The organism is Georgenia sp. SUBG003, assembly GCF_000715355.2.
In the GTDB taxonomy this organism is placed as follows: Bacteria; Actinomycetota; Actinomycetes; order Actinomycetales; family Actinomycetaceae; genus Georgenia.
Genome location: NZ_CP180204.1, coordinates 4228418 through 4334328, shown reverse-complemented (window position 1 = coordinate 4334328; position 105911 = coordinate 4228418). Strand labels below are relative to the sequence as shown.

Below are 105911 nucleotides of genomic sequence, written 5' to 3'. Positions count from 1 at the left end.
ACCGGGTGATGGAGACGGTCGTGCCCGAACCGGGATTGTTTCGAGCGAATGTGCTCCCCCCTCGTAGTAGACGAGTCGTCTGGAGAACCTGAGCTGGACCAGCGTGATGACCAGGATGATCGCGAACAGCACCCACGCCATGGCGGAGGCGTAGCCCATGTTGAGGAACTCGAAGGCCTGCTGGAACAGGTAGATCACGTAGAACAGCGCCGCCTCGTTGCCGTAGGTGGTGTTCCCCGATCCGAAGAAGGCCGTGTAGGCCTCGGTGAAGCTCTGGAACGCCGCGATCGTGTTGATCACGACGACGAAGAAGAGCGCGCCGGAGATCATCGGGACCGTGATGCGCACCGTGCGGTGCCACGCGTTCGCGCCGTCGCGCGGGCCGCGTCGTAGAGCTCCTGCGGGACGTTCCGCAGCGCCGCGAGCAGGATGATCATCGACGACCCGACCGACCACAGGCTGGTGAGGATGATCGCCGGCTTGACCCAGTCCGGGTCGGTCGTCCAGTTGGGCCCGTCGATGCCGAAGAAGCCCAGAACCTCGTTGATGAGGCCGTTCTGGCCGTTGAACACCAGCAGCAGGAGCACCCCGACCGCCACCGGGGGGGTCATGTGCGGCAGGTAGAAGGCGGTGCGGAAGAACCCGGCCGCCCGGCCCGCCCTGTTGAGCAGCATGGCCAGCGCGAGCGAGACGAGGACGTACAGCGGCACCTGGATCGCGACGTAGAAGAGCGTGTTCCCGAGGGACGTCGCGATCTTCGGTCCTCGAAGACTGGCGGTAGTTGTCCAGCCCGACGAAGTTCGGGTCGTTGATGACGTCGTAGTCGCTCGAGCACGAAGTTCTCGGAGTCGTCACCGTGGAACCCGGCGACGTCGTCCTCGGAGATCGGCGAGTGCCAGCGTCCGTCCGCGTCCACGAGTCGAGCCACGGCGAGTACGTGTTCACGTACAGCAGGCCGTTCTCGGCGTCCACGCTGAGGTTCTTGTAGACTCGCCGCCCCACGGTCGCGTCTGGTAGTCGGTCAGGATGCCGTAGGACGTGCTGCCGTCGGCCGTGACGCGGTCCGCGACGAAGCTGCCCGAGTTGTGACCGGTGAAGACCAGGTCGACGTTCGGGTACGGGTCGACCAGCAGCTTGTTGATCCGCGGGTTGGAGTACGGGTCGTTCGCGTCGCGGGCGTGCATGTAGTCATGCGTCGCGAGCAGCACCGTGTGGTCCGGGTGCGCCTCGATCACGTCCTGCGCCCACTGGATCCCTGGGTCGTCGTCGGTGTTCGCCGACCAGTAGCTCAGCGAGAGGAACAGGAGCTTCGCCCCCTCGATCTCGGCCGTGTAGTAGGTGTTGTCGATGTCGAAGCTGCCTCCGAACGTGAACGGGGAACCCTCGAGACCCTCCTGCAGGCGTGAGACCGGGAAGTACTTCTCCAGCATCAGGCGGCCGTTGCGGTCCTCCGAGTAGTCGTGGTTCCCCACGAGACCATGAGGGGGATGTCCGCCTCCTCGAGGGCTCGAGCCGCGGGCTCGACACCTCGCCACTGGTGCTCGTCGTCCAGGTACTCGCGGTTGACCCAGTCACCGGCGTGGATGACCAGCTCGGTCTTGCGCTCGTCGGCGTTGTCGACGATGTGCTCGAACATCTCGTTGGCCATCCACGGCGTCGCCTCGGCGTAGAGCTGGGTGTCCGGCACGTGGCTGAAGCCCCAGTCGAAGTCGGCGCCGTCCGGGTACTGCTCGTACGTGCGCTCGCCGAACGGCTCCTCGACTTCCGAACCATAGTCACGACCTCCTCAGTCACTTCGATGCCCGTTCGGCCATCTGCATCGATAAATCGCCCGCTCAGTGCCCCGGGAATCCCCCCAAAGGATTTTGGGGCGGGCAAACTTTGCTGCCAGTGGCAAGCACGTTGCCCTTGTCTCGGAAGACGTTGCGCGTGCTCGTCCGATATGGGGGCACTCTGATCAGAGTGGCAACTCGTTCGAGGGCAGCGTGACCATTAGCATCGATCCAGGTCAGAGAGACATTGGAGACAGATGTTCGAGCCGCTGGGGTTGAGCGCAGACGCCGTCGAGGTGTACCGCGTTCTCCTCGCGCACCCCGACATGTCGCTGGACGAGCTCGCAGGTCGCCTGTCCAAAGATGACGACGAGGTCGCCCAGGTCCTCGCGATGCTGGGGGACAAGGGCTTCGTCCGACGGTCTCACTCCGACCCCACGAACCTTCGGACAGAGTCCCCGCAGGTGGCGTTCGAGCGCATCATCGGGCAGCACGAGCAGGAGCTGCACCGGCAGCAGGCGGCCTCAAGCAGCGGCTCCGTGTCGAGTTCGGTGGTGACCGGCGGGATGTCGCGGCCCGGCCAGGAGCACAGGAATCGGAGGGTGCCGGCAGGCGGAAGAGGTGAGAGCCAGAAGGTTGCGGTCACCTCCGCCTCGCTTTCGCCCGCCGAGCCGCTGGTGTACAACGGAATGACCACCGGCGTCTCTGGAGCGCTGTTGCCGACGTCAGCACCGGCAACGGCGGTCGCACCGTCAGGGTACGTAACAGTCCACTGCAGGTGGTCTTCGCTGGTGCTGTATCCGGACACCTGGTCGAAAGGTCCGGTCCGGGATGCTGTGCATGGACGATCAGGTTGATCTCAATGCCGGCAGGGAAGCAGCGCACGGTGCTGATGGCGACGACGACGTCGGAACCGCGGGCGAGCAGGACGGCCACCGGGGCCACACCGGGCAGGAAGTTCCTCAGCGAGGTGATCCAGGGCGCCGCGTCGTCGGATCCATCGTCCACCAACAGGCTCCCGTCATCATTGATAGAGCGATCAGTCGGACTCTAGCGCCCGCTCCGAGCAAGCCAGCTGCTTGAGCCACGCCTCTGACGCCACCGCGGACCGACTTTGGCCGTGCCTGTAACCGGCCACGCAGTCCATATCCGTTGGTGATGGCGGTTCCTGGAGAAGGAGATCGCTTCGGGAGCCTGAGCCTCTCCGAGTCGTGCCGCTGCGCGTCGCCCAGGCGCAGCGCCTTCGATCCGTACCCGGCGACGAGCGCGAGGGTGGAGGTGGTGTGTCCGAGGCCGAACTGGTCGTGGCCCCATCAGCCGCTTCATCAGCGCGATCCACAGCGGCTGCAGGGTCCAGTAGCAGGCGATGATGACCGCCCCGACGATGACGAGCGTGGTCTGCGGGATGTCCGTCAGGACCTCCACGAGCGAGGCGGCGATCACGATGCTCATCCAGAACATCAGGTGGCCGGTGAGGTAGACGTACCGCGCGGCGGAGAAGAGCCGGACGAGCAGGATGTGGATGGCGAAGCCACGGCGATGATCAGCGGGACGGCGGCGCCCGGCCCGGCGAGGAAGTCGTTGAGGGTGCTGGTGGCCGTCGGGGGCTCCAGCCCGACGGCGCTGGCCACGATGGCCTGGAAGGCGACGTGCGGTCAACCGCCGGCTCCGGCTGGAGCTGAAGTTCTTCGTCCGCCACGTCATGACCGACACCGTCCTGCACCCCGAGGACGTCGAGGGCTACCGCGCCGAGATCCACGACAAGGAGATCGTGCGGACCCACGACGAGGTGGTCGAGGACGAGCAGGCCGCCGAGGAGTCGGAGGAGTCCGAGCAGTCCGAGGACGAGTTCCCGGAGGAGGAGTCCTACGAGCCCGCCGAGGGCGAGTACGAGGAGGAGCCTGCCGCGGAGGAGGAGTACGAGGAGGAGCCTGCCCCCGAGGAGGAGTACGAGGAGGTCCCGGAGGAGGGCGCCGAGGAGGAGTACGAGGAGGCCCCCGCAGAGGGCGCCGAGGACGAGTACGAGGAGGCCCCCGCAGAGGGCGCCGAGGACGAGTACGCCGAGGAAAGTAGGTAGGAGGCACGATGAGTGCAGTTACCACGAGGTCCCGGGGCGGGTACGTCGACCGTCCGTCGTCCGCATCGCTGGCGGACGTCGTCAACATCATTCTCGACAAGGGTCTGGTCATCGACGCTACGTGCGGGTGTCGCTGGTCGGGATCGAGCTGATCACCATCGACGCCCGGATCGTCATCGCACCGGCCGAGGTAGCCGCCCGTGAGGAGTGCACATGTTTGAACGATTTACCGACCGTGCCCGTCGTGTGGTCGTCCTCGCCCAGGAAGAGGCGCGGATGCTCAACCACAACTACATCGGCACCGAGCACATCCTCGCTCGGCCTCATCCGCGAGGGCGAGGGTGTCGCCGCCCAGGTGCTCACCAAGCTCGGCGCGGACCTCAACCGTGTCCGCCAGCAGGTCATCCAGCTGCTCTCGGGCTACCACGTTCAGCACCTGCCCGGAGTGCGACGGCACGCGGCTCGGCCCGGAAGCGCGCTCGTCGAGAATCAGGGGCAAGAACATCGCCGACCTGTGCGCGATGCAGATCAGCGACCTCGCCGAGTGGGTCCGGGACCTCGACGAGCCGTCTGTCGCGCCGCTGCTCAAGGGGCTGCGTCACCTGCTCGACTCGTTCACCGAGATCGGCCTCGGCTACCTGTCCCTCGAACGCCCGGCGGGGACGCTGTCCGGGGGAGAGGCGCAGCGCACCAAGATGATCCGGCACCTCGGATCCTCGCTGACGGACGTCACGTACGTCTTCGACGAGCCCTCGATCGGCCTGCACCCGCACGACATCGCCCGGATGAACCGGCTCCTGCTCCAGCTGCGCGACAAGGGCAACACCGTTCTCGTGGTGGAGCACAAGCCGGAGACGATCACGATCGCCGACCACGTCGTCGACCTCGGACCGCGCCGGGGGCGCCGGGGGAGAGGTGGTCTTCGAGGGCACCGTGGAGGATCTGCGCGCCAGCGGGACGCTGACCGGCCGCCACCTCGACGACCGTGCGCACCTGAAGGAGAAGGTCCGGGCACGGAGAGACACGCTGGAGATCCGCGGCGCGAAGGCCCACAACCTCAAGGACGTCGACGTCGACATCCCGCTCGGCGTCCTGTGCGTGATCACGGGCGTCGCGGGATCGGGCAAGAGCTCGCTGATCGACGGCTCGGTCGCCCGCCGACGCGGACAGCGTCGAGGTCCGCACCCTGGACTCCATCGCCGCCGAGATCTTGGACGAGGAGGGGGTCGACGGCTGGGAGAGCATGTCGTTCGACGCACGCATCCGACGGGCGCTCTCGGAACTGAGAGATGGCTCCGAACCGCGCATCCTAGATGTCGCCCATCTGATCGTCGACGAGGTGCAGGACATCGTTGGCGAGCGGGCCGATCTTGTGATCGAGGCCCTGAGGAAGCTCGACGACGCCGGCTTCACACTGCTCGGCGATCCCATGCAGGCGATCTATGACTTCCAGCTCGGGGCCAAAGGGGGGCACGGGCTGGAAGGGGCTGATGGCCGCGGCCACGAACGACCTCGGCGGCCGGCAGACACAGCTGAACGGTGACTACCGGTCCAAGGACGATCAGATCCGCAACGCGGTGCAGGCGCGCAGGAAGCTGTCGTCGGTGGACGCGGTACCGCGGCAGGCGCTTGCGCTGGCGCACGTCCTCAACGAGTTCCCGAGCGCCGGGTCTGTCGAGGCATTCGCCCGGTACGTGCCGCGCTACCCGGCGTCCGGGCCGACCCAGCCGGCCGTGAGCCAGTCGGTGTCGGCGTCGATCTGCAGGCGCGAGATGTTGCGCACGCCCATCACGTAGATCTCCGGGCGCGTCTCGCCGGGGTCCTCGGACTCCGGGAAGAGGTTGCCCTCGGGGACCGTGTACGTGCCGTCGTCCTCCGGGTGGATCCGCAGGATCTTGCCGTTGAGGTCGTTCGTGTTGCCGGAGGTCCGGCGGGCGTCCTGGAACGAGATGCCCGCGTACTCCTGCGTCCAGTTGTTCCCGGAGTAGCCTGGGAGCCGCCGGAGGAGTTGCTGTCGCCGGAGCCGATGTAGAGGTTGCCCTCGTCGTCGAACGCCATGCCGCCGCCGGCGTGGCAGCAGCTGTGGACCTGGGTCTCCCACTGGAGCAGGTCCACGCGGGTGGACTGGTCGATGCTCGGCCCGCGGGGTCGTAGGTGAAGCGCGAGACGGTGCGCTGACCGACGCGCTTGTCGCGGTCGACCGACTCGTGCGGCATCCAGTAGACGTAGATCCAGTTGTTCTCGGCGAAGTCCGGGTCGGGCACGATGCCGAGCAGGCCCTCCTCGTTCTTCACCAGCTCGCTGCCGCTGCCGCGGTTGCCCATGACGTCCAGCGTCGTCAGGAGGGTCACCTCGCGAGAAGACTCGGGATCTCAAGATCCCTCACAGTCATGTACGCGGGCAACTTCGGAGAGTTCCAAGCGCTCGACACGCTCATCGACGCCGCGACGATTCTTCGAGACCGGTCAGACATCGGCTTTGCGCTGATCGGTGGCGGCGTCGAAGAGGCCCGACTTCGGAAAGTGGTCGAAGACCGCGGCCTTGAACGTCGTCTTCGTCGGGCAGCAGCCGTTCGATCGAATGGCCGCAGTACTCGCCCTTGGCGACATCCAGCTCGTCAGCCTGCAAGACCTTCCCCTGTTCCGAACGACGTTGCCAAGCAAACTGCAGGCCACCTTGGCCGCGGGCAGGCCGGTCCTCGGAGCGGTGACCGGAGACGCCGCGGAGGTCATCCGCGGTTCAGCTGCTGGTGTCGTCGTCACGCCGGGGTCCGCCGTAGAGATGGCTGAGGCGATTGTGAACCTCAGCAACCTCGCGCCCATCGAGCGGCAGTCGCTCGGTGCTGCCGGCAGGGCACACTACCTCGAGCGATACAGCGAGGAAGTTGCTGCCGATCCGTCGGCGTGGTCAGCCCTTCCCACGGATGAATCACGACCGATGGAGGTACCTGCGCTGTCGTTGCTAGGTATGCCACGGCTTCCGCGACGTTCGCGATGTGCGCCTGGGGGCTCGGAGCGGATCCAGCGCGCGACCGTGCCCACGGGCGACGCTGCGATCCGAGCTGTCAGCTTCGTGACCCTGCGGTCGGGTCCGTGAACGCTCGGCGGGCGGTAGACAACGGTGGCTCCGTCGCCGAAACGCACCGCGAGTTCCTCGCCAAGCGCCTTGGAGCGCGCGTAGTCAGAGAACGTGTCATATCGGTCAGTCTCGTCGAGGACAGGGCGCCTTCCCTGAACGACAGCACTGCTGATATGCACGAACCTGGCTACGCCAGCGGACACCACGGCAGACGCAACCAAGCCCGGAAGAGCAGCGTTGGCGGCGACGAGGGCCGGAAGGTCGCGGGACGATGCGTCCGGATTGCCAGCCGCATTCACGACGGCACGAGCGCCGCGGAACAGCTCCGCAAGCCTCTCGACCACCTGCGACTCAGACACCACGCAGTCCGCTGCAGCGCGAGCGTGTACCAGGCAATCGAGGCGCACTGACCGATCTGGACGCCGCTGCAGCCCTCGACCAAGCCCAGCGTGCAGGACTTCGGCATGAGCACCCCGCTCGGGCGGCCCGGGCAGCCGGTCGAGGTGGCGACGGCGTTCGTGTACCTGGCGAGCGACGAGGCCAGCTACGTCTCCGGCACCGTCCTCGGCGTGACCGGGGGCAAGCCTGTCTTCTAGGTTGTGGCTTCCCTCACGAACGACGCCGGAGCGGCCCTCGGTGGTCGAGGAGGCCTCCTCCACCGTGCTATCTTTTTCCGTTGCCCAGCCGGGTGGACGCGCCGGAAGGCCGAGTTCACGAGGCGAAGCACCACCTGTCCGGGTGGCGGAATAGGCAGACGCGCTAGCTTGAGGTGCTAGTGCCCTTTATCGGGCGTGGGGGTTCAAGTCCCCCTCCGGACACTCGTCGAGACAGCGACGGCGAAGCCCCCGGTCCGCGAAATCGCGGCCGGGGGCTTCGCCGTTGTCCAGGTACGCGCCCGCCTAGGTAGCCCCTTCCTTGCCAGGAGCAGCCGGTACCGGCAGGCCCGCCGCCACCTGGTCGAACGCATCCTCGATCTTCTCGATCAGCCGGACGTCTTGTCGAGCGACGGCGCGGGAGGCGGGGTCGACGACCTTGCCGAAGATCGTGTGCTTGCCCTGCAGCCAGGTGGTGGCCGCGGTCGTGATGAAGAACTGTGAGCCGTTGGTGCCGCGGCCCATGCGCTTGCCGGCGTTGGCCATGGCCAGGACGTAGGGCTCGGTGAAGTTGAGCTCGGGGTGGATCTCGTCGTCGAACTGGTAGCCGGGGCCACCGGTGCCGTTACCGAGGGGGTCCCCGCCCTGGATCATGGAAGTTGGGGATGACGCGGTGGAAGATCACCGTCGTAGAGCGGACGGTTGGTCTGCTCGCCGGTCGCGGGGTCCGTCCAGGCCCGCTTCCCGGTGGCGAGCTCGGTGAAGTTCGCGACCGTCTTCGGTGCGTGGTTGGGGTAGAGCTCGACGGTGATGTCGCCTGCGGAGGTGTGCAGAGTGGCTTCCATGCCCCGATCCTCGCACGCCCGGACACGCTGCGGCACGGCGGGGTCACGGTCTCCGCCGTCGCCGGGGACCTCCGTCCCGGCACCCGGCGCCGGCAAGTCCACGCTCGTGCGCATCCTCGCCGGTGCGACACCGCGAAGAGGGCCAGATCCTCGAGGGCAAGCCCCTGACGCTCGCTAATCCCACCGCGCCCGCCGTCTCGGCATCGAAACGGTCTTCCAGGACCTTGCACTGGCAAACCACCTCGACCCCATCCAAAACATGTACCTGGGCCGCGAGATCATGAAGCCCGGCCTCCTCGGGCGACTTGGCTTTATGCAACGGTCAGAGATGCGTTCCCAGCGCCGAGGCTTTTTCCAGCCTCGGTGCCACTGTCCGCAACTTCAGCGGCCCCGTAGGAGGAATGTCAGGCGGCCAGCGCCAGGCGATCGCCGTCGCCCGGGCCGCTGCTTGGGCGAGCAAGGTCATCTTCCTTGACGAACCCACCGCCGCGCTCGGCGTCGTGCAGACGAAGGGCGTTCTCGATCTCGTCCGACGCATCCGTGACACCGGGATCGGCGTGGTGCTCATCAGCCATTCGATGCCTCACGTGCTTGAGGTCTCCGACCGGGTACACGTGCTGCGACAAGGGAAGTGGCCCCAGCCTGCCCGAGGGTCAGCGCTGGTCGCCGGGGATGAGGAGCTGCCAGCACCCAGGTGGCGATCGCGATGATCAGCCCGCCGACGAGGCGTTCCAGAATCCGTCGACCTGCAGGCCGAACTCGGTGAACGAGGTGATCCAGCCGGTCAGCATCAGCATCAGGGCGTTGACGACCAGGAAGAAGAGTCCGAGCGTGAGGATGTAGAACGGCAGCGAGAGCAGGGCGACCACCGGCCGGACGAACATGTTCACCAGCGTGAAGACCGCGGCGACGACGGCGAGCTCGAGCAACGTCGACCCGGTGCTCGAGGTGGGGCGAGGGAGATGCCGTCGAGCAGCCAGGCGCAGAACCAGATGGCGGCGGCGTTGACGAGAAGCTGCACGACGAACCTCATGGAGCCGATCCTGCCACCGGGCGTCCGGGAAGGGACGGACTTCGCCCGAGTACCATCGGCGCCCGTGTCCTCAGCCTTGGCCGGGCTCCTCACCGGCCTGTCGCTCATCGTCGCGATCGGTGCGCAGAACGCCTTCGTCCTCCGCCAGGGGCTCGCGCGCCGCCACGTCGGCGTGGTCGTGGTGATCTGCGCCGTCTCCGACGCTCTGCTGATCCTGGCCGGGGTCTCGGGCGTGGGGGCCACAAGAAGTTGTCGAGGTCCAGTCGGCAGGCCGCCCGGCCCGTAGATGTAGCTTCTCCAACAGCCGGATGGAGGCGCCTGGCGTAAGTCGCCGAGCGGCCGCTGCGAGGCTCGAACTCTGAGGCGCGGCATCAGCAACTCGGGCGGGCGCTGGCAAACCTCGCTTGAGATTCGCCAGGGCTCGGGTGCGAACGGCGTTCGGTCCGGCGAGCAAGGCCCAAGTCGCCATCCCCCAGCGCAAGTCCGAAGGCAGCCATCCCGAGAACGGTCACAGGCATGGTGTTCTCCTCAGAACTTGATGTTGACGGTCTTTCGCAGCCAGATCCCGCCCACGAGGAGCAGCACGATTGCGACGATGATCAGGCCGTAGCCAAGAATGCTCTCGGTGAATCTGCCGATGTACTCCGGGTTGGCGACAGTGAGAAAGCCGACGATCCCCACGGGCAACAGCATCAGAACAATGGCCGAGAGCTTCCCTTCGGCCGCCAGCGTCTTGACCTGCCGGCGAATCTCGTTGCGCTCTCGGATCGTGTGCCCGACGCCGTCAAGCACCTCCGCGAGGTTGCCGCCGACTTCGCGGTTGATGGCGATGGCCTGTGTGACCCACAGACGCAGCTGCCGTACAGCAGGCGCGGACGCGCTGGGTCACGGGCATCCTCCCCGAGGTTCCCGGCCCGTCCTTCACCGCTGGAGTGTCGCACGCGGGGCGGCTCTATTTTGGCTTTTCAGCTGGCCGGAACTGCCGTTCCGAAAACCCTCATACCGGAATTGCCGCCCCGCTAATGTCCGAGACCAACCCCCGTCCGCCGCGTCGATCCGGCGCACCCCCCTGGCGGAGCAGTCGGGCTGGCTCGACCCGGTTGGAGCAGGCCATGCCGCACAAGGTGATGACCGTCTACGGCACGCGTCCCGAGGCCATCAAGGTGGCCCCGGTCGTCCGTGCGCTCGAGTCCCCCGGTGCTGACCACCGTCACCGTCTCCACCGGTCAGCACCGCGAGATGCTCGGCCAGGTCCAGCACGTCTTCGGCATCGTGCCCGACCACGATCTCGACGTCTTCGCGGCCGGACAGACGCTCAACGCCCTGATGTCGAAGATCTTCACCAGGCTCGACCCCGTGGTCGCTGCCGAGCGTCCTGACGCCGTACTCGTGCAGGGCGACACGTCCACGGCGGCGGCGGCCGCCATCGTCGCGTTCAACCGCCAGGTGCCCGTGGTCCACCTGGAGGCCGGGTTGCGAACGGGTGACATCGGCTCACCCTTCCCGAGGAGGGCAGATCGGCAATGCAGTACGGGTTGACGTCGCACGTGCAGTTGGCGAAGTCCTCCTGCGCTCGCTTCGGAACGGCGTTCCAGAGGAACCGCCCACCACTCCTCCCTGGCCGACCGAACTGGTCAAGCGCGTGCGATACACAGCGAGTGAGCATCGAGTTAACGGCGAACTCCGCATCCGTGTTCGGGCTGCACGGAAGGAATCGCCCGTGCGCGCCAGTTAGGACAGTCGAGGTGTCGACGGCACACTGCGAATGTGCGTTCATCAAATCTGGTTCAGCCACCGCATTGGAGCAAGTCTGACCTGAAGGCGGCACGTGACAGGTCGGAACGAGGCTTCAGTGACCATCGCCGCGAAGAAGGACCACGGTCTTTCGCGCGCATGTATAGGCGGCTTCGCCCACGGGTCGAGGCGGTTTCGACGCGACCGACAACCTCCGCGATCTAACCGCAGAACTCTTCCTCTCTGATCCCGGCGCCTGGCAGGCGTGCCGTTATGTGTGCGGCCCGCCAATCAGCAGGAAGACCTCTGGACCCTCGTGGAGGGGCCGAAGTTCAAGCAGGTGCCAGCGAAGTTCGCGGAAGCGACTGCCGATGCCATCCGCGTGGTGATCGACCCCGTACGGTTTCCGTGGGTAGAGGCTGGTGGTGCGCCCACCACAGCGGAGCGAGATGCCGCCATCCTCTCGACTTCCCTTCTCTGGGCGGCGCAACAGCTCGCAACAGAGCGGCGCGGCGAGGCATCGACACGACAGGATCGCCCACCGGGTGACCGTCTTCGGGTCGACCCGGAACTTGGCCGCCACCTCCGACGGCGTCAACAGCTGTTCAGCGGCCCTCTCTGTCATCGCCATGAGTCCTCCTCGAGATGCGGCACAACCCGCGCTACGCGTCCTGCGACGTCCTTGTTGCAAGACAACCACCGGGAAGGCCGCGGAACCCGGGCCGATGGTCCCGACAATCTGGACGTATGCGGCTTAAGGCGCCGACCGGGGGAGACGCTTGACACAGCGTCGTACGTGGTACGGAATGGCTGTGAAGGCTCCCGACCATGTACCGTGGGCGCACGAACAGATGACCACACACACGGGGCCGCACCGCACGGTGCCTGCCCCGGTTCTATTGGAGGGGGTCGACGCCATGGGGCGCGGCCGTCAAAAGGCCAAGCAGACGAAGGTCGCTCGAAAGCTGAAGTACTTCAGCCCCGAGACCGACTACCGGGCTCTCGAGCGAGAGCTCACGTCGCGTACTGACGACGTAGACGGAGACGACTACGACGACCAGATCCCCCCTGCCACGGATGACTGGGACGACATTCGTTCGACCCGCTGATCCGTCGCGCCGGCCACGGTGGCTGGTGGGATGTGCATGTCATTTCCGCTGATGGGTGCGATCTTCCGCCGTGCCGTCATGCCCTGACGCAGGCGGAGCGCTGCCGGCACACCCGGGCGCCGCCCAGTCGGCTCTTACAACGTTCACAACAAGACGTTCCCCTTTGAACTCGAGATCCGGGTTCCCGACCCCGCGAACGGCCAGGACTTGACGGCCGAAGTAGTCCGTGCGCTTCTCGCTCGGTACCCTGCTTTGCGCGACCTCGAAGTTGCCCTTGACGACGAAGGCAATGTTCGCTGGAGCCACAATGAGGGTCGTTGTCTGGTGCTCGTCGCCAGCCCTGATCAACTAAAGAGCCGTGATGTACCCGGCATCGCGGAACTTCAAGGCGCTGACTACTACAGGCGGACGGCTATTCTCCTGCCTAGTGCCGGGGAGAGCGCACGAGCACTCCGGCCCCTGTCGTGGTGGACCGTGCTTTATGCCCTATCGATGCTCGCGAGGTACGCCCCCCAGCAGGTGGACGGAAACGCTCACCCTCGCCGACAGCCAGATCGCGTCGAGGATCGAGTTCCTGCTCGACTCGGCGATTGACGCCGTGCCGGAATTGCTATGGGGCGAGTTGTACCGCCTGAGCGAGGATGACGGCTAACAGGAGAGCGTCGGATGCTGGTCCGACTGGGAAAGCGTGGTTGCCTCCCGGGTAAGCCCAGGCATCGACGGATGACTGAAGATCGGACACCTGCAGCTCATCGCGATGAAGCGATCCCAAGTTGTATCATCCAGCCGTCAGCGCTTGCGGTCCCGGTCGCTCATGGGTGAGTCGCAGGCGCTTCCCCTTGCGGACGTATATCAACGGGCGACCGAGATCAGGAGCGCACTGGTCGCCCTCGTAGAGAGCAACGGCGATCTGATCGCTCACGATAATGTGCCATCGCTGGACATGGGTGCCAACGAAATCCGCATAGTCTTCGTGGGCCAGCACAGTTCCGGCAAGTCGTCACTTATCAACTGCTTGACTGGTCTCAACATTCCGACCGGGGTTGCCGAGACGACCGTTGCGACGTCCAGTTATCCCTGGCACGGTCATTACATCGTCGACACCCCGGCGCGCGCGCCGGGACCGACATGGAGCGCGACAGAGCGGCCGAGGAAGCTGTCAGAAGTGCCGACGTCGTGGTCTTCACGCTGACCGTCGAGGGATTCGACGATGTGACGGCTGACCTCTTCGACACCGTACGGGACCTCGCACCCTACGGGTCCGTGGTGATCGCCGTGAACAAGTCCGGGAGCGAACTGGCAGAGAACCGCCCGGGCGTGCTCACCAACCTTCGGCGGGTGGTGCCGGACATCGCAGACTTCCCGCTCGTGTGGACCGATGCGCACCAGTGGGCAGAGGCAGCCGCCACGAATAAGCAATGGCTGCGCGACCAGTCCAACGTCGGACGTTTGGCAGCCCTTCTGACGGATCTGGCGGTGCAGAACGAGGCGGCACTCCACATGCGTCGCCGCCTCCAGCCCCTGTTACGTCCTGGAGCGCCTTCACGCCCGGGAACGTCTTGGTGATGGAGCGCATCTCGAGGATGTGTTCGCTCACGTGTCCTCCTCCTTAAGGACTCAGGCGGTGCGGGCGCGGGCGACGCCGCCCGCACCGGCCGGATCAGTCGGACTCAGGACTGGCCGCTCTCGACCTGCTCGGTGGTGTAGTAACCGGAGTCGACGAGCAGCGGCTGGATGTTGTCGGCGTAGACGATGTCCGACTCAAGCAGGTAGGACGGGACGACCTTGACGCCGTTGTCGTACGTCTCGGTGTCGTTGGCCTCCGGCTCCTCCGGCGAGGTAGGCCTCGGCGGTGACGACGGCCTGGTCGGCAAGCTTGCGCGTGTCCTTGAAGATCGTCGAGTACTGGACGCCGTCGGCGATGAGCTTGACCGAGGCGATCTCGGCGTCCTGGCCCGAGATGATCGGCATGCCCGCGTCGATGCCGGGGCCGTAGCCGGCGTTCTGCAGGGCGGTGATGACGCCGCGGGAGATCCCGTCGAACGGCGAGAGGACGCCGTCGACCTTGCTGCCGTCGCTGTAGGCGGCGGTGAGGAGGTCCTCCATGCGCTTCTGCGCCGTCTCCTGGCTCCAGCGCAGCGTGGCCGCCTGCTCGATGTCGGTCTGGCCGGCCGCGAGCGCCGCGCGGTGACGATCCTGCACGAGCTCGCGCACATGTGGTTCGGCGACCTCGTGACCATGCGGTGGTGGAACGACCTGTGGCTCAACGAGTCGTTCGCGGAGTACGCCTCCCACCTGGCCACGGCCGAGCGACCCGCTGGACCAGCGCGTGGACCACGTTCTCCTCGCTGGAGAAGTCCTGGGCGTACAACCAGGACCAGCTGCCCTCGACGCACCCGATCGTCGCCCCGATCAACGACCTCGAGGACGTCGAGGTCAACTTCGACGGCATCACCTACGCCAAGGGCGCCTCGGTGCTCAAGCAGCTCGTCGCCTGGGTGGGCCGGGACGCGTTCCTCGCGGGGTCCGGCGGTACTTCGCCAAGCACGCGTTCGGCAACACCGAGCTGCGCGACCTGCTCGTCGAGCTGGAGGACACCTCCGGCCGCGACCTGACCGCCTGGTCGAAGGTCTGGCTCGAGGAGGCGGGGGTCACCCTGCTGCGTCCCGAGATCGAGGACGACGGCGGGACGATCACCTCGTTCGCCATCCTCCAGGAGGCCCCGGCCGACCACCCCACGCTCCGCCCGCACCGCCTCGTGGTCGGCGGCTACGACGTCGTCGGCTACGGCGCCGAGGCCCATCTGGAGCCGGCCGCACGTGGGTATCAGGCCAACTTCGGCGACGTCGTCTACACCGGCGACATTCAGCGTTGGCTGAAGGATGAGGTGGTGCCGTCCGTCGACGTCGTCGTCGGAGGACCGCCGTGCCAAGGCTTCTCGCGCCTGGGCAAGCGAGACCCCCGGACCCGAGGAACGCCCTCTGGCGGCAGTACCTCGAAGCAGTACGGCGGGCGCGGCCCAAGTACTTCGTTCTGGAGACGTCCCGGCCTTCGCAGTGTCGGAGTCCGCTGAGTCGCTGCTCGCCGAGACCGCGCAGAACGGCCTGCTATCGGACTACGCGATAAAGCTCAAGATCCTGAACGCTGCGGACTACGGCACTCCTCAGGTCCGGAAACGGGCGGTCCTCATCGGACATCACCGCGACCTCGAGAACCCGGGTTTCCCGCAACCCACCCATGCCGGGTCCCACCGCACCTTGCGAGACGCACTCCGGGGCGTGAAGAGATGGGTGTCCTCGTCCGACGGTCTCGACGACGGTCGGCCTTCTCTACGCGATCCTCGTCGACAAGGCCCGGTTCGAGAAGATCGCCAAGTCGCTCCTCTTCCTCCCCATGGCGATCTCGTTCGTCGCGCCGGCATCATCTGGAAGTTCGTCTACGAGTACCGCGGTGCCGCGCAGGAGCAGATCGGACTGCTCAACGCCGTCATCACCGGGATCGGGCTCGAGCCGGTGCGCTTCCTGCAGCGCCCCCCTGGAACACGTTCTTCCTCATCCTCGTGATGATCTGGATCCAGGCCGGGTTCGCCATGGTGCTGCTCTCCGCGGCGATCAAGGCGATCCCGGACGACATCGTCGAGCGGCCCGGCTGGACGGCGTCAACGCCTGGCAGATGTTCCGCAGCATCACCGTCCCGAGCATCCGGCCCACCCTGGTCGTCGTCGTCACGACGATCACCATCGCCACGCTGAAGATCTTCGACATCCCGCGGGCCATGACCGGCGCGCGGTTCGACACCCAGGTGCTGGCGAACATGATGTACGACCAGTCGTTCACGTTCGGCAACAACGGCACCGGGTCCGCGCTGGCCGTGATGATCTTCCTGCTCGTCATCCCGATCGTCGTCTTCAACGCGGCGAGCTCCTGGACCGGGTAGCCCCGGTAGAGCAGGGAGTTCGTGTCCGGGTTGACCTTGGAGATGGCGGTCGTGTCGGCGACGACGCCGACCAGCCCCTTGCGGATCTCCGGCTCGGTCTGGGTCTGGCTCATGTCTCGCTCCTTCGCGGGCATCGGGCGGCAGAACTCTGGCAGGTGCGGGCGGGAGGCAGTGGTCGGCCCGTGAGCCGTCAGTCGGTGCGGACCGTGAAGTTGAAGATGCCGGTGTCGAAGTGGTTGTAGGCCTCGTAGTCGACCAGCTCGTACAGGCGCGCGCGGTGCTGCATGCTGTCCAGCTCCGAGATCAACGAACCCTCGCGCGGATGGTTCCAGGCCTCGTTCGGCGGCGCCCATCGCCAGGCGCAGCAGCGACACCGGGAAGATGACGATCGAGACGCCGGCGTCCGCGAGCTGGTCGGTGGTGAACAGCTCGGACTTGCCGAACTCTGTCATGTTCGCCAGCACGGGGACCTCGACCGCCTCGGCCATCGCCTCGAACTCGGCGAGGTCGCGCATGGCCTCGGGGAAGATCGCGTCCGCGCCGGCGTCGACGAGCGCCGCTCGCCTCGAAGAAGAGGTAGTGCGTCGCGCCGAAGCAGAGCACGAGCAGCAGGTGGCCGGCGAGCATGTTGGCCAGGAGACGGACGGTCAGCGTGGCGGGCCTGATGATGAAGGTCGAGAGGAACTCGATCGGCGTCAGGATGATGTAGATGGGCCACGGCACCCCGGGCGGGAAGAGCTGGCTCTTGAGGAGTGCCCGCCGCCCTGGCTTGACGCCCGCCACGATGAAGGTGACGTAGGAGAGGAGCGCGAACACCAGCGGCATGCCGATGACGGAGGACCCGGCGATGTTCAGGAACGGGAGGATGCCCGTGATGTTCATGAACAGGACGCCGAAGAAGATCACCACGAGGATCGGGGTGTACCTCCGGCCGATCTCACGGCCGAGCGACTCCTCCGCGATGCCCTTGCGGACGAAGTCGACGGCCATCTCGCCCATCGACTGCACGCGGCCGGGGACGAGCTGGAGCTTCCGGGTCGCGAGCCAGAAGAAGAGGATGAGCATCGCGGTCGCGATGAGCCGCACCAGCGTGATCCGGTTGAACTCGAAGATCGCTCCCTCGAAGAGGACGGCCGGCGGGAAGAAGTCCGTGAGGCTGGGGCCGTGGAACCCGCTTCCCTCCTCGGCGGCGAGCACGACGGCGGAGGTGCTGGACGTCAGCATCGATGCGGCAGACAGTGTGTCCCCCTGGTGGCTCGGGTCGGGCACGTGTGGGTTCCCCGGGCACGTCCGACGGGGGACGGCGTACTGGGAACGCTGAAAGCCTAACGCATTTGCGGCGGTGCTTCGGACACGGACCACCGCCGCTGTCGCCTACGCAGGTCCCACCCAGCTCGCGCCCAAAGGCTTGATGCAGCGCTTCGCGGACTTCTACGCACTGCCCTATCAGCAGCGAACGCCGCTGAACGAGCTAAACGCTCCGTGGTCGACGCCATGCGGCACTCCATCACGCAGGTTGTCGTTGTGGATGAGCTCCACAACCTGGCAAGGCGCAGTAGCAGCAACGGAGAAAGCGTCGACACGCTCAAGGACCTCTCCAACGACTCGCCCGCGACCTTCGTATACGCGGGCATCAAACTCGAGGAGAACGGACTTCTCGCCGGGCCTCGCGGCGACCAGGTCGCGCGGCGTTTCACGCCCCTCCGCATGACGCTGTACGGCTACACGACAGCAAGTGAGCGCAAAGCCTGGCGCGGCGTCGTCATGGCCTTCTCTAGGGCGCTGCCGCTGTTCGTCCACGAACCCAAAGACCTCATTGCACACGCCGAATGGCTGCACGAACGCAGCGGTGGCAATATCGGCACACTCCAGAGCCGTTGTCCACGTGCGGGGCGAAGGTCGGCTTGTGCTTCCCACGGAGCAGGGTGGCGACCTGGGTCGCCAGTCGGCCGAGGACGACGTCGGTAGCGTCGATGACGTACCAGTTCTTCGTGACGTCGCCGGGCTTCGGTGTGTACGTGCGCACGGGCGTAGCTTCGTTTCTTCAGCGTTCTCTCGTCGGGGTGCAGCTATGGCGGCACTGCGGACCCCATGGTCTGGTTCTTGCTCGCTGCCTGCATCCGCGCCCCAGAACCGGCGAGTGGGAGCACCGGGGAGCGCATGGGGATGCACAACGAGTCAGTACCGGCACGCCGACTGCGGGGTCAAAAGTTCCGCCAGAGGCATTTTCGTGAGGCCTGCCACGGTCTCCGCACGCTTCCGCCTGGCCCCGGACGGCGCGGTCCCACCCCTCTGGCACGCGGCACCTCCTCCCAGCAGCCCCACCGTTCGACGAGCGTCACCGTCATGCGGTCCTACCCGTCCGGCGAGCCCCGCCGCCCGAAGGTCCTCCCGGTCCGGCGAGCCCCGCCGCCCGGCTGCGCGGTCGTACCGCCTTGTGGCACGACGGTGAGACTTTGACGGCCCAGAGCCGTCGAAGTCTCACCGTTGTGGCCGCGTCCTCGCGGCGACGTCGCACCGGCCACCCGGCCGCGGCCCCACGGCGACGCCGGCACGTAGCGACCTCGTCGCCCTCGGCGCGCACGACGGCGAGCATGACGAAGTCGCGGTAGTAGCGCGTCATGAGGTCGAGGTCCCCGAGGAGCGTCACGGTCCCCATGGCGGTCGCCGCGGGGAGGAGGTCCTCCGCCGGACGGCCGCTGACGGAGGTGGACTGCGCGGTGTCGCTGGCGTTCATGTGTCTCCCTGGCTCTGTCGGCTGCATACCACCGTACAAGTAGTTGACGCTTCAACTCAATGCGGGGCGGAGACATTCCCGGGTGAGGCACACCTCGTCCGACGTTGTGCACCGCGGTGAGCAGCGCGCACGGCCTGGCACCGAGGAGGCCGAACCGGCGGGGGGGTCGAGGGAGTCGCGGGACGTCGTCCAGGCCTCGTAGTTTCCGGAGACGGAGCTCGTTCCGGAGAGACGAGAGGCGGCGGACGGCCACGTCCGTGCCGGGGGGCAGAGCAAGAAGAAGGCCCGTACGCTGCGCGTACGGGCCTTCTAGTCAACTGCTTCGTGGTAGCGGGGGCAGGATTTGAACCTGCGACCTCCGGGTTATGAGCCCGGCGAGCTACCGAACTGCTCCACCCCGCGTCGACCTGTTTAGGTTACGTCGCGGCGAACCATGGGGGCAAATCGGGTGGGCGTGCCCTCGGTCACACACGCGGGACGGTGCGTCGGCCGCGAGATGCCGAGCGAACGCGCGATGGCCTCGTCCTTGAGCCCGCGGGAGAGCAGCTGCAGGAGCTCTCGCTCCTCAGGCCGGAGCTCGTTCTCGCTCGCCGGCGGTGACGGCAGGTCGGCGCCTGCCTCCCACAGCAGGTCGAAGAGGGCCTGCAGCGCCGTGATGGCACCGGGGTGTTGAGCACGATGGCGCCGCGCGAGAAGTCCTGCGGGTCGGACGTAACGACGGCGATCTTCTCGTCATAGATCAGCACCCGGACCGGCAAAGCGATGGCGGTACGGATATTGCCGCCGCGCTCGCGGAACCACTCGGCATACTCCACGACTCCGGGATCGTGGCGGGCGGCCGCAGGGTACAGGGTGCGTAGCCGGACGCCGCGCGCAAGAGCGAGTGCGTCGTCCGACTTCGCCTGGTTCAGAACGTGAGGTAGTGGTGCCTTGGTGACGATCGAGTCCACCGAAGACTCGACGTTCTGGCCGAGCTCAAGGAGTCGAGAGACGATGTGATCCGTCCCGACGAGCCGTTCGAACTCCCCGTGCGGGCATTCTGGATGGTGCGGTGGTACTCGTCCACCAATGCCGCGGCGCTGGACCGCATGGCACTCAGCTGCTCCTGCTGCCGGTGCAGCTCCTGCTCGTGCTGCCCGATGATGCGCTCGAACGCCACCTGCGGGGACTCTGTCCGAAGGTTCGTGGGGTCGGAGTGAGACCGTCGGACGAAGCCCTTGTCCCCCAGCATCGCGAGGACCTGGGCGACCTCGTCGTCATCTTTGGACAGGCGACCTGCGAGCTCGTCCAGCGACATGTCGGGGTGCGCGAGGAGAACGCGCCAACGGCGGTCGAGCCCGCCGAATCGGGACGGGTCACGCCCGGTGCGCCTGCGGCACGCAGCGGCTCGCCTACACTGGGGCCGCCGTCGGCTCAGCGCTGCGGCATGGAGGGCTGACAGAGCGGCCGAATGTGACGGTCTTGAAAACCGTTGTGGGGCAACCCACCAAGGGTTCGAATCCCTTGCCCTCCGCGCTCGCCCGTCCTGGGCCGTCGTTTTGCCCAGGGCCACGCGGCAGGTAGCCTGTCCGGTGGACTTGGAGACGTCGCATAGTCAGGTCTAGTGCGCGGCCCTGCTAAGGCCGTGACGGGGCAACCCGTCCGTGGGTTCAAATCCCACCGTCTCCGCTCTGTGATGTCGCAGGACATCAGCGGCAGCCCGAACCCTCGGCGAGGGTTCGGGCTCTCTGCTCCTTCGGATCACATCACCGCCGTGCCGAGGCTGAGGATGTTGCCGTCGGGGTCGTTGAACCAGACGGCTCGCGCCTGCCCGAAGGTAGCGACATCGCCGTCCCACTCGATCCCCTCCATGTCGAAGGTCTGGAACTCCACGCCCTTGTCGCGGAGGTTCTGAACTTCGGTGTCGAAGTCACCGTCCGGCGCCTCGAAGGCCATGGCCGTGGCCTTGTTCGTGCCGGCGTAGGAGGACTCGTAGACGAGGAGCGGCGCCCTGGGCGACTCTCACGAGCCTGAGAAACGTTGACACCGAGACTGACCTGCGCGAGGTCCGCGCCAGGCGCAAGCCACGAAAGAAGACCAATGCCGAGTAGTCGACTGCAGGCCAAGGCACGTACCTCTCAGCTCGTCTCGACCTACGGTGTCGGGTCGATCTACCCGGCCGCTGCCGAGAGCTACCTGGTCTGCGGCATCGACGAGTGGGACGAGAAGAACTGCGCGCCCGTGCCGGAGCCCCGGCTGGCCGCAGCCCTCGGTGTGGAAGTGTTCCGCCAGCCGCCCGCGTCAGGCAGAGGAAGGGGCATCCCCGTCCTCCGATTCCCCGAGTGGTACTACTGCCCCAAGTGCCGTGCGCTCGGCCCGTACTGGAAGCTCGGTGACAAGAAGTCCGGCAGATGTCGGGAGTGTGCGCTCGAGCTCGTCCCGTCCCGGTTCGTGGCCTGCTGCCCGGCCGGGCACATCCAGGACTTCCCGTACTTCCGGTGGCTCCACCGAGCCCAGGGGGTATGAGGAGGATGCCGGTCACGCGATGCGAATCAGGTCCCGTGGACAGGTCCTCCCTCGCCGACATCGAGCTCAGCTGCAGCTGCGGGGTGCGGCCCGTCGTGCTGGCGGGCGCCATGCAGCAGGGTGCGTTGGCGGACGTCACGAAGTGTTGGGGACAGAAGCTATGGCTACCCGACTCGGACGACGACGCCTGTGAGGAGATCCCACGCGCGCTGCAGCGAGGTTCCTCGAACGTGTGGTTCCCGGTCGTGAGATCTGCCATCTCCATCCCGTCGTGGATGGACACGATGCCCCAGGGCATCCGTGACCACTGGGAGCTGGTGAAGAACGCCGGCGAGGATCAACTGCCGATGGTGGTGCAGATCGCCGCGCCCGACCTCTCGCAGAACGAGCGAGACCAGCTGGTCGAGGCGATTCTGGGGCAGCGCGGATTCGACTTCGGTGACGAGGCCGTCGCCGAGACCCAGCTGCGCCGTCAGGAGTACGACGCACTGAGGATCGGAAGGCCCGAGACCGATCCGCAGCAGAACTTCGTCGGCGCGCCTGCTTCTTGGAGTCGCTGGCCACGTGGTGCCACGGCGCGACCTGCGTGTCGGTGTGGACCATCATCTCGTCCTTGGCGCGCGAGAAGTCCTCCCACCGCGTGATGGACTCGAGGTCGATGGGGGAGAGCTTCCACTGCCGGAGCGGGTCGGTCAGGCGCTTGCGGAACCGCTCGAGCTGGACGTCGTCGGAGACGGAGAACCAGTACTTGCGCAGGTAGATGCCGTCCTCGATCAGCATCTGCTCGAAGATCGGGCACTGGCGCAGGAACCGCTTGTGCTCCTCGGGCGTGCAGAACCCCATGACCTTCTCGACGCCGGCGCGGTTGTACCAGGACCGGTCGAACAGCACCATCTCCCCGGCCGAGGAGGTGCTCGACGTAGCGCTGGAAGTACCACTGGCCCTTCTCCCGCTCGGTCGGTGCGGGCAGGGCGGCGATGCGAGCCACGCGCGGGGAGAGGTACTCCGTGATCCGCTTGATCGTGCCGCCCTTTCCGGCGGCGTCCCGGCCCTCGAACACGACGACGACGCGCGCCCCCCGTCGACTTCACCCACGTCTGGAGCTTGCCCAGCTCGCCCTGCAGCCGGTACAGCTCAGCTTCATGGCTGGCCTCAGAGTCCGAGGAGCGCCGGCACACCAGCGAGGTCAGTGGTCTCCGCGTAGCCGTAGTACGGCACCGAGGGTCGTAGCCCCGGTTGACGTAGACCTTGTTCTCGATGCGCAGCTCGTTGCAGGGGATGATGTCGTACCAGATGTGCGACGAGATGTGCAGGATCTCGTCACGGGTGCAGTTGAGCTGGTCGAGCATGTACTCGAACGACTGGTACCGCGGCTTGTAGGCTCGCGCCTGCTCGGCCGTGAAGACTCGGTGGAACGGGGCACCGAGCTGTGCGACGTTGTTCTGGAGCATCTCGTCCTCGGCGTTGGAGAGGATCACGAGCGGATACGCGTCGGCGAGCTTCGCCAGCGGCTCAGGCACGTCGTCGTGCGGGCCCCACGATCCCACTGCATGGACGATCGCCTCGACGTCGGACGCTGAATGGGATCCGCCACCGGTTGCAGACCCGCTGCCACGAGTCGCGCAGCACCTGGCGGTACAGCTTGTACTCGCCGAGGACCTCTCGATCCGGTACGCGCGGAAGTCCGCCCCTCGGGCCCGCAGGGGCGGTACGGGGTGGGCCTAGCTGGACTCGAACCAGCGACCTCTTCCTTATCAGGGAACGCTCTAACCGACTGAGCTATAGGCCCCCGCCGACCCGTCGGGACCGGAGGATCTCCTCGGGGGGGGCGTGCGCTGTGCGCGCCAGCAAGACTATCCCAGAGGCCGCGCTCGTCCCAAACCGGTACGGCGCAGGGTGACGAGGTTCACGGCTCCGGGTCACGTCCGTCAGGGTCATGTGCAGCCCGCCGACGAGGGCCGCCACGATGTTGTACAGGAACGCTCCGATGGTGCCGAGCGCGGTCAGCAGCAGGATGTCCACGACGCCGACGATCGTCGCGAAGGACATCACGCGGTCGAACGCGAGGTAGTCCATGAGCTGCAGGAAGCTCTCCGAGCCGATGGAGACCAGCAGGTCCTCGATGTCGGCGAAGACCTGCATGGAGTCCAGCACGAACCACACCAGCGCCGCCGCGACGACGATCATGATGCCGAGCGCCACGGAGAGCAGGAAGGACAGCTTCATCGCCGACCACGGGTCGATCCTCGAGACCGACAGCCGGACCCGCGGAGGAGACGGCCGGTTGGAGTTGAAGTTGTTCTGCACCTGGCCCGGACCCGGGACCGTGACGTCGGACGGCAGCTCGAGCAGCCGGATCTTGCCGTACGTCCTCGCGCACCTCCCCCGCTGTGTCGCCCGTCTCGGAGTCGACGGCGAGGAACCCCGTCAGGATGTTGCGGTCCGAGTTACCGCCGGGGATGAAGCTCGAGGTCAGGGAGAACCTGGCGTCCTCCTGCCCGGGCATCTGCATGGTCAGGTAGAACGGCGGCTGCTGCACGCCGGTGGCGACCGTGGGGTCGGTGGGGATGTTCCAGAAGTTGGAGCCGGAGTAGAACGAGGCCGCGTCGGTCACGTGGTACTCGGTGAGGAGGGTGCGCTGGACCTTGAAGAGGTCCTCCGGGTAGCGCAGGTGGCTCATGAGGTCGCCGCTGATCTCGGACATCTCGGTGATGTGGTCGGGGAAGATGTTCTCCCAGGTCTGCAGGACCGGGTCCCGCTCGTCCCACTCGAAGAGCGTGACGTCGCCGTCGTAGGCGTTCACCACGGCCTTGACCGAGTTGCGGATGTAGTTGACCTGCTCGGGCGCCGCGCCGACCGTGACGGGCTGGCCGTTCGCGTCGACGACAGAGTCCGTGGTCGCCTCCTCGAGGGGCCGCCCTGGCGCTCGCGGCCTGTGGTGCCGCCCCCGACGACGAGACGCCCGCGGGTGGCTCCACCGGCGGCGGCGCGACCGAGGCGGCCGGGGGAGACAACTCCGACTTCCTCGCGTGCGTCGTCTCGGACCAGGGCGGCTGGGACGACCAGTCCTTCAACCAGTCCGCGTACGAGGGCCTCCAGGCCGCGGTGCAGGAGCTCGGCATCCAGGCCGACGCGAGTCCCAGGCCGACTCGGACTACGGCCCCAACGTCGACTCGATGGTCCAGCAGGGCTGCAACCTGACCATCGGTGTCGGCTTCCTCCTCGAGGACCCCATCCAGTCCGCCGCCGAGGCGAACACCGACACGAACTTCGCCCTCATCGACTCCACGTTCTCGGACGCCGACTTCAACCCGGTCGAGCTCGAGAACGCCAAGCCGATCCTCTTCAACACCGCGAGCGCCTACCTCGCCGGCTACGTCGCCGCCGCGGTGACGGAGACGGGCACCGTTGCCACCTTCGGCGGCATGCAGATCCCCTCCGTGGCGATCTTCATGGACGGCTTCGCCGACGGCGTCGCGAAGTACAACGAGGACAACGGCGGGGACGTCCAGCTTCTCGGCTGGGACAAGGAGGCCCAGAACGGCTCCTTCACCGGCGACTTCGAGAACCAGGCCAACGGCCAGACCCTCACCGAGCAGTTCATCGCCCACCGACGGTGGGACGACGGCGCCGCGCGGCCCTGCGTCGTTCTGACCGCCCCCGCGGGTGCCCGCCGGCGCGTCGAGGGTGTCGGTGCTCACAGGGGTGGACTGACTCACATGAACAGCGCGGCGACGAGCACCACGGTGGCGATGACCATCGCGCCGAGGGCTACGTACTCCACCCGTCGCCAGTAGCGCTGACGTTCGCTGTACGACATCTTCTTGCGGGCCATACCGGCATCCTCCCAGACGGCGAAGACTCGCCGCCACGACAACCTACCGGTCGCGAGCGTGACCTGCGTGTGTTCGGACGCCGGAGTACGAATCAGAGGGCACGCTCTACCGCCTCTGGCTTCGAGCGCCGATTATGGGAGACTGGCGCAGGCTATTGACCAAACGGGGACGTCCGTGGAACTGAACGAGTACATCAGCATCCTGCGCAAGCGCTGGATCAGCGTGGCGATCATCGCCCTGGCCACGCTCGCGGCGACCGCCGCGGTCACCCTGCTGATGACGCCGAAGTACAGCGCCACGAACCGGATGTTCTTCGCCGTGGAGGCGGGCGAGTCCGTCTCCGACCTCGCCCAGGGGTCCACGTTCACCGAGAAACAGATCACCTCCTACGCCGAGGTGGCTACCACCCCGCTAGTTCTCGGGCCGGTCATCGACGACCTCGGCCTCGACACGACGCCCACCGGCCTGAAGTCAGCTCTCACCGTCACCGTCCCGCCGGAAACGGTCATGGTGGACATCACCGGTGATCGCCGCCGGGATCCCGGTGTAGGCCATGATCCAGGACATCCCCGAGGACGCGGCGATGAGGAACATGACGACGCCGGTCGCGACGACCGTGCGGGTCACGACCTCCTTGAGTCCCGCCACGTCATGCTGCGGTAGACGAGCGACAGGACGAGGCAGTAGAGCACTGCGGCGCCCGCCCCTCGGTCGCCGTGAAGACGCCGGCGACGATGCCGCCGACGACGACGACGATGAGCAGCAGGCTGGGGATCGCCTGGAGGAACACCTTGAACGCACCGCCCGGGGCCATGGGGCGGGTGGCGGGTACCGGTTCTTGCGGGTGAAGAGGTACGCCACGACCATGACGACGAGCCCCATGAGGATGCCCGGCACGTACCCGGCCATGAACAGGGCCGAGACGGACACGCCTCCGGCCACGGTGGAGTAGACGATCGCCGCCGTCGTCGGCGGGATGAGCAGACCGGTCGACGCGGAGGCGATGTTCACCGAGGCGCCGAAGGCGGGGTCGTACCCCTCCTCCTTCTGCCGCTGGTGAAGCGTGCCGCCGATCGCCGCGGCCGCTGCGACGGCCGAGCCGGACAGCGCTTGAGCCACGGGTTCACCTCCTGCTGGATGCCGTCCAGCGCGAACGCACAGGCGCAAGCGCAAAGACACCCGTGATGGCGGAGTCGCCCGGACTGAATCCCGCGAAGAGTCCATCTCCGCGGAGTCCCAACGGATGGCCACCGAAACGGGTGACCACCTCGACGAACCCCGAAGCACCGCGTGGGCAAGGTCCACTACTTCGTCCTCGTCGTCCCAGAACGTGCGTCCGGTGAAGTCGGTGAGGTCGAGAAAGACGGCGACCATCGGAGCAGTGCGACGCTGTCCGATGTCGAGGTCCTCGAAATCCGGATGTCCAAGTGCCCGGGCTTCCAGGGCGGTGGTTGCGCTGGCAGTGAGTGAGTTCTCGAGGATCGTGCTTCTGCGGCGGAGCCGGTCGAAGTCTGTGCGGACCGTGGTGCCGAACGCTGTGCGGTCATAGATGTTCATGACGGTGCCTCCCGGCCCGGTGCGGTAACAGGTTGTCACTGAGAAGGACCGTAGGTGACACCACTGACATCCCCCGCTCGGCGGCGGCGAAGCCTGGTGCCGACCCGATCTCACTGCCGCCGAGCGCAACGCTGATCTCCGCATGCAACGGACGGACCTGCCCAGCGGTCACCGGTCGGGCACGTGGCCAGCGCTCGTTCGAGCCGGCGGCTTCGTCAGCATTGACCAGGGTTCGTCGCCGTCGGCTTGAACTGCGAATCCGATTGTCGTGGCGGGTGTCGGGCGAGCGAGGCAGCCCCACCTGGAGGCTGGGGCTGCCTCATTCCTCCTGGCTCCGAGTGACGCTACCTGCTTGCCGGCGCCGTTACGGCTCGGGGGAGACGAACTTCTGGCCTGCCGCGGGAGGACCTCGCGCGCGGACGTCGTGCGGCCGTCCTGGTCGAGGAGCTCGGCGAGCGCCTGAGAGACAGCGAATCGGGTCAGCACCTCGGGGTGTAGTAGGACGCGGACTGCTGGCGGGCCCGGCCGGAGAGACGGAAGACGAACGTGCCCCTCTGGTGCAGGACGGCTCTCCGCTCCCCGGTGTCCGGGTCCTCCGTCTTAACGAAGTCCTGCTGCGAGAGGTGGTCCGCCCGGTGGACGGGAACCACCCAGGAGCCCTTGGAGGCGTCGCCGTTCTTGGCGACCTCGTAGAGGTCCTCCTCGGCGAAGAAGCCGGTGTAGGACATGAGGCCCTCGTAGACGGCGCCGAGCTGGTTAATTCCGAGCTCGGCGTACGAGATGAAGCCACGGTCCTTGCCGCGGGCCTCCTTGCTGAGCAGGAGGTGTCGGAGCACCTGCTGCATGGCCTCGCGTCCCGAGCGACCTCGTCGATGAGGGCCGTCGCCTCCGAGTCGAAAAGGTCGGCCTTGAGGTTGCGGAAGGTGAGCCCCTCGAGGGCCGCGCCTGCGTCGTCGGCGGAAGGCGCGCCGTTGTGCCCCTCGTTGACGAGCCGGAAAAGCACGGCCAGGGACTGATAAAGGTGGGTGCTCTCCTTGCGCGGGGAGGTGAGCTCGACGAGCGTGAGGTCGCGAAGGCGGTCGAGGCTGTAGCCGCGTTCGTACTCGGACGCCCCATTGGGGAGGACGCCCATCTCCGGGGACGCCTCGGCGTAGAGCAGGAAGAGGATGCGGTACAGGAACCGCAGCGCCTGCTTCGCCAGTGGCTGGGCCTGGTCGGCGGGCAGAGGCTGAAGCCCTCGGAGCCTCCGGCGGCGGACCACCTCGTTGCCGATGATCTCGATGGAAAGTCGGACGCCTTCGCGGAGGTCCTGCGAGACGCCGACGGTGTGCCTGACCGACTCCTCGAGAACGTCGTGCCACCAGATCGTGCCCTCGGCGTCGGGAGGACCAGCACCGAGATCAGCAGCGCGACGGGCGACTCGCCGAGGGCGGAGAGCACCTGGAACCAGGTGGCGTCGGCGGAGACGACCCCCAGGGAGCGGAGGAAGTCCAGGCCGGTGTTCATGAAGATCAGGAGCAGCGGCAGCAGGAGCATGCCGATGACCGTCCCGACCTTGGGCAGGTCCCTGGGCTGGTCCTCGTCGATGGTGCCGAAGAGCGCGGGGATCGGCAGGACGTACTTCTTGCCGACGCGCAGACCCCAGATGTAGCCGGAGACGTACCAGAGCGGGAAGGCCATGACGAGGCCGACGAGCAGCACGAGGCCGAGGTTGGCTCCGTAGAGCTCGGTCGCGGTGACCGGGCCGGGGTGCGGGGGCACGAAGACGTGCATGACCGAGAAGGCGGCGGCCGCCGGGATGCCGAACAGCAGCACGTTGTTCCCGAGGCGGCGGGCGACGGCGAAGATGATCGGCAGCATGACCACGAGGCCGGCGTCGAAGAAGATCGGGAAGCCCATGATGAGGGAGGCGATGCCGAGCGCGAACGGGGCCCTCCGCTCGCCGAACACGTCGACGAGCTTGTTGGCGAGAACCATCGCGCCGCCGCTGTGCTCGACGAGCTTGCCCAGCATGGCTCCCAGTCCCACCAGCAGTGCGACGGACCCGAGGGTGCCGCCGAAGCTCGACACCATCGTGTCGACGATGACGAAGGTGAGCGTGTACCACTCCTGCATGCCCCACCGAGCCACGTTCAGGAGCGAGCCGGTCCGGCGCGCCTGGAACCGTTCCGCCGCGAACACGCCCATCTGGCAGGTGACGGAGCTCAGCACCAGGATCGTGGTGTTGCCCAGCGCGAACGGGAAGTTCAGCACGCTGGTGTGCTCGGCCCACGCCTCGGGCCCGGCCACCGACCGGTGCGTGAAGTACATGGCGAAGAGACCGGCGAAGAACATCAGCTCGCTGGACAGCCAGACCATCACGCCGACGGAGAGCGTATTCGGTCTGGTGACCGCCACGGGGGCCGAGCTCGGGCAGCAGTAGTTGACGACACGCTGTCATTATGGCTCAGGTCCGGGCAGTTCTGGCCACTCGCGACGTCGCGAGTCTCACCCTCGGAGCCCGTTCCTGCGCAGTTCCGCGGAAAGGTCCAGCTCGGCAGTTGGTGCTCCCGTCCCGGGCGCAAAGGCGATGCGCCCGGTTTGCCCCGGTTGGCGCTTCCGCCCGAGCGTCGTCACGGGTTTCGGGACCGAGAAGTCCGCTGGTCGACGGCCCGGGGCGGACGGCCCGAAGCCGACGTCGAGATCACCGGGCCGAGGTCCCCCCGAGGGTCCCCGGGCGGGCGGCGCGGGGCGCCTGCCGCCCCGCGACGTCCTTGGCCGTGCTGCCGTCAGCTCTTCCAACGGTGCCGGTCCGCGGATGGTTCCCGCCGTCCCGGCCGGACGGCTGGTTGGACAGAGGCTCGTCCATGAGGAACACGCGCGGCTGGCGCACGATCGCGCGGCCCATGGCCACGCGCTGACGCTGACCGCCGGAGAGCGCCTTCGGCTTGCGCTGGAGGTACTCGGTCAGGTCGAGGATCTTCGCGGCCTCCTTGACGCGCTGCTCGATCTCGGCCTTCGGGGTGCCGGCGATCTTCAGCGCGAAACCCATGTTGTCCGCGACGGACATGTGCGGGTAGAGCGCGTAGTTCTGGAAGACCATGGCGATGTCACGGTCCTTCGGCTGGACGTCGGTGACGTCGCGGTCGCCGATGAAGATCCGGCCGGAGTTGACGTCCTCGAGGCCGGCCAGCATGCGCAACGAGGTGGACTTGCCGCAGCCGGAGGGGCCGACGAGGACGAGGAACTCGCGCTGGTCCTCCTGCGTGACGAGGTACTGGCGGTTCAGCTCTTCCCCGAGCCGTCCCGTCTGGCCGGCGTCACGCAGCTCGGCCATCTTGTCGTCGAAGGTGGCCCGGTCGACCACCTCGACGTTGAAGAGCATCTCGGCGTGGAACTCCCCGCACAGCTCCGCGCACTTGCCGGAGTAGATGCCCTCCTTCTGCGGGGTGACCTGGAACGTGTTGGTCCGGCCCGGGATGATGTCGACCTTGTACAGGAAGGCCGGGATCCAGAACGCGTGGGCGACGTCGCGCGACTTCACGGTGAACGTGACGGTCTCGTCGACCGGCAGGTACAGGGTCGGCAGCGTCTCCTCGCCCTCCTGCCCGGTCAGCGAGATGCGGTCGCCCGAGAAGTAGACGTCCTCGGTGAGGTAGTTGAAGTCCCAGCTCCACTGCTTGCCGTAGACCTCGATCTCCTGGTCCGCGGGCTCGGCCTCGGCGTTGATCTCCCCCGCGGAGGAGGTGGTTCCGGCCGCCTGCGTCGACGGGGTCACGTCCTGGAAGTCGGCGGTGACCTTGCTCGAGAAGAAGAAGAGCACGCCGATCATCAGGACGGGCACGACGGTGTACATGAGCTCGAGCGGCACGTGGTAGCGCAGCTGCACGGGCAGACGGTCGTCGTTCTTGCGCTTGCGGTAGGCGACGATGCACCAGATCGTCAGGCCCCAGACGAGGACGCCGACGGCGAGGGCGGCGATCCAGGACCCGTTCCACAGGTCGATCAGGCTGTCGACCTTGTCGGTGGCACGCACCACGCACGAAGGCCCCGGCACCGTGAAGGTGCCGGGGCCTTACGTCAGGCGCCCGGAGGCACCCCGAAGAGCTGGCCGGGCGGACCCGGCGTCTCGACCTGAGATCAGAGCGGGCGGATGTTCTCCGCCTGCGGGCCCTTGGGGCCCTGGGTCACGTCGAACTCGACCTTCTGGTTCTCCTCCAGCGAGCGGTAGCCCGAGGACTGGATCGCCGAGTAGTGGGCGACGTCGGCCGAGCCGTCGTCCGGCGCAATGAAGCCGTAGCCCTTCTCAGCGTTGAACCACTTAACGGTTCCGGTAGCCATGGTTGCTCCTTCCGAGCAGTGAGACGGCCCCCCCGGTTGGGGGGCCGTGTGTCACGGTGTTCGTCGTCTGCTCCATGAAGGACAAGCAACCCGACAGGCGGCCGGGGCCTAACAAACTTGATGCACTGCAACTTGGGCACGAGCCTACGGCATATCGGCTGGTCGAAGGCAAGTGTTTCCCGGCACATCGGAATGTCTGGGGCGGGACCTCAGTGCTGAGGACCGTGGTGGCCGCCGGGCTGGAGCTTGCCACGGTGCTTGAGGCCGCCGGTCCAGGCGAAGATCGAGGCGATCGGGTTGGTCGAGGTGGGCTTGCCCTGCTGGTGCTGGCGGTAGTGCCGCGTGACCGTGCCGTGGGCGGCCTCGGCCTCGACGGTCTTGCCGTCCGGGGTCATCAGGACCGAGGTCATGAGGCCGAGGGAGCCGAAGCCCTGGGCGACGGTGTCGGACTGGACGTCGCGTCGTAGTTCTTGCAGGCCCAGACGTAGCCGCCCTCCCACTTCATGGCGGACGCGACCATGTCGTCGATGAGGCGGTGCTCGTAGGTGAGCCCGGCCTCCTCGAACTGGGCCTTGTACTCGTTGTCGAAGACCTCCTGGAAGATGTCCTTGAAGGCGCCGTCGTACGCCTTGAGGATCGTGTTCTTCGTGGAGAGGTACACCGGGTAGCTGCGCTGGAGGCCGTAGGCGAAGGAGGCCCGCGCGAAGTCCGCGATGGACTTGTTGTAGTTGTACATGCCCATCGCGACGCCGCCGTCCTCGCCGTAGTTGGCGACGACGTGCTGGATCGGCTCCGAGCCGTCCTCCGGCGTGAAGGTGATGGTCAGCTGGCCGGCGGGCACCTTGAAGTTGGTGGCCTTGTACTGGTCGCCGTGCGCGTGACGGCCGATGACGATCGGCTTGGTCCAGCCCGGCACCAGGCGCGGGACGTCCGAGATGATGATCGGCTCGCGGAAGACGACGCCGCCCAGGATGTTGCGGATGGTGCCGTTGGGCGAGACCCACATCTTCTTGAGGCCGAACTCCTCGACGCGGGCCTCGTCGGGGTGATCGTGGCGCACTTGACGCCGACGTTGTGCTCCTTGATGGCGTTCGCCGCGTCGATGGTGACCTGGTCGTCCGTGGCGTCACGGTTCTGGATCGACAGGTCGTAGTAGCGCAGGTCCACGTCCAGGTAGGGGTGGATGAGTCGGTCCTTGATGAACTGCCAGATGATGCGCGTCATCTCGTCGCCGTCGAGCTCGACGCACGGGCCCGCCACCTTGATCTTCGTCATGGTCCCGCAACACTCCTGACCGCCCGTGACGGGCGCAGATCGACTTCTCGCGCGCGGGCCGCGCGACAGACAGAGCCGACACGTCTTCGGTGCTTGCATTCGCTGGTGACACCGCCAACTTCCCACACCTCGCTGGCCTCCAGCCGGACCTCTATCGCTGCTTCATGGAGCAGACGTGGCGGCACGCGTCTGGCCGCGGCACCGTTGGGCTTGTCCACCCCGAGACCCATTTCACGGACGAGAAGGCCGGAATCCTGCGTCGAGCCACGTACCAGCGGCTGCGCCGGCACTGGCAGTTCCTCAACGAGCTAATGCTCTTCGATATCGACCACCACGTGAGCTACGGCGTGCACGTGTATGGCGCCGCCCGGGAGCGGCTTTCCTTCACGCGACGTCGCTGTACCACCCGGACACCGTAGAGCGGTCCTTCAGGCATGACGGCACCGGACTGGAGCCGGGCCTCAAGGACCCCGGCGGCAACTGGGATCTACCGCCCCCACTCCAACCGGATTATCGAGGTCACACCCGAGGTGCTGAGAACCTGGCATGACGTACTTGAACGACGACCTGCCAGTTGGAAATACCCGCATGGTTTATACGGTGAGCCGCTCCTCGGCTGATGTGCTCGGCAAGCTCGTGGCTGCCCCGCGGGTTGGTTCACTCGGCTTGAAGTTCTCTCGAGGTTGGGACGAAAGCCGAGATCGAAAGGCGGGGCGATTCTCGCCCAGCTGGGGCCGCGCGCAATCTTGGGACGACGTAATCCTTCAGGGCCCGCACCTGCACGTCGTGACGCCGTTCTACAAGTCGCCCAACCCGACGATGCGCCACAACCTCGATTGGTCACCCGTCGACCTCGAACGGCTGCCGGCGGATGCCGTCCCCGTGACGTCGTACAACTCGCCATCTCCGTTGATTTCGCTATATGGAAGTCGCCTTCCATTTGAGGAGAGTGAACTCTCTGGGTCGCGCACCTGTCAAGACGGTGCGGGACAGTGTTCGTGCCGCAGACGCGGGCGGGTCAGGACTTTTCTCGTTCCTCCCGGTGCGAACGGGACGTAAGCCCCAGGAACCGGACATTTGGGTGCCGCATGCTCTTCTACAAGACAAGAGCAGCACCGCAAGTCACGGCAGGACCCCTCACAGCACCGACGCTCAAAGGAGAGCACGATGGCCACCACGACCCCGCGCCGCACGGAGCGCGAAGTCACCATGCAGGAAGACATCATCACCAGGTCGGCGGTGCGCAAGACCCTCGCCGTCGGCCGCATCATCATCGGCTGGACGTTCCTCTGGGCCTTCATCGACAAGTTGTTCGGCTGGGTACGATGACTCCCGCCGAGCGCGCCTGGATCAACGGCGGCACGCCCGCCCAGGGCTTCATCAACGGTATCGAGAGCCCCTTCGCCGGCTTCTTCCAGCTCTTCGCCAACCCCTTCGGCGACGCGCTCTTCATGGCCGGTCTCCTCGGCATCGGCGTGGCGATGGTGGCGGGCGCGGACTGAAGATCGCCGCCGTCACCGGCTCACTGCTTCTGTTCTTCATGTACCTCGCCGAGCTGCCGCTGGCCATCGGCGGCACCAACCCCATCACCGACTCCCACTGGATCGAGGCCATGCTGCTGATCATCTCGCGGTCACGCTCTCGGGCGCACGTGGGGGCAGGCCGGGCTCCGGGGTGCCTGCGCCCCACTTGCCTGCACTTGCACGGTTTGGGCGACCAGGCTTGCCCGGTCCAGCACTCCTCGAATCTCGGACCGGTCGGCGCCGGTGGGGAGGATGTCGCGGACTCCGGCTCGCAGTGCGGCGAGGCCGACCTCGTGTCCACCGTCGGACACCAGCACGACAACGATGGTCGGGAAGTGCTGTCCGAACTGTTGCACGAAGTCGAGAGCTCGATCGACCGGTGTGTTCGGGCCGATCACAAGGACATCGGGCAACGGGGCCCCGTTAGACGGGCGACAAGATCGGCGGGCCCCCGGCAGCGCTCCTGGAAGGGAGAGATAGCGCCGGAGGTAGCCGCGTGGAACCGCTCTTCAAAGGTGGGCGTTGAGGAAGTCAGGACGATGCGCGTCATTCGAACACGTTCTCCTCGGTCACAATTCCAGTGCCATCTTGCGTAGCCTCAGCGCCCTCCAACGAGAGCCAGATCCTGGCATACTCCGCCGCGAAGACGATGCGCTCGGCGTCGTGAGGCGTGACCGCAAGAGTCACCAGGAGTTGCGCTGCGGGCTGCGGTTCTGCGGAAGCTCCGGATTCTTCCGACTCACCTTCCGTCGGTTCCTGAGCCTCTGGAGCGATCATCACGATGCGCGCCCCCGGCATGACCATGTTCCGGATGCCGATCTTCACCTGGAACGTCCTCATCACCTCGATCCTGGCGCTGATGGCGTTCCCGGTGCTGGCCGCCGCCCTGTTCGGCCTCGCCGTCGACAGGCTCCTCGGCGGGCAGATCTACAACCCGGAGGCCGGCGGGGCGCTGCTGTGGCAGCACCTGTTCTGGTTCTTCGGCCACCCCGAGGTCTACATCATCGCGCTGCCGTTCTTCGGCATCGTCTCCGAGGTCATCCCGGTCTTCTCCCGCAAGCCGCTCTTCGGCTACAAGGGCCTGGTCTTCGCCACCATCTCCATCGCGGCGCTGTCCGTGACCGTGTGGGCGCACCACATGTTCACCACCGGCGGCGTGATGCTGGAGTTCTTCTCCCTGATGACGATGCTCATCGCGGTGCCCACGGGCGTGAAGTTCTTCAACTGGATCGGCACGATGTGGCGCGGGAAGCTCACCTTCGAGACGCCGATGCTCTACTCGCTCGGGTTCCGCCTGGGCGATGGTGAGGTTGCGCATCACCGTCATGTGGGGGAAGAGGTTGAACTGCTGGAAGACCATGCCGATCCGGGTGCGGATGCGGTCGATGTCGACGTCGGGGTCCAGGACGTCGCGCCCTCGATGAGGATCTCCCCGCCCGTGGGCGTCTCGAGCAGGTTCACCGAGCGCAGCAGGGTGGACTTGCCGGAGCCGGAGGGACCGACGACGCAGACCACCTCTCCGGGCCGGACGGTCAGGTCGATGCCCTTGAGGACCTCGTTGTCGCCGAAGCTCTTGCGCAGCCCCCGGATCTCGATCGCGGGCGCCGGGCGCGGGTTCGGTCAGGGTGTCGTCGCTCATCGGGTCTTGGCCATCTTTCGCTCGAGCCACGCGACCAGCCGGGTCAGCGGCACGGTGACCAGCAGGTACAGCATCGCCGCCATGATCAGCGGTGTGCCGTTGGCGTAGGTGGTCAGGCCGTCGCGGGCGAAGGTGGTCAGCTCCTTGGTGAACACCGTGGAGCCGGCGATGAACAGCAGCGAGGTGTCCTTGAGGAGCAGCACGAACTCGTTGGTCATCGGCGGGATCACGATGCGGATGCCCTGCGGCAGGACCACCCAGAACATCGTGCGCCCCGGCGACATGCCAGGCGATCAAAGACACGCTGGTCCGGCAGGTCGTCGACGCCTCCGACCGTATCCCCAAGTTCCTCCTGCCAGTCATCCGCGACCGGCTGAGCGCAGGCGGGAATGTCTCGCGCGCGATCCTGGTAGTAGCGGCGTGGAGCCGCTTCATCGAGCGCACGAGGAGCGCGCACCACGGACCGGTCCTGGTGGACAAGCGTTCCGCTGACCTCAATGCCGCTGTCGTCGCAGAGGCATCCACGCCGGGCGCGTTCCTCGACTACGAGCCTGTGTTTGGTGACCTGAACGGCAACGGCACGTTGCGGGAACAGTTTGCGGCCGCACGGCGCAGCTGGATGAGCTCGGCGCCCGCGGGGCGATGGTCGCCGCTATGAAGGTTGGCGGCTGACCCGGTTCAAGCAGTGTCGCTGACGGACACGGATGGCCACCAGACGGGCGCAGGAGATGGGAAGGCGTGTCAGCTCTCTCAGCGGGCTGAACGTCCACGCCTGGAGCGCCGTCTTCCTGCCGCACCCGACGCCGCCGGCGCGGGGATGTCGAGTTGCGGGGTGCCCCTGCGAATATCTCGTGCGTTCTTCGATCCTCGGTCGTGGATCGGGCGGAGAGGAGGCCGAGAAAGCTCTGCCGGAGGGGCGTACCCACGACGCTTCGCTGGCGACCGCGCGGGCCGGGCAACGCCGCGCTGTTCCTCACACCCGCGGAAACCCGCTCAGCCGGCAGAGCGCCTGGGCGGTGCTCCAGACCGCGGCCGGCCGGGCCGGGCTGACCGAGCACATCTCCCCGCACACGCTGCGGCACTCCTTCGCCACCCACCTGCTGGCAGGTGGGGCCGACGTGCGCGTGGTGCAGGAGCTGCTGGGCCACGCGTCCGTGACGACGACGCAGATCTACACGCAGGTCACCGTGCAGACCCTGCGCGAGGTCTACGCCGCCGCACACCCGCGAGCTCTGAGCTGACCCCCCTTCGCGGCGAGACGTCAACTTCTCCGCGAGAGGTCATCTTCTCCGCGAGAGGTGGCGGTCTCAAGGGGTGGTTGCAGCACCGGCTTGTTGGTGGGTGGAGAGTAGCGCCTCGAGAGCCTCGGCCGGGGTGCGCCAGTCCAGGGTCATGCGGGGGCGGCCGTTGAGGAGGGCGGCGACCTCGTCGAGGCGTTCGGGGCCGTGGACCGACAGGTCGGTGCCCTTGGGGAAGTACTGGCGCAGCAGGCCGTTGGTGTTCTCGTTGGAGCCGCGCTGCCAGGGGCTGTGCGGGTCGCAGAAGTACACCGGCAGGTCGGTGGCGAAGGTGATCTCGGCGTGGCGAGCTCGCGGCGCCGGCGTTCGTCTCGTCGGCCTGACCACTGGTCGGCCGAGACTTTCCGACCACGCCAGCAGTGTCGGCACCGGTGATCGAGCGTCTCGAGAGCGTCGTCGTGTCGGGCGGGAGGGCGTCGTCAAACCCGACCGGGCGATCTTCAAGATCGTTCTAGAACGTCACGATCTCCGGCCGGAGGCGACGGTGTTCGTGGACGACTCTCCCGCGAACGTCGCAGGGGCAGAGTCCGTCGGAATCCGCGGGGTTCTCTTCACCGACGCGGCCCAGCTCCGTGCGGACCTCGTTCAGCTCGGGTTCCTACGCGATGCGCCGGGACATCAGAATGGTGGCTCGGCTGGCTGAGGCGGCAGGTCTCCGTCGTCCCACAACGGCAGGCGGTGTGGCCGTCCGGCAAGGACGGAAGTCGCGGAACGCTGCGAAGCGGGCGAGACCGTTGCGGTGGACGAGTCCGGCGCAGCGGATGAGACCGTTGCGGTGGACGAGCCCGGCGCAGCGGATGAGACCGTTGCGGTGGGAGAACCGGGTGCAGCGGGCGAACCCGGCGAAGCGGGGGAGCCCGACGCAGAGGATGACCGGGATTTGGACGGATGCGCCTCTGACAGTTGAGGCGTGGTCGCGCCGTCGCTCGTGCGGACCTTGTCCCAGGCATCGAGAAGCGCAGCGGCCCGAGGGGGTGGCGAGGGCGAGCGCGGAACCTCGTCCGGAGCGGGCTGCCCGCGCCCACGAGGTAGTGAGGCTTCAATCGAGTGGATCGCAGACGCGTGTCCAAATCGCGTTGCGGCCAGGGTGCGGGGTACCGCCTCTTCGACCGCGCGTTGTGCGCGTCAGGCTCGTCCAACTTCATCGGCTTCCTGGAGATTTCATTGAACCGAACTGGTGGTCGAATTGCTCCTTGGATATGTCAATTTCTCTGGAACGTCGAACTCGGCGGCATGTCGAGCGAGGTACGCCGTGGAGAGCAGCCGATAAGCAGACCAGGCGGATAGCCTGGCGCGGTTGGTGCCCCTGATACGGTCGCTCAGTTCGCGTTGTCCATCGTGGGGAGTTCCCTCTAGTGAGTCCCCGCCTCGACGCCCCCCCTGTCAGAGCAACTGCGTGAGGGGACGCGCGCCGAGCACCGGGCGGCAGAGTCCCAGGCCTTCGTGGACAAGCTGCTCGCAGGCGGGCTCGACGTCACCGCCTATGCTGACCTCGCCGCGCAGCAACTCGAGATTTACAGCGCTCTCGAGGACGTCGGCGACCAGATCCGACGGGACCCACGCGTAGCAACCCTTGGTTTCACTGAGCTCAAACGCGTCCCTTCCATCAAGCGCGACCTCACCCATCTCTACGGCCCGGACTGGCGCGCCGAAATCCGCATCCTCCCCGCCACCCGCACCTACGCGGCCCCGGCTCCGCGCCGTCGTCGCTGCAGGACGTCGACGTCCTCGCCCGGCCGCGGGCCGTCGTCCTCCGCGGCGAACGCTACTGACTTCCATCGAGCTTCCCGGCGGGCACGTGACCTCCCGGGGAACCGCAACCCCGCGAGCGGCTGAGTTCCCGCGGAGAGGGCATGACGTCTCGCGGAGGAGTTGACGCCTCGCGGAGGAGTTGACGCCTCGCGGAGGAGTTGACGTCTCGCGGCGGGGGGGGGGCGGACATCTCGGTCGTCCAAAAGGGTTGCCGTCACACCCGGTTCCGTGGTTCATTACTCTAGTAATGAACCATGGAACGAGGGTGGTCATGTTCGACGGTCCTGAACCGATCTACGTGCAGATCGCGGAGCAGCTGCGCCGGCAGGTGCTCGACGGCACGTTGGCGGCCGGCGACCAGGTCATGTCCACCACCCAGTACGCCACCACCTTCCGCATCAACCCCGCGACGGCGGCGAAGGCGTTCGCCCAGCTCGTCGACGAGGGGGTGCTCTACAAGCAACGAGGAGTCGGGATGTTCGTCGCCGAGGGAGCCCGCGAACGTCTGCGTGAGCAGCGCCCTGCGAGAGCTCGTCGTGGCACTCGCGGAGGTCAAGCAGGCCGCCGCGCGCACCAACCGTGCTCTGGGCCTTCTGGAAGAGGAAGTCGCAGACGCGATATCGGCCGCGTGCGCCGAGATCGTCGGCGGCAGCTGGCACGACCACTTCGTCGTCGACTGCGTCCAGGGCGGCGCCGGGACGTCCACGAACATGAACGCCAACGAGGTCGTGGCGAACCGGGCGCTGGAGCTTCTCGGTCACCCGCGGGGGGCGTACTCGGTCGTCCACCCCCTCGACTCCGTCAACAAGAGCCAGTCCACCAACGATGTCTATCCCACGGCGCTGCGCCTGGCAGCTCATCGCGCCGTGGGCCGGCTGATCGAGGCTCTGCGCCACCTGCAGGGTGCCTTCACGGGGAAGGCGACCGAGTTCACGGACGTCGTGACGATCGGCCGCACCCAGCTCCAGGACGCCGTCCCGGTGAGCCTCGGGCACGTCTTCGCGGCCTACGCCGTGACGCTGGGGGAAGACTGCGACCGGCTGACCGAGGAGTCGTCCGCTGCTCAGCGACGTCCCTGGCACCGTGGCTTCGTCGGACCAGCTGGCATAGGAGGAACCGCCCGGGCTGAGCAGCGCGACGCCGGCCGCGACGGCGGCGGTAGCGCTGATCACGCGGGCGGTCTTCATCTACGGAGCTTTCGTGAGTCGAAGAAGGGGCTGCCCTCCTCGGAACCGCAGGGGGGAGGCTCCGAGGAGGGCGTCTTGAGCCCGGAGGTGCTCGAGGAGGGTTCTCCTCGGGGCTGGGGGTCGCCCCGAGGAGCCCCGTGCTCCTCACTGCTCCAGAGGCGGTGAGGAGTGTCTGTGGTGATCAGACGGCGTTGGGTCCGACCTGGCTCGCGCGCAGCACGACGTTCTTGAGGTTGACCGTCTGAAGCTGGGTCTCGTTCCCGCTCTCGTACGGGAAGACGATCTTCGCCGTCACGACGACGGTCCTCGTACCGACTGCTGCGGTCAGCGGGTCGGTGACGTCGTCCCCGTTCACGGTGAACTCGGCGCTCTGCTCCAGAGCAGCTGCGAGCTCCTCGGAGCCGACGACGCTCGGGTCAGCGAGGTTGGTGCCGAGCGTGTACTCCAGCGCCTCACCCTCCGCCGTCACGTGGTCCCACTTATAGCTTCGCCGCGATTTCGGTCGACGTGGCGGCTAGTTACGCCGAAAGGCAGCAACTTCAGAACGGCGCCGACGCTGCTGCCCTCGCCGTCGCCCAGGAGTGCGCCCTCGACGGTTGCCCCGCTGACCCCGAGGCGCTAGCTGATGCAATGGTCCTTGGAAATGTCAACGACGGGACGGTCGACACGTCGACGTCGACATGTCTCAGCCTGGCCGTGTCGCGGTGACCGCCACGGAGGACCAAACGCACTGGTTCGCGCCCATCTTGTCATCCGACTTCGAGGCAACCACCGTAACAGCGGACGCCACCGCGGTCTGGGGCGGCATCGGCTCAACCACCAGCATTCCACTCATCTTCTCAGCATGTGTCATCCAGAACTCAATCCAAGCCGGTGGCAGTTCATTCGTATTTCAGAATGGCAGGTACGAGCTTACGACGTCACCTAGCGCGGTCGTTACGATCAACGCGGTAACTAACGGGAACGGCAACGTCGACGCCATTTCTCAAGAGTGCGCACTCCAGGGCTCGGGACATTTCGACCCGACGCCACCGGGCGGCTTCGGGGTCATCGACGGATAGCGGCGTTCGACGTGCCTCGGCAGCCTGCCCGTTGACCGACGTCATCGACGGACCAGGCCGCCCAGGCGCTCGAGGGCCTCGTGGCCGGCCAGCGCATCAACTGGGTCTGGATGCCGCCGTGGGGGCCGGAGAAGATCACGCCCATCGGGCGCGAGCAGCTTCGCGCCATCGGCTTCACGTCTGAGCCCGGCGTGTCTGTGGCCCCGCAGCTCCCCGTGAGCTGCGCGCCGCATCTCCCCTCGTCTCCCTCTTCACGAAGGCCCACGCAGGCGGTAGCGTCCCTTCTCGCATGCCGGAATAGGACTTTCACAGCGCACCGTGGTGGCCGCTCTCTCGCGCCACGCGGGCGCGCTGCGTGTTCCGGTCCATCTGCAGGGCTTCTACGAGGAGGTCATGTGTCCACCAGCAACGCGGTCAGCGCCAAGCATCCCGTCGACGAGATCCCACGACTCGACCGGCTCTTCCCCCTGGGCCTCCAGCACGTCCTGGCGATGTACGCCGGCGCGATCGCCGTCCCGCTCATCGTGGGCGGCGCGCTGGGCTACTCGTCCGAGGACATCGCACACCCCGCCAGCCTCGGCCAACCACGTGCGTGCCCCCTCGCGTGACACGCCCGCGGCCGCCGCCGCCGACTCGAACGTCCAGTCCCCGGCCCGGATCGCCCGCCAGAACGCCCTGCGCCCCGGGACCCACACCATCGGACGCGGCACCCGCACCACCTCTTCTCATCGAGGTGTTGCGTGGACCCCTTGAGACCGCCCGTCATCTTCTCCGCGAGATGTCACGTTCTCCGCGAGACGTCATCCCTCCGCCGGTCCCTCCCTGGTCGGAAAGACGTTGCCTGCTCCGGCTCGTGGTGCGCCCCGGAGGCCATCTGACGTCCGTAGCGCGGGTCCGGTTGGCATGCGGGTTCGGCAGTGGTGAGGATTCGGTGCCCCTTGCGCACCAAATCCTCACCGCTCTGAGTGAGCGAACCGGGATTGCGTCGAAGTGCCCATTTTACGGGCGAGTTGATCGTCCCGGAGATGAACTGCGCCCGGAAGCTCGCCCGGTACAGGCGATCGTTCTCCTCGGTGAACGCCTGGGTGAACGCGTCCTGGCTGTTGAACGCGGTGACGAGCTCGTGGCCGGTGAAGGCCTCCTCCACCTGGCCGCCGAGATCGCCGGTGGACTTCCACTGGGCGACGAAGTGGGGCTGGGCCCGCTTGGCGATCGTCATCGTCAGCCAGGCTGAGAGCGGCACGGTGACGAGCGCGATGAGGGCCAGCTGCCACGAGAGGTAGAACATCATGCCCAGCACGCCGAGCACCGTCAGCAGCGAGACGATCAGCTGCGAGAGGGTCTGCTGCAGCGACTGGGTGACGTTGTCGATGTCGTTGGTGACGCGGGAGAGCGTGTCGCCGCGCGCCTGGGAGTCCAGGTGCGAGAGGGAGAGCCGGTCGATCTTGGCCTGGACCTGCCGCCGCAGCCGGTACCCGGTGCGCTGGACGACGTGCGCGAGGATGAGCCCCTGGCCCCAGCCCAGGACGGCGGCCACCGCGTAGACGGCGAGGACCACGAGGACGGTGGTGCCGAGCGCGCCGAAGTCGATGCCCTGCCCCGGCACGACGTCCATCCCGGAGACCATGTCGGCCACCTGGTCCTGCCCCGACGCCCGCAGACCGGCGATCGCCTGCGCCTTCGAGACGCCGGCCGCAGCGCTTGCCGACCCTGGGCTTCGACCCCATTGCCCGAAAGCCAGAGCCATGCTTCCCTGTTCCCTCTCCCGCATCCTCAACTACGTGGTCCTGCTCTTCGTCGCGGTGAGCCTGGTGTACATCCTCGCCGCCACCCAGCTGGATCCGAGGATGCTGTACGAGCAGCGCAACCCCCCCGGTCGACCCCGCGTCGATCGAGAACGCGCTGCGGTCGTACAACCTCAGCGACCAGGTCCCGCTCCTCGAGCGCTACTGGACGTGGCTGAGCGGGGTCGTCACGCAGTGGGACTGGGGGCGCACGCCCTTCGGGGCCAGCGTCAACGAGGAGATCGGGACGCGGATGTTCGTCTCCCTCCGCCTGGTGGCGGCGGGATCGCTGCTCGGCATCGTCCTCGGGGTGGCGCTCGGGGCGTGGATGGCAGTGCGGCAGTACCGGATGAGCGACCGGGTCACCACGCTGGCCTCGCTGATCATCATCTCGACCCCCACGGTGGTCATCGCCGTGGTGCTGCAACTTCTTGCGATCAAGTACAACCAGGCCACGGGCAGCCAGTTCTTCGAGTTCCTGGGCGAGACCGGGCGCCACGGTGACACGGCGCTGTCGCCGCTGTGGGACAGGCTCCAGCACCTGCTGCTGCCCACCCTGACGCTGCTGCTCATCTACGCCGCGACGTACAGCCGGATCCAGCGCAACCTCATGCTCGACACGCTCGGCGCCGACTACGTGCGCACCGCCCGCCCAGGGCGGCGGAAGGCCGCCGCGCTGCGCAAGCACGCCGGGGGGAGACGTCCTCGACGATCCTCACCGTGTCGGTCCACACGCGCTCATCCTCCCGGGAACGGCACGTACCGGTCGGCCACATCCACCGCCGAGATCGTGGGAGTGTCGACCTGCCGCTGTGACCTGACAGATTGCTTGGCCACTGGATGGGTTCGTGACCTCGGTGTTTGACACTGGTGGCCACTGATGGTGACAGCCAAGTTGGCCACTCGCCGGGTGCATGACACAGAACGTGGACATCAGTAGGAGTGGTTTGTCAGCACCGGTGGCCGAGCAGGGCATCAGGCGCGACCACAATATGTAGGGGGCGTCCTGGCGATCAACCGCAATATGTGGACGACACGCCGAGTGAGGTCCGCGGGTGGGTGAACCCCTGGGTGCACCATGGGAGCGCGCAAAACGACCCCGGCTGGCAGAGCGTCAACCGTACGGTCAACAGCCATCCGGGGTCAGATGTTCTGGGGAGAACGCTGACACCCTACTCCGAGTGGGCATTGCGAGCGGCACAAGGGTCGCGGCGCGTGTCTCATGCGGAGGGCTGGCGCGGAATGGAGGTACCCCTCATGGGGAAGACCCTCAAGCCGGGGACTCCGGCCCCTGGTTCCGGTCAGTACGAGATAGTGGGGCCGCGCGGTGGACGCACGGGCCAGGAGAGAACGGCCATTCAGGGTAGACCGCTCCCTCCGACCCCGCGGGCAGGCCAGAAGTTCGTCTACACCGACCCGAGCCGTAACGCAAGGTGGGAGCCGCTTGATGCGGGTCTGGTAACCGGGGCCGGACGGCTTCCTGGGCTGGCACACCAGGTCACGCCTCAAGGCTCTAACCGATCATGCAGTAGTCCCCGTTGGGCGGTCGCAGTGGCCCCGCCTGCGGGAGTTGGCCCGCTCCGCTGATGCTGTCATCCATATTGCGGGAATCAACAGGGCGCCCGACCATGACCTCGAGAACGGTAACCTCCAACTTGCTCGAGACCTTGCAGACGCCATCCGCCATTCCGAATCACTTCGCACGATTGTCTATGCCAACTCCACACAGTCCTTAAACGACTCCCCCTACGGACGCGGAAAGGCGAAGGCGGCCGATCTCTTACGCGACACCGCACATTCCGTCGGAGCCTCATTTTTGGACGTCATTCTGCCGAATTTATTCGGCGAGCACGGGCGATCTGACTACAACTCCTTCGTCGCGACGTTCGTGCATCGGGTAATCTCGGAACAATCCCCGACTGTCCAGGATAAACCCATCACCCTCCTACATGCCCAGGACGCCGCACAAGCGCTGATCGACGGACTCACGGCCTCTTTCGGCGCCGAACAGTTGGCGCCTACTAGCACCGCAACGACAGTCGGCGAAGTGCTCCGAACACTTAAATACCAATTCGGACAGTATCGAAGCGGCGACATACCGGCATTGGCGAGCAATCTTGAAGTACGACTATTCAATACCCTACGTGCGGCCATGTTTCAGACCTATCCCCCGGTGCCCCTTCATCGTCACGTGGATTCCCGAGGCAGCCTAGTCGAAACGGTCAGGGCCCACGGAAGCGAAGGCCAGACCTTCTTTTCCAGCACCAGACCAGGAGTGACACGTGGTCAGGACGAGAATCCTGAACTCGGAATGGCCGAGCAAGCATGTCATTGCTCTTGATCGCGACCTAGGGGACAGTGCCCCGTTCCTTCCACCCTATGTCGGAACTACCGAGATGGACGGCGCGACAATAACCTACGTCCGTCCAGGCTACCTTAACCAGTTACGCGCCTTCGCTATGCTCGCGAAATCGGTGACGGACGCAGACGTACTCTGGATTCAATCAGTTTACGATCCCGCCTTTGCGATCACACCGTTGGTTTGGGCGTGGTTGTACAAACGCCACTTGCGTCTCTTGGTCTCTCCGCGGGGCAGTCTCGCATCGGACCACCACGATTCGGGGCGCGCGGGATTTAAGCGTTTTGTAGACCTCTTCATGAAGATTTCCGGCATGGACTCGCGGATTATCTGGATAGCTAGCGGTGAAGGTGAACGCGCGGACATCCGACGGGTTTTTCCAAAGGCACGTGTGCGGCTATCACCGGAACAATCGGTCTACGCGGGAGAGCCACTCGTCTATCGGCAGCCTACTGTGCCGACCCGTTTCCTCTTCCTCGGACGACTAACTCCCTTAAAGGGCCTTCGGGAGACCATAGAGATTTTGCGGCACGTCACATCTCCGGCTCACTTAACTGTCGCGGGCAACGCCGAGGACGGTGCCTACTTGCGCGATGTGAAACAATTGGCTGAACTCTTACCGCAGCGAATTTGGTGTCGCTCAACGACTGCGTCCGTCGCATCTTGGCCCAACCGGAGGGGCAGGGGGGTGCCTGTGTGCTTCCTGCCGGTACACCATGGCCCACTCGAGACCGAAGCAGGCTGTGGACGGGGCCGTGAAGCTGTGGCGTTGAGCAATGTATGGATGTACTGCACGCTGTCTCGTCGCACAGCGATAAAGGCTGGAGCATCGAAGCGCACAGCCCCATCGGCGGTCGTCTTGTACCAGCGCCAAGCGTGGTGCGGGGCGGGCGTGCCGTTGTCCGGCAGCAGGATGATCCTTGCTCCAGGGTGCCAGCGTCGGACGAGGCGAGGCTTCGTACCGTAGTAGTCATAGAGGAAGTCATCGATTGGATGACGCTCACCCGTCGCAGCCCGTCGCCTGTGATCGGCAGTAAAGGCGTCAGCCCTAGTGGCGTGTGCCTGTTCGATGGTTCGCCATTCGGACGGCGCAAGCTGCACATCGTCCTCGCTCATGGAGCCACCGGATCCCGGAGGCGCGCGGTGTCCATGGTCGTCCAAACAACGCTCAGCCCAACGATGCATGCAAGCCCCTTGACTAGATCCATGTTCGCGTGCAGGCAGCCGGGCTGCTCCAGGTCAAGCTGCGTGGTGCGGCCGGGCTGCAGCCGGTTCAGCGGGCGGGCCGGCTCGGTGAAGAACCGGAACGCGTCGAAGTGCGAGCAGCGGATCGGGTGCGACTCGACGCGTGCAGGGCGTCAGGCGGCTGTTCTCGCGCGGAGAGGTCAAGCGGCGCGGCGTCGAGGCCACCTTCATCGCGGTGCGGCTGGTGAGCTACCTCGCGCTCGTCTTCCTCGTGCTGCCTCCCGGCAAGGCGCTGGCGTTCGTCGGCGTCCAGCTCGCCGTGTTCGGCCTGTACATGGGGCTGTCCTTCGCCCCCAACCACATCGGCATGCCGATCGTTCCGCCGGACGTCAAGATCGACTTCCTGCGTCGCCAGGTCCTCATGAGCCGCAACATCACCGGCGGCCGCTGGGTGGACACGTTCATGGGCGGGCTGAACTTCCAGGTCGAGCACCACCTGTTCCCGTCGATGGCGCGGCCGCACCTTCGCAGTTCCCCAACGCCGGCGGCGCCTGTTCCGACACCGTCGGCTCCTCTCGGCCCTAACGTGAGACCCTCGACCGACCAAGGTGGCCTCCACGCAGCGACAACGGCGCAGGCGGACCCCACCCGACCGCAGAACGACGCGGTCGCTAAGCTCAAGGACCGCGCCGCAAACGCGCTCTTCGAACGCATCGGTTCCCGCCTGACCGATTCGAGCCTCAGCGAGGAGCAGCTGCACAAGCTGGTGCGCACCGAGCTCAATCATGTCGTCGAGGAGGAGCAGGTTCCGCTCTCGACCGAGGAGCGCAAGCGGCTGATCCGCGATGTTCAGGACGACGTCCTAGGCCACGGGCCCCTCCAGCTGCTCCTCGACGACCCTACCGTCACCGAGATCATGGTCAACGGTCCCAACAAAATCTACGTCGAGCAGAGGGGCAAGCTGACCCGTACGGAGGTGCACTTCGCCTCCGAGGACCACCTGCGCCGGATTATTGAGCGCATCGTCTCGCGCGTCGGACGTCGCATCGACGAGTCTTCGCCGCTCGTCGACGCACGTCTCCCCGATGGCTCACGTGTCAACGCGGTCATCCCACCGCTAGCGTTCAGCGGGTCGTCGTTGACGATCCGGAAATTCTCGAAGGACCCGTTCAAGGTGGCCGACCTCATCAACTTCGGCACCCTCACTCCGGAGATGGCAGAGCTGCTGCATGCCTGCGTCGAGGCGCGCCTCAATATCACCACCTTCAGCGTCGCACTACAGACAGTTCTGCGTTCTCCGCTGGAGACCCGCCCTCGTTGTGGCAGGCTGACCGACAGCGCCATTCTTCAACAGGCTGCGGAGGTCGAGATGACTGATGGTGGGAACGATCGATTTCCTTTCGGAATGCGCCCCGGTGTCAACGACAACTGGATGCAGCCGAGCTTTCGAGACGCACCGCGGCAGAGCCCCCCGACGCCCATGGCCGATCCTCGTCTCGATCTTGGTAACGCTCGTCGTGATTGCTGCGCTTATCGCCTTCAGCGTATTGAGCTAAGAAGGCTCGGCTTGCTCGCCGTTCAGCGATGTGGCGGTGCAGCGGCCGCGGCTGAGCGACAACATGGCGTGTAAGGGTGGTCTGGCGGTAGCGAGGATCTCAGTGAGCACGGGGATCCCGCTCGTCTTTACGAGCTTTGCGACTGTGCGGAGGCGGGCGGTTCCAGCGGAGCAGACGGTCTTGAGACGGTGGCGCAGATGACTGCGCTGAGGTCGTGACCGATCACGCGGAGGAACGCACTTTCGAAAGCTTGTGCACGGTGCAGACGTCACGGCCTCCGCAGTGGTGGCGGTGGACACGAAGGTGGCTTCCGAGCGATCGGTGATGTCCTTTTCGACGGCGCAATACTGCTTAGGCAGTTCACGATCTGCATTCCTGCGCACCGTCACATCCTCGTGCATAAGCCGCCGGCACCGGGGCAGGACTCACACCGTCGCAACTCTGACGAGGCTCAGTAGCCAACGGTCCGCATGGGATGCCCTACCTACTCATCGTTGCGACGGCATGGGCGACGGGGGGGCGGTTCTGGAGGGGCCCCTGGTCCACCTCGCGCACCAGCAGCGCGGCGGGGACGGACCCGAGGACGACCACGGGTGCGACGGCCGCGTACCGGCGCCAGTCGACGTCGGCGCGTGCCGCGAACGTCATGAGCAGGGCGGACACGATGGGTCACCGTGTTGGTCAGGACCACTCCGGCGACCGGCCCGATCATCAGCACGAGCGCCGGTGCGACCACGAGGCCCGTGCCCATGCCGCTCGTGCGCTGCAGGACACACCCCAGCACGACGGCTGCGACCGCCAGCGGCAGCAGTCCGGCGCTCACGCGACCACCGAGCTCACTCCCCCAAGCCTGCCATCAGTGTGTAGAGGTCCTTCTTCCCCTCGAAGCCGATGCCCGGCAGGTCCGGCATGGTGATGTACCCGTCCTCCACCTGTACGCCGTCGGGAAAGCCGCCGAAGGGCTGGAAGAGGTCGGGGTAGGACTCGTTGCCCCCCAGCCCGAGCCCCGCTGCGATGTTGAGGGACATCTGGTGCCCGCCGTGCGGGATGCAGCGGCTCGGTGACCAGTCGTGCTCGCGCAGCATGTCCAGCGTGCGCAGGTACTCGACCAGCCCGTAGCTCAGGGCGCAGTCGAACTGGAGCCAGTCCTTGTCCCGACGCAGGCCCCCGTACCGGATGAGGTTGCGCGCGTCCTGCATGGAGAACAGGTCCTCGCCCGTGGCGAGGGGGTGCTCGTACGCGGCGGCGATCTGAGCCTGGAGCTCGAAGTCGAGCGGGTCACCGGGTTCCTCGTACCAGAACAGGTCGTACTGCGAGAGCATCTCGGCGTAGCGCAACGCGGTCTCCCGGTCGAAGCGGCCGTTGGCGTCCACCGCCAGCCGCTGGCCGGGCCCGAGCACGTCGAGCACCGCCTCGATGCGCCGTCGGTCTGCGTCGAGGTCCGCTCCCCGATCTTCTTCTTCACCACGGTGTAGCCCTGGTCGGTGTAGCCGCGCATCTCGTCCTGCAGCGCGTTCAGGTCCTGCCCGGGGTGGTAGTACCCGCCGGCGGCGTAGACGAAGACTGATCGAGCACGCCGGCGCCGGAGCTGCGGAGCCGGAGCACGTGGGGGTGTCGTGATGTCCGCGCGGGCCCCCCAGCTCCACGTGTCCGTCCCGGTCCGGACGTCGTCACCGGTGCACCCCTCCTCGGTCCGGCTGCTCGGGGACCAGTTCCGTTACGCCGTGCGGGATCTGTGGCGAGCCCGGATCGCGTTCATCTTCACCTTCCTGTTCCCCCTCATCTTCCTGGTCGTGATCGGTGCCCTCGTCGGCAACGGCACGATCAGCGCCGAGTCGTCGGTGTCGGTGATGCAGTTCGTGACCCCCTCGGCCGCGGTCCTGGGGGCCCTGTACGGCGCCTACCCGACGGTGGCCTCCTCGTTGGCCGACGCCCGTGAGCGCGGGGTCCTCAAGCGGGTTCACGGAACACCAGTGCCCGGCTGGGTCTACCTCGCGGGGCGGATCGGCGCCGCGGTGCTGCTCGCTCTCGGCTCGCTGACGCTGATGCTGGTCGTCGGTGTCGTCGTCTACGACGTGCAGATCCAGTGGCAGACGATGCCGGCCACCGCGGTGACCGTGCTGGCCGCGGTGGCTTCCTTCGCCGCCGTCGGCGTCGCGGTCGCCGGTCTGGCACGGTCGGGCTCCGTTGCGGAGGCCGCCTCGATCGCGCGGCCCGCCGACGGAGATGGTCGGTCTCAGCGCACTGGGGCCGCTCGAGCCCTTCGCCCCCGGCGGGGGCGCCGACAAGGAGGTCCGGGTATGAGCGCGGGTCAGATCCTGCTGTGGGTCGTCTTCCCGTACGTGGCGATGGCGGTCTTCGTCGTCGGGATGGTGTGGCGGTACCGCTACGACAAGTTCGGCTGGACCACGCGCTCGTCCGAGCTGTACGAGAAGACGCTGCTGCGCCTCGGCTCCCCCCTGTTCCACTTCGGGATCATCTTCGTCGGTCTCGGGCACTTCATGGGGCTGCTCATCCCGAAGGACTGGACCGAGGCGGTGGGCTTCAACGAGACGGCGTACCACTTCATCGCCACGTACATGGGGTCGGTCGCGGGGGTGGTGACCCTGGTGGGGCTGGTGCTGCTGATCTACCGCCGGCGCGTGACCGGACCGGTGTTCCTGGCCACCACCCGGGTGGACAAGTTCATGTACGTCATGCTCGCGATCCCGATCCTCCTGGGCATGTGGGCGACCATCCAGCTCCAGCTGCTCGGTGGCGCGCACGGCTACGACTACCGGGAGACGATCTCGCCCTGGCTGCGCTCGCTGCTGTACTTCCAGCCGATGCCGGAGCTGATCGGGCTGCTCGTGGCGAACCTCGCCTATCTCGCCGCCGGGACCCACCGCCACGCGTACGTGCTGCCTGTGGCGGCGCTGCTCGCCGTCATCACGCTCGTCGGCGGCCAGACCATCCTCGAGCACGTGTTCGGCCTGGACACCGTGCTCAGCGTCATCATCGAGTTCGTCGGAGGGATCGTGTTCATCATGCTGCTCGTGCGGGGAGGCCGCCGATGATTGTCACCGAGAACCTGACCAAGCGCTACGGCTCCACCGTCGTCGTCGACGGCGTGGACCTCACCCTCACCCCGGGCGGGGTCACCTCGATCATCGGCGCCAACGGCGCCGGGAAGTCGACCGTCCTGTCGATGATCTCCCGCCTGCTCGAGATGGACGGCGGCACGGTGAGCATCGACGGGCTCGACGTCTCCCGCACGCCCGGGGCCGAGCTCGCCAGGCGCATGTCGATCCTGCGCCAGGACAACCATCTCGCCGTCCGGCTGACCGTCCAGGACCTCGTGGCGTTCGGCCGGTACCCGCACTCCCGGGGCCGGCTCACCATCGAGGACCGCCGCCACATCGCCGCGGCCATGGACTACCTCCGAGGTGGTTGCGAGGGTGTTCGGCACATAGTCGAGCTGCCGCATCGCCGTCTCAACCACCTCACGGGTGCTCGAGCGCACGTGCGGGTCTTGGTTGAGCACTCTGGACACCGTCTTGGCGCTGACCCCTGCCAGCGCCGCGACGTCACGCATCGTCGCCATCACTTCCACTCTCCCACAGACTCGTCAGCGAGAGGTGAAGCCTCCGTCGACGGGCAGCGAGACACCCGTGACCATGCTTGCGGCATCACTGAGCAGGAACACGATGGGGCCGGCGATCTCCTCCTCGGTGGCCCATCGACCGAGCGGCATCTGGTCCAGGAAAGGCCTCTCGATCTCCGGGCGCCCCCAGTACCACGCAGACATCGGAGTCATGACGACGGTTGGGTTCACGCTATTGACCCTGATGTTGTACTGACCCAGCTCAAGCGCCGAGACGCGGGTGATGTTGTCCAGGGCGGCCTTCGAGGAGCCATAGGAGATGTGGCCAGCAAGGGCGACAAGCCCCGCCTGGCTGGACACGTTCACGATCGCACCACCGCGGCCCTGCCGGATCATCTCGCGCGCGGCGTACTTGGTCACGAGGAGAGACCCTCGGGCGTTGATACTCATGACCTTGTCGAACACGGTGATGTCCGTGTCCTGCGGCGTGGCAATCTCACCGCCCCAGCCGCCGGAATTCACCACACCCCAGATGTCTCGGCCCTCGACCGCTTCCCGCACGCTGTCTTCTGAGGTCAGGTCGAACGGGAGAGGCTCGGCGCCCGTCTCGGACGCGATGGCCTCGAGCTGCGCGACGTTGCGGCCCGCAGCAAGTACGTTTGCGCCCGCTCGGAGTCGCCTCGCGCTGCTCGCCCGCGTGACGCGCGACGCCGAGCGGTTCACCCGGGCCAGCCTCGGTGTGCTCGCCGGCCTCGCGACCATGGTCGTCTTCGCCGCGGTCGTCGGCAGCATCGGCTTCGAGACTCCCCGCGCTCCTGCTGACGTTCTTCTGGCTCCGGTTCCTCGGCCGCGAGGGCTGGCGGACCTCCGTCCTCGTCAGCGTGGGCGTCGTCGCGGCCTTCTACGCCATCTTCGTCGGGGCGCTCGGCGTCCCCATCCCGCACCTGTTCTAGGAGGTCCCGATGGACCTGTCCGCCGTGATCGACGGCTTCGGCGTCGTGCTCGAACCCGTCAACCTGGTCTACTGCCTGGTCGGCGTGATCGTCGGCATGCTCGTGGGCGTGCTGCCCGGGCTCGGCCCCGCCGCCACGATCGCCATCCTGCTGCCGATCACCTTCGGCATCGAACCCGTGACCGCCATCATCATGCTCGCCGGCATCTTCTACGGCGCGCAGTACGGCGGGACCATCACCTCGGTCCTGCTGCGGTTGCCGGGCGAGGCTTCCTCCGTGGTCACCTCTTCGACGGCTACGCCTGAGGATGCGCACGAGCGTGGACTTGCCGGCGCCCGTTGTCCCCGATGAGGGCCGAGACTTCACCGGGGCGGACGTCGAAATCCGCCCCCTGCAATGCCTGGACGGAACCGAAGTTGCGGACGATGCCTCGGGCTTCGTAGACGGGCGTGGAACTCATGCCAGCACCTCGTGTCCGTGGTGCGACCGGTGCCCACGCCAGCGGTGGTGCACCCCTTCGTTGCGGTGAACATGCTTCCTCCTTTGTCGGGTCGTGCGGCAGGACCACACAGGTCGTCCATGGACGATTCAGGGCGTTAGCTCTCCTGACCCTCGTGCAACTAGCTGTGCTGGCACGGGGATGACGGGGGCGTCGGAGAGGGCTTTGTCGCCCGGCTGTAGCCGGGCGAGAAGGGCCTTGGCCGCCATGTCTCCGATTGCCTCGGGTGAGTGATCGATAACGGTGACGGCGGGCGACAGGGTCTCGGCCATCGCGAAGTCGCCGTACGAGACCAGCGCTATATCGGTTCTGCCGAACTGGTGCAGCGCGGGGACCACGCCCAGCGAGAGTCGTGAGTTGGTGGAGAGGATCGCGGTGGGCGGCTCATCGAGTGCCAGAAGAGCTGTGATCGCCCGCATAACGTGAGCAAGAAGCACGCGGTGGACGCCGAGCATCCGGCCAAGCCCGACTCGATCACGGACATCAGGAAGCCCTCGTGGGGCTACACGCTGCGCAAGACGGTCCGCGAGTTCATGGACGACGACTGCACCGACCTCGCCGCCGCGCTGACCTACTACGGGGTGCTTTCGCTCTTCCCCGCGCTCATCGCCCTCGCCTCGATCCTCAGCCTCGTCGGGCAGGGTCGCAGCACCCAGGCGATCATCGACATGGCGTCGGAGTTCGTCCCGGAAGATTCGATGGAGCGGCTCGAGCCGATCCTCGACAACATCACCCAGACCGCCGCGGGGCTCGGCCTGGTCATCGGCCTGCTCGTGGCCCTGTGGACGGCGTCCAACTACGTCAACGCCTTCTCCCGGGCGATGAACCGCATCTACGAGGTGCCCGAGGGCCGCCCCGTCTGGAAGCTTCGCCCGCTGATGTACCTGCTCACCCTGGTGATGCTCATCCTCGTGGCCGCAGCCGGCGTGATCCTCGTGGTGTCCGGGCCGATCGCCGAGGCGGTCTTCGGCATCATCGGGATGGGCGACGTGGGCCGGACCGTCTGGAGCATCGCCAAGTGGCCGGTGCTGCTGCTCATCGTCGTCGTCACCATCGCCCTGCTCTACTACGTCACCCGAACTGAAGCAGCCCAAGATGCGGTGGGTCAGCCCGGGCGGCCGTCCCTTGGTCAGGACCTGGATGTGGCGGCGCAAGGTGCGATCGGAGGGGACGGGCACCTCCTCGCCCGGGTAACGGCGTAGCAGTTCTGCCTTCGCGTCACCGATAAGGGTCTTCACGGTAGTCGTGGAACTATTCCGTCGCCCGTGAGATGACCGCGATGAGTGAGTCCCTGAGCCGTTCGTCTAGCGTGCCCAGCGGAGCGGATTTCCTGAACTGGCGACGGTCAAGCAACGCGGAAGGACCGCCCTGGCGGTACAAGGTCACCCACCGCATGACGGTGCGTTCAGACACGGGACGCCCGGCGTCCGTGAGCTGTGCAGCCTTGCGGCGCGCGCGTTCGCTGAGACTGGGAAGCTCCGAGCTGTAGTCAGGAAGGGCTTCGCCGTCGTCTCTGGAAGCGCCGTAGATCACCTCCTCGACATGGCGAGCAAGCTCGGCGACGTCGCTCGCATGCTCGTCGTCAACCATGTCCAACGCTCGTGGCCCGGACACATCGGCGGCGATACGCGGCGGAACGGCCAGCAGTTGAGGGAGCGCCGTTACATGGACTACCTGCACCTCCTGCGTGCGCAGGTTGCGCAGCCGCAGGCATCCGCCCAGCAAGCCTTCAGCTATCCAGTCTCCGTCGGGGAAGGCCAACGTGTCACCGAGACGGACCTCAGACATCGCTTCTCCTAAGTGCCGTGCTCCAGCCGAGCGGTAGTGCGTCGTGGTCTGCCGCTGCCACATCAGGTGGTAGATGCCGTGGATGTGGCGAGACGGGTCATCCACACCGACTTCGAGCGCGGCTTCATCAAGGCCGAGGTCATCTCCTTCGACGACCTCGTCGAGCTGGGCTCAGTGGCGGAGGCCCGCTCGCACGGCAAGGTGCGCATGGAGGGCAAGGACTACGTCATGCGCGACGGCGACGTCGTGGAGTTCCGCTTCAACGTGTGAATCGGGGCGTTTGCCCAGGGCAGAGCGGTGGCGGGTGCCGCCAGTCCGGACACGGTACGCAAGAGCTACAGCAGACGGACTCGGACCGTGCTGTCATGAGGGCCAAGCTCCGTACCGGGCCGGTTCGAGTCAGCACCTTCGTCGCCCTGTCGAGGGACAGTGAGGACTGCCCCCTTTGGCAGAACGACTCAACTGTCTGACGGCGGACGCGACGGCAGCGGCGCCGGGTCCGGCCCCTCTCCGGCCGGTTCCCGCACGACGAGTGTGAACGCGCTGTCGTTTGGGGTAGGAGCGTCTTCCGAATCTGCCGCGCAGGTCCGCATACCGCCCTTGGCGCTCGACGATCGCGATCAGGCCGGCGTTCACGAGGCTGTCTTAAGTGTGAAGGTGAGGTGAATGACGCCGCTGGGGGGAGGAGACGGCTTCGAGGTCGTACGCGTCCTCGAGGCCCTCCAGGCCGTCCCAGAGCCGGACACCACGGCCGAGCACGATGGGCACCTGCACCAGGTGCATGTGGTCGACGAGCCCCGCGGCGAGGAACTCGCGCACGACCGTGGGGCCGCCGCCGATTCGGACGTCCTGGCCATCGGCGGCTGCGCGGGCGGTCGCCAGGGCCTCGGCCGGGGGAGGCGTCGAGGAAGTGGAAGGTGGTGCCACCCTCCATCTCCAGCGCACTCCTCTCATCCTGTCGACACGGTCTTGGGTGGTCATGTCGTTCCTCACTCCCTGGCCGACTCGATGACCGAGAGGAGCTCCGCGACCTCGGGGTACTCCTCCGCGTACCGGTCGACGACCGGCCGGGTTGCCTCGCGGAACGCGTCGGTGTCGACGTCGGTGACGAACTCGACGCCCATCTCCTCCGCGTCGGCCACCGACTGCTCGATGCTCTCCGCCCACATGGTCTTGTGCTCCTCGGTGGACGCCCGGGCGGCCTCGGAGACGAGCTCCTGGTCCGCCGCGTCGAGCCGCTCCCACGCGTCGCTGCTCATGACGAGCATGTCCGGGATGCGCGTGTGCTCGGTCATGGAGAACGACTTCGCGACCTCGCCGTGGGCGCTCTGGGTGAGCACGGTCTCGTTGCTCTCCGCGCCGTCGATGAGGCCTGTCTGCAGCGAGGTGTAGGTGTCGCCGAACGCCATGACGATCGGTGCCGCTCCGAGCTCGCGGAGGAAGTCGGTCTGGGACCGCATGTCCTGGACGCGGATCTTGAGCCCACGCAGGTCCTCGGGGGTGCGGATCGGCGTGTCTCCGGTGTAGAAGGACCGCGCACCCGAGCTGTAGTAGGTCAGGCCGACGAAGCCGTCCTCGGCGGTCGAGCGGAAGTACTCGGCCATCTCGGGCGAGTCCATGACCTCGTAGTACTCCTCCTCGGACTCGAAGACGTACGGCAGGCCGAGCGTGGTAGCCGGGGCGCGGCTCCATCATCAGGTTGTAGATGGTGCGGTCGAGCTCGTGGGCGTTGATGCCCAGCCCGGCGGAGGCGGCGCCCTGCGGGTCGAAGTCGACGATGAGGACGCGGCGGCCGTACTCGGCCAGCGCCGCGCCGAGGTTGATCGTGGTGGTGGTCTTTCCGACGCCGCCCTTCTGGTTGCACATCGCGATGATGCGGGCGGGCCCGTGACCGTCGAGCGGGGCGGGGACCGGGAAGTCGACGTCGGCGTCGGGCATGGTGCCCACGGCGCCCTCCGGGATCAGGCCTGGCTGCTCGCTTCTCACCCCCGCCACGCTAGTCGACGCGGCGCGGGCGCCCCAACACGGCACGCCCCAGGTCGCGAGATGTCAACTTCTCCGCGAGACGTCAAATCTTCCTTGAGATGTCAGATCCTCCGTGAGACGTCATCCACTCCGCGAGAAGTCAAACCGTCCCGAGATGTCTCGGTGGGTTCAGGAGCTCGGCCCGGTCCGTCATCCACAGCCACCACCGATCCACAGAAGCGTCACTGCCGCCGTCGGTCCGGGTCGTACACGGTCGATGCTGGCGCGATGGACCTCCTCGCGCCCGACCAGCCGATCACCATCACGGCAGCGCGAGCTGCCGGCTTCAGCGCCAACGACCTGACCGATCTTGTCGAGCAGCCGGCTACCAGAGCGACCTCATGGGACGCGTCGTACCGCTTCCTCGGCATGCGTCCGGGACGGTGCTGTCCGGCCAGTCGCCCGACGAGCGCCGCAGGCAGTACGCCGCCGACATCACCTACGGCACCAACAACGAGTTCGGCTTCGACTACCTGCGCGACAACATGGCGTGGTCGGTCGAGGAGCTGGTCCAGCGCGGCCACCACTTCGCCATCGTCGACGAGGTCGACTCGATCCTCATCGACGAGGCCCGGACGCCGCTGATCATCTCCGGCCCATCCGGGGACGCCAACAAGTGGTACGCCGAGTTCGCCCGCCTCGTCACCCGCCTCACGCGCGAGGAGGACTACGAGGTCGACGAGAAGAAGCGCACCGTCGGCGTGCTGGAGCCCGGGATCGAGAAGGTCGAGGACTACCTCGGCATCGAGAACCTCTACGAGTCCCTCAACACCCCGCTCATCGGCTTCCTCAACAACGCCGTGAAGGCCAAGGAGCTGTTCAAGCGCGACAAGGACTACATCGTCAAGAACGGCGAGGTGCTCATCGTCGACGAGCACACGGGCCGGGTGCTCGCGGCCGCCGCTACAACGAGGGCATGCACCAGGCGATCGAGGCCAAGGAGGGGGTGACCATCAAGGCCGAGAACCAGACCCTCGCCACGATCACCCTGCAGAACTACTTCCGGCTCTACGACAAGCTCTCCGGCATGACCGGCACCGCCGAGACCGAGGCGGCCGAGTTCGCGAGCACGTACAAGATCGGCGTCGTGCCGATCCCGACGAACAAGCCGATGCAGCGCATCGACCAGTCGGACTACATCGCCCGAGGCTAACCCGTCGCTTCCCCCTTCCCGGCCGGGTGGATCAGCCCCCCCGACCCCCGTGACGGACCCCCCATCCGGCGTGGCAGGCTGGTGGGGGTCGGTCGCCTCCAGGATCGGAAGAGGCCGGCTTCCTGTTTCGGACAACGACGTCGTCGAAGGAGCAGTTTCGTGACCAACAAGGCTGTCAGCTACGCAGGTCCGGGCAAGGTCGAGGTCATCGACACCCCCTACCCCGAGTTCGAGCTGAAGGACGGACCGGGGGTGAACCCGGCCAACATCGGGCGCCAGGTCAACCACGGCGTCATCCTCAAGACCGTCTCGACGAATATCTGCGGGTCCGACCAGCACATGGTGCGTGGCCGCACCACCGCCCCGGAGGGCCTGGTGCTGGGGCACGAGATCACCGGTGAGGTCGTCGAGGTCGGGCGCGACGTGGAGTTCATCAAGGAGGGCGACATCGTCTCGGTGCCCTTCAACATCGCGTGCGGACGCTGTCGCAACTGCAAGGAGCGCAAGACGGGTATCTGTCTCAACGTCAACCCGGACCGGCCCGGCTCGGCGTACGGGTACGTCGACATGGGCGGCTGGGTGGGCGGGCAGGCCGAGTACGTGCTCGTGCCGTACGCCGACTGGAACCTGCTGAAGTTCCCGGACAGGGACCAGGCGCTCGAGAAGATCCTCGACCTGACCATGCTCTCGGACATCTTCCCGACCGGGTACCGTGCGGTGCCGAGCGTCACAGCCCGTGATCGCGCTGAGGGCTCGCGGGCACGGGGAAGGCGGCCTGGTAACGTGGGCGGGGCCGGGACGCGCGAGCGTGCCTGCCGGAGCGTGACCTAGTCCTCACCGCGGGGACGACGTGCGACTGGCCATCTGGCTGGTGGTTCTGGCAGACTAGTCCGGTTGCCTGGGGTCAGGCCCCAGAGACATGACTGCTGGATCGGGTGCCACCGCCCGGATCCGAACGAGCATCACAACCGACCACCCCCGAACGGATCCGGGTCGGAGCGTGTCGCCGAGCGCGACACGCCCGAGCGCGGGGGTCGGTACAGACAGCGGTACGAGAGAGGTTAGACGACGCCATGGCGGGACAGAAGATCCGCATCCGGCTCAAGTCCTACGACCACGAGGTCATCGACAGCTCGGCGCGCAAGATCGTCGACACGGTGACTCGCGCTGGTGCGACGGTCGTGGGCCCGGTGCCGCTGCCGACGGAGAAGAACGTCTTCACCGTCATCCGTTCGCCCCACAAGTACAAGGACAGCCGCGAGCACTTCGAGATGCGCACCCACAAGCGCCTCATCGACATCGTCGACCCGACGCCGAAGGCTGTCGACTCGCTCATGCGTCTGTGCCGCCGTGACCTCCATCCGCATCGAGGCGTGCTCCACGAGTTCTCGACCGTTCCCGGTGTCAAGGAGGACGTCACCGAGATCATCCTGAACATCAAGAACGTCGTCGTCTCCTCCGAGAACGACGAGCCCGTCGTGATGTACCTGCGCAAGCAGGGCCCGGGTGTCGTCACCGCCGGCGACATCACCCCGCCCGCCGGCGTCGAGGTGCACAACCCCGACCTGCACATCGCGACCATCAACTCCAAGGGCAAGCTGGAGATCGAGCTCACGGTCGAGCGTGGCCGCGGCTACGTCTCCGCCGTGCAGAACAAGAGCGCGGACTCGGAGATCGGCCGCATCCCGGTCGACTCCATCTACTCCCCGGTCCTGAAGGTCACCTACAAGGTCGAGGCCACCCGCGTCGAGCAGCGCACCGACTTCGACAAGCTCATCGTCGACGTCGAGACCAAGAATGCGATCGCCCCGCGCGACGCGCTCGCCTCCGCCGGCAAGACGCTGGTCGAGCTCTTCGGCCTGGCGCGTGAGTGGCGGCCGACGCCGGTGTGCCGGGGACGTTCAGCAGGATCGCGGGGACGGAGCCGCCAGCGATACCGCCGGCAAAGATGCCCATGAGAACTGCCAGCCCCGTCTCCGCCTCCATGAGGAAGGTGAAGGGCAAGAACAGCGCCATCGCCATGGTCGCTGTGAGGCCCGGAAGGCTCCGATGACCATGCCAGCGGCGACCGCACCCGCAATGCCTGCGATGAGTCCGGGCGAGGAGAACAGCGTTCCGAGCCGCCGAGCAGAGAAGAGAAACGTCCATGTCAGCCTCCCAGGAAGACGTCGATCGGGGCAGCTGGCAGGGGGACGGCGAAGAGACGGCCGAAGATGATCATGACGATCCAGGTGGCCACCGCCGCGACGAGCAGATTGCTCCACCACCGGCGTGCCCCGGTCAGCCACCCCGCGACGAACAGAAGAGAGGTGAAAACGACGAAGAAGCCGATCTGCTCGAGAAGAAGGCCGGCGGCGATGAGGGCAGCAATCCCGATCACTACCTTGCGCGTCAAGGCCGGACCAGGATCCTCCTCGCTCTCGTGCGCGCCGCGCAGCGTCTGGATCACCAGAGCGACTGCAGCGATCGTGCAGAGCGCGCCGAGTCCGTGACTGCCGAGACTCGCGTCGTGGTGATCGCGGTAGTGGCGGGTGCGTTGGCCGGCGTGCTCTGGCGACCCACGAGATGGCTGACGATGTCGTGGGTCGTGTTCCTCGTGCTCTTCGTGATCGCGTACGGCGGCCCCCCACGCGCCGATGCACGGTCTGGGTGGGTCCCCTGGTACGGCGAAGCGCGCCGCATCCAGGCTCTTGTCGACGTGTTCGCGGCGCTGCTCGCGGGCATCAGCGTGAGCATGGTCCTGCGAGCTGTCGGACGCGGAAAGAAGTGGACCGTACCGGTCGCGGCTGTCCTGTCGCTGGCTGTCGTGGTCGCGGGCTGGTCGAGCTCGGGGGGCTTCCGTGGGGACCAGCGACGGGCCGACATCGCGTTCACCCATCAGGTCGGCCCGAGCCTTGCGGCGATGCGGCAGTGGGGCGCGGCGCTTCCGCACGACGCGGTGGTGATCGCTGACCCGTGGACCCCGGCGATACATCTGCCCGCCTTCTTCGGGGTCGAGCTGCTGTATCCGCACTACGTGCTCCGGGGCACCTTCACGGGCGACTACCGGCTGCTGCTCAACGAGTTCAACCGCCTGCACGAGGACCCGGCGGTGTGCCAGGCGGTGAACCGCCTCGGCGTGACGCATTTCGTGCAGGTTCCTGACGGACCGTACTTCGACGGCAGCACGCGCAGCGCTCCGCGACTCGCTCCGATCGACCCGGCCCGCCCCGGCAGTGTCCCCTTCCTTACTTGTCAGCGGAGTTCCGGGCAGTCCGGCCAGGTGGTTGTTCCACCAGTCGAGCGAAAGTTGGAAGCCGTGCGCGAGCACCGAGTCAGCACGATTTCGGGCTGCCAGCCACTCCTTGAGGGCTTGGGGCGGGTCGGGCACTGCGAGGTCCTGCGCCATAAGGGACACCGTAGTTGAGTTGTGGACAATTGTTGCTCGAAATCGCAGCACCGTTTGCGCTCGCTCTGCCATCCTGGTCAACGGCTCCTTGCCGCCTAAGTGCTCGCCGGGCCGCCAGGTTCGAAAGACCGAAGCAGACCCTTCATCGCAGATAAAGGCAGCAGTGGCGACGCTTGCGCGTGGTCCCGCCCCGGGCCCCGGATCAGGCAGCGGGACGCCGGATGGTTGGCATGGGGTTAATGCAACGCTTCTCCGGAGTTTCCGGATATGTCGATGTCGGTCCGCTTAGTCGCGGGGCGAGCGGACCGGAATGTCGGTGCGCACCGTTAGCGTCAACGGCGGTCGGGATCGGGTCAGAAACAGGGGGTGCCGTGAGCGAGATCGCCGGAGAACGAGCGAACCGCTGGACCCTGCGTCGTAGGTGATGACCGTCTGCCCGTAGCTCGGTGCCTCGGAGATCCGGACCGACCGTGGGATCGTGGCTTCGAGCGTCTCGTCCGGGAAGTGTGAGCGGACTTCCTCGGCAACCTCACGCGCGAGGTTCGTCCGCCCGTCGAACATCGTCAGCAGGATCGTCGACACGTGTAGATCTGGGTTCAGGTGCCCACGAATCAGTTCGATGTTCTTCAGGAGCTGCGTCAGTCCCTCGAGCGCGTAGTACTCGCACTGGATGGGGATGAGCACTTCACGTGCCGCTACGAACGCGTTGATCGTCAGCAGGCCAAGGCTCGGCGGGCAGTCGATAAGGACATAGTCGAACCGCTCGAGCCCTTCCCGCTCGCGCCACTCGAAGTGCTCACGGATCGCGTTCCGGAGCCGGTTCTCGCGGGCCACCATCGACACGAGCTCGATCTCCGCGCCGGACAGATCAATGGTCGCGGGGGCGCAGTAGAGCCCCGGCACGGACTCACAGGGGCGGATCACGTCGCCGAGCGGTACGTCATCGATGATGACGTCATAGATCGAGGGCACTCCGGAATGGTGGTCGATACCGAGGGCGGTGGAGGCGTTGCCCTGGGGATCGTTGTCAATGACGAGGACGTTGAGCCCGCCCGTCGCCAGAGCAGCCGCGACGTTTACCGTCGTCGTCGTCTTCCCGACGCCGCCCTTCTGGTTGGCGATGGTGAACACTCGCGTCTCTGTCGGGCGAGGGAACGTAGCGCCCTGCAACTTGATCCGTCGCCGAACGTCCTCGGCGAGCTGCGCGGCTAGTGGGGTCGTTTCGTCGGCCTCGGGGACGCTCCTCGAGGAGGGCGGCTCGTCGCCGTTCGTCGTGGGCCAGCAACGCTCTGACCTGCGGTAATGCTGTCCAGGCCGCGTCGTTCGTCGTGAGGCACAGCGTCCCCTCCAGTCGGTGTGATGCCTGTACTGCATCGTAAATGGACGCCCGCGGCCGGTCTCAGGGTGAGACGGCGCCGACGGGGTGCTGCATCCAGGAGTTGGCGGCGAGGATCCAGTACGCGGACAGGTTGGTGCCGATGGCCACGAGCCAGATGCAGGCCGAGTGCAGCCACTTGGGCAGCCGGCCCTCGCCGAAGATCCACAGGCCCAGGAAGGTGGACTCGAGGAAGAAGGCGGCGAGCGCCTCGATCGCGAGCGGGCGCCGAAGATGTCGCCGACGAAGCGGGAGTACTCCGACCAGTTCATGCCGAACTGGAACTCCTGCACGATGCCGGTGGCGACGCCGAGCGCGAAGTTGATGAGCAGAACCTTGCCGAAGAACTTCGTCAGCCGGTGCCACTTCTCGTCGCCGGTGCGCACCCACGCGGTGTGCATGATCGCGACCAGGGGCGACAGCCCTATCGTGAGGGGGACGAGGATGAAGTGGTACACGGTGGTGATGCCGAACTGCCACCGTGCCAGGTCGAGTGCTTCCACCTGAGCGCCCCTTCGGGAACGAGAGCGGCCCGGACCGCGGGGCCCGGGAATTTCCTTCTCAACGTAGGAGCGGGTCCACGGCGGGCCCCGGGACGTTGGTCCCGGAAGGTGACGGCGCGTCAGGAACTGCGGGAAGGGGGCCCTGTGCGATACTTGTCGCGGCCGGAGGGCAGTACCACACCCCGCCCACCGGTCCGACGACGACGTGACCGCCTCGGTGCCGTCCACCTCGCGCCGCCTCGCCATCCGGGCGAGCGCGCTGCAGCAGGGGACTGGTCCTGTCCGCCGGTGTCTCCAACACCTTCGTCTCGGGGGACCTGTTCAACCTCTACGTCGGCTTCGAGATCCTGCTGGCGGCGAGCTTCGTGCTCATCACCCTCGGCGGCACCCGCGACCGCATCCGGTCCGGCACGATCTACGTGGTCGTGTCGCTGATCAGCTCGGTCATCTTCCTGGTGGCGATCGCCCTGATCTACGCCGCCACGGGCACGGTGAACATGGCCCAGCTGGCCCTGCGCCTGCCGGAGATCGACCCGGACACCCAGCTGATCCTGCAGCTGATGCTGCTCGTGGCGTTCGGCATCAAGGCGGCCGTCTTCCCGCTCTCCGCCTGGCTGCCCGACTCCTACCCGATCGCCCCCGCGCCGGTCACCGCCGTGTTCGCGGGCCTGCTCACCAAGGTCGGCGTCTACGCGATCATCCGGACGCAGGTCCTCCTCTTCCCGGACGGGCGGGTCGACGACCTGCTCAAGGTAGTCGCCCTCGCCACGATGGTGATCGGCATCCTCGGCGCCGTGGCGCAGGAGGACATCAAGCGTCTGCTGTCCTTCACCCTGGTGAGCCACATCGGGTTCATGGTCTGGGGCGTCTCGCTGTCCTCGGAGGCGGGCCTGTCGGCGGCGATCTTCTACGTCGCCCACCACATCACCGTCCAGACCGCGCTCTTCCTCGTCGCGGCCACAGGGGGTCCGCACGGCCCGCGGACCAGGGCGACCCGATGACCGACGTGGCGGCACGAGCCGCCCCGACCATCGCGCGTGACCTGTGGCACGAGCGGGAAGAGACACCATGCAGACCCTGGACATCGTCGACGGCCCCTCGCTCCGCGACGACATCCCCGCCTTCCGCGCCGGCGACACCCTCAAGGTGAACGTCAAGGTCGTGGAGGGCAACCGCTCCCGTATCCAGGTCTTCCAGGGCGTGGTGATCGCCCGCTCCGGCAACGGTGTGCGCGAGACCTTCAAGATCCGCAAGGTGAGCTTCGGCGTCGGCGTCGAGCGCACCTTCCCGGTGCACTCCCCGTCGATCGACTCCATCGAGGTCGTCACCCGGGGTGACGTCCGCCGCGCGAAGCTCTACTACCTGCGCAACCTGCGCGGCAAGGCCGCCAAGATCAAGGAGAAGCGCGAGACCACCTCGCGCTGAGCCTGCCCGGGTGCCCGGTACGCCGTACGGTGTGCCGGGCACTCGCACGTCCCGGCCTTGTAAGGTCGACCCAGGTCCCTCTGGGCCGGCAGCGTCCTGGCAGTGCAGTTGCCAGAGGGGAGCGGATCGCTTGACCACCGACAGCACCGACGGGCGTGCGGGGGGCGACGACGGCCCAGAGCGAGTCCGCGGCCATGCCGCCCAGCTACAGCGCCGCCGCGTTCACCTCGAGCGTCCGTTCGACGTCCCACTCCTTGTCGAGCCTGCGCAGCGTCGCGCGAACTCGGCCGGCGTGGCGCCCACGAGAGAAGTGACGTCCTCCAGCCGCCTGGCGTCCAGCTGGTGGTTGATCTCGGGTGCGGTGTGTGCCCGGACCCGGTCGAGCTCCTCCATGGTGCCCTCCTCACCTGGACAGCGGTCTCCGGCAGCGTAGGGCCGCGCGCACGCGCTCGCGCGCTGAATACCCCCCGGGGTAGGACGTAGGACCCTCGATCCTTGCCGTTCCCGGCGACACGATCGGGGTAGCTGCGACGGAGCGGAGAGAGCGATGAAGCGTCTGGTGATTCTCGGGGCGGGCACGGCCGGCACGATGGTGGCGAACAAGCTGCGCCGTCGGCTGCCACGCCAGGAGTGGCGGATCACGGTGGTCGACCGTGACGACGTGCACCTCTACCAGCCGGGTCTGCTCCTGCTGCCCTTCGGCGTCTACGAGCCCAAGGACCTCATCAGGCCCCGTGACCGGTACCTCGCCGGCGGCGTCGACCTTGTGCTGGCGGAGATCGACAGGGTGGAGCCCGGCGTCGCGTGCCGGCGCGGCGCCCGTACGGGACGTATCAGTTCGCCCGTGGGACCTCGAACATGGCGGACTCGGAGTATCGCCCGCCGACGGCGAGGTCGTACTGGACGAGCCGGTAGTCCTCGAGGAGCTCGACAGCCCGCGGCCGACGAGGTCCGCCGGGTCGATCTGCCGGCCCGCCGCGTCGAGCGTCAGAGTTCTCTCGACGGCTGCCGTCTCCTTCTCGAGCTCAGCCAGAAGCGCGTTGTACGGGGTGATCGGCGCGTCGGCCGCCGCCAGCATCTGGTTGACGAGGAAGTTCGGCCCCACCGTCGGAGCGTTGTCGAGCTTCCGGGTCGGGAAGTTCGCCCACACCAGGTACGGCGTCTCGTACAGGACCTGCTCGGGAACGGCCGCCTTGACGGACTCCGGCCAGAGCGAGGCCAGGTGGTCGCCGTAGAGCAGCACGATGGTCCGCTCGTACATCTGCTCGAGATCGGTGACGAGCTGCTCGAGCGCCCGGTCGCTGTGGCTCAGCCCTCTGAGGTACTGCCCGGCGTCGGCCTTCTGCGCATCGCTCAGAGCGTCGCCCCCCACCGCGACGGGGTCGCTGTAGGCACGTTGGATGCTCGGCAGGGCGATGTTCACGATCGAGTCGTCCAGCACCAGCATCAGCTGTGCCGTGGCAATCACGAGCAGCGGCACGATCGCCGCCACGCCGCCCCGTCCCTGCAGTAGTCAAGCTCTCGTCTCCTTCACGCATGGCCGGCAGAAGCCGCCCTGGCCCTCATCCAGGTTCTGACGCGCCAGGAGGCGCTGAGAACAGGGACACTGACGCATACCCCGGCGGGGTACGCCTTCGCGACCGTATACCCAGTAGGGGTATCTAGAGAAGCGGGCCGGCTGTGTCGTGCCCCACGTCCGTCCGCACTGCACCGGGGGGTTGACGGGAATACGGCGGAGGCGTGTACGTTGCACACACAGGTACCCCCAGGGGGTACCTCAGAGAGGGAGAAGCTGTGAGCATCAACGAGCTCGAGTACCAGGTGACCGGCATGACGTGCGGCCACTGCGAGATGGCCGTCCGCGAGGAGGTCGGCCAGATCGCGGGAGTGGAGCGCATCGACGTCAGCGCCCAGACCGGCAGGCTGGTCGTGACCAGCAGCGGGCCCGTGGACGACGCGGCCGTGCTTGCTCCAGACGGTAGGAGACGTTCGCCGCGACCTTCTTGCGACCGGGCGACATCGCGGTCAGGTCCACACCGCGGTCGTAGACGGTCAGCCGCTGGTTGGGATTCAGGTCGTCCCAGACCAGGGTCCGCCGGCTTCCTCCCACCACCATCTGCCGGATCTTCGTCGGGCTCAGCCAGTTGACGTGCACGTGCGCGATCGCCCCACCGGGCAACGGCAGCGTGAGGTACCCGACGCAGGACTGTCCTGCTCCGATCGGATCGGCTCCCTGGGCCGCGACCGACGTGGGGACCAGGCCGCCAGGAAGGATGAAGTCGAGGATGGACAGATCGTGGGGCGCGAGGTCCCAGAAGACGTCGACGTCCGGCTGGACCAGACCGAGGTTGATCCGCACCGAGTCCACGAAGAGCAGCTCGCCGAGCGTGCCCTCCTCGATGAGCTCGCGCATCTTCAGCACGACCGGCGTGTAGCAGAACGTGTGGTCCACCATCAGTACCCGGTCGAGCTCCGCAGCGCGGGCGACGAGCTGGCGCGCACGGTCGCTGCTGTCCGCCAGAGGCTTCTCTATCAGCACGTGCTTGCCCGCCTCGAGGGCGGCCGTGGCGAGCGGCGCGTGCGTGCGTGCGGGGGTGGCGATGGCGACGGCGGCCCTCGGGCTCACCCTGGCTTCATGCGGCTTCGCCAACGGCGGCGACGGCTCAGGTGGTTCGACCACGTCGGCGGGCGGCGGGCTTCGACCTTCAGCACACTCTTCGCGCCGAGCTCAACTTCGCCGTCGAGTCCGACGATGCCGTGATGCTGAGCCAGATCGGTTGCCTCGAGACGCTGATCCGGTACGACGAGGTCTCCGGGGAGCTCAAGCCCCTCCTGGCGAGCGAGTGGAGTCAGACCGAGCCGCTCGCGTGGGACGTCACGCTGCGCGACGACGTGACCTTCCAGAACGGCACCCGGCTCACTGCGGAGACGGTGGCGACCGCCCTCAACTACGTTCTGGGGACGGACGCGCCGCCGCGCGCCTTCAGTCCTTCGGTCGTGTCGTCCGTCGAGGTCGTCGACGAGGACACCGTCCGCGTCGTGACCCCGGAGGAGAGCGCACTCCTGCCGTACCGGCTGGCCAGCGTGAACACAGGAATCCTCGCCCCCGAGGCATACACGGACGCGGGCACCGACCCGATGGGTACCTGCACCGGCCCGTTCGCCATCACCGACTATGCGCCGGGGCAGTCGCTCCGTCTCGAGCCCAACACGGACTACTGGGGTGGGGACGTGCCGCTCGACCGGGTGGAGGTGCAGTTCATTCCGGAGGGCACCGCGCGGGCCACGCAGATCCAGACCGGCGAGGCGGACATCGCCGGGTTCCTGCCGGCCACGAGCATCGCGGATGTCGAGGCCGATTCCGAGGTCACGGTGACCCGGACCTTCACGCCGAGGACCACAGGACTGCACTTCAACACCTCACGCCCGCCGTTCGACGACCCGAACGTCAGAAGGGCTGTCCAGGTCGTCGATCTCGATGCCCCATCCGGGACGGTCCGGACGCAGATCGAGGTGACCGTCGACAGGCAGGTACGGGTCTCGGCACCACGTGGTCGTGTCGGGCTTGTACTCGAGGTAGGCGAAGTTGGTGGTCGCCGCTGCGAAGTGCACTGTGCGCCGTCGCGAGGGCGCGGAGTGATCACGTATCCGCTCACGTCATCGCGTTGCTCGCCTGTGCGCGGAAGCTCCGTGCATCCATGATCTGACTCGAGGAGCGCCCTCGCCCGTCCACAGAGATTGAGAGGTCAAACGGGCGCGCTGGAAGTGGTTAAATCCAACTACGCTCACGGGCGTGGATTCTCCCCCTTGGGTCGTCGTTCTGACCGGTGCCCCTGGATCGGGCAAGTCGTCAACAGCCAGGGAGCTGGCAAGGCTTCTAGGTGCAGCGTTGCTGGACCAGGATTCGATGACTAACCCGCTCGTCGACATCGTCGGCGAGCTGATCGGTGTGCGTGACTACGACGACGTCCGACTTGCTGGTCTCGTACGAACGGCTCGCTACGCCAGTCTCCTGAGCGTGGCTGGCGACTGTGTGGCAGCCGGCGTACCGGCGGTCCTCGTAGCCCCGTTCACCACGGAGCGGCGAGACAGTGATGCCTGGGCCGACCTGTCCACGGCCATAGCCGACTTCGGGGGACGGGCCTGCATGGTGTGGCTCCGAATCACCGCGAACGAACTCTCCGCACGGCTGCAGGCGCGTGCCGCCGAGAGGGACGAAGGCAAATTGAAAGACATAACCGCCTTCGTGAAGAGTCTCGACCTAGGCGCTGTCGTCCCGCACCTCGAGGTTCCGGCGTCCCTGCCTCCCGCGGGCCAAGCCACGCTCATCCTCGGCGCTCTTCGCTGACGAGACGAACTCGTCCACCTCACACGAAGACAACGTGCGCCAACCCGCTGTTGACAACCTTGTCATAGGCGCGTCATAGTTCATGCCCTGCCCTGCATGACAACGTTTGGCCGGAAATAGTGCAAAGGGCGCGCTCGGCAGGCGTCTCCATAACCATTCTCGTGCCGCTCATATCGCGAGCCAACGCATCCTTGGCTGGATATGGGACGACGAGGCTTCCTATGGTGTCGCGATGCGCGAAGTTACGACGGCCATCGAGCATGAGTGGAAGCGAGTCGCTACGGCAGGTGAGCTCAACAGCAAGGCTGCTCTCACGATTGATCCTGTCGCGTTCGTCCCGGCGTTTGGTTTGTACTCCACAGATAGGGCTCGTGCGCTCGTCGTGAATGCGCTCCACTCTGATCGCACGTCCAACCGATTAGCGTGCGTGTTACGCACCGGTAGTGGCGCAATGGTCGAACGATGGGTACGCGAGAGGTCGCGACTCATATCGGATTCGAGAGAGGCGCCGATATGGAGGTCTCCAAATTGGGGTGAGGAAGAAAACGTGGTGGAACTGTAATGGCCCGTGCAACACATGCCGACGACCTCTTATTGGAAGACCTGCTGCAGAGCATCGAACAGGGTACCCTCGGCTTGCCGAATTTCCAGCGAGACTTCGACTGGACAGACCAGGACGTTCGAGCACTGTTGGGCACGGTGTTGAGCGGTTGGCCAATTGGAAGCTTCCTGCTCATTGAGGTTGACCAGACCACGCGTGACTTCTATCAGCCGCGACATTTTGACTCGGCGCCGGTTCTCTCGGACGACGTAGATCTAGTGGCGCTGGACGGGCAACAACGCCTTACAGCACTCTTCCAAGCGCTCACAGGATCTGGTCGAACGCGTTATGCGCTCCGTATTCGCGAAGACTTCGTCGTCGGTGACGTTGATTCGCTTGACTCGTCGATAGTTGCGATGGCGGCTGACGTCTGGGAGAAGAAGTATTCCGATGTCGAGATCCAGTGGGAGAATGGGTACGTCCCGCTCACAGCGCTCAGGTCGGCTTCTTCCTTCTATGAATGGCTCATAGTTCATGCCCTGCCCTGCATGACAACGTTGACATCACCTCGCTGAGGAGGTTGCGCAGCATGAGTTCCACCTGCTTCCACCAGCGGCGCGCTGTCGGCGACGTCTCAGCTTCGACCTTCGGCAGTCGAGCATGAGCTCACACAACGGGGCCCGACACTTAAGGACGTCGCGCAGCTCGCGAACGTAAGTATCAAGACGGCCTCGCGGGTGATCAATGACGACGCCAACGTGGCCGCCACTACTCGGGCGGCCGTGCTAGAGGCAGTAGAGTCGCTCGACTATCTGCCCGACCCTGCAGCCCGTTCGCTGCGTGCGGGCACGGACCGCACCGTCGGTGTCGTCGTTGACAGCATCGGCGATGTCTTCTTCGCGCAGCTGGTGGCAAAGGTCGAAGCGGTACTCGAGGACGCCGGATACCGGGTGCTCATCGCCTCGAGCAACCGCATCCAGCAGCGTGAGCGCGACACCGTTCAAAACCTGGTCCAGCGTCGGTGCGCGGGCATAATCGTCGCACGAGAGCCGGGACTCCCTCGCAGGAATGCGGCTGCGAGACGTGCCGGTTGTCTTCGTCGACCGGGTCGGAGATCTGCCTGCCGCCCAGTCCGTCGTCGCGGACGACTTCGGCCTCGCGCGGCTCGCGACCGAGCACCTCATTGCTCACGGGCACAAGCGCATCGCACTGCTGAGCGACGTGCCGGGCATCGAGACGACCCGGAACCGACACGAGGGCTTTCGCGCAGCGATGGCCGCCGCGGACCTGCCGGTTGACGAGCGCCTCATCCGGGCGAGCGAGCGCGCGCGCGTGCTTTCCGACCAGGACGTTGGCGAGCCCCTCGGGGACCATCCGATTCGCCGGAGTCGAGCACGCCCATCCCTCGATGGAGTGGGCGTCGTAGGCAGGTGGAGGTCATCGCCCCGCCAACCCGGATTCGGTGAGCCACTGGGTTACTACTTTGCCTGCGTCTGTCGCCTCTTCGCCCTGGACTGCCAAGCCTTCGGCGACCGTCGCCTCGGTAGAGCTCGGCGTAGTCTGCGAAGACGCGGCCCCCGCCGAGGGCGTAGGTCACGAACGGATGGATCGTCTTTCCGGACAGGTCCGCACCGTCGAGGAAGGTACGGATGATCATCGGTGCGCGAGTGTTCCATACTGGACAGCCGAGGATGATCGAGCGATAACGACCGAGGTCGGGCAGGTTCCCAGCGATTTTCGGCCTCGCGTCCGCGTCCTGTTCTTGGCGGTTGCGCTCGACGGTCGCGGCGTAGTTGTGGGGGTACGGCTGCTCGGGCTCGATCTCGAAGATGTCGGCATCGACCTGCGCGGCGACCATCTCTGCGATCACCTTGCTGTTGCCGACCTCAAGGTCCTTGCGATCGCCGTACCAGTAGTTCTCCCGGCCCAATGGTTGCCCCGTACTCGACGCTGCTTGGTTTCCGTCTACAACTGGCCGAGGACAGAACCTACTTCGAGGTCGCTCGCGCCTGAGACTGATTATCGAACCACGTGTCGTCCGCCGAGCTGAACCGAACTCAGGCGCACGGCAACCGACATACGATCCACGTGCTTCCGCCGCGACTCCTCACCAGGTCCACACGCCCTCAGGACCTTCGACCGCATCCAACTTCCTGGATCACGTCACCGGCTCCGGAAGCTGCCAGTACGGTCAGTCCATTCGGGGACCGGAGGAGGATCCGCTTTCGGCGGGCGTGGGCGGCGTCATGCGTGAGTGAGGCGGTCTCGCACTCGCTTCGTGAGCTCCACGTCGTGTGGAAGGCGGCTCAGTTCCACGGGATCAACAAGCGCGCCATGTTTTCGGAGTGTGCTGGCAAGACCGGCCCAGTGCTCCGCGGCCATGTCCTCTTGAGAGTGATTGCCGAACGCCTCGTCTGGTCCGACCACCGTCCGAGCGTCGTCCGCGATGTCCTCGACGGTTGTCTGCTTCCAGAGGTCGGGAGCACCGTGCGCGCTCCAGCCCCGGTCATCGAGCAAGGTCAGGCGCCGACCGTCGTCGAGGACAGCTAGGTGCAACGCAGAAAACGACATCTCGCTGGCGTCGTAGACCGGTTCCCCGTGGACGATGGGGATTGCCGCAGGACCGAAGCCATCCGGCGGAGGGCCATCGATGAAAGGGGCATCGCGGACTTCGGCAGGAACGATGCGGTCGTCGAGGTCAACGACGGTCACCAAGCGAGTGACAGTGGGCATACCGCCGCATTCTCCCACCGCGCCGAGGAACGATTGCTTGGCAAGACGTCGTGCAGCGAGGGCGGAATCCTTAGGTACTCGGCAGTTTCCGCTCACCGCTCCCGTTCCGGGGCGGGCCGCCCTTGCAGCCGAGAGAGGGAAGGGACCTGCTGGTGGAGTCGGGTGCTGCCCGATGCTCGTCCCGGCAACAGATGCGGGAGGCCCGACGACGACGTCGTAGTCGTCGTCCTCCGGGCCGCCCGGGTACGCCAACGCAGCCGTCGGCGCGAGGACGAGGGCCGCAGCGGCCGCGGCGGTGCTAAGCACACGTCGGTTCATGGTGGAGTTCCCCCAGGTAAGTCAGTGCAGTACTGCTGTCGTCCGAAACGTTATCAATCAACCTCCATATACGGAAGTCGAGGCCGAAAACTGGCCGATGGACGGCCCTGGCGTTATCCGCGCCAGTGGCGCTCCGGGATGGTTCGGACCTGTCTCTATCTCGAAGCGAAGTGTGGTCACCTGGCCGGGCTCGAGTACGACCTCGTGGGTGCCCACCATCAGCCCGTCATGGAAGAGCGGCACGTAGGCGGCGCTGGGGTCATCAGCCGAGGCGCTGACGATTCTTCCGCCGGCCGCGCGTATACGTGGATGTCGGATCGGATGGATCCCACCGGCACGAAGTTGCCGCCGCCTGTCAGAAGAGGCGGCATGGTCTCCACTCCTTCGGGGACACGCGAAGAGACGGTGACAGTCACCGAGAGACGCTGGGAACCGTCCAGACGAACGTCCTTGGACGTCACCTGGGCGTCGACGTGCTCGTAATAGGCGATCTTGGCGCCGCTACGGTCGTGTACATAGATCCCCACTAGCGGAGAATCACCCACCTCCCCGCGGAGCTCGCCGCTCAGGGTGGTGCCATTGATCAGCGCTTGCTCCTCGGGAACGGCAGACCACAGCATGAGCCGGCCCTGGTCCGCCGCCGTGTCCAGGGCGCCATCAGGCAGGCGGGTCGACGCCGGCACGGCGCGCTCAAGGGCGCTGCGCTGGCCGCATGGCGGCTCCTCAGGTGCAACCCGTGGAGCCTGGGCGGGGTTGACCACGTGCCGCCGCGCGGACGTTGGTCGAATGACCAGGCTCACCGCGGCTCGGCGGGTGGCGTGGAGCACGAAGGTTCGGACGAGGGCACGGCAACCCGTACCCTCGGTGCAGATACGTCGGGGGCGCGGACGTCCGCGCCGCAGGATCGCTAGGAGCTCACAGCATGGACTGGTTCGACACAATTCTGTGGCCGATCATGGTCGCGTCGCGTGGATCATGGTGCGTGTCCATGACGCGCTCGTGTGGCTCGGCATGTCCAGCGGCTCCGGCTGGGCGTGGGTGCTCTCGATCGTCGGCCTGACGATCGTCATCCGGATCCTGATCATCCCGCTCTTCTTCAAGCAGATCAAAGCCGCGCGCGGCATGCAGCTGGTGCAGCCCGAGATGCAGAAGCTGCAGAAGAAGTACAAGGGCAAGACCGACCCTGCATCGCGCCAGAAGATGCAGGAAGAGATGATGGCGCTCTACCGCGAGCACGGGACCAACCCGTTCGCTTCGTGTCTGCCGATCCTGCTGCAGATGCCCATCTTCTTCGCGCTCTTCCGCGTGCTGAACAGCCTCGGTCCGCTGTCCCAGGGCACCTATGCCGACGGCGAGCGAGACTCCATCGGCCCCCTTACCCAGGAACTGGCGCAGCAGGCCGAGTCCTCGACGCTCCTCGGCGCCCCGATCTCCGAGACGTTCCTGTCGTCGGATCTGACGACCGTCAAGATCGTGACCGTCCTGCTCATCATCCTGATGTCGGTGACGACGTTCTTCACCCAGCGGCAGCTGACGATGAAGAACATGCCCGCCTCGGCGCTGGACAACCCGATGGCACGTCAGCAGAAGATGCTGATGTACATCCTCCCGCTGATCTTCGCGTTCTCCGGCGTGAACTTCCCGATCGGTGTGCTCATCTACTGGTCGGTGAGCAACCTGTGGTCGATGGGCCGAGCAGTTCTACACGATCCGCAAGCAGCCGGCTCCCGGTGCCGTGGTCGTGGTCGTGGTCGTGGTCGTGGCCGTCGTAATCGTGGTCGTGGCCGTGCCCGCCGCCGTGAACGTCGGGAGCGTCGATGACAGCCGGACGGGAGGAGTGCCTGGAAGGCCGGGAGTTCTGATTCATGCGTACCACCATCGCTTGGTGTGCCGACGTATGAACGCCGCTGATATGTCACGGCGGACATTACAGACGGACCCAGCGCGGGTCAACGGTTGTCAACAATCTGTCGACGCCCCCGTGGCGCGCCTGATCCGGGCCACGGCTGGCTCCGGAGCAAGTTCTCCAGAACTTGGCCCATGCGACCGCCGATACGGCAGGGCGCGGAAACTCAACGGAAACACAGAGGTGATCGCGGCGAAACGGGTCTCGGACCGGCCGGGAGTCCGGTGTCCGAACTGGCGGCCGTGCTGGCCCGTTGTTGACGCCGAACCTTCTGGCTGGAGGGTGTTGACAATCCCAGCAGGCCTCCCTACCGTTCCGTCCAATCTCGATCAGCCAGCCGACTACTGGTTGCTCACCTTTCCAATCAGGTGGTGGAAGATGCGTTCTTCACGAGCAGTTCCATTTCTCGCTCTGTCCGCGCGCACGACTCGAACGAAGCGATCCAGTCGGCGGCCGAGTCGAGCAAGGAAGGGATCCGTGCAGCGTGGATCGGGCTCGCCGGGATGGGGGCCACCGCGATCATGCAGATCGCCATCGTGGCGATCTCGGGTTCGATCGCGCTTCTCGCCGACACGCTGCACAACGTGGGCCATGCCGTCACGACGATTCCGCTCGTGATCGCCTTCAAGATCGGCCAGCGGGCAGCGAGCAGCCGGTACAGCTACGGGTACCGCCGCGCGGAGGACCTCGTCGGACTCTTCATCTCCCTGATCATCGCCGTCTCCGCCGGGGTCATCATCTGGGAGTCGGTGGACGCCCTGATCAACCCCCGCGAGATCACCAACCTCTGGTGGGTCTTCGCGGCCGGTCTCGTCGGCGCTGCCGGCAACGAGCTCGTCGCCATCTACCGGATCCGAAGCGGCAGGAGGATCGGCAGCGCAGCACTGATCGCCGAAGGTCAGCACGCCCGCGCCGACGGCCTGACCTCGGTGGCCGTGGTCATCGGGGTGCTGGGCGTGTGGATGGGCTTCCCGCAGGCTGACGCGATCATCGGTTTCTTCATCGCCGCGGCGATCCTGTGGATCCTGGTCAGCTCGCTGCGCACCACGCTGCGCCGGCTGATGGACGGCGTCGACGACGGGACCGGTCCCGCCCACTACTTCTTGCCGGTGGGGGCGTCGGAGGTGAGCGCGGCGATGAAGGCCTCCTGCGGGACGTCGACCCGCCCGATGCTCTTCATGCGCTTCTTGCCCTCCTTCTGCTTCTCGAGCAGCTTTCGCTTGCGGGAGATGTCACCGCCGTAGCACTTGGCGAGCATGTCCTTGCGCAGGGCCCGGATCGTCTCGCGGGCGATCACCCGCGCCCCGATGGCGGCCTGGATCGGCACCTCGAACTGCTGGCGGGGGATCAGCTCCTTGAGCTTTCCCGCCATGCTGACGCCGTAGGCGTAGGCCTTGTCGCGGTGGACGATCGCGGAGAACGCGTCGACGTGCTCATGGTTGAGGAGGATGTCGACCTTGACGAGGTCCGCCTCCTGGTCCCCGGACGGCTCGTAGTCGAGGGAGGCGTAGCCGCGCGTCCTCGACTTCAGCTGGTCGAAGAAGTCGCCGACGATCTCCTGCAGCGGCAGCGTGTACCGCAGCTCGACGCGGGTCTCCGAGAGGTAGTCCATCCCGAGCAGCGTGCCGCGCCGGCCCTGGCACAGCTCCATGATGACGTCGAGGCCGGAGTCGGTCTCGTCCAGCACGGCGAACTTCGGCCGCAGCAGCTCCAGCTGCAGGATCTCGTGGCGCTTCTTCTCACCGCCGGAGAAGCCGTGGTTGACGTCGCGCTGGGCGAACTCGGGGTCCATGCGCAGCTTCGCCATGGCCTCCTTGACGTCACCGACCCACTGACGCAGGGCGGGAGCCTCGCCGTCGATGGCGGTCTTGGCGGTGCGCAGGAAGTTGGAGACGGTGACGCCGGGCACCTCGACCGGGTACTGCATGGCGAGGAACATGCCGGCGCGGGCGCGCTCGTCGACGCTCATCTCCAGGACGTTCTCGCCGTCGAGGAGCACCTCCCCGTCGGTGACCGTGTACTTGGGGTGCCCGGCGATGGAGTAGGCGAGGGTGGACTTGCCGGAGCCGTTGGGCCCCATGATCGCGTGGATCTCGCCGGAGTTGATGGTCAGGTCGACGCCGCGCAGGATCGGCTTCGGGCCGTCGTTCGTCTCGACGGAGACGTGGAGGTTCTTGATCTCAAGGGTGGACATCTGTGGCTTCTTCTCTTCCTGGGGTCTGGGAGTGGGCGGCGGCGGTCAGCTGCGGACGTCGGCGGTGGCGTCGACGTCGACCAGGACGCGCTGGCCGTCCACGGTCACGAGGTAGACGGGGACGGGCTGCTCCGGCACCCCGCACACGGCCAAGGTCGGCAAGATCACCCGTGAGCAGGTCCAGGAGATCGCCCGCACCAAGCAGGAAGACCTCAACGCCAACGACATCGAGGCCGCCGAGAAGATCATCGCCGGCACCGCCCGCTCCATGGGCATCACCGTCGAGGGCTGACCGAACATCCCGAATAACGGCGCCGCCCCGGCGCCGTAGTGGCAGGGTCCGCGCGGACCCGCATACCACGACTGCAGAAGAGAGAAGCAGATGGCAACGCGCAGCAAGAACTACCGCAAGGCCGCCGAGCGTATTCACGACGGCGAGATCTACGCGCCCCTCCAGGCCGTCCGGCTGGCCAAGGAGACCGCGACCACCAAGTTCGACTCCACCGTCGAGGTCGTCTTCCGCCTCGGCGTCGACCCCCGCAAGGCAGACCAGAATGGTGCGCGGCACCGTCAACCTGCCGCACGGCACCGGCAAGACCGATGCGTTCCGTGCTCGCGAGCAGCTTGCCCACCTTGTACCACTCGCTGACGATCTTGCGGGACGGCTTGAACATGTTCTGGATGAGGAGCACGAACAGCACGAGCGTGCCCGCGGAGATCGAGCCGCGGTCCACCAGCCAGACGCCCAGCCACACCACCCCCGCGATCGTCACACCCTCGAGGATCGCGATGACGAAGCTGAACTGCGCCTGGATCGTGGCGACCTTCAGCGAGGCCCGCATGCTCTGGTCGCTCTGCCGGGAGAACCGCTCGAGGTCGACGTGGCCGCGGCCGTAGCTCTGCACCAGACGGATCGAGGAGAGCATCTCCTGAGCCGTCGACGCCAGGTCACCCTCCTTGGACCGCTGCTCCTTGGAGACCCGCTTGAGGCGTTCGGAGAAGTGGTTGGACACGAGCGCGAGGGCGGGCACCACGACGACGGCGACGAGCGCGACCTCGGGCGACTGCGTCAGGAGCACGACGAAGGACCCCACGAGCAGCAGGGCGCTGGCGACGATGTTAACAGTGCCGTGGCCGGGGCGATCACCGGCGCCGAGGCGGCCGCGATGGGGATCAACTGGAACTTCATGCCCGTCGCCGACGTCAACACGAATCCGGCCAACCCGGTCATCGGGGTGCGTTCCTTCGGGGAGAACGCCGACCTGGTGGCCGACCACGTCGCGGCCTACGTGGGGGCACAGCAGTCCGAGGGCGTGCTCACCTCGGCGAAGCACTTCCCCGGCCACGGCGACACGGAGACCGACTCGCACCTGGGTCTGCCGTCCGTAGGCTTCGACCGCGAGACCCTCGAGGAGGTCCACCTCAAGCCGTTCCAGGCCGCCATCGACGCCGGCGCCGACTCCATCATGACGGCGCACATCGTCGTCGAGGTGATCGACGACGAACTGCCGGCGACCTTGTCCCCTGCTGTCCTCACCGGGCTCCTGCGAGAGGACATGGGCTTCGACGGACTCGTCATCACCGACGGAATGGGAATGCGGGCGATCAGCGACCGGTGGGGCACGGGGTGAGGCCGGTGTCATGGCGGTGCAGGCCGGGGAACGCGCCGCCGTACTCGCAGTTGGACTCGAACCCGTTGCGGCAGGCCGGGCAGGTGCCGCAGTTGAACGTGAACGGCGCGATGACGAGGTCGCCGACCGCGATCTTCGTGACCTGCTGCCCGACCTCCTCGACGACACCGATGTACTCGTGGCCGATGCTGCCGACCTGGTGCGGGTTGATGCCCCGGTAGTACCACAGGTCCGAGCCGCACACGCAGCCGCGCACGACCCGCACGAGGGCGTCGGTCGGGCCCTGGATCTGCGGGTCGGGCCGCTGTCCTACCTCGATGGTGCCCTTGCCCTTGAAGATGGCTGCTCGCATGTCGTCCCTTTTTCGTCGCTTGGAGTTGAACGAGGACCAGTCAACGCGCGGTCGCCCGGACCAGGGAGTGCCTGCGCTTCGGGGTACCACCAGTACCTCCCACGCACCGCCGACTGCGGCGGTTGACCACGGGTAGACCCGCGCGGCTGTCTGCCACGTCAGCGGGGCGGAGGACGTCGTGGACGCGGATTTTGGTGGTCAGTCTGGTGGTGTCCCGTATTGGGAACCGTCGGTCTTCCCCATTCGCGTACCGAGGGGTCTGGTCTGCGTCTCGAAGACGTTCGGGCCGGGTTGGTCAGAGGTTGGGTCGGCGCAAGGTCAGGCTGAGCGCCGCGGTCACCGTGACGACGGCGGCGAGGGCGACATCGCATGGTGCAGCGTCGAGCGCCAACAACGACTACTACCTCCCCGAGCTCCTCGACGTGGCGGACGGCAAGCTGACCATCACGACGACCAAGGGCATCGCGTACTCCAACACGGGCGCCACCGGGCTGATCAACCAGCAGGACAACACTCTCGGCGTCGGCGTGGACGCCGCGGCGTCGAACCTGGAGTTCACCACCACGCTCAACAGCCCGACCGCGGCCACGAGCTCGGCCCAGGCGGGACTGTGGTTCGGCCCGGACGACCAGAACTACGTCAAGCTCGCCCTCATCGGCTCGAGCTCGACCGGCCGCCAGATCCAGCTCTCCCGTGAGATCAACGGCCTCACCGCGAACGGCAGCGCCGCCGCCCCGTCGGCGGACCAGGTCATGGTCGACCTGAGCCAGACCACGATCGGCAGCCAGCCGGTCACGCTGACGATGACCGTCAACACCGTCAACGACGTGATCACGGGCCGGTACCAGATCGGGGACAACCCGGAGCAGGCCCTGGGATCGCTCGCCCTGCCGGCGAACTACACCGACGGATCGCGCCTGGTCCGCCCGATCGAGGACGTCACCTCCTTCGGCGGCATCTTCGCGACCAAGCGGAACATGCCCTGGCGCAGCGTCCGGGTGTCGGGGTTCATGGTGGTGTCCCAGAGCTCCTGGTCGTTCATCTCGCCCAGACCCTTGTAGCGCTGGATGCCGCTCTCCTTCGGCAGCCGCTTGCCGGCGCGGGCCCCCTCGGCGAGGAAGGCGTCCTTCTCCTTGTCGGAGTAGACGTACTGGTGCGCGGCGTTGGACCACTTCAGTCGGTACAGGGGCGGCTGGGCCAGGTAGACGTGCCCGTTCTCCACCAGCGGCCGCATGTAGCGGAACAGCAGGGTGAGCAGCAGCGTCGTGATGTGCTGGCCGTCGACGTCGGCGTCGGCCATGAGCACGATCTTCCAGTACCGCAGCTTCTCGACGTCGAAGTCCTCGCCGATGCCGGTGCCGAAGGCGGTGATGAGGGCCTGGATCTCCTGGTTCCCCAGGGCCCGGTCGAGCCGTGCCTTCTCGACGTTGAGGATCTTCCCGCGCAGCGGCAGGATCGCCTGGGTCTCGGGGTCGCGGCCCTGGACCGCCTGGGAGAGCTCCTCAGGAAGACCGTTCCCCGCACTGGCGCGCACGTTGAGAAGAACGTCGGTCATCACGTCTCCGACCATGACGGTGCGCGAGGCGAGCCCCTCGTTCGTGAGGTGACCCACCGCCACGTCCGTCGGAGCGAGGAGGAGGTCCGCGGCGTGGTCGGTCAGCACGCGGTTGTGCTCCTCCGGCATGGCTCGGTTGAAGGACCGGAGTCCCGCTTCGAGATGCGCCACCGGCAGGTGCATCTTCACCGCGGCAAGTGCGGCGGCGAGGGTGGAGTTGGTGTCGCCGTAGACGAGGACCCAGTCGGGGCGCTCGTCGGCGAACGTGCGCTCGAGCGCTGCGAGCATCGCCCCGGTCTGCTGACCGTGGGGTGCGCTTCCCACGCCGAGATGCACGTCGGGGGCCGGGATCTCGAGGTCCTCGAAGAACACCTCGGAGAGCATGGGGTCGTAGTGCTGCCCCGTGTGAACGATCGTGTGGTCCAGGCTCCGCCGGTTCAGCTCGTGGGCGATCGGGGCGAGCTTGACGAACTGCGGTCGGGCGCCGACCACGCTGAGGATCTTCACGTGGACGAACTCTACCGACGCAGCGAGTTCTCGACGATCGCCGACCCGATCGCGGCGTCCGTCTCGAAGCTGAGATCCCGGGCCGCCTCGTGCGAAGCCTTCTTGAAACGGGCGATGTCCTCGCGGGACATCCCGCACGGAACGGACGCAGGCCTCGACCGGTGCCGACCGGGCCGGGCTCACGCCCGCGCGACTGGTACCGCAAGGCCGTCTTCTACGAGGTGCTGCTGCGCGCCTTCCACGACTCCGAGGGCTCGGGCACCGGAGACCTGCGCGGCCTGATCGACCGCCTGGACTACCTCCAGTGGCTCGGGGTCGACTGCCTGTGGCTGCCGCCGTTCTACCCCTCGCCGCTTCGCGACGGCGGCTACGACGTCTCGGACTACACCTCGGTGGACGGCCAGTACGGCACCGTCGAGGACTTCACCGAGCTGATGGACGAGGCCCACGCGCGCGGCATGCGCATCATCGTCGACCTGGTGATGAACCACACCAGCGACCAGCACCCGTGGTTCCAGTCCTCCCGCTCCAACCCGGACGGCCCGTACGGCGACTTCTACGTCTGGTCGGACACGACCGAGCGCTACCAGGACGCGCGCATCATCTTCGTCGACACCGAGACGTCCAACTGGACGTTCGACCCGGTGCGCCGGCAGTACTTCTGGCACCGCTTCTTCTCCCACCAGCCGGACCTGAACTTCGAGAACCCGGCCGTGAAGGAGGCGATGTTCGACGTCGTGCGGTTCTGGTGCCGCCTCGGCGTCGACGGCTTCCGCCTCGACGCGGTGCCCTACCTCTACGAGGAGGAGGGCACCAACTGCGAGAACCTCCCCCGCACGCACGAGTTCCTCGCGGACCTGCGGTCCGCAGTCCGCCCGGTGGACGGGTTCAGCCCTTGACGGAGCCGGACATCAGCCCGCCGATGAAGTACTTGCCGAGAATGATGTAGACCAGCAGCGTGGGCAACGAGGCCAGGAGCGCGCCGGACATCGACACGCCGTAGTTCTGCAGCAGCGCGCCGTTGGCGAGGTTGTTCAGCGCCAGGGTGACGGGGCCGTTCTGGCTGGAGGAGAAGAACACCGCGAACAGGAAGTCGTTCCACGCGGAGGTGAACTGCCAGATGAGGACGACGACGAAGCTCGGGATGGAGACCGGCAGCACCACGGAGACGTAGGTGCGCAGCATCCCGGCTCCGTCGACGCGGGCGGCCTCGATGAGCTCCCGCGGCACCGACTCGTAGTAGTTGCGGAAGATCAGCGTGGTGATCGGGATGCCGTAGATGACGTGCACGAGGATCAGGGAGGGGATGCCGCTCGGGACCTGGAGCTCCAGCAGCAGCTGCAGCAGCGGGATCATCACCGCCTGGTACGGGATGAACATCCCGAACAGGATCAGCGTGAAGACGATGTTCGCGCCCCGGAAGGACCAGCGCGAGAGCACGAACCCGTTCATCGACCCCAGGAACGCGGAGATGATCGACGCCGGGACGACCATCTGGACGGAGCGCCAGATCGACGGCGAGAGCGTCTCCCACGCGGTGGTCCAGTTCTCCATGGTCCACAGCTGCGGCAGCGCCCACGCGCGGGCGGGAGAGGCGTCGCCGGGGCCCTTGAAGCTCGTCACGACCAGCACGTAGACCGGGATGAGCACCAGGAGCAGCGAGATGAGGAGGATTGCGTACCTGACCGTCCGGCCCGCGGAGACGGCGGGGGCGGTGACGGGACGGCCCGGGGCGACGTCGGTGGGCGCCGGCGCCGGCACCGCGGTGGTCATCGTCCGCCCTCCTTCCGCGAGGTGTGCACGAGGTACGGGATGATCAGCAGCGCCACGATGATCAGCAGGATCGAGCCGACCGCGGCGGCGTTGGCGTAGTCGAAGCTCGACTTGAACACATACATGTCGACCGCGGGCACCTTGGTCTGGTAGTTCGACGGCTTCGAGATCGACATGATCAGGTCGAACGCCTTCAGCGACATGTGTCCGATGATGATCAGCGCCGAGAGCGCGACGGGGGAGAGCTGCGGGAAGATCACGTGGCGGTACAGCTGCCACTCGGAGGCGCCGTCGATGCGTCCCGCCTCGCGCAGCTCGTCCGGGATGCCGCGGAAGCCCGCCAGGAAGAGCGCCATGACGTAGCCGGAGAGCTGCCAGATGGCCGGGATGGCGATGGCCGCGATGCCCCACGTGACGTTGTTCCACCAGGGGTTCTGGAGGAAGTCCAGCCCGATCATCTGGAACAGGCGGTTCAGGCCGAGCGCGCTCTCGCCCTCGTTGGAGTTCAGCAGCCAGCGCCACACGACGCCGGAGGCGATGAACGAGACGGCCATGGGGAAGAGGTAGACCGAGCGGAAGAACCCCTCGCCCCTGGTCCGGGCTGTCGGGCTCCGAGCCGGACAGCTGGCGGCGGGTGGTGATCGAGAAGCCGTTCGGGCACGACCTGTCGTCGGCGCGCGATCTCGATGCCGTCGTCTCGGAGGTCTTCCCGCCGGACTCGGTGTTCCGTATCGACCACTACCTCGGCAAGGAGACGGTCCAGAACATCCTGGCGCTGCGTTTCGCCAACCAGCTGTTCGAGCCGATCTGGAACGCCAACTACGTCGACCACGTGCAGATCACGATGGCCGAGTCCATCGGCATCGGCTCGCGCGCGGGGGTACTACGACGGTATCGGGGCGGCTCGGGACGTCATCCAGAACCACCTGCTGCAGCTGCTCGCGCTCACGGCGATGGAGGAGCCGGTCTCCTTCGAGGCCGATGCGCTGCGGGCGGAGAAGGAGAAGATCCTCTCGGCCGTCAAGGTCCCCGAGGACCTCGACGCCCACACCGCCCGCGGGCAGTACGCGGGCGGCTGGCAGGGGGGCCAGGAGGTCCGCGGCTACCTCGACGAGGACGGCATCCCGTCGACCTCGGAGACCGAGTCCTACGCCGCGGTCCGGCTGGACGTCGCAGCGCGAGCCGGCGCCTTGCTTGACGCAACTGGTTGACTTGCTCTACCAGATGCACGGGCAGGCGGATCGTGCGGGCCTGGTCCGCCATCGCACGGGTGATGGCCTGACGGATCCACCAGGTCGCGTAGGTCGAGAACTTGTAGCCCTTGGTGTAGTCGAACTTCTCCACGGCGCGGATCAGGCCGAGGTTTCCCTCCTGGATCAGGTCCAGGAAGAGCATGCCGCGGCCAGTGTACCGCTTGGCCAGGGAGACGACCAGGCGCAGGTTGGCCTCGAGTAGATGGTTCTTGGCCAGGTGACCGTCGTTGGCGATCCACTGCAGCTCGCGGCGCAGCTTGGCGCGAGGTTCTCGCTCTCGGTCGCCAGCTTCTCCTCGGCGAACAGGCCGGCCTCGATGCGCTTGGCGAGCTCGATCTCCTGCTCGGCGTTCAGGAGCGCGACCTTGCCGATCTGCTTGAGGTAGTCCTTCACCTGGTCCGCGGTGGCCCCGGCGGTGACGACCTGCTGGACGGGCGCGTCGTCATCGCTCGTGTATGAGATGACGAGGGCGCCCGGGTCCGGAATCTTCTTGTCGACGATCAGGGGGGAACTCGCTCTGCCGTCGTTGCCCTCCCGTCCGGACCACGAATCGGAACCCGTCGCGGGTGCCCCTGGCGCGAGCTTGAGGCTCGACTTCTTGGTTCTTCCCGCTTGTAGGGACTTCTTCGTCGCCGGCGCTTTCTTGGCGCCGAGCCGGAGAACGCCGCCCAGCTTTTTCTTAGGCAGCCATGCCTTGCTCGCGGGCGTGGCCGGACGATCCAGTTCTTCGGATCGCTCGGGCTGACCGTCTTCCACTGCCTACCGTCCCATCGTTGCGCTGGTCCTTCGATCGTAAGTCGGACCACTGACATCTGGCTGCGCGTTTCGGCAGATGATGTTCCGAATCGATAACGGCGTCGGTCAACGGTGATAAGAAGGTCCGACGGGACATGGCGGAGGTAGGCGTGGAATCGATCGTTGACATGCGGTGGGCCGAGGTTGAAGAGGGGCTCGCTCCGTTGGTCGCCGCCAGGGCTGATCAGTGTCTCGCCGCCTACGTCGAGGACCCCACGCGCATCGAGGGCATTGAAGTCGAGTGGCGAGTCGATCGCGATGGAAACACGCGAGAAGAGGTCTCGCGTACCTCCATCCTGCTTGATCGGCGTTGCCAAGACGCCGTCGGGGACACCGATGTCGTACTTGAGGCCATGCCCGTTGGCCTGCCACTGGTGATTCGTCCCGCGTCCGAGCAGGCGCGACCCAGCGGCGATTGCTCGACCGGCCTGAGAGAGCCCGTAGAATAGGTTCAGCGGGCGACTCTCATATCCGATCCGCTCCGCGGCAGCGAACTGCTGCTGGGCCTGTTCAAGTGCCATGTGGAGCTCGCGTCGCCGCGAGTTGTCACTCGAGCGCGATCAAGCGACCCCTGGGGTTCTGCCCTGATCGTACGGATCGACCGCCAGGATTCCGGGGCGGTCATCAGGCTCATTGAGTAGAACGTTGTCGGCACAAGCTCAGCGTACTAAGCCTCGATCCACCGATGGATGGGCCGTGTGTAGGTGGCGGGGCGAGTGAGAATGCCCCGTCTGGCCTGGGAATATATGACTTGTCTATTCGTATCGCCGTTCAAGAAGGTGTCATGGTGCAACCGGTGAAGGCGCGCAGGGCGAGCCTAGGTCGAGGATGCATAAGCGCGGTTGGGCTCGTCGAAGAGCGCAGAGACGGCCGGGTATTATCCGCGTCCGGTCCCGACCACTAACGGCGTGGGAACGGAGACCGGCTGACCCTGCCAGAGGATCTCTCCACGGTCGGGGCGGTGCGCGCCGGCGAGCGTCTTGATGAGGGTGGACTTGCCGGCGCCCGTTCTGCCCGAGGAGACAGTGGCACCTCGCCGGCACGGATCTCGAGATCTACGCCGTCGAGCGCCTTGGCTCCCGGGAAATGTTTGACGATGCCGCGCATCTGCAACAACGGCGGTGCGGGGTCTGCTGTGACCATGGGCACAACGTATAGCGGACTTTCGTCGCACGTCAAGCAAAAGGTGCCGGAGTAGGTGGAGACAAACGATGAGGTGGGTGGTTAACTGAGGGTCATGGCGATTTTGCAGACTGCGGACGACGGCGTCGCCCGCCAGTGGAGCCAGCCTGCTCTGCCGAGCAGCGCCGGAAGCCTGTTCCAGCTCCTTCGCGCTGGCAATGATAGTTTGGCGGTTGACGCGGCGACGACCAACATGCCCGCGCCCGCAACACGCAGCCCAATTGAGACCACCTCCGAGTCGCCAAACAAGTGCGAACTCGCCGCCATAATGCATAAGGCACCGAATGCCGACGCCAAGAGGACCCTTCGCCCCGGACTCGCGCTCAAGAAGTACAACGCCGCATGCAAGGTAAGGACGGCCGATAGGGCACACCAATACACAAATGTGACCCCCATTAACTACCTTCCCCTCATACGAATCGTCGAGATGTTGCATCTGCCCCTCATTGTCCGGAGCCCGTGACCCACGAGATAGGCATGGAACTCCATAATAAACGGCAGTTGAGGTTCAGAGCGCCATGTCGGCCACGAGTGTAGCAGTTGGTGCAATCCTTGTTTCATGTAGAGAGCTCGCCCGTAAATAGCGCCCATCGGCGGTGAGGTGGCGCAGATTAGGCGCATACGAGTCGGGTTCCGGGGAACCGTTTGAGCGTTACTGGATGACTTGCGCGATGTTCAACGAACCCCGATTTCGGCATCTGTCGCATAACTGGCCGCCGTTTGGCGTGCATCCCAAGAGAGAACTCGGTCACGCGCGCTCAACGGCTGGCTATCTATAGCAAATAGCACCAGGGGCGGGAGCGTTTGCATCGTGGCCCTTTTTCAGGGAACGCGAGCGAAACTTCATTCCCAGGTAGGGTGACACGGTCGCCGCGCTTCGCTCGTGGCTGCGCGCTGCCTGGAGATCACCCGTGCAACCTCGAAGTATCCACGGTTCGAGAGGCATTGGCACTGGACGACCTTACAGTCGTCCAACGTCGCGGTTAAGAACTGCCATCGAAGGATTCGTGACACACCCAATCTCCGCGGTGTGCTCTGTGGTGTGGCTCCCGGGTGGACGTCGTTCGACATCGCCTAGGTTCAGTTCATGCAGATTTCGGTGATCGGTTGCGGGTATCTCGGTGCGGTGCACGCGGCGTGCATGGCCGAGCTGGGCGCGTGATCGGCATCGACGTCGACGCCGCGAAGGTGGAGTCGCTCACCGACGACGAGAAGGTCCATCGCGCTCACGCCCGCTCCCGCGTGACGTACGACAGCACACCCGTGCCGAAAGCGGGCCCTTGCTCGTGGAGGTCCTTGAGCGACTCGGGAGAGACGGGCGGAACAGTCACGTGCGAGATGAGCGGGTGGAAGGGGCGGGCGCCCTCCTCGTCCACACTGAACAGCTCTTCATGCATCTTCTCGTTGGGCCGGAGACCTGTGAAGACGATCTCGATGTCCTTGCCGGAGTGGGTGATGAGTCGCTTGGCGACATCCAGGATCTTGACGGGTTCCCCCATGTCGAGCACGAGGACTTCAGCGTCTCGCCCAATGGCGGCGGCCTGAATCACCAGTCGGAGCCTCCGGGATGGTCATGAAGTAACGTGTGATCTCGGGGTGAGTGACCGTGATCGGCCCGCCCATGTCGATCTGCTGGCGGAAGGTGTGCAGCATCGAGCCGCGGGAGCCGAGGACGTTTCCGAAGCGCACGGAGAGGTATGTGCCGTCAGCGTTCCTGCCGTGCCAGGCGGTCAGCTCTTCTGCAAGCCGCTTTGTCTTGCCGAGGACGCTCGTGGGATTCGCTGCCTTGTCCGTCGAGATGTTGACGAACTGCCGGACGCCGAACTCAGCCGCAAGCTCGAGGACGTTCAGCGTGCCGAGCACGTTCGTCTTCCAGCCCTCCTCCGGGTACTGCTCGAGCATGGGGAGGTGCTTGAGCGCAGCGGCGTGGAAGACAACCTCGGGCCGGTGGCGCTCGAAGATCGGCCGCAGGGCGTTTCGGTCCCGGATATCCGCGAGCACCATGTCAGGCGTGTCGAGGAGGCCCTTGCCGTAGATCGACAGCTGCACCCCGTGCAGGGCGGACTCGTCGCGGTCGAGCAGGATGAGCTCAGACGGTCCGAACTTGTGCACCTGGCGTGCCAGCTCCGAGCCGATCGAACCGCCGGCGCCCGTGACCAGCACGCGCTTGCCCGTCAGATAGTCCGCGATCGACTCGATGTCAGTCTCGACCTGCCGACGACCAAGAATATCTGCGGACATCGACTTCGACAACATCAGTACTCGGTAGCGCTCCACGGACGAAGCAGGCCGACCAGCCTGGGAGGACCTGCCCGAGGACATCAAGAACCACCTACGACCGCCTGGGCATCCCGGAGGCCGAGAAGCAGCGCCTCGTCGCCGGCGTCGCCGCGCAGTACGAGTCCGAGGTCGTCTACCACCAGATCCGTGAGGACCTCGAGGCCCAGGGCGTGATCTTCGTCGACACCGACACGGGACTGAAGGAGCACCCGGAGATCTTCGAGGAGTTCTTCGGCTCGGTCATCCCGGCCGGCGACAACAAGTTCGCCTCCCTCAACACCGCGGTGTGGTCCGGCGGCTCGTTCGTGTACCGTCCCGAAGCGTCCACGTCGAGATCCCGCTGCAGGCCTACTTCCGGATCAACACCGAGAACATGGGCCAGTTCGAGCGGACGCTGATCATCGCGGACGAGGGCTCCTACGTGCACTACGTCGAGGGCTGCACCGCGCCGATCTACCAGTCGGACTCGCTGCACTCGGCGGTCGTGGAGATCATCGTCAAGAAGGACGCCCGCGTCCGGTACACGACCATCCAGAACTGGTCGAACAACGTGTACAACCTCGTCACCAAGCGCGCCACGGTCGAGGCCGGCGGCACGATGGAGTGGATCGACGGCAACATCGGCTCCAAGGTGACCATGAAGTACCCGGCCGTCTACCTCATGGGTGAGCACGCGCGCGGGGAGACGCTGTCCATCGCCTTCGCCGGCGAGGGCCAGCACCAGGACGCCGGCTCCAAGATGGTGCACCTCGCGCCGAACACGTCCTCCTCGATCGATCCGACCCTCGATCGGGTTGGCCCGGTTCACCGTGTCCTCGAACACGATGTAGGGGTAGCCCGACTCGAACTGGAGCTCGGCGAGGGTCTGGAAGAAGTTGCGGGCGTTGAGCTTGGTCTTCTTGATCCGGCCGTCGTCGACCATCTCGTGGTACTTCTCGGAGACGCTGACCTCGCTGAACGGCACGCCGTAGACGCGCTCGACGTCGTAGGGCGAGAACAGGTACATGTCTTCGTTCTTCTTCGCGAGCTCGAACGTGATGTCCGGGATCACGACGCCGAGCGAGAGCGTCTTGATGCGGATCTTCTCGTCCGCGTTCTCCCGCTTCGTGTCGAGGAACTTCATGATGTCGGGGTGGTGGGCGTGCAGGTACACCGCGCCCGCACCCTGGCGCGCCCCGAGCTGGTTGGCGTAGGAGAAGGAGTCCTCGAGCAGCTTCATCACGGGGATGACCCCGGAGGACTGGTTCTGGATCTTCTTGATCGGCGCGCCGGCCTCACGGATGTTCGTCAGCGACAGCGCCACGCCGCCGCCGCGCTTGGACAGCTGCAGCGCCGAGTTGATGCCCCGGGCGATCGACTCCATGTTGTCCTCCATGCGCAGGAGGAAGCAGGAGACCAGCTCGCCGCGCGCGGCCTTGCCGGCGTTGAGGAACGTGGGGGTGGCGGGCTGGAAACGGCCGGCGAGGATCTCCTCGACCAGCTCCCGGCTGAGGATCTGCTTCTCGTACGTCACGACGTTCTCGCTCAGCTCCACGCCGGGCAGCAGCCGCACGGTGGAGCCGGTGGCGATGATCGCGTGGTCGAACGTCAGCGTCTCCGTCCCGCCGCCGGTGAGCCGCACCTCCATCGCGTGCGCGTCGGTGAACGTGCCGTGCCCGTCGTACTCCGGGATGCCGTTCTTCTTCATCAGGTAGTGCACCCCGCGCACCCGCCCGCCGGCGACCTCTCGGCTGCGGTCGAAAGCCACCCCGTAGTCGAAGCGGACCTCGCCGGACATGCCGAACATGTCCGCCTGGTGGGTGAACAGGTGCGCGAGCTCGGCGTTGCGCAGGAGCGCCTTGGAGGGGATGCACCCCACGGACAGGCACACGCCGCCCCAGTACTTCTCCTCGACGACGGCGACCTTCAGTCCCAGCTGCGCGGCGCGGATGGCGGCGACATACCCGCCGGGACCGGCGCCGAGCACGATCACGTCGAAGTGTGCGGTCACGATCCGTGACACTAGGGGCAGGAGTGCCCCGGAGCCACGCTTTTCGGGTCGGTACTTCGGTCGTCCCGGTCGTCTCCGTGACAGCACCCGAGACTCTCCACCGCAGTGGTTCGGGCGGCTACCACGCCGCACGGGAGAGCGCCGGGTCTCCCGCGCGGCAGCGAGGACCGGCCGGAGGTCGAGAAGCCCGTACCGCCGGACGCGATGGCGCGTGACGACGTGGCCGGCGCTGAAGCTGCGGCGCAGTACTTCCTTGAGCTCTATCCGTACGTGTACGCCACTGGCGACCTGGCTGAGTGGAAGGCCATGTCGGATCCCGAGTGCGTGTTCTGTCAGAGCGTCGTTGACAACGTCGAAGAATTGTACTCGGGCGGCGGCTTTGGTGTAGGCCCGGAAATTGAGATACGCACTGTCGACGGGAGTCCCCCGCGCGAGGGTAATGAGTATTTTGCCGTGTGGATCGACGTCGGCGAGGGGAAGTCGTCGATATTCGATGCGCAGGGTGTACAGACGGCCAGTTCTGACGGCGGTCCGGCTGCATTCGATTTCGCCATCAAGCGATCCGAGGGGCGTTGGGTGATCGGTGAGGCCTCCTTTGAAAGGGAGGCCGGTTGATCCGGATGCGAATCCCAGTCAGGTGTGCATTGCCGCTGTCTCTGTTAGGAATGTTTGCGCTCCTGCCCGTCGCCGTCGCATCCGCAGGATCGGGCTTGTCCGGGGAAGCCGGTGGAGACACCGTCACCCTTCACGGGCAAAGAAGGCATCTGCCTGAAGGAGGTGATCGTGGTGGGCTGGTCCACCACCATCAGCACCGGGCCGTGGCCGGCGAGCTTGGCCAGATCGCCCGCAGCTTGGCCTCGTCGCTGGGCAGGGCCTCGTCGAACAAGACCCGTCCCGGCCCGGTCCAGCGCGACCGCGTGGTGCTCGCTCTTGCCGACGTCAAGGCCGACGAAAGACCTCGACCTGGTGGTGTTCCTCGATCAACCGTGCCCCGTTACCTTCTTCGCAGCCCTCGGGTCGTGTTGGATCGGGGGTGCTGGCCTGTCGGGTCCGGTATGGCTCTTTGCCCCCAGTCGTTGATGATCCGGGGGGTGTTGCCGCCGGGGCCGATAGGTGGCTGGTGATCGCTGATAGGGGCCGGGCCAGACACCCTGACCGGGTGCGGAGTCGCCTTCGTAACGTGGATGCCGACGTCAGCCGCCGCGGACAGTCCAGCGTTCGTATCGGAAGCGGGCTAACGGGGGTCACGGGTGATCGGGGAACACCACCAGGTCGAGGTCTTTGTCGGTCTCGACGTCGGCAAGAGCGAGCACCACGCGGTCGCCCTGGACCGCGCCGGGAAGGTCCTGTTCGACAAGGCGCTGCCCAACGACGAGGCGAAGCTGCGGCGTGCGGGCCCCAGGAGCAAACCTGACGAAGGCCACGACCATTCGTTGCCCCTCCTCACGGGGCAGGGCGATAGGGTCCACCCAAACATCTCCCGTGAACTGTTCCGGCGGGTTCTTCGTGGTCGGCGTGCGTGGGTCGATGTCCATCTCGAGTGCTGCTCCGGTCGTCGGGACGCGCTGGCCGTTTCACCGTAGGTCCGCACCGAGGAGCGTGGGGGGCACTGGTAGTACCCGGCTGAGCAGGGCCTCCCACACCTGCGACGGCGGTACCTAGCGTGGTGGCGTGACCCCCACACTGACACTGAACAACGGCATCGAGATGCCCGCTCTGGGCTTCGGCGTGTTCCAGACCGCGCCGGGGGAGACCGTCGCTGCGGTCGAGACGGCGCTGCGTACCGGTTACCGGCACATCGACACCGCTGCCGCCTACGGCAACGAGCGCGAGGTCGGGGAGGCGATCCGTCGCTCGGGCGTGGACCGGTCGCAGCTGTTCGTCGAGACGAAGATCTGGATCAGCGACTACGGCTACGACGCCACGCTGCACGCGTTCGACAAGAGCGCGGGCAAGCTGGGTGTTGACCAGATCGACCTGCTGATCCTCCACCAGCCGCTCCCGACACGGTTCGACCTGACGATCGAGGCGTACCGCGCGCTCGAGACCCTCCTGGCCGCGGGCAAGGTCCGCGCGATCGGCGTCAGCAACTTCATGCCTGACCACCTGCCGTCGCCGAGGAGGAGGTGACGAACGGGTAGGTGCCGTGGTCGACGTCGAGCATCGTGGCCTGGCCGGCCTCGAAGACGATCGTCCTGCCCTCGTCGAGGGCCCGGTTGAGCACCAGGGAGGTGTCGGCGACCATCGGCCGCACCCGCTCGGCGTAGGCGAGCAGGCCCTCGGTGATCTCGTCGACGTCGAAGGCTCGCCGGTTGAAGACCTTCACGAGCATCTGGTTCTTCTGCGCCAGCGCCCCCTCGACCTTCTGGCGCAGGATGGAGGCGTCGAAGAGGTCCTGGACCCGCAGCCCCACGCGGCTCATCTTGTCGGCGTACGTCGGCCCGATCCCGCGGCCGGTGGTCCCGATCTGTCGCTTGCCGAGGAAGCGCTCCGTGACCTTGTCGAGCGTGCGGTTGTAGGACGGGATGATGTGCGCGTTGGCGGAGAGCATCAGTCCCGAGGTGTCCACGCCACGGGCCTCGAGCCCCTCGATCTCCTGGAAGAGCACCTCCAGGTCGACGACGACGCCGTTGCCGATCACGGGGACGCACCCGGGAGAGAGGATGCCGGAGGGCAGCAGGTGCAGCGCGTACTCTCGTTGCTGATCCTCGCGCGAGGTCGCGGAGAGAGCCTCAACATGCGGGGGGCGTATCTCGAGGTGCTCGGTGATCTGCTCGGGTCTGTCGCGGTCGTCGTCGCGGCCGTCCTCATCGCGACCACGGGATGGTGGCGTGCCGACGCGTTGGCGTCCTTCGCCATCGGGGTCATGATCCTCCCTCGCGCATTCTCGCTGCTGCGGGACGTGATCGAGGTACTGATGGAAGCGACTCCGAGGAACGTCGATCTCGCGGGCGTTCGGTCCCACCTGCTCGAGGTGCCGGGCGTCGTGGCCGTCCACGACCTGCACGCCTGGACCATCACCAGCGGAATGCCCGCGCTCTCGGCGCACATCGTGATCGATGCTGACGAGCTCGACCCGGCTCTGGAGTGCGCGACGTTGGATGCGCTCAACCGCTGCCTCACCGGACACTTCGACATCGACCACAGCACGCTGCAGATCGAACCCCTTGGACACCGGCAGCATGAACCGGTCTTCCACAGCTGATCACGCCCCAACCGCAACGCCGCCACGAGCGGACCTCGAGAAGGAGCAGAACCGTGACATACGACTCGACCTCTTCCAGCTGCTGCCACGCCCCGGCGCCGAACGGCCGGGAGGACCTTCTTGCCACCGCTCCGGCGGCCATCGGTGACGACGTCGCCGAGTGCCCTGTGATGCCGGGAAGCATGGTGGTCAAGCGGGACGCCGAGGCGGCAAGGGCTCGCCCGAGTGGTGGATCGCCAACGTCAAGCCCGGCCGCGTCATGTTCGAGCTGGCCGGCGTGGATGAGCAGCTCGCTCGCGAGGCCATGAGCCGCGCGCAGCACAAGCTGCCGATGAAGACTCGCTTCGTGAGTCGTGAGGGTGGTGAAGGCTGATGGCCATCGGAAGCAAGGGCCTGGCCCCGGCCGACCTGGACGGCATGGACAACGACCGTCTCGGGCAGGAGCTGGAGAAGGCCAAGGCCGAGCTGTTCAACCTGCGGTTCTCCGCCGCCACCGGACAGCTCGAGGACCACGGCCGGCTCAAGGCCGTGCGTCGTGACATCGCCCGCATCTACACGATCGTGCGCGAGCGCGAGCTCGGCATCCGCACGGCGCCGAGCACCGAGAAGTGAACGAGGTCCCAGTGAGCGAGAACACGACGTCCACGGCCCCCGAGGCCGACCTGGACCGCAACTTCCGCAAGACGCGCCGCGGGTACGTGGTCAGCGACAAGATGGACAAGACCGTGGTGGTCGAGGTCGAGGACCGCGTCAAGCACGCGCTCTACGGCAAGGTCATCCGCCGCACCGAGCGGGTGAAGGCGCACGACGAGGCCAACGAGGTCGGTATCGGCGACCTGGTCCTGATCATGGAGACCCGCCCGCTCTCGGCCACCAAGCGCTACCGCGTGGTCGAGGTCCTCGAGAAGGCCAAGTAGCACCGGCCTCCCAGCCCCCCATCCGTTCGGCCAGGCTCGGCCCGCCGAGAACCGGCACGCTGCGTAACCGATCGTCAGACTCATGGGGCCATCTTGGCAGGCCGGCTCGTGCTCACCTGCCGGCGGTCAGCCCTGGGGCGGCTCGTCCTCGCCGGCCTCCTCCTTGGCGTCCGCCTCCTCCTTGGTGGCGTGCACGGCCCCCTCCGCGTGGTGCGCCGGGCCGTAGATCGTGTACAGGACGAGGGGGCTCGGGCCCACGTTCACGAAGTTGTGCCTCGTGCCGGCCGGCACCGCGACGATGTCCCCGGCGGCGACGAACTGCTCCTCGCCCTCGATCACTGCCTTGCCGGACCCGGACACGAAGCTGAGGATCTGGTCGTTGTCCGGGTGCGTCTCCTCGCCGATCTCACCCCCGGGCTGGATGGTCATGATGACGAGCTGGCTGTGCTCCCCCGTCCAGAGCACGCGCCGGAAGTCCTGGGACACCTCAGGCTCGACCTCGCGGGACCAGTGGTGGATCGTCATGCGTCTCCTCCTCGATCGTGGTGCTGTGCGGCGTCGTCCCACCTTCTCGCAGGGCCGCCTCGGCCGCAGCCGGAGCAGCAGGGACGACGGCGGAGCTCGCCGGGAGGCAGGGTGGTAGCAAGCACCGGGGACGACGGCGGAGCCCGACGCGAGAGAGGCGACGGCGAGCTCACGCCGGGACGGCGGCCGACCTGTCGGCGTCGTCGAGCGACCCGGTTGCGGTCGCGTGAAGAAGACGTTCAGGCTGCGGACGCCTGGGCCGAGGAGACCTCGTCGCGAAGCCTGAGCCCGCGCGTCAGGCACCTGCGCGAGCAGTGGGTGGAGGTAATGCGGCGCTACCAGGCGGCGGGCCACCTCGGCGCTGACGCGGACCCGGAGGACGCGGCGAAGGCCATGGTCGGCCTCATCCCGGGGTTCATCCTCCAGCGCCTGATGCTCGGCGACGTCACCGCGGACGGCTTCACCCGCGGGGTGCGCCACCCTCCTCGACTCCTGACCCCTATGGGCGCCCCTGCCCGCCTCTCACGCCGACGCACGAATTACTCCAACATCCTCGTCCAAAACTCGTACGACGCGGAGTGCACGGTGGAACGATCGTCAGATCACTAGGGCGCCCTTGATTGGGCGCCCCATGCACGAGCGGGGAGCCCAATGACTGACACCGAACTGACTTATGCCCCCGCGACTGACGGGGTGGCGCCGGGTGCACTCGTCGACAAAGCCAGGGGCGCGGCCCAGACCGAGGGCTTCCAGTCCCAGATCTACAAAGCCATCTCGGTGCAGCGCCCCGTGGTGATCGAGTACCTGAAGTCGCTTCGTCGGGACAAGCCTGACGCCTCCGCCACGGAGATTCTCAAGGAGCTCGACCGCCGCTACGTCACCACAGTGACAACCGCCAGCACGGGGGGTCGGTGCATCGGCAGCGATCCCGGGCGTCGGCATCCCGGTCGCCCTCGGCCTCGGAGTTGCCGACCTGCTCTTCTTCTACGAGACGAGCGCGCTGTACGTCCTTGCCGTCGCGGAACTTCACGGTATCGAAGTGAACGACGTCGCTCGGGCACAGCCGCTCGTCTTTGGGGATGCTGCTCGGCGAGAAGTCGCAGAGCCTGGTGATGACGGTTGTGCTCGGCGCGGTTCCGGGTGCGGCAAGCGTCGACAATGCTCACACCGCCGCCACCGAAGTTCTGGTGGATACCCTTCCGGACGGCTGGGGTGAGGTGCTCACCCAGCAGCTCCCCGACTCCGCGCTTCTCCGGTCGAAGAGCGGCCCAGCAGCGATTTGACGCGGAGGTTCTAGGTACCGCGCGGGCTCGACACGCGACGCGCTCCGCGATCTCGTCGAGTTCTCCGCCCCAGGCCCAGTCATCGTCCTGTGTTTCGAGGCCGAGAATGAATGCTGCCACCGGAGCCTCGTAATCCGCGCCGCGATGGACCTCGAACAGCGGGCGTCTGCCTAGAACGCCAGTGCCGGATGCGGTCGCGTGTACCGTTTGGGCCAGAAGACACCCAGCACTAGGAATGATCGAGGATGCTGATGCTGGTTCCCGACAAAGAAGTATGTATCTTTGTTGCGCCGCACATCTCATCAAGAAACTTTTCTCTGTGAAGTTTCTTGGCCTCGTCGGGCGAGTGCGACGCAAGGTTGCGACGTGCGACTGGCCAGACTCCCAGTCGACAATCTGCTGCTCGTGGCCACGGCATCCCGGCTCTGCGCAGAAGTATTTGTACCTCGCGATGAACGGGGTTGCCTCCAGGACCTCCCGCTCGGTGCCGAAGAGATCGACATCGATTTGCGTACTACCGCCGGGGATGTAGGCAGGATTGTCCTCGATGATCAGATCCTGGACGGAGGGCTTGATGAGCCCCAGTGACGGCGCGGCCTGACCAGCGCTCTTAGCAGCTCGGTGCAGTGCACAGGTTGTGGTTTCGCCAGCGAGGTCGCCGAGGACCTCCCACCGCCGTCGCCACGTGCCACTGCGAGTCAACTACCGGCCCAAGAACCATAGAGTCCAGGTTCGGCTTGAAACTCTCTTGGCGCCGATCCGTAGATCCGCGGTGGGCGAGCAACTGGACGACCTGGTACTTCTCGAACTGTCGGTGCTTCGGAAGTGCCCGGAAGCCGACTGGAAAGAACCTGACCCACTCAGGACGTGGCGTGTCGAGGCGTACGCCACTGGAGCGTGCTGACGTTGTCAGCGGCGGCACGCAGTTCCACGTAGCCGTTCGCGCATCCCACAGTGCGACCAGCGCGAGAAGCATCGCGGCGAGCGCGGCACCACCAAGAGTTCCGACCAGTGCGTACACCCAGCCGTGGAGCCGCTGTCTCCGCGCCCGTCGCGCACGGCCACGTGGCGAAGCGTGGGAGGGACGGTGGGTCACGAGCGTCCGTTCTCCGTCATGAGCCACGATCCTATGCGTACGGCCATGCTCGGCTTTGTACCGTCACGGAGTCGCGTAATGCGGCAGATGCCCCGCCTGCGCGAGATCGGCGAGCTTCGCCGCCCCGGTGTCGCGAGGTGACCGGACGATCCTCAGAGGAAGGCCTGCACTGTCGTGCGTCGGCCATGGAACTGCTAGTGCCGGGTCGAGAGCGTCGAGTGCGGTCTCCTCCACCGACCCGGACGGGCGCGAGCACGCGAACAGGAGGGTCGAGTCGTCCTGCAACGACACGAGAGCGTGAGCGACGCCGGGCGGCACGAACACGGTCCGGCTCCGCTGGTCGTCCAGCATGACGGCGTCCCAGCGGCCGAACGTGGGGGAGCCCGACCGGACGTCCAGCACCACGTCCCACACGCGACCTCTGACGCACGTGACGTACTTGCTCTGCCCGGCCTCTCCGTCGGAGAAGTGGAAGCCTCGCAGGACTCCCGCTCTGGAGACGAGGCCGTGGAGCTGCGTGACACCGAACTCCGGCGCGGGGAACCTCTCACCGAGCAGCCCGATCTCGAAGAAGCTACCGCGTGAGTCACTCCGGACGGACGGGACACCCTCCCAACTTCCTGCTACCCGCAGTTCGTTGAAGTTCACCATTCCCCCATTCCGGGCCTACGAGGCCGCCAACTAGTGACCGGGTCGACACCCGGTCAGCCCGGCGTGTTACTCCTTGGTTTCGATACCATGTTGTCTGGAACGGACGCGTGCGCGACGCGCGGCTCACCGCCACAAGCGACCCGGGGGAGACATAGTGCCTGTGCATGCCGTGCCCATGCATACCGCAACACGGCGCGAGGCGGCACCGAGAGCGGTCTGCACAATCGAACCCTAGAACCGAGCGTCGCCGAGGTGTGGCAATTTCCGCCACACTGGCGCCGGACCGTGCGTATCGTCCGTACGGGTGAGAAACGATGAGGAGCGGGCCGCTGCCGCCGCCGATCCGCGCCTCCCTCCGTGGTGGTACTTCGCCGTGTTAGGCGCAGCTGTGGCGCTGAGCCTGACGCTCATGTGGGTGCATTCCCTCTTCCTTCTCCTTGGCGTCCTCGTCATCATCCCGTTGGAAATACTCCGCCGGCGGAAGGGCTACGTCGTCGAAGACCCCAAGAGCGTGATCGCTCTTCGTTCTCCACTTCCGGGGGCTTTCCTCATGGTCGTGATCAGCCCGCTGATACTGATAGCGGCATTCGTCATCAGTGGAGTCTTCTTCCTCGGGGCACCCTCCTGCTCTGGGCGGTCCTCGTCATCGCAGGAACCGTTGGTGCGGTGGTGACCCTCATCTCGCGGACTTCGGCAGTGCGCCAGATGGCTGCGATCCAGAAGATAGAGGGGCAGCGTGATGCTGCTGCCGGTGGAGGGGACGGGGCTTGAGAGTGGCACCGCGAGGGGAGCGAGCAGCGAAGAAGACCCCGTTGAGCGAGAGTGACGTCCACGTCCTCGCGCGAACGGTCCGCGAAAACTGGTCGGCGGCGGCCGGTGCGGCCGGCGCTAAGGGCACGGAGAGCGCGGAAGGAGCACACCGCGCGGTTGGCGAGAGTTGGTCTACGGCATGAAACTTTGCGATGACTTCACCGAACATCTCGTTGCGGCGATGCAGTTCACCGGTGCGACGTTCTTCTGCGACTGAGTACCGTGCAACCCCAGCCGCTACAGCGGCGCCAATGACGCCGCCGAGGACCGCTCCCCAGATTTCTTCCACAGGAGGAACGCTACAAGTCCGTTGAGACATGCGTTCCCCTGGACCTCACCAAACATGGCGAGGCGATCCACAGGACGCGCTGTGTCAGGCCGTCTGGGACACGAACTCGGCAAGCGGAGTCAGGTCATGCTCCCAGAACAGAATGACGCCCGAGTCCTGGGCCGTCTCAAGGCATCTCATGTCAAAACGCCGGCCAGGACCACCGCGGTAAGCATGTGCGTGCCGAACTGCTCGCGCCAGTCAGTGGCCTTGCCTCCGACTTCGCGATTCACTCGCTTCCAACTGTTCTTCGGGCCGTTACTTACCTTGCATTCGATGGCCAGCAAACGGCCGTCGTGCAAGCGGGCGGGGACGTCGCACTTTGCCTTGGCAATGTTGCGCTCTTTTGAGTAGGTCCCTCGCGCCATGTCATCGAAGAACTGAATAGGGCTTCGCGCTACATCGAGAGAGAGCCCAGCATTCGCCAGTGCTTGCGCGGTCGCCGCCTCCTGTCGTGTCGATGCCTCGCCGCGCCGCTCTGTTGCGAGCTGTTGCGCCCAGAGAAGGGAAGTCGAGAGGATGGCGGCATCTCGCTCCGCTGTGGTGGGCGCACCACCAGCCTCTACCCACGGAAACCGTACGGGGTCGATCACCACGCGGATGGCATCGGCAGTCGCTTCCGCGAACTTCGCTGCCGACGATCATCCGCATGGTGGTGGACTTGCCCGCACCGTTCGGACCGAGGAAGCCGGTGACGGTGCCGGGCGGGATGGTGAAGCTGATGCCGTTGACGGCGGTCTTCGCGCCGTACCGCTTGGTGAGGTTGCGTGCCTCAATCATGTTGAGCCCTCTGTCGTCGGTCCCAGGCCTACGGCGGTGTCGTGCAGCCGCTCGTGCGCACCGGTGCTGTCGGGACTCAGTCAATTCGGACCGCGCTGTCTGCGGATCGGGGATGCGCCTGATTTCTCCCCTGAGGGTCCGCGCCGATGACTCAGGGTCGAAACAGACGACCAGGTGATGCCACCCTTCGGCTACCGCAGCACCACCTCGGCGGCCCCCGCGGCGTCCCACATCGTCTCGAAATTGTCCTCGTACTGCTCGTACACGGCCTTGCTGCGCAGCTCGAGCAGGGTCTCGTCGTTCCGGTACAGCGAGGTGTGGGTGTAGTTGTGGCTGCCGGTCAGCACGAGCCGGCCCGCGGACTCCTGCCCGGTGGCGCCGTCGACGAGGAGGTACTTGGAGTGGATCCGCCCCGGCAGGGACGAGCCGCTGCCGAGCTCCCGCAGCTCGATGTCGGCCTCGGTCAGCACCTGCTCGATCTCGCGTCGATCGCTCGCGCCGCCGGTCGGTCGCCTGGCGGGGAGGCTCGTGAAGCCGGCAGGCCCAGCGGCGGGAGCGACGCGTGCCACGCGGGCGGGCGGCGCCCGGCCTCGACGACTCCGTGCAAGACTGTCCCCCAGACATTCGCAGGTCCGGTGGAAGGGAACCCCGTGAAGAGCTCGCTCATGATGTTCGCCGCCCAGGAGGCGGAGCACGCCGAGGCCGCCGGTGCGGCCGTGAATCCGTACGTCCTCGGCGCGATCACCCTGGCGGTCTTCATCTTCCTGCTCCTGGTGACGTACGCGTTCCGTAACGTCCACACGCGTCACTGACCCCGCCGCTGCGATGGCGTGGGGCGCGCGGACGAAGCGTCGGGTCGGTGTCATGGGTGGCACCTTCGACCCGGTGCACCACGGACACCTCGTCGCCGCGAGCGAGGTCCTGGAGTCGTTCTCGCTGGACGAGGTGATCTTCGTCCCCACCGGCGAGCAGCCGTTCAAGGAGGACCGCGACGTCACCCAGGCCGAGCACCGCTACCTCATGACGGTCGTCGCCACCGCGTCCAACCCCAGGTTCACCGTCTCCAGGCTGGAGATCGACCGGCCGGGAAAGACCTACACGATCGACACGCTGCGCGAGCTCAGGGTGCAACTGCCCGACACGGAGCTCTTCTTCATCACCGGTGCGGACGTGCTCCCGCAGATCCTCACGTGGAAGGACGCCGACGAGCTGTGGTCGCTGGCGCACTTCATCGGTGTCACCCGGCCGGGGCACGATCGAGTACAGCTACGTACTCGATTCGTCTACCCCTCCGGTGAGATCTACGGCGGCACCCGGTCCGCGTGGGACTACGGTCCGCTCGGCGTGGAGCTGAAGGAGAACATCAAGCGCCAGTGGTGGCGTGCGACCGTCACCTCCCGCGACGACGTCGTCGGCATCGACTCCTCCGTCATCCTCCCGCGGCAGGTCTGGGTGGCCTCCGGGCACGTCGGCGTCTTCACGGACCCGCTCACCGAGTGCCTCAGCTGCCACAAGCGCTTCCGTGCCGACCAGATGGAGGAGGAGTACGAGGAGAAGAAGGGGCGGGCGCCGGAGAACGGTCTCGCCGACATCGCGTGCCCCAACTGCGGCACCCGGGGGCAGTGGACCGAGCCGCGCGACTTCAACATGATGCTCAAGACCTACCTCGGCCCCGTCGAGGACGAGTCCGGGCTGCACTACCTGCGGCCCGAGACCGCGCAGGGCATCTTCGTCAACTTCAACAACGTGATGACCTCGGCCCGGAAGAAGCCCCCGTTCGGCATCGGGCAGATCGGCAAGTCCTTCCGCAACGAGATCACGCCGGGCAACTTCATCTTCCGCACCCGTGAGTTCGAGCAGATGGAGATGGAGTTCTTCGTCGAGCCGGGCACGGACGAGAACTGGCACCAGTACTGGATCGACGCCCGCACCGACTGGTACACGGACCTGGGCATCTCCCGCGAGAACCTGCGCCACTACGAGCACCCGCAGGAGAAGCTCTCCCACTACTCCAAGCGCACGGTGGACATCGAGTACAGGTTCGGGTTCCAGGGCAGCGAGTGGGGAGAGCTCGAGGGCATCGCCAACCGCACGGACTTCGACCTGTCGACCCACGCCTCGCACTCCGGTCAGGACCTCAGCTTCGTTCTATTGCGGTCCAGTCCTGGAGCACACAGGTCTTTGTTTGACTTACCAGTCACCAGCGCACCACCATTCCCTCCAAGCAAATTCTCGTTCATGCCAGCATCCGATCGGAACTGACTACCCGGCCATCTCGGGTCTTTGCGAAATAAACCTTGGCAGGACGTGGATACCGCCGTCAATGTAACCACGGTCACTCAATGTGAAAGTCGGCGTGGAAGGTTCGTTTAACCTTGTCTCGGGTCATTGTTTGACCTCATCCGTGTTAAACGTCTTAATCGCAGGTGAGGGATGTGGCGTGACGATTCCCCGTGGCTGTTGAACCTTTCGCTACGCAGGCGCTGAGCGCGGTCACCCCCACAAGGACGTGATCCGACTCACAGAACGCGAATGCCCCCAGCCATCGTGGCCAGGGGGCATCCCTTGTGGGTTGGGTGGTACGCGGAGTCTTCAGCGCCCAGCTGCTGCGACAACTCCCGTTCGCGGCTCCTCAGCCCAGACCTCCGCGCTGAGGTCTCTGCGGTCGGCCCAGGTCTGCATCATGATGTCGACCACGCCAAGGAAGGTCAGGTCGTCTCCCGCCTCCTCGCCTTCGACCGTCGTGCCGTCCGGCAGTTCGAACTTCCGCTTGCCTCCGTGCCACGGCGCAATGTCGAACTCGACTTCCCCCCGCTGCCAGGTGCGCACGCCTCGCCCTCTTCCGTGAACCTTGATGGACGGGAACAGTTGCGTGATCACTTGCCGCTGGCGGTCGGTGTCGAGTTCGAAGAAGTGATCCGCCACCTCGGCGATGCTCATTTCACCGTCCTGGGACACGTCTCCAATCTCAGCCAACTCCGCCTCAATTACTTCCAGGCGGGCACGGATGTGCTCGGTCCCTGTAACCATCTGCTGGCGGGTGATGAGTCCTTCGGCCCGATCGGTGGCGAGTTCGTCCAGACGCTGACGAAGTGTCGCCTCCTCCTCTCGCAGAGGCGCGGCGTCCGACTTTGCCTGACGGGACAGGGAGAACGGCCGGTGAGCGTGCGGCAGTAAGCCATCTCGTTACTGGTACTTGCTCAATGCTGTCGAGAGGCGGGCCGACGCGCCGACGCGGGAGCACATGCGCGAGCTTGCCTCGCACTCAATGAGTCGATGGGGGATGCCCGAGGCGCCGAGAAGGCGCAATGGCTTCTCGACCACCTACCCGACTGACTCCTCCCAATCACTTCAGCCGGTGATCTCGGTGCCGTTGCTGTCCACCTGGACATGGGTCCGCGAGGGCCACAGCAGCGCGGTCAGCCGCCCCGAGTCACTCCCGCAGCCGGTGTCCAAGTGGGCCGAGCGGTGCCCGATGCGAGGCAGGTCCCCGACTGGCAGGTGCGCGCTGACACAGAACTTGGGCGTTGGTGACCTCGGGGGGACGTGCTGCGCGATCAGGTCCTTGGTCTCATAAGTCGTTGGCATGGCGCGAAGTGCTTCGAAGTGTTGAGGGGGGAAGCTGGTTATGAAGTGGCGAAGGACGTCGGCCTCAACTCGCCCACCAACGTAGGAACGGATGGTCATTGCGCCACCCATCTTGAGGAAGCCGCTCAAGTCACGCCGGTCCAACGCGTCGAGAAGCGCTGTCTCATGGTTACCAGCGAGCAGCGTGGCGCGTCCGCTTTCAGCGTGCGAGATCAGATCCTGCATGACGTCGGCAGATCGTGCGCCCTTGTTGATGTAATCACCGAGGAAGACCATATGCGGCACGTCACGGTGGACGAGAACATCCCAGAGACCTCGAAGCGCACGCAGGTTGCCATGCACGTCACCTATGAATGCTAGCTCGACGTTCACAGTAGGATTGAGCCCGGACGGCCGCCACGGCATCCGGGTGCACTCGATGGACCCGCCGTCCTCCATGATCTGGGGCACCCCGGGGGACACCACGTGGACGTGGCAGCTCGACCCGAGACAGGACGGGCGCACCCGGGTGATCACCCGGGTGCGCTCGCGCTACCGGTGGCTCTCCCCGGCCATCCTGTTCTCCGCGCTGCTCGAGTTCGGCGACATCTGGATGATGCGCAAGATGCTGCTCAACCTGCGTGACCGGGCCGAAGGCTCCACAACATCGACAGCACAACGGCCCTACGACACACCCGCTTCGGCCCGTGGACGGACCCGGGGGTCGCGAGGGTCGAAGAGCATCCGGTAGATCCACGACCCGAGGCACCAGAGCGTCGTGGCGAGGATCGTCGCACCGACGATGACCGCCCCGCCCAGGACGAACCCCAGCACCGGTAGCCCGTACTGGAAGGAGAGGGCCGCACCGGCCGTCAGGGATGTGGAGATCAGGTACGAGAACCGTCGGGGGTCCGGCGTGGGCGGCAGCTTAGGGGCGTGGAAGAGGTGGCGGACGCCGAAGTTGTACACCACGTCGACCATCATGCCCCGGGGGAACAGCGCCCCGCTCAGACCGATGGGGACCAACCAGGCCAGCCAGGCGGGCGACTGCAGGATCAGTCCGATGGTGATCAGGATGACGCACACCGCCGGGGTGAACCGCAGCGGCAGCGCGTAGCGGGCTTTAGCTTCCTGGTCGAGGTAACCGAAGCCCTGGCCATTCAGGTTCCTGTCGGTGAATGCGCTGACAGTGGCCATCTCGGTATCTCTCTGCTCTGCGTCGAGTCCGGGGCTGGTCGCGGCGAAGTGGGTGGACGTTCTTGGGAGCCGTTCTCGGAGCGCGGCGATCCGGTGCCGAGTTTCAACAGCAGCGTGGCTGCCTGGTTCGCTTCCTTCAGGCGGTCCTCCGCGGCCTCCGCTAAGCCTCGGTTATCAGGGAACCGATCAGGATGGTAGACCTGCGCGAACTGTCGCTGGGCCGTGCGGATCTGGGCAACCGTCGCGCCTGGCTTCAGAGCCAGTACCTCGAGCGCGCGTCGGACCTTCTCGTCCATCCTGGACTCCTGTGCTTGCGATACTGGTCGGCAGTAGTTGCATTTTCGGGAAAAACTTAGTGCCTCCCGAACTCGTCGGTTCCGTTTTGCCGTGGCTCGCGCCAGAGTCTCGTGGCGAGCGGTCAACGGCGGCGTTGGCGAGCGACTGACCACCGCGAATGCCCACGACCATGTTCCGGTCGGTTCGGGCGTCCGTTGGCCGCGCCGGGACGTGCTCTTACTTGGGGCAGCTTGCGCCTCCCCTAGGAGTGGCTGCGCCTGGGAGGTGGGGACCTGCACGGACGGCGTTATGGCCCCGGCTTCACGTCTCTTGCAGCAGACTTTGGCAGACATTGGCGAGCCGGCTGCGCAAGACCGCTGCCTTTGAGGCGAAGGTGCGCTGTCTTGTCACATACTCGGCCTTGCCGTCAGCATCGCACCACGGTCGCTGCCCACCCCATGAGCTCGTCCAGCACGGGGTCCGACTCCGCCCACTCGCACGGGTCCAGGACCGAGGCAAGCCGCAGGAGCGGAATCCTCGGTGCTTCAGGGACGACGGCGCGGATCCTGCCGGCGGCGGTGGCGCGTTCGAATCCGAACGAGACCGTTCGGCTGAAGATCTGCGGGGCGCCGGAGATTGCGGTGACCGACTTGAAGCCGAGTCCGAACCTCCCGATCTCTTCGCCTCTCTTGCGGGAGATGTGGGCCGAGAGCAAGGTCTCGACGCCGCTCTCGCGGAACGGCTCGCCCTCGTTGGCGACGTAGAGACAGTCCTCCGAGAGGACGACCATGACCCGTCCCCCCGTGCCGAGCATCATGTCGGCACCGTTCTGGACGAGCTCGTTGATCTGCTTGCGCCCGTACCCGCCCTCGGCCGCCGCAATCTCCTGCTGAGCGTCCTCCTCGACACGCAACGGAGCCTCGCGGTAGACGTTCAGGCAGCGTTCTGCCATGTCCTCGACGAGCCATCCAAGGCCCTCGCCCGGCCGGGCCCAACTGGCCATTGCGTCTCCCATGACGGTATTCCCGGCTGGAGGCCGGCTCCGCCATCAATACCAAATACGAACGACCATTGCTCGATTTTCGGAGTTTCCGGTTGTCTCAGAACCGCAACTTTCGTCAACTGCAAAAGGCCACGCCTGTAGAGAAGCGCGAAAACTCATGAGCGGCGTAACGTCACATGACAGGCCAGGCCCCTAGCTTTTGCAGAAGTGTCTTCAGAGCCACCACATGTATAACCGCTTCTCCTGCTGCGTCAAGAGTGGCAATATGCGTGACTCCAGCATAGGCGTCGTCACCCTCAGCCACCTCGGAAACATGCATGGTAAGGCCACCCTGCGTCCTGCTGGTCGTCGCAGCCGTCCAGCACACGAGCCATCGGATTTCTGACCACTGCTTCAATTCACGCACAATATTGGGCAGTAGATCGTGCGCCCGAAACTTGAACTCAGCAACACCCTCTCGAAGCCGGTTAGG

General features: G+C 66.3%; 100 protein-coding genes, 5 tRNA genes and 72 pseudogenes (2 of these 177 running past the window's edge). 88 read left to right on the top strand and 89 right to left on the bottom strand.

The features are described 5' to 3' along the window. The 4 genes from DA06_RS24245 to DA06_RS24230 all read right to left on the bottom strand — a co-directional run. A protein-coding gene (locus tag DA06_RS24245; protein WP_418606288.1) for a carbohydrate ABC transporter permease crosses the window boundary here: on the bottom strand, nucleotides 1-348 show its 5' portion. Its footprint begins 12 nt before the window's first position; 348 of the gene's 360 nt are visible here — the first part of the coding sequence; the start codon lies at nucleotides 346-348; the stop codon falls past the left edge of the window. Continuing rightward, complete coding sequence (locus DA06_RS24240; RefSeq protein ID WP_418606286.1) at nucleotides 327-710, bottom strand: carbohydrate ABC transporter permease; 384 nt, start codon at nucleotides 708-710, stop codon at nucleotides 327-329. The genes DA06_RS24245 and DA06_RS24240 overlap by 22 nt, the downstream gene beginning before the upstream one ends. A 231-nt stretch (nucleotides 711-941) precedes the next feature. After that, nucleotides 942-1472 (bottom strand): metallophosphoesterase, encoded by a 531-nt coding sequence (locus DA06_RS24235; RefSeq protein ID WP_043506989.1) that lies wholly within the window; start codon nucleotides 1470-1472, stop codon nucleotides 942-944. Further along, entirely contained in the window at nucleotides 1430-1687 is a 258-nt protein-coding gene (locus DA06_RS24230; protein ID WP_418606285.1) for a hypothetical protein, read from the bottom strand. The genes DA06_RS24235 and DA06_RS24230 overlap by 43 nt, the downstream gene beginning before the upstream one ends. A gap of 342 nt (nucleotides 1688-2029) precedes the next feature. Here DA06_RS24230 and DA06_RS24225 point away from each other — a divergent pair, with 342 nt between their 5' ends. Next, on the top strand, nucleotides 2030-2629 hold the full coding sequence (locus DA06_RS24225; protein ID WP_418606284.1) for a helix-turn-helix domain-containing protein: 600 nt from the start codon (nucleotides 2030-2032) through the stop codon (nucleotides 2627-2629). Nucleotides 2630-2822: 193 nt separating this feature from the next. On the opposite strand, the gene DA06_RS24220 is transcribed toward DA06_RS24225, so the two are convergent. Together DA06_RS24220 and DA06_RS24215 are read right to left on the bottom strand one after the other, a co-directional pair. Next, nucleotides 2823-3287, bottom strand: coding sequence for a PTS transporter subunit IIC (locus DA06_RS24220; protein ID WP_418608198.1), 465 nt, complete (start codon nucleotides 3285-3287; stop codon nucleotides 2823-2825). Then, the gene (locus DA06_RS24215; RefSeq protein WP_418608411.1) at nucleotides 3233-3403 is read right to left on the bottom strand and encodes a hypothetical protein; all 171 of its coding nucleotides are present in this window, start codon (nucleotides 3401-3403) and stop codon (nucleotides 3233-3235) included. Before DA06_RS24215 ends, DA06_RS24220 begins: the two co-directional genes overlap by 55 nt. Nucleotides 3404-3474: 71 nt before the next feature. On the opposite strand from DA06_RS24215, the gene DA06_RS24210 reads away from it, so the two are divergent. The 4 genes and pseudogenes from DA06_RS24210 to DA06_RS24195 form a co-directional block, all read left to right on the top strand. Beyond that, entirely contained in the window at nucleotides 3475-3849 is a 375-nt protein-coding gene (locus DA06_RS24210) for a hypothetical protein (protein ID WP_418606283.1), read from the top strand. 8 nt (nucleotides 3850-3857) lie between these two features. Next, a complete protein-coding gene (locus tag DA06_RS24205) occupies nucleotides 3858-4001 on the top strand; it encodes a hypothetical protein (protein WP_418608409.1) in 144 nt (47 codons plus the stop codon). Between the two features lie 61 nt (nucleotides 4002-4062). Continuing rightward, a pseudogene (locus DA06_RS24200) lies at nucleotides 4063-4277 on the top strand (Clp protease N-terminal domain-containing protein); the annotation flags it as partial. Then, a pseudogene (locus DA06_RS24195) lies at nucleotides 4266-5016 on the top strand (excinuclease ABC subunit UvrA); the annotation flags it as partial. The pseudogenes DA06_RS24200 and DA06_RS24195, both read left to right, overlap by 12 nt. 142 nt (nucleotides 5017-5158) lie before the next feature. Here the strand turns inward: DA06_RS24195 and DA06_RS24190 are convergent. Both DA06_RS24190 and DA06_RS24185 read right to left on the bottom strand, forming a co-directional pair. Then, the gene (locus DA06_RS24190; RefSeq protein WP_418608407.1) at nucleotides 5159-5353 is read right to left on the bottom strand and encodes a hypothetical protein; all 195 of its coding nucleotides are present in this window, start codon (nucleotides 5351-5353) and stop codon (nucleotides 5159-5161) included. A gap of 198 nt (nucleotides 5354-5551) precedes the next feature. Further along, nucleotides 5552-5950 carry a PQQ-dependent sugar dehydrogenase gene (locus tag DA06_RS24185; RefSeq protein WP_418606282.1) on the bottom strand — a complete coding sequence of 133 codons (399 nt, stop codon included), beginning with the start codon at nucleotides 5948-5950 and terminating at the stop codon, nucleotides 5552-5554. A gap of 389 nt (nucleotides 5951-6339) precedes the next feature. On the opposite strand from DA06_RS24185, the gene DA06_RS24180 reads away from it, so the two are divergent. Continuing rightward, complete coding sequence (locus tag DA06_RS24180) at nucleotides 6340-6945, top strand: glycosyltransferase (RefSeq protein WP_418606281.1); 606 nt, start codon at nucleotides 6340-6342, stop codon at nucleotides 6943-6945. 14 nt (nucleotides 6946-6959) lie between these two features. Here the strand turns inward: DA06_RS24180 and DA06_RS24175 are convergent. After that, nucleotides 6960-7271 (bottom strand): annotated as a pseudogene (locus tag DA06_RS24175) (NAD-dependent epimerase/dehydratase family protein); the annotation flags it as partial. 66 nt (nucleotides 7272-7337) lie between these two features. Between DA06_RS24175 and DA06_RS24170 the strand changes: the two are divergent. Next, a pseudogene (locus DA06_RS24170) lies at nucleotides 7338-7523 on the top strand (SDR family oxidoreductase); the annotation flags it as partial. 136 nt (nucleotides 7524-7659) lie between these two features. After that, nucleotides 7660-7745: transfer RNA gene (locus DA06_RS24165), tRNA-Leu, on the top strand. An 81-nt stretch (nucleotides 7746-7826) separates the two neighbouring features. Here the strand turns inward: DA06_RS24165 and DA06_RS24160 are convergent. Next, nucleotides 7827-8365 (bottom strand): annotated as a pseudogene (locus DA06_RS24160) (peptidylprolyl isomerase). 401 nt (nucleotides 8366-8766) lie between these two features. On the opposite strand from DA06_RS24160, the gene DA06_RS24155 reads away from it, so the two are divergent. Beyond that, nucleotides 8767-9075: an ATP-binding cassette domain-containing protein gene (locus tag DA06_RS24155; protein ID WP_418606279.1), complete on the top strand. Its 309-nt coding sequence runs from the start codon at nucleotides 8767-8769 to the stop codon at nucleotides 9073-9075. Here DA06_RS24155 and DA06_RS24150 read toward each other — a convergent pair whose 3' ends face one another. Continuing rightward, nucleotides 9076-9294, bottom strand: a complete 219-nt coding sequence (locus DA06_RS24150; protein WP_418606278.1) for a phage holin family protein — start codon at nucleotides 9292-9294, stop codon at nucleotides 9076-9078. Beyond that, the gene (locus DA06_RS24145) at nucleotides 9252-9398 is read right to left on the bottom strand and encodes a hypothetical protein (RefSeq protein ID WP_418606276.1); all 147 of its coding nucleotides are present in this window, start codon (nucleotides 9396-9398) and stop codon (nucleotides 9252-9254) included. The genes DA06_RS24150 and DA06_RS24145 overlap by 43 nt, the downstream gene beginning before the upstream one ends. 64 nt (nucleotides 9399-9462) lie before the next feature. Between DA06_RS24145 and DA06_RS24140 the strand changes: the two are divergent. Then, nucleotides 9463-9639 (top strand): annotated as a pseudogene (locus DA06_RS24140) (LysE family transporter); the annotation flags it as partial. Between the two features lie 287 nt (nucleotides 9640-9926). Here the strand turns inward: DA06_RS24140 and DA06_RS24135 are convergent. Further along, on the bottom strand, nucleotides 9927-10190 hold the full coding sequence (locus DA06_RS24135; RefSeq protein WP_418606275.1) for a type II secretion system F family protein: 264 nt from the start codon (nucleotides 10188-10190) through the stop codon (nucleotides 9927-9929). Nucleotides 10191-10577: 387 nt separating this feature from the next. Between DA06_RS24135 and DA06_RS24130 the strand changes: the two genes are divergently transcribed. Beyond that, nucleotides 10578-10937 (top strand): UDP-N-acetylglucosamine 2-epimerase, encoded by a 360-nt coding sequence (locus DA06_RS24130; protein WP_418606273.1) that lies wholly within the window; start codon nucleotides 10578-10580, stop codon nucleotides 10935-10937. A gap of 730 nt (nucleotides 10938-11667) precedes the next feature. Here the strand turns inward: DA06_RS24130 and DA06_RS24125 are convergent. Next, nucleotides 11668-11757: pseudogene (locus DA06_RS24125) on the bottom strand (MerR family DNA-binding transcriptional regulator); the annotation flags it as partial. A gap of 226 nt (nucleotides 11758-11983) precedes the next feature. On the opposite strand from DA06_RS24125, the gene DA06_RS24120 reads away from it, so the two are divergent. The 3 genes from DA06_RS24120 (at nucleotide 11984) to DA06_RS24110 (ending at nucleotide 13807) form a co-directional block, all read left to right on the top strand. Next, entirely contained in the window at nucleotides 11984-12241 is a 258-nt protein-coding gene (locus tag DA06_RS24120; protein WP_418606272.1) for a DUF3073 domain-containing protein, read from the top strand. Between the two features lie 814 nt (nucleotides 12242-13055). After that, nucleotides 13056-13433: a GTPase gene (locus DA06_RS24115; RefSeq protein ID WP_418606271.1), complete on the top strand. Its 378-nt coding sequence runs from the start codon at nucleotides 13056-13058 to the stop codon at nucleotides 13431-13433. Continuing rightward, nucleotides 13418-13807: a hypothetical protein gene (locus tag DA06_RS24110; RefSeq protein ID WP_418608405.1), complete on the top strand. Its 390-nt coding sequence runs from the start codon at nucleotides 13418-13420 to the stop codon at nucleotides 13805-13807. Before DA06_RS24115 ends, DA06_RS24110 begins: the two co-directional genes overlap by 16 nt. A 104-nt stretch (nucleotides 13808-13911) precedes the next feature. Here DA06_RS24110 and DA06_RS24105 read toward each other — a convergent pair. Continuing rightward, nucleotides 13912-14413: pseudogene (locus DA06_RS24105) on the bottom strand (substrate-binding domain-containing protein); the annotation flags it as partial. A 3-nt stretch (nucleotides 14414-14416) separates the two neighbouring features. Between DA06_RS24105 and DA06_RS24100 the strand changes: the two are divergent. The 4 genes and pseudogenes from DA06_RS24100 to DA06_RS24085 form a co-directional block, all read left to right on the top strand. Beyond that, nucleotides 14417-15024: pseudogene (locus tag DA06_RS24100) on the top strand (M1 family aminopeptidase); the annotation flags it as partial. Continuing rightward, nucleotides 15000-15314 (top strand): DNA cytosine methyltransferase, encoded by a 315-nt coding sequence (locus DA06_RS24095; protein WP_418608197.1) that lies wholly within the window; start codon nucleotides 15000-15002, stop codon nucleotides 15312-15314. The pseudogene DA06_RS24100 and the gene DA06_RS24095, both read left to right, overlap by 25 nt. Further along, a pseudogene (locus DA06_RS24090) lies at nucleotides 15298-15459 on the top strand (DNA cytosine methyltransferase); the annotation flags it as partial. The gene DA06_RS24095 and the pseudogene DA06_RS24090, both read left to right, overlap by 17 nt. An 82-nt stretch (nucleotides 15460-15541) precedes the next feature. Further along, nucleotides 15542-16177: pseudogene (locus tag DA06_RS24085) on the top strand (carbohydrate ABC transporter permease); the annotation flags it as partial. A 190-nt stretch (nucleotides 16178-16367) separates the two neighbouring features. Here DA06_RS24085 and DA06_RS24080 read toward each other — a convergent pair. Together DA06_RS24080 and DA06_RS24075 are read right to left on the bottom strand one after the other, a co-directional pair. After that, a pseudogene (locus DA06_RS24080) lies at nucleotides 16368-16743 on the bottom strand (isocitrate lyase/phosphoenolpyruvate mutase family protein); the annotation flags it as partial. Between the two features lie 61 nt (nucleotides 16744-16804). Next, nucleotides 16805-17242, bottom strand: a pseudogene (locus tag DA06_RS24075) (F0F1 ATP synthase subunit A); the annotation flags it as partial. A 267-nt stretch (nucleotides 17243-17509) separates the two neighbouring features. Here DA06_RS24075 and DA06_RS24070 point away from each other — a divergent pair. After that, nucleotides 17510-17878: pseudogene (locus tag DA06_RS24070) on the top strand (TniB family NTP-binding protein); the annotation flags it as partial. Nucleotides 17879-18041: 163 nt separating this feature from the next. Here the strand turns inward: DA06_RS24070 and DA06_RS24065 are convergent. From DA06_RS24065 to DA06_RS24050, 4 genes and pseudogenes are all read right to left on the bottom strand, one after another. After that, a pseudogene (locus tag DA06_RS24065) lies at nucleotides 18042-18203 on the bottom strand (uL13 family ribosomal protein); the annotation flags it as partial. 318 nt (nucleotides 18204-18521) lie between these two features. Continuing rightward, the gene (locus DA06_RS24060) at nucleotides 18522-18914 is read right to left on the bottom strand and encodes a hypothetical protein (RefSeq protein WP_418606270.1); all 393 of its coding nucleotides are present in this window, start codon (nucleotides 18912-18914) and stop codon (nucleotides 18522-18524) included. Between the two features lie 325 nt (nucleotides 18915-19239). Beyond that, nucleotides 19240-19316: transfer RNA gene (locus DA06_RS24055), tRNA-Met, on the bottom strand. A 505-nt stretch (nucleotides 19317-19821) separates the two neighbouring features. Further along, the gene (locus DA06_RS24050) at nucleotides 19822-20211 is read right to left on the bottom strand and encodes a hypothetical protein (protein WP_418606269.1); all 390 of its coding nucleotides are present in this window, start codon (nucleotides 20209-20211) and stop codon (nucleotides 19822-19824) included. Nucleotides 20212-20342: 131 nt separating this feature from the next. On the opposite strand from DA06_RS24050, the gene DA06_RS24045 reads away from it, so the two are divergent. Together DA06_RS24045 and DA06_RS24040 are read left to right on the top strand one after the other, a co-directional pair. Next, a tRNA-Ser gene (locus tag DA06_RS24045) sits at nucleotides 20343-20427 on the top strand. Between the two features lie 66 nt (nucleotides 20428-20493). Beyond that, nucleotides 20494-20582, top strand: a tRNA-Ser gene (locus tag DA06_RS24040). A gap of 72 nt (nucleotides 20583-20654) precedes the next feature. Here the strand turns inward: DA06_RS24040 and DA06_RS24035 are convergent. Then, the gene (locus DA06_RS24035; RefSeq protein WP_418606267.1) at nucleotides 20655-20849 is read right to left on the bottom strand and encodes a hypothetical protein; all 195 of its coding nucleotides are present in this window, start codon (nucleotides 20847-20849) and stop codon (nucleotides 20655-20657) included. Nucleotides 20850-20993: 144 nt separating this feature from the next. Between DA06_RS24035 and DA06_RS24030 the strand changes: the two genes are divergently transcribed. Then, complete coding sequence (locus tag DA06_RS24030; protein WP_052437070.1) at nucleotides 20994-21419, top strand: hypothetical protein; 426 nt, start codon at nucleotides 20994-20996, stop codon at nucleotides 21417-21419. 35 nt (nucleotides 21420-21454) lie between these two features. Continuing rightward, nucleotides 21455-22063 carry a hypothetical protein gene (locus tag DA06_RS24025; protein WP_418608403.1) on the top strand — a complete coding sequence of 203 codons (609 nt, stop codon included), beginning with the start codon at nucleotides 21455-21457 and terminating at the stop codon, nucleotides 22061-22063. On the opposite strand, the pseudogene ppk2 reads toward DA06_RS24025, so the two are convergent. The 5 genes and pseudogenes from ppk2 to DA06_RS24000 all read right to left on the bottom strand — a co-directional run. Next, nucleotides 21954-22597: pseudogene (gene ppk2 / locus DA06_RS24020) on the bottom strand (polyphosphate kinase 2); the annotation flags it as partial. The gene DA06_RS24025 and the pseudogene ppk2 sit on opposite strands and share 110 nt — an antisense overlap. A 108-nt stretch (nucleotides 22598-22705) precedes the next feature. Then, nucleotides 22706-22966: pseudogene (locus DA06_RS24015) on the bottom strand (HAD-IA family hydrolase); the annotation flags it as partial. A gap of 169 nt (nucleotides 22967-23135) precedes the next feature. Further along, a tRNA-Ile gene (locus tag DA06_RS24010) sits at nucleotides 23136-23208 on the bottom strand. Continuing rightward, nucleotides 23199-23645 carry a DUF3566 domain-containing protein gene (locus DA06_RS24005; RefSeq protein ID WP_418606266.1) on the bottom strand — a complete coding sequence of 149 codons (447 nt, stop codon included), beginning with the start codon at nucleotides 23643-23645 and terminating at the stop codon, nucleotides 23199-23201. Before DA06_RS24005 ends, DA06_RS24010 begins: the two co-directional genes overlap by 10 nt. A gap of 226 nt (nucleotides 23646-23871) precedes the next feature. After that, nucleotides 23872-24222: pseudogene (locus tag DA06_RS24000) on the bottom strand (UPF0182 family protein); the annotation flags it as partial. A gap of 373 nt (nucleotides 24223-24595) precedes the next feature. Between DA06_RS24000 and DA06_RS23995 the strand changes: the two are divergent. Beyond that, nucleotides 24596-25216, top strand: a complete 621-nt coding sequence (locus DA06_RS23995; protein ID WP_418606264.1) for a BMP family lipoprotein — start codon at nucleotides 24596-24598, stop codon at nucleotides 25214-25216. Nucleotides 25217-25429: 213 nt separating this feature from the next. Continuing rightward, nucleotides 25430-25918 (top strand): YveK family protein, encoded by a 489-nt coding sequence (locus DA06_RS23990; protein WP_418606262.1) that lies wholly within the window; start codon nucleotides 25430-25432, stop codon nucleotides 25916-25918. Here DA06_RS23990 and DA06_RS23985 read toward each other — a convergent pair. Continuing rightward, on the bottom strand, nucleotides 25905-26069 hold the full coding sequence (locus DA06_RS23985; RefSeq protein ID WP_418608401.1) for a hypothetical protein: 165 nt from the start codon (nucleotides 26067-26069) through the stop codon (nucleotides 25905-25907). The two genes, DA06_RS23990 and DA06_RS23985, sit on opposite strands and share 14 nt — an antisense overlap. Nucleotides 26070-26137: 68 nt before the next feature. Then, nucleotides 26138-26479 (bottom strand): annotated as a pseudogene (locus tag DA06_RS23980) (TRAP transporter large permease subunit); the annotation flags it as partial. A gap of 66 nt (nucleotides 26480-26545) precedes the next feature. Between DA06_RS23980 and DA06_RS23975 the strand changes: the two are divergent. Beyond that, nucleotides 26546-26725 (top strand): hypothetical protein, encoded by a 180-nt coding sequence (locus DA06_RS23975; RefSeq protein WP_043506843.1) that lies wholly within the window; start codon nucleotides 26546-26548, stop codon nucleotides 26723-26725. A 566-nt stretch (nucleotides 26726-27291) separates the two neighbouring features. Here the strand turns inward: DA06_RS23975 and DA06_RS23970 are convergent. From DA06_RS23970 to DA06_RS23945, 6 genes and pseudogenes are all read right to left on the bottom strand, one after another. Then, complete coding sequence (locus tag DA06_RS23970; protein ID WP_418606261.1) at nucleotides 27292-27648, bottom strand: hypothetical protein; 357 nt, start codon at nucleotides 27646-27648, stop codon at nucleotides 27292-27294. Next, a complete protein-coding gene (locus tag DA06_RS23965) occupies nucleotides 27569-29170 on the bottom strand; it encodes an SLC13 family permease (protein WP_418606260.1) in 1602 nt (533 codons plus the stop codon). The genes DA06_RS23970 and DA06_RS23965 overlap by 80 nt, the downstream gene beginning before the upstream one ends. A 469-nt stretch (nucleotides 29171-29639) precedes the next feature. Next, nucleotides 29640-30041 (bottom strand): annotated as a pseudogene (locus DA06_RS23960) (ABC transporter ATP-binding protein); the annotation flags it as partial. 27 nt (nucleotides 30042-30068) lie between these two features. Continuing rightward, nucleotides 30069-30848: pseudogene (gene coxB, locus DA06_RS23955) on the bottom strand (cytochrome c oxidase subunit II); the annotation flags it as partial. A gap of 83 nt (nucleotides 30849-30931) precedes the next feature. Beyond that, nucleotides 30932-31132: a cold-shock protein gene (locus DA06_RS23950; protein ID WP_043506816.1), complete on the bottom strand. Its 201-nt coding sequence runs from the start codon at nucleotides 31130-31132 to the stop codon at nucleotides 30932-30934. Between the two features lie 242 nt (nucleotides 31133-31374). Next, nucleotides 31375-32356 (bottom strand): annotated as a pseudogene (locus DA06_RS23945) (NADP-dependent isocitrate dehydrogenase); the annotation flags it as partial. A 215-nt stretch (nucleotides 32357-32571) separates the two neighbouring features. Here DA06_RS23945 and DA06_RS23940 point away from each other — a divergent pair. From DA06_RS23940 to DA06_RS23930, 3 genes are all read left to right on the top strand, one after another. Further along, complete coding sequence (locus DA06_RS23940) at nucleotides 32572-32826, top strand: hypothetical protein (protein ID WP_418606259.1); 255 nt, start codon at nucleotides 32572-32574, stop codon at nucleotides 32824-32826. 748 nt (nucleotides 32827-33574) lie between these two features. Further along, nucleotides 33575-33736 carry a hypothetical protein gene (locus DA06_RS23935; RefSeq protein ID WP_418606257.1) on the top strand — a complete coding sequence of 54 codons (162 nt, stop codon included), beginning with the start codon at nucleotides 33575-33577 and terminating at the stop codon, nucleotides 33734-33736. Further along, the gene (locus tag DA06_RS23930) at nucleotides 33733-33909 is read left to right on the top strand and encodes a hypothetical protein (protein WP_418606255.1); all 177 of its coding nucleotides are present in this window, start codon (nucleotides 33733-33735) and stop codon (nucleotides 33907-33909) included. The genes DA06_RS23935 and DA06_RS23930 overlap by 4 nt, the downstream gene beginning before the upstream one ends. Before the next feature lie 567 nt (nucleotides 33910-34476). On the opposite strand, the gene DA06_RS23925 is transcribed toward DA06_RS23930, so the two are convergent. Further along, nucleotides 34477-34755, bottom strand: a complete 279-nt coding sequence (locus tag DA06_RS23925) for a hypothetical protein (protein ID WP_418608399.1) — start codon at nucleotides 34753-34755, stop codon at nucleotides 34477-34479. Here DA06_RS23925 and DA06_RS23920 point away from each other — a divergent pair. Beyond that, a pseudogene (locus DA06_RS23920) lies at nucleotides 34703-35221 on the top strand (cbb3-type cytochrome c oxidase subunit I); the annotation flags it as partial. The gene DA06_RS23925 and the pseudogene DA06_RS23920 sit on opposite strands and share 53 nt — an antisense overlap. On the opposite strand, the pseudogene DA06_RS23915 reads toward DA06_RS23920, so the two are convergent. Both DA06_RS23915 and DA06_RS23910 read right to left on the bottom strand, forming a co-directional pair. Beyond that, nucleotides 35189-35526: pseudogene (locus DA06_RS23915) on the bottom strand (ATP-binding cassette domain-containing protein); the annotation flags it as partial. The pseudogenes DA06_RS23920 and DA06_RS23915 overlap by 33 nt on opposite strands. Nucleotides 35527-35565: 39 nt before the next feature. Next, entirely contained in the window at nucleotides 35566-35853 is a 288-nt protein-coding gene (locus tag DA06_RS23910; RefSeq protein WP_418606254.1) for an ABC transporter permease subunit, read from the bottom strand. Nucleotides 35854-35861: 8 nt separating this feature from the next. On the opposite strand from DA06_RS23910, the gene DA06_RS23905 reads away from it, so the two are divergent. Then, the gene (locus tag DA06_RS23905; RefSeq protein ID WP_418608195.1) at nucleotides 35862-36227 is read left to right on the top strand and encodes a hypothetical protein; all 366 of its coding nucleotides are present in this window, start codon (nucleotides 35862-35864) and stop codon (nucleotides 36225-36227) included. Nucleotides 36228-36543: 316 nt separating this feature from the next. Next, nucleotides 36544-36810, top strand: a pseudogene (locus DA06_RS23900) (tyrosine-type recombinase/integrase); the annotation flags it as partial. A gap of 66 nt (nucleotides 36811-36876) precedes the next feature. Here the strand turns inward: DA06_RS23900 and DA06_RS23895 are convergent. Then, a pseudogene (locus DA06_RS23895) lies at nucleotides 36877-37167 on the bottom strand (IS30 family transposase); the annotation flags it as partial. Between DA06_RS23895 and DA06_RS23890 the strand changes: the two are divergent. The 4 genes and pseudogenes from DA06_RS23890 to DA06_RS23875 all read left to right on the top strand — a co-directional run bounded on the left by DA06_RS23890 (nucleotide 37067) and on the right by DA06_RS23875 (nucleotide 39971). Continuing rightward, nucleotides 37067-37510: an HAD family hydrolase gene (locus DA06_RS23890; RefSeq protein WP_418606253.1), complete on the top strand. Its 444-nt coding sequence runs from the start codon at nucleotides 37067-37069 to the stop codon at nucleotides 37508-37510. The pseudogene DA06_RS23895 and the gene DA06_RS23890 sit on opposite strands and share 101 nt — an antisense overlap. A 737-nt stretch (nucleotides 37511-38247) precedes the next feature. After that, nucleotides 38248-38703, top strand: coding sequence for a biliverdin-producing heme oxygenase (locus DA06_RS23885; RefSeq protein WP_418608193.1), 456 nt, complete (start codon nucleotides 38248-38250; stop codon nucleotides 38701-38703). 187 nt (nucleotides 38704-38890) lie between these two features. After that, a pseudogene (locus DA06_RS23880) lies at nucleotides 38891-39130 on the top strand (GntR family transcriptional regulator); the annotation flags it as partial. Next, nucleotides 39129-39971, top strand: coding sequence for a lyase family protein (locus tag DA06_RS23875; RefSeq protein WP_418606252.1), 843 nt, complete (start codon nucleotides 39129-39131; stop codon nucleotides 39969-39971). The pseudogene DA06_RS23880 and the gene DA06_RS23875, both read left to right, overlap by 2 nt. Nucleotides 39972-39987: 16 nt before the next feature. On the opposite strand, the gene DA06_RS23870 is transcribed toward DA06_RS23875, so the two are convergent. Further along, nucleotides 39988-40275 (bottom strand): hypothetical protein, encoded by a 288-nt coding sequence (locus tag DA06_RS23870; protein WP_418606250.1) that lies wholly within the window; start codon nucleotides 40273-40275, stop codon nucleotides 39988-39990. A 38-nt stretch (nucleotides 40276-40313) separates the two neighbouring features. Between DA06_RS23870 and DA06_RS23865 the strand changes: the two genes are divergently transcribed. The 5 genes and pseudogenes from DA06_RS23865 (at nucleotide 40314) to DA06_RS23845 (ending at nucleotide 41620) form a co-directional block, all read left to right on the top strand. After that, complete coding sequence (locus DA06_RS23865; protein ID WP_418606248.1) at nucleotides 40314-40514, top strand: pilus assembly protein TadG-related protein; 201 nt, start codon at nucleotides 40314-40316, stop codon at nucleotides 40512-40514. Further along, nucleotides 40511-40867 carry a hypothetical protein gene (locus DA06_RS23860; protein WP_418606247.1) on the top strand — a complete coding sequence of 119 codons (357 nt, stop codon included), beginning with the start codon at nucleotides 40511-40513 and terminating at the stop codon, nucleotides 40865-40867. The genes DA06_RS23865 and DA06_RS23860 overlap by 4 nt, the downstream gene beginning before the upstream one ends. Before the next feature lie 16 nt (nucleotides 40868-40883). Beyond that, nucleotides 40884-41043 (top strand): annotated as a pseudogene (locus tag DA06_RS23855) (metal-sulfur cluster assembly factor); the annotation flags it as partial. Between the two features lie 219 nt (nucleotides 41044-41262). Continuing rightward, nucleotides 41263-41475, top strand: coding sequence for a solute carrier family 23 protein (locus DA06_RS23850; RefSeq protein ID WP_418606246.1), 213 nt, complete (start codon nucleotides 41263-41265; stop codon nucleotides 41473-41475). After that, nucleotides 41456-41620 carry a hypothetical protein gene (locus DA06_RS23845; RefSeq protein ID WP_418605391.1) on the top strand — a complete coding sequence of 55 codons (165 nt, stop codon included), beginning with the start codon at nucleotides 41456-41458 and terminating at the stop codon, nucleotides 41618-41620. Before DA06_RS23850 ends, DA06_RS23845 begins: the two co-directional genes overlap by 20 nt. 28 nt (nucleotides 41621-41648) lie before the next feature. Here the strand turns inward: DA06_RS23845 and DA06_RS23840 are convergent, their stop codons facing one another. Further along, nucleotides 41649-42494 carry an ABC transporter ATP-binding protein gene (locus DA06_RS23840; protein ID WP_418606244.1) on the bottom strand — a complete coding sequence of 282 codons (846 nt, stop codon included), beginning with the start codon at nucleotides 42492-42494 and terminating at the stop codon, nucleotides 41649-41651. Between the two features lie 410 nt (nucleotides 42495-42904). On the opposite strand from DA06_RS23840, the gene DA06_RS23835 reads away from it, so the two are divergent. Both DA06_RS23835 and DA06_RS23830 read left to right on the top strand, forming a co-directional pair. Beyond that, on the top strand, nucleotides 42905-43516 hold the full coding sequence (locus tag DA06_RS23835; RefSeq protein ID WP_418606243.1) for an ABC transporter permease subunit: 612 nt from the start codon (nucleotides 42905-42907) through the stop codon (nucleotides 43514-43516). Nucleotides 43517-44131: 615 nt separating this feature from the next. Further along, nucleotides 44132-44992: an NAD-dependent epimerase/dehydratase family protein gene (locus DA06_RS23830; RefSeq protein ID WP_418608191.1), complete on the top strand. Its 861-nt coding sequence runs from the start codon at nucleotides 44132-44134 to the stop codon at nucleotides 44990-44992. 1211 nt (nucleotides 44993-46203) lie between these two features. Here the strand turns inward: DA06_RS23830 and DA06_RS23825 are convergent. Continuing rightward, nucleotides 46204-46362, bottom strand: a pseudogene (locus tag DA06_RS23825) (3-methyladenine DNA glycosylase); the annotation flags it as partial. Here DA06_RS23825 and DA06_RS23820 point away from each other — a divergent pair. Next, a pseudogene (locus tag DA06_RS23820) lies at nucleotides 46362-46724 on the top strand (fatty acid desaturase); the annotation flags it as partial. The pseudogenes DA06_RS23825 and DA06_RS23820 sit on opposite strands and share 1 nt — an antisense overlap. After that, the gene (locus tag DA06_RS23815) at nucleotides 46704-47825 is read left to right on the top strand and encodes a CpaF family protein (protein WP_418608190.1); all 1122 of its coding nucleotides are present in this window, start codon (nucleotides 46704-46706) and stop codon (nucleotides 47823-47825) included. The pseudogene DA06_RS23820 and the gene DA06_RS23815, both read left to right, overlap by 21 nt. A 406-nt stretch (nucleotides 47826-48231) precedes the next feature. On the opposite strand, the gene DA06_RS23810 is transcribed toward DA06_RS23815, so the two are convergent. Beyond that, complete coding sequence (locus DA06_RS23810; RefSeq protein ID WP_418606241.1) at nucleotides 48232-48414, bottom strand: hypothetical protein; 183 nt, start codon at nucleotides 48412-48414, stop codon at nucleotides 48232-48234. A 173-nt stretch (nucleotides 48415-48587) separates the two neighbouring features. After that, the gene (locus tag DA06_RS23805; protein ID WP_418606240.1) at nucleotides 48588-49160 is read right to left on the bottom strand and encodes an enolase C-terminal domain-like protein; all 573 of its coding nucleotides are present in this window, start codon (nucleotides 49158-49160) and stop codon (nucleotides 48588-48590) included. A gap of 210 nt (nucleotides 49161-49370) precedes the next feature. Between DA06_RS23805 and narI the strand changes: the two genes are divergently transcribed. Beyond that, nucleotides 49371-50807 (top strand): respiratory nitrate reductase subunit gamma, encoded by a 1437-nt coding sequence (gene narI, locus DA06_RS23800; RefSeq protein WP_418606238.1) that lies wholly within the window; start codon nucleotides 49371-49373, stop codon nucleotides 50805-50807. Further along, a pseudogene (locus DA06_RS23795) lies at nucleotides 50804-51112 on the top strand (ATP-binding cassette domain-containing protein); the annotation flags it as partial. The gene narI and the pseudogene DA06_RS23795, both read left to right, overlap by 4 nt. Nucleotides 51113-51202: 90 nt before the next feature. Here DA06_RS23795 and DA06_RS23790 read toward each other — a convergent pair. Together DA06_RS23790 and DA06_RS23785 are read right to left on the bottom strand one after the other, a co-directional pair. Next, nucleotides 51203-51325, bottom strand: a pseudogene (locus tag DA06_RS23790) (LacI family DNA-binding transcriptional regulator); the annotation flags it as partial. 33 nt (nucleotides 51326-51358) lie between these two features. Then, nucleotides 51359-52057 (bottom strand): SDR family oxidoreductase, encoded by a 699-nt coding sequence (locus tag DA06_RS23785; RefSeq protein WP_418606237.1) that lies wholly within the window; start codon nucleotides 52055-52057, stop codon nucleotides 51359-51361. Nucleotides 52058-52071: 14 nt separating this feature from the next. On the opposite strand from DA06_RS23785, the gene DA06_RS23780 reads away from it, so the two are divergent. Both DA06_RS23780 and DA06_RS23775 read left to right on the top strand, forming a co-directional pair. Next, nucleotides 52072-52287 carry a hypothetical protein gene (locus DA06_RS23780; protein WP_418606236.1) on the top strand — a complete coding sequence of 72 codons (216 nt, stop codon included), beginning with the start codon at nucleotides 52072-52074 and terminating at the stop codon, nucleotides 52285-52287. A 9-nt stretch (nucleotides 52288-52296) separates the two neighbouring features. Further along, nucleotides 52297-52586, top strand: a pseudogene (locus tag DA06_RS23775) (tripartite tricarboxylate transporter permease); the annotation flags it as partial. Nucleotides 52587-52875: 289 nt separating this feature from the next. On the opposite strand, the gene DA06_RS23770 reads toward DA06_RS23775, so the two are convergent. Then, nucleotides 52876-53241 carry a substrate-binding domain-containing protein gene (locus tag DA06_RS23770; RefSeq protein ID WP_418606235.1) on the bottom strand — a complete coding sequence of 122 codons (366 nt, stop codon included), beginning with the start codon at nucleotides 53239-53241 and terminating at the stop codon, nucleotides 52876-52878. Here DA06_RS23770 and DA06_RS23765 point away from each other — a divergent pair. Then, nucleotides 53227-53988 (top strand): YihY/virulence factor BrkB family protein, encoded by a 762-nt coding sequence (locus DA06_RS23765; protein WP_418606233.1) that lies wholly within the window; start codon nucleotides 53227-53229, stop codon nucleotides 53986-53988. The two genes, DA06_RS23770 and DA06_RS23765, sit on opposite strands and share 15 nt — an antisense overlap. Nucleotides 53989-54037: 49 nt before the next feature. Here the strand turns inward: DA06_RS23765 and DA06_RS23760 are convergent, their stop codons facing one another. Further along, complete coding sequence (locus DA06_RS23760; protein ID WP_043506652.1) at nucleotides 54038-54574, bottom strand: helix-turn-helix domain-containing protein; 537 nt, start codon at nucleotides 54572-54574, stop codon at nucleotides 54038-54040. 87 nt (nucleotides 54575-54661) lie between these two features. Between DA06_RS23760 and DA06_RS23755 the strand changes: the two are divergent. Continuing rightward, nucleotides 54662-54844, top strand: a pseudogene (locus tag DA06_RS23755) (DUF933 domain-containing protein); the annotation flags it as partial. A 375-nt stretch (nucleotides 54845-55219) separates the two neighbouring features. Here DA06_RS23755 and DA06_RS23750 read toward each other — a convergent pair. The 3 genes and pseudogenes from DA06_RS23750 to DA06_RS23740 all read right to left on the bottom strand — a co-directional run. Continuing rightward, nucleotides 55220-55501 carry a dihydrofolate reductase family protein gene (locus DA06_RS23750; protein WP_418608189.1) on the bottom strand — a complete coding sequence of 94 codons (282 nt, stop codon included), beginning with the start codon at nucleotides 55499-55501 and terminating at the stop codon, nucleotides 55220-55222. A 62-nt stretch (nucleotides 55502-55563) separates the two neighbouring features. Continuing rightward, nucleotides 55564-56193, bottom strand: coding sequence for a TRAP transporter substrate-binding protein DctP (gene dctP, locus DA06_RS23745; protein ID WP_418606231.1), 630 nt, complete (start codon nucleotides 56191-56193; stop codon nucleotides 55564-55566). After that, a pseudogene (locus DA06_RS23740) lies at nucleotides 56189-56512 on the bottom strand (ParA family protein); the annotation flags it as partial. The gene dctP and the pseudogene DA06_RS23740, both read right to left, overlap by 5 nt. Nucleotides 56513-56919: 407 nt before the next feature. On the opposite strand from DA06_RS23740, the pseudogene DA06_RS23735 reads away from it, so the two are divergent. The 4 pseudogenes from DA06_RS23735 to rpoA all read left to right on the top strand — a co-directional run. Then, nucleotides 56920-57740, top strand: a pseudogene (locus DA06_RS23735) (preprotein translocase subunit SecA); the annotation flags it as partial. Nucleotides 57741-57911: 171 nt separating this feature from the next. After that, nucleotides 57912-58487: pseudogene (locus tag DA06_RS23730) on the top strand (alcohol dehydrogenase catalytic domain-containing protein); the annotation flags it as partial. A 338-nt stretch (nucleotides 58488-58825) separates the two neighbouring features. Beyond that, nucleotides 58826-59053, top strand: a pseudogene (gene rpsJ / locus DA06_RS23725) (30S ribosomal protein S10); the annotation flags it as partial. Continuing rightward, nucleotides 59052-59623 (top strand): annotated as a pseudogene (gene rpoA / locus DA06_RS23720) (DNA-directed RNA polymerase subunit alpha); the annotation flags it as partial. The pseudogenes rpsJ and rpoA, both read left to right, overlap by 2 nt. Here rpoA and DA06_RS23715 read toward each other — a convergent pair. Next, nucleotides 59526-59738, bottom strand: a complete 213-nt coding sequence (locus DA06_RS23715; RefSeq protein ID WP_418608188.1) for a tripartite tricarboxylate transporter permease — start codon at nucleotides 59736-59738, stop codon at nucleotides 59526-59528. The pseudogene rpoA and the gene DA06_RS23715 sit on opposite strands and share 98 nt — an antisense overlap. A 163-nt stretch (nucleotides 59739-59901) precedes the next feature. Further along, on the bottom strand, nucleotides 59902-60201 hold the full coding sequence (locus DA06_RS23710) for a tripartite tricarboxylate transporter TctB family protein (protein WP_418606230.1): 300 nt from the start codon (nucleotides 60199-60201) through the stop codon (nucleotides 59902-59904). On the opposite strand from DA06_RS23710, the gene DA06_RS23705 reads away from it, so the two are divergent. Then, on the top strand, nucleotides 60175-61158 hold the full coding sequence (locus DA06_RS23705) for a DUF6541 family protein (protein WP_418606229.1): 984 nt from the start codon (nucleotides 60175-60177) through the stop codon (nucleotides 61156-61158). The two genes, DA06_RS23710 and DA06_RS23705, sit on opposite strands and share 27 nt — an antisense overlap. 267 nt (nucleotides 61159-61425) lie before the next feature. Here the strand turns inward: DA06_RS23705 and DA06_RS23700 are convergent, their stop codons facing one another. Then, nucleotides 61426-62271 carry a ParA family protein gene (locus DA06_RS23700; protein ID WP_418606227.1) on the bottom strand — a complete coding sequence of 282 codons (846 nt, stop codon included), beginning with the start codon at nucleotides 62269-62271 and terminating at the stop codon, nucleotides 61426-61428. 277 nt (nucleotides 62272-62548) lie between these two features. Beyond that, nucleotides 62549-63018 (bottom strand): annotated as a pseudogene (locus tag DA06_RS23695) (cytochrome ubiquinol oxidase subunit I); the annotation flags it as partial. Nucleotides 63019-63290: 272 nt separating this feature from the next. Here DA06_RS23695 and DA06_RS23690 point away from each other — a divergent pair. Both DA06_RS23690 and rplS read left to right on the top strand, forming a co-directional pair. Continuing rightward, a pseudogene (locus tag DA06_RS23690) lies at nucleotides 63291-64016 on the top strand (proton-conducting transporter membrane subunit); the annotation flags it as partial. A 70-nt stretch (nucleotides 64017-64086) separates the two neighbouring features. Next, complete coding sequence (rplS, locus tag DA06_RS23685; RefSeq protein WP_043506584.1) at nucleotides 64087-64443, top strand: 50S ribosomal protein L19; 357 nt, start codon at nucleotides 64087-64089, stop codon at nucleotides 64441-64443. A gap of 222 nt (nucleotides 64444-64665) precedes the next feature. Here the strand turns inward: rplS and DA06_RS23680 are convergent, their stop codons facing one another. Next, nucleotides 64666-64836 (bottom strand): hypothetical protein, encoded by a 171-nt coding sequence (locus DA06_RS23680; RefSeq protein WP_418606226.1) that lies wholly within the window; start codon nucleotides 64834-64836, stop codon nucleotides 64666-64668. A 154-nt stretch (nucleotides 64837-64990) separates the two neighbouring features. Here DA06_RS23680 and DA06_RS23675 point away from each other — a divergent pair. Then, nucleotides 64991-65065, top strand: a pseudogene (locus tag DA06_RS23675) (hypothetical protein); the annotation flags it as partial. Between the two features lie 450 nt (nucleotides 65066-65515). Here DA06_RS23675 and DA06_RS23670 read toward each other — a convergent pair. After that, a pseudogene (locus DA06_RS23670) lies at nucleotides 65516-65890 on the bottom strand (sulfatase-like hydrolase/transferase); the annotation flags it as partial. A gap of 383 nt (nucleotides 65891-66273) precedes the next feature. Here DA06_RS23670 and DA06_RS23665 point away from each other — a divergent pair. Beyond that, nucleotides 66274-66414, top strand: a pseudogene (locus DA06_RS23665) (heavy-metal-associated domain-containing protein); the annotation flags it as partial. 1 nt (nucleotide 66415) lies between these two features. Here the strand turns inward: DA06_RS23665 and DA06_RS23660 are convergent. Then, nucleotides 66416-67054 (bottom strand): annotated as a pseudogene (locus tag DA06_RS23660) (Gfo/Idh/MocA family protein); the annotation flags it as partial. Between the two features lie 56 nt (nucleotides 67055-67110). On the opposite strand from DA06_RS23660, the gene DA06_RS23655 reads away from it, so the two are divergent. The 3 genes from DA06_RS23655 to DA06_RS23645 all read left to right on the top strand — a co-directional run bounded on the left by DA06_RS23655 (nucleotide 67111) and on the right by DA06_RS23645 (nucleotide 69907). Continuing rightward, a complete protein-coding gene (locus DA06_RS23655) occupies nucleotides 67111-68145 on the top strand; it encodes an ABC transporter substrate-binding protein (protein WP_418606225.1) in 1035 nt (344 codons plus the stop codon). A 91-nt stretch (nucleotides 68146-68236) separates the two neighbouring features. After that, a complete protein-coding gene (locus DA06_RS23650; RefSeq protein ID WP_418606224.1) occupies nucleotides 68237-68791 on the top strand; it encodes an AAA family ATPase in 555 nt (184 codons plus the stop codon). A gap of 594 nt (nucleotides 68792-69385) precedes the next feature. After that, entirely contained in the window at nucleotides 69386-69907 is a 522-nt protein-coding gene (locus tag DA06_RS23645) for a DUF262 domain-containing protein (protein WP_418606222.1), read from the top strand. A 210-nt stretch (nucleotides 69908-70117) separates the two neighbouring features. Here the strand turns inward: DA06_RS23645 and DA06_RS23640 are convergent, their stop codons facing one another. Further along, entirely contained in the window at nucleotides 70118-70336 is a 219-nt protein-coding gene (locus DA06_RS23640; RefSeq protein WP_052437066.1) for a hypothetical protein, read from the bottom strand. 64 nt (nucleotides 70337-70400) lie between these two features. Between DA06_RS23640 and DA06_RS23635 the strand changes: the two are divergent. Continuing rightward, nucleotides 70401-70601: pseudogene (locus DA06_RS23635) on the top strand (LacI family transcriptional regulator); the annotation flags it as partial. A 37-nt stretch (nucleotides 70602-70638) separates the two neighbouring features. Here the strand turns inward: DA06_RS23635 and DA06_RS23630 are convergent. The 3 genes from DA06_RS23630 to DA06_RS23620 all read right to left on the bottom strand — a co-directional run bounded on the left by DA06_RS23630 (nucleotide 70639) and on the right by DA06_RS23620 (nucleotide 73066). Then, the gene (locus DA06_RS23630) at nucleotides 70639-71262 is read right to left on the bottom strand and encodes a flavodoxin (protein ID WP_418606220.1); all 624 of its coding nucleotides are present in this window, start codon (nucleotides 71260-71262) and stop codon (nucleotides 70639-70641) included. A 314-nt stretch (nucleotides 71263-71576) separates the two neighbouring features. After that, entirely contained in the window at nucleotides 71577-72383 is an 807-nt protein-coding gene (locus tag DA06_RS23625) for a hypothetical protein (protein WP_418606218.1), read from the bottom strand. A gap of 218 nt (nucleotides 72384-72601) precedes the next feature. Further along, nucleotides 72602-73066, bottom strand: a complete 465-nt coding sequence (locus DA06_RS23620; protein WP_418608397.1) for a hypothetical protein — start codon at nucleotides 73064-73066, stop codon at nucleotides 72602-72604. Between DA06_RS23620 and yidD the strand changes: the two genes are divergently transcribed. The 3 genes and pseudogenes from yidD to DA06_RS23605 form a co-directional block, all read left to right on the top strand. Next, a complete protein-coding gene (gene yidD / locus DA06_RS23615) occupies nucleotides 72974-73294 on the top strand; it encodes a membrane protein insertion efficiency factor YidD (RefSeq protein ID WP_418606217.1) in 321 nt (106 codons plus the stop codon). The genes DA06_RS23620 and yidD overlap by 93 nt on opposite strands. A gap of 11 nt (nucleotides 73295-73305) precedes the next feature. Continuing rightward, nucleotides 73306-74118 (top strand): annotated as a pseudogene (gene yidC / locus DA06_RS23610) (membrane protein insertase YidC); the annotation flags it as partial. Nucleotides 74119-74657: 539 nt separating this feature from the next. Next, nucleotides 74658-75356, top strand: a pseudogene (locus tag DA06_RS23605) (cation diffusion facilitator family transporter); the annotation flags it as partial. A 29-nt stretch (nucleotides 75357-75385) separates the two neighbouring features. Here the strand turns inward: DA06_RS23605 and DA06_RS23600 are convergent. Both DA06_RS23600 and sufC read right to left on the bottom strand, forming a co-directional pair. After that, a pseudogene (locus tag DA06_RS23600) lies at nucleotides 75386-75946 on the bottom strand (elongation factor 4); the annotation flags it as partial. Then, nucleotides 75944-76483 (bottom strand): annotated as a pseudogene (sufC, locus tag DA06_RS23595) (Fe-S cluster assembly ATPase SufC); the annotation flags it as partial. The pseudogenes sufC and DA06_RS23600, both read right to left, overlap by 3 nt. A gap of 130 nt (nucleotides 76484-76613) precedes the next feature. Between sufC and DA06_RS23590 the strand changes: the two are divergent. Both DA06_RS23590 and DA06_RS23585 read left to right on the top strand, forming a co-directional pair. Then, nucleotides 76614-76775 (top strand): annotated as a pseudogene (locus DA06_RS23590) (50S ribosomal protein L11); the annotation flags it as partial. 90 nt (nucleotides 76776-76865) lie between these two features. Then, nucleotides 76866-77082, top strand: a pseudogene (locus DA06_RS23585) (50S ribosomal protein L1); the annotation flags it as partial. A 126-nt stretch (nucleotides 77083-77208) separates the two neighbouring features. On the opposite strand, the pseudogene DA06_RS23580 reads toward DA06_RS23585, so the two are convergent. Next, nucleotides 77209-77562 (bottom strand): annotated as a pseudogene (locus tag DA06_RS23580) (ABC transporter transmembrane domain-containing protein); the annotation flags it as partial. Nucleotides 77563-77649: 87 nt separating this feature from the next. On the opposite strand from DA06_RS23580, the gene DA06_RS23575 reads away from it, so the two are divergent. Beyond that, nucleotides 77650-78114 (top strand): glycoside hydrolase family 3 N-terminal domain-containing protein, encoded by a 465-nt coding sequence (locus DA06_RS23575; protein ID WP_418608186.1) that lies wholly within the window; start codon nucleotides 77650-77652, stop codon nucleotides 78112-78114. On the opposite strand, the gene DA06_RS23570 is transcribed toward DA06_RS23575, so the two are convergent. Next, nucleotides 78089-78466, bottom strand: coding sequence for an alcohol dehydrogenase catalytic domain-containing protein (locus DA06_RS23570; RefSeq protein WP_418606215.1), 378 nt, complete (start codon nucleotides 78464-78466; stop codon nucleotides 78089-78091). The two genes, DA06_RS23575 and DA06_RS23570, sit on opposite strands and share 26 nt — an antisense overlap. A 302-nt stretch (nucleotides 78467-78768) precedes the next feature. Between DA06_RS23570 and DA06_RS23565 the strand changes: the two genes are divergently transcribed. Beyond that, nucleotides 78769-79527, top strand: coding sequence for a hypothetical protein (locus DA06_RS23565; protein ID WP_418606214.1), 759 nt, complete (start codon nucleotides 78769-78771; stop codon nucleotides 79525-79527). Here the strand turns inward: DA06_RS23565 and DA06_RS23560 are convergent. Beyond that, nucleotides 79449-79955: pseudogene (locus DA06_RS23560) on the bottom strand (toprim domain-containing protein); the annotation flags it as partial. The gene DA06_RS23565 and the pseudogene DA06_RS23560 sit on opposite strands and share 79 nt — an antisense overlap. A 30-nt stretch (nucleotides 79956-79985) precedes the next feature. Beyond that, nucleotides 79986-80513, bottom strand: a pseudogene (locus DA06_RS23555) (UDP-N-acetyl glucosamine 2-epimerase); the annotation flags it as partial. A gap of 176 nt (nucleotides 80514-80689) precedes the next feature. Here DA06_RS23555 and DA06_RS23550 point away from each other — a divergent pair. Then, nucleotides 80690-81400, top strand: a pseudogene (locus DA06_RS23550) (alpha-amylase family glycosyl hydrolase); the annotation flags it as partial. Nucleotides 81401-81416: 16 nt separating this feature from the next. Here the strand turns inward: DA06_RS23550 and DA06_RS23545 are convergent. Both DA06_RS23545 and DA06_RS23540 read right to left on the bottom strand, forming a co-directional pair. Beyond that, the gene (locus DA06_RS23545) at nucleotides 81417-82301 is read right to left on the bottom strand and encodes a carbohydrate ABC transporter permease (protein ID WP_418606213.1); all 885 of its coding nucleotides are present in this window, start codon (nucleotides 82299-82301) and stop codon (nucleotides 81417-81419) included. After that, a pseudogene (locus tag DA06_RS23540) lies at nucleotides 82298-82894 on the bottom strand (carbohydrate ABC transporter permease); the annotation flags it as partial. The gene DA06_RS23545 and the pseudogene DA06_RS23540, both read right to left, overlap by 4 nt. Nucleotides 82895-82917: 23 nt before the next feature. Here DA06_RS23540 and DA06_RS23535 point away from each other — a divergent pair. Continuing rightward, nucleotides 82918-83491, top strand: a pseudogene (locus tag DA06_RS23535) (glucose-6-phosphate dehydrogenase); the annotation flags it as partial. Here the strand turns inward: DA06_RS23535 and DA06_RS23530 are convergent. From DA06_RS23530 to DA06_RS23510, 5 genes and pseudogenes are all read right to left on the bottom strand, one after another. Then, nucleotides 83481-84004, bottom strand: a pseudogene (locus DA06_RS23530) (sigma-70 family RNA polymerase sigma factor); the annotation flags it as partial. The pseudogenes DA06_RS23535 and DA06_RS23530 overlap by 11 nt on opposite strands. Nucleotides 84005-84054: 50 nt before the next feature. After that, nucleotides 84055-84870 carry a YaaC family protein gene (locus DA06_RS23525; RefSeq protein ID WP_418606212.1) on the bottom strand — a complete coding sequence of 272 codons (816 nt, stop codon included), beginning with the start codon at nucleotides 84868-84870 and terminating at the stop codon, nucleotides 84055-84057. 383 nt (nucleotides 84871-85253) lie between these two features. Then, nucleotides 85254-85492: pseudogene (locus DA06_RS23520) on the bottom strand (ATP-binding cassette domain-containing protein); the annotation flags it as partial. A gap of 1119 nt (nucleotides 85493-86611) precedes the next feature. Then, the gene (locus DA06_RS23515) at nucleotides 86612-86761 is read right to left on the bottom strand and encodes a hypothetical protein (RefSeq protein ID WP_418608395.1); all 150 of its coding nucleotides are present in this window, start codon (nucleotides 86759-86761) and stop codon (nucleotides 86612-86614) included. Next, a pseudogene (locus DA06_RS23510) lies at nucleotides 86758-87763 on the bottom strand (UDP-N-acetylglucosamine 4,6-dehydratase family protein); the annotation flags it as partial. The gene DA06_RS23515 and the pseudogene DA06_RS23510, both read right to left, overlap by 4 nt. Nucleotides 87764-88110: 347 nt before the next feature. Here DA06_RS23510 and DA06_RS23505 point away from each other — a divergent pair. After that, nucleotides 88111-88586, top strand: a pseudogene (locus tag DA06_RS23505) (SufD family Fe-S cluster assembly protein); the annotation flags it as partial. On the opposite strand, the pseudogene DA06_RS23500 reads toward DA06_RS23505, so the two are convergent. Continuing rightward, nucleotides 88587-89801, bottom strand: a pseudogene (locus DA06_RS23500) (FAD-dependent oxidoreductase); the annotation flags it as partial. A 105-nt stretch (nucleotides 89802-89906) separates the two neighbouring features. On the opposite strand from DA06_RS23500, the gene DA06_RS23495 reads away from it, so the two are divergent. Then, on the top strand, nucleotides 89907-90416 hold the full coding sequence (locus DA06_RS23495; RefSeq protein WP_418606211.1) for a DUF6318 family protein: 510 nt from the start codon (nucleotides 89907-89909) through the stop codon (nucleotides 90414-90416). 164 nt (nucleotides 90417-90580) lie between these two features. Here the strand turns inward: DA06_RS23495 and DA06_RS23490 are convergent. Then, nucleotides 90581-90754: pseudogene (locus DA06_RS23490) on the bottom strand (IS110 family transposase); the annotation flags it as partial. A gap of 297 nt (nucleotides 90755-91051) precedes the next feature. Between DA06_RS23490 and DA06_RS23485 the strand changes: the two are divergent. Then, nucleotides 91052-91189 (top strand): annotated as a pseudogene (locus DA06_RS23485) (IS110 family transposase); the annotation flags it as partial. Here DA06_RS23485 and DA06_RS23480 read toward each other — a convergent pair. Continuing rightward, nucleotides 91190-91336: pseudogene (locus DA06_RS23480) on the bottom strand (cupin domain-containing protein); the annotation flags it as partial. A gap of 172 nt (nucleotides 91337-91508) precedes the next feature. Between DA06_RS23480 and DA06_RS23475 the strand changes: the two are divergent. Next, a pseudogene (locus DA06_RS23475) lies at nucleotides 91509-91910 on the top strand (aldo/keto reductase); the annotation flags it as partial. Here DA06_RS23475 and DA06_RS23470 read toward each other — a convergent pair. Further along, nucleotides 91903-92496, bottom strand: a pseudogene (locus DA06_RS23470) (adenylosuccinate synthetase); the annotation flags it as partial. The pseudogenes DA06_RS23475 and DA06_RS23470 sit on opposite strands and share 8 nt — an antisense overlap. Between DA06_RS23470 and DA06_RS23465 the strand changes: the two are divergent. The 4 genes and pseudogenes from DA06_RS23465 to rpsQ all read left to right on the top strand — a co-directional run bounded on the left by DA06_RS23465 (nucleotide 92482) and on the right by rpsQ (nucleotide 93923). After that, nucleotides 92482-93006 carry a cation diffusion facilitator family transporter gene (locus DA06_RS23465; RefSeq protein ID WP_418608185.1) on the top strand — a complete coding sequence of 175 codons (525 nt, stop codon included), beginning with the start codon at nucleotides 92482-92484 and terminating at the stop codon, nucleotides 93004-93006. The pseudogene DA06_RS23470 and the gene DA06_RS23465 overlap by 15 nt on opposite strands. Nucleotides 93007-93214: 208 nt before the next feature. Next, nucleotides 93215-93379: pseudogene (rpl16, locus tag DA06_RS23460) on the top strand (large ribosomal subunit protein uL16); the annotation flags it as partial. Further along, nucleotides 93379-93618: a 50S ribosomal protein L29 gene (gene rpmC / locus DA06_RS23455; protein ID WP_043498186.1), complete on the top strand. Its 240-nt coding sequence runs from the start codon at nucleotides 93379-93381 to the stop codon at nucleotides 93616-93618. The pseudogene rpl16 and the gene rpmC, both read left to right, overlap by 1 nt. 11 nt (nucleotides 93619-93629) lie before the next feature. Then, complete coding sequence (gene rpsQ / locus DA06_RS23450) at nucleotides 93630-93923, top strand: 30S ribosomal protein S17 (RefSeq protein ID WP_043506413.1); 294 nt, start codon at nucleotides 93630-93632, stop codon at nucleotides 93921-93923. Nucleotides 93924-94049: 126 nt separating this feature from the next. Here the strand turns inward: rpsQ and DA06_RS23445 are convergent, their stop codons facing one another. Then, nucleotides 94050-94448 (bottom strand): cupin domain-containing protein, encoded by a 399-nt coding sequence (locus DA06_RS23445; RefSeq protein WP_418606210.1) that lies wholly within the window; start codon nucleotides 94446-94448, stop codon nucleotides 94050-94052. Nucleotides 94449-94775: 327 nt separating this feature from the next. Here DA06_RS23445 and DA06_RS23440 point away from each other — a divergent pair, with 327 nt between their 5' ends. Beyond that, the gene (locus DA06_RS23440; RefSeq protein ID WP_418606209.1) at nucleotides 94776-95057 is read left to right on the top strand and encodes a hypothetical protein; all 282 of its coding nucleotides are present in this window, start codon (nucleotides 94776-94778) and stop codon (nucleotides 95055-95057) included. Nucleotides 95058-95527: 470 nt separating this feature from the next. Continuing rightward, nucleotides 95528-95731: a hypothetical protein gene (locus DA06_RS23435; protein ID WP_418606208.1), complete on the top strand. Its 204-nt coding sequence runs from the start codon at nucleotides 95528-95530 to the stop codon at nucleotides 95729-95731. 1159 nt (nucleotides 95732-96890) lie between these two features. On the opposite strand, the gene DA06_RS23430 is transcribed toward DA06_RS23435, so the two are convergent. Further along, nucleotides 96891-97475: a dTDP-4-dehydrorhamnose 3,5-epimerase family protein gene (locus tag DA06_RS23430; RefSeq protein WP_418606207.1), complete on the bottom strand. Its 585-nt coding sequence runs from the start codon at nucleotides 97473-97475 to the stop codon at nucleotides 96891-96893. A 307-nt stretch (nucleotides 97476-97782) separates the two neighbouring features. Between DA06_RS23430 and DA06_RS23425 the strand changes: the two genes are divergently transcribed. Further along, a complete protein-coding gene (locus DA06_RS23425; protein WP_043498039.1) occupies nucleotides 97783-98151 on the top strand; it encodes a hypothetical protein in 369 nt (122 codons plus the stop codon). A gap of 602 nt (nucleotides 98152-98753) precedes the next feature. On the opposite strand, the gene DA06_RS23420 is transcribed toward DA06_RS23425, so the two are convergent. From DA06_RS23420 to DA06_RS23410, 3 genes and pseudogenes are all read right to left on the bottom strand, one after another. Next, complete coding sequence (locus DA06_RS23420) at nucleotides 98754-99212, bottom strand: XamI family restriction endonuclease (protein WP_418606206.1); 459 nt, start codon at nucleotides 99210-99212, stop codon at nucleotides 98754-98756. 37 nt (nucleotides 99213-99249) lie between these two features. Next, nucleotides 99250-99396, bottom strand: a pseudogene (locus tag DA06_RS23415) (ATP-binding cassette domain-containing protein); the annotation flags it as partial. A 191-nt stretch (nucleotides 99397-99587) separates the two neighbouring features. After that, the gene (locus tag DA06_RS23410) at nucleotides 99588-99965 is read right to left on the bottom strand and encodes a phospholipase D family protein (RefSeq protein WP_418606205.1); all 378 of its coding nucleotides are present in this window, start codon (nucleotides 99963-99965) and stop codon (nucleotides 99588-99590) included. Between the two features lie 81 nt (nucleotides 99966-100046). Here DA06_RS23410 and DA06_RS23405 point away from each other — a divergent pair, with 81 nt between their 5' ends. The 3 genes and pseudogenes from DA06_RS23405 to DA06_RS23395 form a co-directional block, all read left to right on the top strand. Beyond that, a complete protein-coding gene (locus DA06_RS23405; RefSeq protein ID WP_418605328.1) occupies nucleotides 100047-100208 on the top strand; it encodes a hypothetical protein in 162 nt (53 codons plus the stop codon). Between the two features lie 13 nt (nucleotides 100209-100221). Continuing rightward, nucleotides 100222-100647 (top strand): annotated as a pseudogene (gene nadD / locus DA06_RS23400) (nicotinate-nucleotide adenylyltransferase); the annotation flags it as partial. Beyond that, nucleotides 100627-101541: pseudogene (locus tag DA06_RS23395) on the top strand (glycine--tRNA ligase); the annotation flags it as partial. The pseudogenes nadD and DA06_RS23395, both read left to right, overlap by 21 nt. Nucleotides 101542-101988: 447 nt before the next feature. Here the strand turns inward: DA06_RS23395 and DA06_RS23390 are convergent. Together DA06_RS23390 and DA06_RS23385 are read right to left on the bottom strand one after the other, a co-directional pair. Continuing rightward, complete coding sequence (locus DA06_RS23390; protein ID WP_418606203.1) at nucleotides 101989-102336, bottom strand: hypothetical protein; 348 nt, start codon at nucleotides 102334-102336, stop codon at nucleotides 101989-101991. 411 nt (nucleotides 102337-102747) lie between these two features. Further along, nucleotides 102748-103356, bottom strand: coding sequence for a metallophosphoesterase (locus DA06_RS23385; protein WP_043506365.1), 609 nt, complete (start codon nucleotides 103354-103356; stop codon nucleotides 102748-102750). Nucleotides 103357-103363: 7 nt separating this feature from the next. On the opposite strand from DA06_RS23385, the gene DA06_RS23380 reads away from it, so the two are divergent. Continuing rightward, a complete protein-coding gene (locus DA06_RS23380; protein WP_418606201.1) occupies nucleotides 103364-103714 on the top strand; it encodes a hypothetical protein in 351 nt (116 codons plus the stop codon). On the opposite strand, the gene DA06_RS23375 is transcribed toward DA06_RS23380, so the two are convergent. From DA06_RS23375 to DA06_RS23365, 3 genes are all read right to left on the bottom strand, one after another. Next, on the bottom strand, nucleotides 103648-104160 hold the full coding sequence (locus DA06_RS23375; RefSeq protein ID WP_418606199.1) for a DUF4395 family protein: 513 nt from the start codon (nucleotides 104158-104160) through the stop codon (nucleotides 103648-103650). The two genes, DA06_RS23380 and DA06_RS23375, sit on opposite strands and share 67 nt — an antisense overlap. A gap of 703 nt (nucleotides 104161-104863) precedes the next feature. Beyond that, a complete protein-coding gene (locus DA06_RS23370; protein ID WP_418606198.1) occupies nucleotides 104864-105439 on the bottom strand; it encodes a sacsin N-terminal ATP-binding-like domain-containing protein in 576 nt (191 codons plus the stop codon). 172 nt (nucleotides 105440-105611) lie between these two features. Then, a protein-coding gene (locus DA06_RS23365; RefSeq protein WP_418606196.1) for a hypothetical protein crosses the window boundary here: on the bottom strand, nucleotides 105612-105911 show its 3' portion. Its footprint extends 600 nt past the window's final position; 300 of the gene's 900 nt are visible here — the last part of the coding sequence; the start codon falls outside the window, past its right edge; the stop codon is at nucleotides 105612-105614.

Coding starts and splice junctions, on each gene's coding strand:
- DA06_RS23770 (WP_418606235.1), bottom strand. CDS start 53,241: ATGCTCGGCGTCCACCGCGTGCTTCTTGCTCACGTTATGCGGGCGATC.
- DA06_RS24050 (WP_418606269.1), bottom strand. CDS start 20,211: ATGTCGCTGGACGAGCTCGCAGGTCGCCTGTCCAAAGATGACGACGAG.
- DA06_RS23935 (WP_418606257.1), top strand. CDS start 33,575: ATGGCCACCACGACCCCGCGCCGCACGGAGCGCGAAGTCACCATGCAG.
- rplS (WP_043506584.1), top strand. CDS start 64,087: ATGCAGACCCTGGACATCGTCGACGGCCCCTCGCTCCGCGACGACATC.
- DA06_RS24035 (WP_418606267.1), bottom strand. CDS start 20,849: ATGGCCTTCGAGGCGCCGGACGGTGACTTCGACACCGAAGTTCAGAAC.
- DA06_RS24145 (WP_418606276.1), bottom strand. CDS start 9,398: ATGAGGTTCGTCGTGCAGCTTCTCGTCAACGCCGCCGCCATCTGGTTC.
- DA06_RS24205 (WP_418608409.1), top strand. CDS start 3,858: ATGAGTGCAGTTACCACGAGGTCCCGGGGCGGGTACGTCGACCGTCCG.
- DA06_RS23545 (WP_418606213.1), bottom strand. CDS start 82,301: ATGACCACCGCGGTGCCGGCGCCGGCGCCCACCGACGTCGCCCCGGGC.
- DA06_RS23680 (WP_418606226.1), bottom strand. CDS start 64,836: ATGGAGGAGCTCGACCGGGTCCGGGCACACACCGCACCCGAGATCAAC.
- DA06_RS23625 (WP_418606218.1), bottom strand. CDS start 72,383: ATGAACCGACGTGTGCTTAGCACCGCCGCGGCCGCTGCGGCCCTCGTC.
- DA06_RS23435 (WP_418606208.1), top strand. CDS start 95,528: ATGCTGCTCGGCGAGAAGTCGCAGAGCCTGGTGATGACGGTTGTGCTC.
- dctP (WP_418606231.1), bottom strand. CDS start 56,193: ATGGACTCGCCCGAGATGGCCGAGTACTTCCGCTCGACCGCCGAGGAC.
- DA06_RS24225 (WP_418606284.1), top strand. CDS start 2,030: ATGTTCGAGCCGCTGGGGTTGAGCGCAGACGCCGTCGAGGTGTACCGC.
- DA06_RS23910 (WP_418606254.1), bottom strand. CDS start 35,853: ATGTCGCCGGGGCGCACGATGTTCTGGGTGGTCCTGCCGCAGGGCATC.
- DA06_RS23995 (WP_418606264.1), top strand. CDS start 24,596: ATGGTCCAGCAGGGCTGCAACCTGACCATCGGTGTCGGCTTCCTCCTC.
- DA06_RS24030 (WP_052437070.1), top strand. CDS start 20,994: ATGCCGAGTAGTCGACTGCAGGCCAAGGCACGTACCTCTCAGCTCGTC.
- DA06_RS23570 (WP_418606215.1), bottom strand. CDS start 78,466: ATGCGAGCAGCCATCTTCAAGGGCAAGGGCACCATCGAGGTAGGACAG.
- DA06_RS24005 (WP_418606266.1), bottom strand. CDS start 23,645: ATGAAGCTGTCCTTCCTGCTCTCCGTGGCGCTCGGCATCATGATCGTC.
- DA06_RS24155 (WP_418606279.1), top strand. CDS start 8,767: ATGTCAGGCGGCCAGCGCCAGGCGATCGCCGTCGCCCGGGCCGCTGCT.
- DA06_RS24115 (WP_418606271.1), top strand. CDS start 13,056: ATGGGTGAGTCGCAGGCGCTTCCCCTTGCGGACGTATATCAACGGGCG.
- DA06_RS24120 (WP_418606272.1), top strand. CDS start 11,984: ATGACCACACACACGGGGCCGCACCGCACGGTGCCTGCCCCGGTTCTA.
- DA06_RS24060 (WP_418606270.1), bottom strand. CDS start 18,914: ATGAACGCCAGCGACACCGCGCAGTCCACCTCCGTCAGCGGCCGTCCG.
- DA06_RS23525 (WP_418606212.1), bottom strand. CDS start 84,870: ATGGCACTTGAACAGGCCCAGCAGCAGTTCGCTGCCGCGGAGCGGATC.
- DA06_RS24210 (WP_418606283.1), top strand. CDS start 3,475: ATGACCGACACCGTCCTGCACCCCGAGGACGTCGAGGGCTACCGCGCC.
- DA06_RS23390 (WP_418606203.1), bottom strand. CDS start 102,336: ATGAGCATCGCCGAGGTGGCGGATCACTTCTTCGAACTCGACACCGAC.
- DA06_RS23940 (WP_418606259.1), top strand. CDS start 32,572: ATGGAGCAGACGTGGCGGCACGCGTCTGGCCGCGGCACCGTTGGGCTT.
- DA06_RS23950 (WP_043506816.1), bottom strand. CDS start 31,132: ATGGCTACCGGAACCGTTAAGTGGTTCAACGCTGAGAAGGGCTACGGC.
- DA06_RS23965 (WP_418606260.1), bottom strand. CDS start 29,170: ATGGTCTGGCTGTCCAGCGAGCTGATGTTCTTCGCCGGTCTCTTCGCC.
- DA06_RS23715 (WP_418608188.1), bottom strand. CDS start 59,738: ATGGAGGCGGAGACGGGGCTGGCAGTTCTCATGGGCATCTTTGCCGGC.
- DA06_RS23760 (WP_043506652.1), bottom strand. CDS start 54,574: ATGTCTGAGGTCCGTCTCGGTGACACGTTGGCCTTCCCCGACGGAGAC.
- DA06_RS23985 (WP_418608401.1), bottom strand. CDS start 26,069: ATGGCCCCGGGCGGTGCGTTCAAGGTGTTCCTCCAGGCGATCCCCAGC.
- DA06_RS23375 (WP_418606199.1), bottom strand. CDS start 104,160: ATGGCCACTGTCAGCGCATTCACCGACAGGAACCTGAATGGCCAGGGC.
- DA06_RS23445 (WP_418606210.1), bottom strand. CDS start 94,448: ATGACGATCCACCACTGGTCCCGCGAGGTCGAGCCTGAGGTGTCCCAG.
- DA06_RS23815 (WP_418608190.1), top strand. CDS start 46,704: ATGGCGCGGCCGCACCTTCGCAGTTCCCCAACGCCGGCGGCGCCTGTT.
- DA06_RS23370 (WP_418606198.1), bottom strand. CDS start 105,439: ATGGCCAGTTGGGCCCGGCCGGGCGAGGGCCTTGGATGGCTCGTCGAG.
- DA06_RS23930 (WP_418606255.1), top strand. CDS start 33,733: ATGACTCCCGCCGAGCGCGCCTGGATCAACGGCGGCACGCCCGCCCAG.
- DA06_RS23575 (WP_418608186.1), top strand. CDS start 77,650: ATGGGGATCAACTGGAACTTCATGCCCGTCGCCGACGTCAACACGAAT.
- DA06_RS23440 (WP_418606209.1), top strand. CDS start 94,776: ATGCGGCGCTACCAGGCGGCGGGCCACCTCGGCGCTGACGCGGACCCG.
- narI (WP_418606238.1), top strand. CDS start 49,371: ATGTCCGCGCGGGCCCCCCAGCTCCACGTGTCCGTCCCGGTCCGGACG.
- DA06_RS23835 (WP_418606243.1), top strand. CDS start 42,905: ATGTTCGTCTCCCTCCGCCTGGTGGCGGCGGGATCGCTGCTCGGCATC.
- rpmC (WP_043498186.1), top strand. CDS start 93,379: ATGGCCATCGGAAGCAAGGGCCTGGCCCCGGCCGACCTGGACGGCATG.
- DA06_RS23840 (WP_418606244.1), bottom strand. CDS start 42,494: ATGGTCTCCGGGATGGACGTCGTGCCGGGGCAGGGCATCGACTTCGGC.